This is a genomic window from Lactobacillus johnsonii ATCC 33200, from assembly GCF_000159355.1.
GTDB classification, from domain to species: Bacteria; Bacillota; Bacilli; order Lactobacillales; family Lactobacillaceae; genus Lactobacillus; species Lactobacillus johnsonii.
Window position 1 is genome coordinate 347,880 of record NZ_GG670120.1, and the last position, 98,876, is coordinate 446,755.

Sequence of the window (98,876 nt, forward strand, 5' to 3'; positions counted from 1 at the left end):
AGAAGTCTTTGGCACAACTGAATTTGATCATTTTTCAGTAAATGAAAATGACATTTACTTAGGATTAAGTGGAATCGGTAAAGTTAATGCAGCTATGAATTTGACCAGCCTGTTAACTAAAGAAGATATTGACGTGATTTTTATGACTGGCTCTGCTGGATCACTACAAGAAGATGTAAAGAGAAAAGATTTAATTTTACCTAATAAGTTTATGTACTATGATGCTCATAATACTAGTGCAGGTAACTACGTGGAAGGTCAAATTCCACAAGAGCCTGCAGGCTATACCCTAGATAATTCCTTCCGTGCAAAATTTGCAGCATATTTGAAGGAACACGATATTCCTTTTAAAGAAGGACTGATTGTAACTGGAGATAGTTTTATTGCTTCTGAAGCACAAAAGGATGAGATTAAAAAGAATTTCTCTGACGCATTGGGAGTAGAAATGGAAGGAGCTGCTTTTGCACAAGTAGCTAGACATTTTAATACTCCATTGGTTGCAATTCGTGCTATTTCAGATAATGGAGATGCTAATGCTGACAATGACTTTGATAAATTCGTCAAGGAAGTTGGAGCAAAAGCTGCAAGTATAATTGCATCCTATCTTGAAGAAACGGTTTTAGATTAAACTATTGATAGACTAAGTTCATCGTAACTTAGTCTATTTTTATGTTAAAATAAAAGAGCCACTTCCAAAATGTAAGGAAAGTAAAGAGGTTATAAGATAATATGACTAGGAAAAATGTATACTTAGATAACGCGGCAACTACGCCAATGGATCCAAAAGTTATTGAAAAAATTAGTAGTGAAATGGCTGATGATTTTGGCAACGCTTCTAGTCAACACGCATTTGGTCGTAAGGCACGTCATGTAGTGGAAACAGCTCGTCATCAACTAGCAGAAACAATTAATGCCCAAGATAAGGAAATAATTTTTACTAGTGGTGGCTCTGAAAGCAATAATACTGCTATTTTTGGTACAGTACGTTCTAGAAAAGATATTGGTAAAAAAATTATTACTACTAAAATTGAGCATCCTTCTGTCCTAAATCCTATGAAACGCTTAGCTCAAGAAGGATACGAAATTGTCTATCTTGATGTCGATGAAACCGGCCATATTAATTTAAACGACTTGAAGAGAGAGCTAACACCAGATACAATCTTAGTTTCTATTATGGCAGTTAATAATGAAGTTGGATCAATTATGCCGTTAAAAGAAATTGGTGAATTAGTAAAAGAGTCTAATGCATATTTTCATGTAGACGACGTACAAGGCTTCGGAAATATTGAGATTGATGTTAAAGAAATGAACATCGACTTATTATCAACTTCTGCTCATAAAGTTAATGGACCAAAGTTTTTAGGTTTTCTTTATGAAAAAGATGGTCTAAAAGTAAGTAATCTACTTTTAGGAGGCGAACAAGAAACTAAACGCCGTCCAGGAACGGAAAATGTACCAGGTATTGCTGGCTTTGGTATAGCTGCTCAAGAACTAAATGAAATGGATAAGCAGAAGCTGCAAGAGAAGTACCAAAACTTTCAAAAAATAATTTTGGATGAACTTGATAAAAATCAAATTGATTATGAAATTAATGGTACTCTTGAAGGCGAAGTATCCCATCACGTTTTGAACTTATGGTTAAAAGGTGTAGGTACTTACTCGGCTCTAACTAATTTAGACTTAAGTGGATATGCTGTTTCCGGTGGTTCTGCCTGTACAGCGGGTTCTCTTACTCCTTCACATGTATTACAGGCAATGTATGGAGAAGATTCACCAAGAATTGCAGAATCAATTAGAATTAGCTTTGGTAGATTTAATACTGAAGAAGAAATTCAAGAATTTGCATCAGATTTAGTTAAGATGTGCAAGCGTCTAGCTAAATAGTAAAATTATTTTTTTGAGAATTTATCTTAAGGTATAATAATAGTAAAATCATATACTTGACACTTACAAAAAATAAGATAATAATATTGAGAGTGATATTTTTATGGCAAATACAGTAATTATTAACGGCGATAATCGTAAATTTACGATTAATCCTGAAATTAAGCGTTATGCATTGATTGATGCAGGTTTCACAAAAACTAAAAGAGGTAATTTTATGTATAAGCATCCCTTATATAATGACTCCCCTTATAATGCTACCTGTCAATTAAAGCTAACAATTAATGAAGATTTAGATCATTTAACAATGGTAGTTACAGATACTAATGGTTTGCAAAAGGTTAATATTTTTAAGAATAAACAACTAGCGCCAATGGTTGAACTGCTTAACTTCATTTTAAAGGATCTTGAAGATCGCCAAATTATTGCACCTTGCTAAAAGGAGAAAAGGATAAAATGGTAGATAACAGCAAAATTAGAGTCGTTGTTGGTATGAGTGGTGGAGTTGATTCTTCAGTTTCTGCACTTTTACTCAAACAACAAGGCTTTGATGTTGTCGGCGTCTTCATGAAGAATTGGGATGATACTGATGATTCCGGAGTTTGTACGGCAACTGAGGATTACGAAGATGTAAAAAAAGTTGCAGATGAAATCGGTATTCCTTACTATTCTATTAACTTTGAAAAGGATTACTGGGATCGCGTATTTGAATATTTCTTGGATGAATATAAAAAGGGCAGAACTCCAAATCCTGATGTAATGTGTAATAAAGAAATAAAATTTAAGTCTTTCTTAGATTTCGCAATGGATTTAGATGCGGATTATATTGCAATGGGTCACTATGCAGCAACAAGAGTTGACGACAACGGTGTTGTTCATATGATGCGTCCAAAGGATGGCAATAAGGATCAAACTTACTTTTTAAACCAACTTTCACAAGATCAATTGAAGAAGGTAATTTTCCCACTTGCTAATTTAACTAAGCCACAAGTGCGTGAAATTGCTATTGCTTCAGGTCTAGCAACTGCTAAAAAGAAGGATTCTACAGGAATTTGTTTCATCGGTGAACGTAACTTTAGAAAGTTCTTGAGTGAATTTTTACCAGCTCAATCAGGAAAAATGGTTACTCCAGATGGAAAAGTTGTTGGTGAGCATGCTGGTTTAATGTACTACACTATTGGTCAAAGATCCGGCCTTGGTTTAGGTTCAACTAAGGAATCAACTGATCCATGGTTTGTAGTAGGTAAGGACCTAAAGAAGAACGAGCTAATTGTTGAGCAAGGTTATGACAGTAAGCTTTTATATGCTACTAGCTTAGATGCAAGCGGTGTATCATTCTTTACAGGCCAACCAGATCACGACGTTGATTTGAAGTGTACTGCTAAGTTTAGATACCGCCAACCTGATGTTGGTGTAACTATGCACTACCGTGCAAAGGATAATACAGTTCATGTTGAGTTTGATGAGCCAGCACGTGCTGTTACTCCTGGACAAGCTATTGTGTTCTACAATGGTGAAGAGTGCTTAGGTGGAGCTACAATTGACCGTGCATACCAAAATGAAAAGCAATTACAACTAGTATAGTTTAGAAGAAGTCTCTTTTGAGGCTTCTTTTTTATTTTTATAAACTGTTATTTTCTCCTCTTAAAACTTATAATAGTAATAAAAGTGGAGGGATAAGCAAATTATGCAATTATATTTTGTAAGACATGGAAAAACAAAATGGAACTTAGAAGGACGCTATCAAGGTGGTAGTGGTAATTCACCTCTTTTGCCTGAAAGTTACGAAGATATCAAAAAATTAGCTGGATACTTAAAAGGAACAAAGTTTAGAGCTTTTTATTCTAGTCCTTTACAGCGAGCATTAACAACTGCAGTAATGCTTAGAGATGATATGGGAATTACTGTACCAGTCATTGTTGACGACCGTTTAAAAGAATTCAATTTAGGGGATCTGGAAGGAATGAAATTTGTTGATGCTGAAAGTAAATATCCAGATCAAATAAAAGCATTTCGGTATTTTCCTGATCGTTATGATCCATCAACTTTCCATGGTGAAAATTTTGACCATATGATAGAACGTGGAAAGAAATTGATTGCTGATATTGTAAAAAGATATCCTAACAAGGATGATAAAGTATTATTAGTAAGTCATGGGGCTGCCTTGTGTGCCTTAATTAGAACTCTAGAGGGGTACGATATTGCCGATATTAGAAAGCGTGGCGGCTTAACTAATACAAGTCTTACCATTCTTGATACAGAAGATCGTGGAAAGACTTTTGATGAAGTAGCGTGGAATGAAACAAGCTACCTAGATCGAAAAATTACTAGTAGGGATACAATTTAAAATGGATAAAAAGATAGCCAACTTATATGATGCTGGCAATGTAGATAAAGCTATACATTTATTAATTGAAAAGATAAACAAGCATCCCCAGGATATTGAGAATTATTTGCAACTTTCAACTTATTTAATTGAACAAAATGCTGCTGATCAGGCGCTAGAACTGTTAGAAAAAGCTCGTGGCCTTGTTAAGCATCCTGAAGATCTAACCTATAACATTGCTGTCTGCTACTACATGCAAGGAGATTTTGCCAAGTCGCTTACGTTGCTTAGCTCCATTGCAGATGATGAAGAGACAATGTATCAAAAAGCTTTGATCTTTATGAAATTAGGGCAGTATCAAAAGGCACTAGCCTATGCCTTAACTTTAAAGAATCAGGATGAACGAACTTTAGAATTAATTGGTGATATTTGGCTTAGTTTGGGTGATTTAAAATCTGCAAATCAAACTTATAAGAAAGTTTCAGAAGACCAGAGAAATGCAAAAGTTAATTTTTTATTGGGGTTAACTTTATTTGATACTGATCCTGATGAAGCAGAAAAATATTTTAAATTATCAAAAAATCAAGATCCCAAATATTTTGCTCAAGCACAAAAGCAATATAATGCGGTAGCAAAATTGATTAGAGGTAAAAATGGCAGAAACTAGTTTTACTGGACGAATAAATGGAATTGTTTTTGAAAACAATCAAGATCTTTTCAAGATTATTGATGTAGATTTAATCAGTAAATTACCTGATTACGATCGTGATAATATCCGAGTAACTGGAAATTTTGGGGATATTCAAATTGGATCAACCTATAAATTTACCGGTAATATTGTTGTACACGAAAAATTTGGTAAACAATTTCGTATAAGTTCTTATGAACCAGTTTTGCCTCATGAACAGGGTAGTTTAGCTAAATACCTTAGTTCTGATAAGTTTCCTGGAATTGGTAAGAGGGCTGCTGAAAAGATCATTGATAGTTTAGGAACAAATGCTTTAGATCTGATTAAGTCGAATCCAACCGAAATTGACAATCTTGATTTAACTCAAAAGCAAAAAGATAGCTTATTATCTGGAATCAATCAAATGGATTCTTTTTCAGAGATTGTAATTAAGCTGGCTAGATATGGGATTAACAAAAAAGTAGCTGGTAATATTTATAAAGTATATCATGGTGATTCCTTGAAGAAATTGGAGGAAGACCCTTACCAAGCTCTGGGTGAAGTTCGTGGCTTTGGTTTTAAAACTGCGGATAATATGGGACAGCTACTAGGAATTGAACTAAATGATCCTAGGAGAGTTAGAGGAGCACTTCTAAGTATTTTACAGACTGCGCTTAATACCTTGGGAGATACTTATGTTGCACTTGATGAATTATTAACACAAGCTTATGATTTAGTTCAATCTACCTCTTATGATGAGCTTGCTAATAGTGTTAATGAACTTCAAAGGCAAGGAAAAGTTGTTGTTTCAGGTGATAAGGCAGCTTTGCAGACAATTTTTCAAACTGAACTTGATATAGCAACTGAATTAAAACATGTAGTTAATAATCAAGTCGAAAAAGAAGAATTTGATGATAGCGATATTGAAAAAGCAATAAAACATGTCGAAGAAACACTTGAAATTGAATATGATGATACTCAAAAAAATGCAATTAAAAACGCGCTAAATAATCCAATTTCGATTCTTACTGGTGGTCCTGGTACTGGTAAAACGACAATTATCAATGGAATTTTAATGTGTTTAAAGGAACTTGCGGAAATTCCAAGTGCAGCTTTGTATAGCGATGATCCACCATTTTTACTTGCTGCACCAACGGGTCGAGCAGCCAAGCGAATGAGCGAGGTTACAGATATTTCAGCAAAAACCATTCACCGTTTATTAGGGTTAGGCATCGGTGAAAATGAAGCAACTGATGTAAACGAATTAAACGGTGAGATCTTAATTATTGATGAAATGTCGATGGTTGATATGTTTCTCTTTAAACAGCTTTTATCCGGTATTAATTCAACAAAGAGGATAGTTTTTGTTGGGGACAAAGACCAGCTTCCTTCAGTTGGAGCAGGGAATGTTTTTAGTGATTTGATAAGTTCAGGAGCCTTTCCCACGACACGATTGCAAGTGATTCATAGACAGGGAGAAGACTCCTCGATTATTAAGTTGGCCCATGCAATTAATGATGAAGAAGCAGAAGAGACTATTTTTAATAAAACTAAAAACTATTCCTTTATTCCATGTCAACCAAGCTTGGTGGGGGATGCAATCGATCAAATCGTAAATTTGGCTATTAAACGTGGTTTCAAAAAGGATGATGTTCAAGTTCTGGGAGCAATGTACAACGGTCAAGGTGGAATTACTCACTTGAATGATATTTTGCAGGATGTGATGAATCCACTATCAGCAGAAACTAAAGTAATTGAAGCTCACAATGAAAGTTTTAGAATCGGGGACCGAATTCTACAATTACAAAATAATCCAGAAAAAGATATTTATAATGGTCAAATTGGTAAAATTATTGGCCTTAATCCTGATGATAAAGCCAAAATATTAATTGCTGATTTTGATGGTCGTGAAATAGAATTTGGTATTAAAGACTTAAATGATATTACCCGTGCGTATGCCATTACCATCCATAAGTCCCAAGGATCAGAATTTCCGTTAGTAATTTTAAACCTTACGATGCAAAATTATATGATGTTGAGGCGGAATTTGTTATATACCGCCATTACTCGTGCCGAAAAAAACCTAGTTATGGTAGGAGAAAAAAAGGCGTATATTATGGCATTGCGTACTCCAGGTAATGATCGTAAGACTGAGTTAGCAGCTAAAATTAGGCATGAGTTAGGTCTAAAAGAAGTTGAAAATACTTCAAATGTAAATGCGGAACAAGAAAAAACTAAAACTGAAGTTAAAGAAGAAAATGTTGAGCCAGAAGATTATGTTTTGACTCCTGAGCTAATTTATTCTGGACAGATTGATCCAATGATTGGAATGGAAGATATTAAATTAGAAGAAAAAAGATAGCAAAATAGCCAGCTCATTATGAGCTGGCTATTTGTCGTTTATTGCAAAAAATCAAAATGATCCACTTAAAATTTTAGATGAAACTTTCTTTTTGATAGTTCTTCTCCATCAAGTTGATCGTACTCAGGATCATCAGTTTTAACTTCAATTGCAGAGGATTCAAAATAATGAAATTGTTTACTTTTCATATGTGATCCATTGATGAGTAACTTGGAAAATAGATAAATAAATTTTGCCAAATTTGGCTTTTCTACAATTGCAATATCTAATTGGTGATTATAAATGCTAGCAATCGGTAAGATTGGTACGCTGCCACCGAAGTAGGGATGGTTAGTAGTAGTAACTAAATAGGCGTGTTCATAGTAAGAGGTGTGACCATTAGTCGAAACTCTGACTTTAAAATTGTCTTGTCCCTTGAGTGCTTGAACAATATTAATTCCGTAAGTTAAGTTACCTATATTAATTTTATTAAATTTAGTTTTTAGTTTTGAGTGGTTCGTTTTATTAACTACATAAGCATCAAAATCAATTCCTAAATTGTTAACAAAGTATCTTGTCTCACCGTTAATTAGATCATGGTATTTTCCGCAATCTACTTTAGTAATGATCGGATTATTCTTTAGATGTCTAATCAATTTTAGAGAATCTGTTTCAAGTTTAGCTGCTCTAGCAAAATCATTTCCAGTGCCTGCTGGGAAGTAGGCAAGAGGAGTATTAGGATGGTCTGAATTTTTAACACCGTTTAAAGCTTGGTTTAGAGAACCATCGCCACCAACTACAATAACATATTCAGTTCCGGAATTAATTTCATTGGCTACCTTGGTTGCAAGTGGAACCAATTGTCCCGGATAATTGGAGATATGAATGTCATAGTCCATTTTTTCATTTTTAAGTACAGTTTCAATTTTCTTGAGAGCTTTTTCGCCTCTGTTGCTCCCAGATTTTAGGTTTACAAGTAAATGAATCTTTGCCATTATTTTGTGCCTAGGTAATAAAAAAATAAGCCCCATTTGGGGCTTATTTTATTTCTTTTCAATTAGCATTGGCAAAATCATTGGTCTTCTTTCAGTCTTTGAATATAGGAAATCTTGAAGATTCTCAATAATTGCCTTTCTAATTTCATTTTCTTTCGGTTGTGGGTCTTTCGCCATTTCTGTCTTAAGAACATGGTAGACATGTTTCTGAGCTTGACTAATCAATTCTGTTGATTCACGCATGTAGACAAAACCACGACTCAAAATGTCTGGCCCTGCAAGAACGCGTTGGTGCTTGTAGTCAACAGTTGCTACTACTACTACAAGACCTTCTTCAGCTAAGATTTGACGGTCACGAACAACGATATTACCAACATCATCGCTACCAGAAGTATCAACAAAGACATCTGGTATATTAATGTGACCAGCGATTCTAGAAGAATCTCTCGTCAAAGCAAGGACATCCCCATTTTTAAGAACAAAAGTATGATCTTTAGGCATACCAGTAGATTGAGCAGTTTCAGTATGAACTACTTGCATTCTATATTCACCATGAACTGGAATGAAGTATTCAGGTTTAGTTAACTCAATCATCATTTTTTGTTCTTCTTGGCCAGCATGTCCAGAAGTGTGGACATTGTGAATCTTGCCGTGAACAACATTCGCACCAGCTTCAGTTAACTTATTAATTAGGTGGTTAACGCTAGTAGTGTTACCTGGAATTGGATTAGAAGAAAAGATGACGGTGTCGCCTGGTTGTAATGAAATCTGACGGTGAGTTCCATCTGCAATTCTTGAAAGAGCAGCAAGAGGTTCACCTTGAGAACCAGTACATAAGATCATTGCCTTTTCTGGTGGAGTATGGTTAATTTCATTAGCATCAACTAAGGTTCCTTCAGGAATATCTAAGTAGCCAAGATCAATACCATTTTGAACCCCATTTTCCATTGAACGACCAAAGATAGCTACTTTTCTTCCGGTATCAACAGCGGCTTTGATCGCAGTTGATACACGGTAAAGATTAGAAGCAAAAGTGGCAAAAATAATTCTGCCTTTAATTCCAGTAATGATGTCGTGTAATGAATGAGCAACAAATCGTTCTGACTTTGTAAATGTAGGAACCTCTGCATTAGTGGAGTCAGATAAAAGGGCTAAGACGCCTTCTTTTCCAAGCTTAGCCATCTCTTGGAAATCAGGAGCTGGTTGATTCATAACTGGAGTTAAGTCAAATTTAAAGTCTCCAGTAAATAGAACGGCTCCTTCAGGAGTATGAACTGCAATTCCTAGAGTATCCGGAATTGAGTGAGTGGTTCTGAAGAAACTTACTGATAATTTATCGAATTTTAAAACAGTATCTTCATGTTCTTCATGAAGTTCACTAGAATTTAAAATTCCATGTTCATCAAGTTTTCCTCGAATTAAGGCTAAAGCAAATGGAGTAGCATAGACAGGAATTTCAGGAATTTTCTTTAAAAGGTAAGGAATTCCCCCGATGTGGTCTTCATGTCCGTGCGTAACAACTAATGCTTTAATTTTTTTTCTATTCTTAGCTAAGTAGGAATAGTCTGAGATAACATAATTAATTCCCATCATATCGTCTTCAGGGAATTTGATACCGCAGTCCATGATGATAATTTCATCTTGGTACTCAACGCAGTACATATTACGGCCGATTTCGCCTAGACCCCCTATAGCGTAAACGCCGACTTCGTTATTCTTTAATTTCAAGGTCGTTAGTTATCCTTAGAATCAAAAGTTGTCAGTTTGAAATCTGGACTTTGCTTTTCGTAAGCAAGGGAATTTCCAGTTAATTCTTGGATGAGTTCAATGTTGTAGGGGGTATTATCCTCAACCATAGTTCTTGCTGCAACTACATTATCTGCTTCTAAAAAAAGAGTCTTAGTAGTTTCTCTTCTTGGATTAACGATCTGGTCTTTTTGGTATAAAACTTTGTAGATCATTTCTTATAATCTCCTTATATTTAAAACGTTCAAAAAAACTTCTGCATAAACTTGCAGAAATTCATAGCTATTAAAATTCTATCATAAACTTGCTTTTAAGTATACCAATTTGCTTCATATATAGTATGGAAAAAGGCGATAGAACATCTTGCTCTAACGCCTAATAGAAAATTAAAAGTTTAATTTTAAGAAATTACGATTGTATCTTCTGCTAATTCAAAAGGATTTTGCTTATTGATGCGATCATAGAATAAATGACCATTTAAGTGATCAATTTCGTGGGAAGCAACGATTGCTGGATAGTCTTTTAAGCGAATAGTTTTTTCTTCACCATCTACTGTGTAGTAACGAATTTTTAATTTATCAGGACGAGGAACATATCCTTCAATGTCTTTGTCTACACTTAAACAGCCTTCTCCTTCAGCAAGACAAGTTCTTCTAACTGATTCAGAAAGAATTTTAGGATTAACAAAAACTTCCTTAAAGATGATTTCACCTTTGTCGTTTGGAACTAAAAGAGCAGCCATTTGAACACTTTCACCAACTTGTGGAGCAGCCAAACCAACACCGGCTCTTAATTGATGCTTTTCAGCAATCTTAGGATCTTGTGAGTTAATTAAGTATTGCATCATGTCGTCAGCTAATTTTTTGTATTCATCGGATAATGGAAAAGTTAAAGGCTTAGCAACTTGTCTTAAAACTGGATTGCCATCGCGCGTAATATCATGCATTAAAATCAAAATTATATCTCCTTAATTAAATAATTTGCTATAAACTATAATAACAATTGAAAGAAAAGACGGCAACGACCGAAGTTTTTGGTATAATATTTTTGTTAAAAATAAACAGTTCACAGCTTGTACTTCCGTTGACGACATTATATTTTTAGAGTAGAATTGTAAAACGAAACTATAGAGATATAAAGCTTCAATAACTGCATTATTATTTTTGTGTGAAAGGGCTGTGACTGGAGTCACAGTTTTTTTATGAAGTTCGGGGAGGAATTTCTTTTGCAAAGAAGAGACGATATTAGAAATATTGCCATTATCGCACACGTTGACCACGGTAAGACTACTTTGGTTAACCAATTGTTAAAACAATCAGATACATTGCCAGAGCACATGAATCTAGAAGATCGTGCTATGGACTCCAATGCTATTGAACGTGAACGTGGTATTACTATCTTATCTAAGAACACTGCTGTTAAGTACGGTGATACTACTATTAACATCTTGGATACACCAGGACACGCTGACTTCGGTGGTGAAGTAGAACGTATCATGCACATGGTTGACGGATGTTTATTGCTTGTTGATGCTTACGAAGGTACTATGCCACAAACTCGTTTTGTGCTTAAGAAGGCTTTGGAAGCTGGCGTTAAGCCAATCGTAGTTATTAATAAGATTGACCGTCCAGGTGCTCGTCCAAAGGAAGTATTGGATGAAGTTCTTGAATTATTCATCGAATTAGGTGCTAGTGATGAACAACTTGATTTCCCAGTTGTTTACGCATCTGCTTTAAACGGTACTTCTTCATACGAATCAGACCCAGCTAAGCAAGAAGAAACAATGGATCCTATTTTTGATACTATTGTTAAGAACATTCCTGCTCCAGTTGATAATTCTGATGAACCATTACAATTCCAAATCACTATGCTTGATTGGGATGACTACGTAGGTCGTATCGGTGTAGGACGTATTTACCGCGGAAAAGTTAAAGTTGGTGACAACATTACTGTTATGAAACGTGATGGTTCAACTCAAAACTTCCGTGTTACTAAATTATTTGGTTACTTCGGTTTGAAGCGTAACGAAATTCAAGAAGCAAAAGCCGGCGATATCATTGCTATTTCTGGTATTAATGATATTTATGTTGGTGAAACTATTGCTTCTGCTGACAAGCCTGAAGCATTACCACTTCTTAAGATTGACCCACCAACTCTTCAAATGGACTTTGTTGCAAACGATTCACCATTTGCTGGTCGTGAAGGTGATCAAGTTACACCTAAGAAACTTGAAGACCGTTTAATTCGTCAAACTCGTACTGATGTTTCTTTAAAGGTTGAACCAACTGACCAATTAAATGCCTGGACTGTTTCTGGTCGTGGTGAATTACACTTGTCAATTTTAGTTGAAGAACTTCGTCGTGAAGGATTCGAATTACAACTTTCACGTCCTAAAGTTATTTACCGTGAAGTTGATGGACAAATGTGTGAACCATTTGAAGCAGTTCAAGTAGATACTCCAGATGCTTATGTGGGTTCTGTTATCGACTCTCTTTCACAAAGAAAAGGTGAAATGAAGAATATGGAATCTACTGGTAACGGTCAAACTAGACTTGAATTCTTAGTACCATCACGTGGTTTGATTGGTTACAACAACGAATTCATGTCCCAAACTGCTGGTTACGGAATTATGAACCATACTTTTGATTCATACAAGCCTGTTGTTACGAACTGGGAACCAGGTCGTCGTAACGGTGCCTTAGTTTCAATCAATCAAGGTCAATCAACAACTTACTCACTTCAATCAGTTGAACAACGTGGTGAATTATTCATCGGTGCTGGTGTTGAAGTTTACGAAGGTATGATTGTTGGTCAATCATCACGTGAACGTGATATTGCTGTTAACGTAACTAAGGGTAAGAACTTAACTAACACCCGTGCTGCAGGTAAAGACCACTCAGCTTCAATTAAGACTCCTAAGACTATGACTTTAGAAGAAGCTATTGAATTCTTGAACGATGATGAATACTGTGAAGTAACTCCAGAAAGTATTCGTTTACGTAAGAAGATCTTAAACACTAACGAAAGAAAAAAGGCAGATAAGAAACGTAACAAATAGTTTATTTCTTATTTAATTTTTAAAAGTGGCTCAATTTATTGAGCTACTTTTTTTGTTATGCAGAGGTAGTGATATAATAAGAAAGATTATTTAACTAAAGGGGGCAGATATATTGTGCGACAAAACCTAAGATACTTAGACTATAGCATCTTGATCCCATATCTTGTTTTGTCAACTATCGGGGTTATTATGGTATATTCAGCAAGCTCGGACATTTTATTAGTAAATGGTTTTTCACCGAGTGTATACATGAAAAGACAGATTATATATTTCTTGGCAGCATTTATAGCCTTTGGAATTCCTTGTTTTGCTTTAAAACTAAGAGTATTCAAAAACAGAAAATTTGTTATGTCCTACTTAGGAATTTCATTTTTGATGTTAATGTTTTTAATCGTTCTAAAAATTGTTAGTCATGGAAAAGCTGCTGTTAATGGTGCTGTTGGTTGGATTAATTTAGGATTTATTAATATTCAGCCAGTGGAAGTAGCTAAATTATCTCTAGTTCTTTATTTGGCTTTTGTCTTGTCAAGACGAGATGGGAAGTTTATTCCGGGACAAATCTGGCATAATTTATTTGGGCCAACTGTAATTTCATTTTTGATGATTGGTTTGGTAATTTTAGAGCCTGACTTTGGCGGTTCAGCAATTCTATTTATGATTGTTTTTGTCATGTATAGTGTCTCAGGAATCCCCACAAGATTAGCCGTTTATTGGTTAGTAGGATTACTGCTAGGAATTGTTTTATTGATGGCAATTTTATTGTTTTGGACCCCAGGATTCATCAAAGATTCCTATCAATTTCAGCGGTTGCTCGCTTTTGCCCATCCCTTTAAGCTAGAAAAAACAGGTGGTGCACAGTTGGTAAACTCCTATTATGCAATTCATAATGGTGGTTTGTTTGGTGTTGGATTAGGTAATAGTATGCAAAAGAGAGGCTACTTACCTGAACCATATACTGATTTCATTTTATCTATTACCGCTGAAGAGTTAGGAGTAATTGGCGCCATTGTGATTATTACCTTATTATTCTTTTTAATGTGGCGCATTATGGAAGTAGGAATTCATGCCGATTCACAATTTAATGCTTTAGTTTGTTTCGGGGTTGTAACCATGATTTTTACAGAAACGCTCTTTAATGTAGGGGCAGTTTTAGGATTATTGCCAATTACTGGGGTAACCTTACCATTTATTTCATATGGGGGATCATCAATGATTGTACTAACTGTCGCTTTAGGTTTAGTCTTAAATATTTCAGCTGCTGAAAAGAAAGCATTAGTAGAAAGTAGGAGTGTACTTTGAGTTTGGTTTTTAAGGATGAGTCAAATGAAAAAATGATTCCCCGTACGCAGATAATTGTTTGGTTGAATCAAATTAGCGATCAGTATAAGTTGCGTAGATTTGGTAATATTATTTATTTTTCACGTAAAAATAAGTATGTGATTTTATATGTCAGTTCACAATACGCAGCTAAGACAATTGCAGAGCTCAGAAGCAAAAGTTATGTGCAGTCTGTGGAAACATCAAAAACTGATGAGCTCGATTTCTCTGCTGAACACGAGGAAAAAATGATGCGGGAACTAAAAGAAGAAGCTGAAAAATTACGAGAAGAAAACGAGGATTTACGAGTTTGAGAATTATTGCAGGAAAATATGCTAAGCGTAATTTACATACATTGAAGAGTAATGCCACTCGACCAACTAGTGATAAGGTAAAAGGGTCTTTATTTAATTCTTTGGGGCAATTTTTTGATGGCGGCCAAGTACTCGATCTATATGCTGGCAGTGGTGCCTTAGGAATTGAAGCTGTTTCTCGGGGCTATGATGAGGCTGTTTTAGTAGATATTAGTGGTCAGGCATGCCAGGTTATCAAAAAAAATGTTGAACTCACCAAGGAAGAAGAAAGATTCAGAGTCTTAAAGTGTAGTGATAATCGCGCAATTAAAATTTTGCAGGATGAGGGTAAGAAATTTGATCTTGTTTTTCTTGACCCACCTTATGCTAAACAAAAAATTGTAAAGATTATGACGAAATTGCTTGAGAATAATCTATTAAATGAGAAGGCGCTTGTTGTAGCGGAGACAGATGAACATGATGAATTACCAGAGGTTTCTGGCTTTTCAATTATTAAGGATCATCAGTTAGGACGAACAAAGGTAAAGGTTTACGAAAGAGATTAAAATGACAAAGGCGATTTTTCCCGGAAGTTTTGACCCAATAACTAATGGACATGTTGAGGTTATTGAAGGTGCATCTCATATGTTTGAAAAATTGTATGTAGTAATTATGACCAATACTAGTAAAAAGTATCTTTTTAATGAAAAAGAACGTTTAGAATTGGCGAGAAAAGTTTTTGAAAACAACGAAAAAGTTGAAGTTATTGCTCGACCAGCCGAGTTAACCGTGGAAGTAGCACATGAACTTGGTGCAAGTGCAATTGTTCGTGGATTGCGAAATACAGCAGATTTTAACTACGAGCGTGATATAGCTGGAATCAACAAGACGTTAGATCCAGATTTAAATACAGTTTTATTGTTTACTCGCCCAGAAGATAGTTTTATTTCTTCTAGTATGATTAAAGAAACTGTATTTTTTGGTGGGGATGTTTCAACCTTAGTTCCAAAACCAGTCGCAGCTGCATTGGAAGAAAAATTGAGGAATAGAAATAATGAAAAAAAATAGAAAATTAAAGTTTTGGCTGCTAGGAATAGCAGCATTTTTAATAGCAGTTGTATTTTGTCTGTGGCCAACGCAATATTATATTGAAGCTCCTGGTGAAGCTTTTCAGATTAGTAAATATGTAAAAAGTACTAGAAAGGCTAATCCTAATTTTTATTTAGTAACCGTAAGCGAACGACCGGCGGTAATGATTGATTATTTGACAAGTTTTTTGAGGCCAGCAGATAGTCGCTACTCAAAGGATGAATTAATGGGAACATCGACTAGTGCCGAATATAACCAAATGCAGCAGTATTACATGGAAACTAGTCAAAATAATGCTATTTACTATGCGGCTAAAAAGGCAAACGTTCCGCATCGTCAAGAGTTCTTAGGCGTTTACGTAATGGAAATAATGAGTAATTCAACTTTTAAGAATAAGTTGAAGGTAGGAGACGTATTAGTTAGCGTAAATGGTAAGAAATTCAATTCTAGTCAAGAATTAATTAAATATGTTTCTTCTTTAAAGAAGAGTAAGGTAAAGATTGAAGTTATTAGAGGAAAAAAACACTTAACTTTCTCTGGTGAAACGGTAAAACTTTCTGGAACTAACCGTTACGGAATCGGTATTCAACTTGTAGATCATACACGAGTAGTAACAAAGCCTGCAGTAAAAATTGATGCGGAAGATATTGGTGGACCTTCAGCTGGATTAATGTTTACGCTCGAATGTTATCAATTATTTACCGGAAAAAATCTTAGTTCTAAAAAGATAGCAGGGACTGGGACGATTGATGATCAAGGAAAAGTAGGAATGATTGGCGGCGTTGATAAGAAAGTAATAGCAGCTAGTCAACAGGGAATGAAAGTCTTCTTTGCTCCAACTGATCAACCAGCGGGAGTTAAAAAGAGTGAAACGAACTATGCAGAAGCGGTAAAAACTGCTAAGAAAATTCATACTAAAATGAAGATTGTACCCGTAGCTCGATTTGAAGATGCACTAAATTATTTAGAAAAATAAGAAAAAAGCAGCAAAAAAATTGCTGCTTTTTTTCGTAATAAATAATGAGGTGATAAAAATGGATTTTGAAAAAATAAAAGGCTTCATCTTAGAAAAGAAAGGACTAGTAATTGGAATTATTGCGACGATTTTAATTGGTGGATATTTTATTCAAAAAAATAATCAGCCAGCAATTAATAACAGCCAAGTTTTAAGTGAAAATAATAAGAACCAATCAACAGATTTTTCTAAAAATAAAAGTAATAACACTCCTTCTGCTACTGGCGTTAATAGCCCATCTAAACAAAATACTGTAACTGTAGATATTGCTGGAGCTGTTAAACATAGTGGAGTTTATACCTTAAAAAATGGGGCACGCTTAAATGATTTATTAAAAGTATGTGGCGGCTTAACCGATAAGGCAGAGACAAGAGCAATAAATCGAGCAGCTCTTTTAAAAGATCAAGATCAAATTTATGTCCCCCACATTGGTGAAAAAATAGAGAATGTACCAGCAGTCGGAAATACAACAACTGCTAACTCATCTGCTTCAGATTCTGCTAGTTCAAATTCTGAGCAGGTCCATTTAAATTCTGCAACAGTTGAAGATTTACAGAAATTAAATGGAGTAGGTCAGAAGAAAGCAGAACAAATTATTGCGTATCGCGATCAAAATGGAGGTTTCAAACAAATTGAAGATTTAACTAAAGTGACAGGAATTGGTGAAAAGACTTTTGAAAAGCTTAAAGATCAATTGGCTCTCTAGTTTTTATGCTCCCGGATTCTATTTATTACTTAGTTTGGGATGTATTTCAGTTACTTTTCTAATTTTGCAAGCTACTTCTTTTGCTCAAAGAGTTGTAGCTGTAATTTTTTTGCTTTTTTTCTGCTTCTTGCTCATTTATAAATTTCCTCAGTATCGACAATTACTGGTTTTGTTTTTAGGAATAATATCTCTTATAACTTTACTTAATCAGCAAACAAGTGAAACGAAAATTGGAAAACCAATTCAAATATATAGTGATCAGGTGAAGGTGAGTGACCAATTTTTCTATGGGGAGGGAAGAATTGGAAAGAATAAAGTTTTAATTAGTGGAAGCATAAACAAGTCACTTGAAAAAGAATTAAATCGCTTTGGGGGATGTTATTTAGTAAACTACAAGGCAAAAGTAGAACAAATTATGCCAGCAACTAACCCAGGTGAATTTGACTACCAAAAGTATTATCGTAGTAAAAAAATAAGGGAAAGAGTGAAACTTGAAAGCTATGAGCTTTATCCTAAGAAAATTACTATTTTTGATTGGATTCATATTTTACGTAAGCGACTGATCGATTATTTTGAAAAAATGCCCCAGTTCACAAGATTGTTTGCCAATGAAATGGTTCTAGCACAAAATCCTAGTCCGGAAAATAAGGTTTTACTCAATAGTTATCGTGACTTAGGGATTATCCATTTGTTAAGTATCTCTGGTCTGCACGTAAGTTTATATATTCTGGGAATTATGTGGCTTGGGACAATTATGAAAAGAACAGAAGAAGAGCTAACGATTTTCTGTGTTCTTTTTTTAATAATAGAAATCTTACTCTCTAATTTTCAGGCTGGTTTTGTGCGGGCGAGTTTAAGCTACTTTTGGAAAGTATTCTTTAAAAGAAAAAAGATTATGATTAGTAGCGGAGATAAATTAGGAATAGTAGCGTTAACTCATCTTATATTTAATCCGCTATTATTTTTAAATAGTGGGGCGATTTTGAGTTATTTGTTAGTCTTTGGATTAGAAATAAGCAAGAATTTTAAAAAAATTAAACAAAATATAGTTCTTAATTTATTAATTACGCCAATTCTATTACATAATTTTTATCGGATTAACTTTTTAACTATCATTTATAATTTCTTGATTGTTCCAATTTTTAATTTTATTCTTTTGCCTTTAACCTTTATTGTGATTTTTCTATTTTGGTGTTTACCAAATATTGTCAAAATAGGTGAACCAATTTTTAAAGTCATTGCAGACCTAACTAATTTTATTGCTGATAAGCAAGTCGGATTAATAACTTTTGGGCAAATAAATTGGTTTCAAACTATATTTTTATTAGCTGTGACTTTGTTTTTGATTATTATGCCTAAGAATAAAGTAAAGAAATTAAAATTAAGAGTAATTTTGTTTGGGGCATATACTAGCTTTTTCTGTTTGATTCATTTTCCACTTAAGGGACAAGTTTCTTTTATTGACGTAGGACAGGGGGATAGCATTTTAATTACGACGCCCTTAAATAGAAAAACATATTTAATAGATACGGGCGGAAAGCTAAATTTTGGTAAAAGAAAAAGTGAGCCGCAGTTAAATCGGATCACTATTCCATTTTTATATGCGCAGGGAATTGATCATCTTGATGGAGTCTTTTTAAGTCATCAAGATGCAGATCATATTGGTGATTTAAAGGCGTTGCTAGATCAAATTCCAGTAAATCGGCTATATTTTGCTAAAGGTTTGACTGATAATCAGTCTTTTATGAAGAAAATAAGTAATCATTTAAATGATGTGCAACTGATGCCACTTCTTGCAGGCGATAAAGTTAGAGAGAGCGGGATCGACTTTGACGTGCTTTATCCTTTTAAAGCGGGCTTAGGTAAGAATGAAGATTCTTTATCTATAACTTTTAAGTTAGCAAATAGACGTTGGCTTTTTACTGGGGACTTGGGCCGAGAAGGAGAAAAAGAGATACAAAATCACTATAATTTCCAAGTTGATTACTTTAAATTAGGACATCATGGTAGTAAAACTTCTAGCGATCCAGATTTTTTAAAGCAGTTGAATCCGCGGCTGGTCTTTATTTCTTCAGGACGCAATAATCGTTTTGGACATCCTCATCAAGAAACTTTAAAAACATTGAAAGACTTAGATATTCCATATTTAAATACGCAAGATAGTGGTACAATTACTTGGAATTACTCACCATTTCAAGGTGATAAGATTACGACTTTTTATAAAGGAAATACAAAATGACATTAATCTCTCTTTTTAAACAGACTAATCCTAATAATGCTAATCTTTTGATTCAAGGACCTGATTCATTTTTTAATGATTATTTGGTTCGTAACTATCTCAATCAAAAATCTTTTTCTGAACTTGATCAAGTGATTGTAGACTGCCTTGAAGATGGACTTGATGAATTGATGGCAACTTTAACAGAGTCTTCTTTATTTAGTAATCAGAAAATTGTTGTTGTTAAAAATCCTTTCTTTTTAATGGCTAAAGTACCACAAAAGTTTAAAAAACAAGTTGAAAAATTAACTAAAATCATTGAACATTTAGGTGATTTAGAAGATATAGCTGTTTTTGTAGCTAATTATGAAAAAATTGATCGTAGAAAAAAGATTAGTAAACTTTTGCTTGAACATGTTAATGTGATTGAAACTACTTTTAAGCCATATGAAGTAAGTGGAATAATTAAGGCTATAAGTAAAGAAGAGGGATATCAAATTACTAATATGGCTCTTCAAATATTAATCCAAAGAAGTGACCAGGTTCTCGATGTTTCTTTAAGTAACTACGTAAAATTAAAAAATATTGTTGGTGAAGATAAAAGAATCACTGAAACGCTAATTAATGAAAATATTGATCGTTCTCTTTCAGAAAATATTTTTGAAATATTAACAGCTGCTTTTGATGAAAAATATCAAGAGGCTACTCAACGTTTAGAGGATCATTTACGAGAAGGGGCAAGTGCGATTCAGCTACTAGCTATTTTTGAATCTCAACTTGAATTTTTGACTTGTGTTAAAGTTTTGCAGAATAGACGGTGGAGTAAAGATCAAATTACTAAAGAGTTAAAAGTGAATCCGTATCGAGTAAAATTAGCCCTTGAAAATAAAGTCTCATTAAGTAAATTAACAGTGTTGCTAAAACGGGCGATTGAACTTGATTTTGGCTACAAAAACGGAACTTATCATGGGGATGAGTTCTTGAAGCTCTTTTTATTAAAAATTTAGAAAACAAAAAAGCTCGGAGGAAAACTCCGAGCTTTTATTTTGCCTAATATCAGGTGTCAAGTAAATAATTTACTTGTTAGCAGCCTTTTTAGATAAGCGTGATTTATCACGGTTAGCTTTGTTCTTAGAAATAAGACCTTTAGAAACAGCCTTATCTAAAGCACGTGCAGCTTTAACTTCTAAATCGAGGACATCTTTTGCGTCATTTTCAACAGCTTCGTTGAATTTTCTTACAGCAGTTCTCAATTTACTTAATTCAGCAGCGTTGCGCTTGTTAGCAGTAGCATTAGTCTTAACACGTTTAATTGCTGATTTAATTTGTGGCATCAAAATCACCTCGATAAAATAGATTTACTCGTTAATTATACTTAATACAAGCCGTTGGTGCAAGGTAATTTGGACTTGCTTTTTTAAAAACTTCCATGTAATATTAATATCTGTTGGAACCATTGACGCTGTTTTCCCGCCGCCGACGGTTAACGTTGTTAATGGCAATTATTTAAAAGAGAGGTATTTTTCTAATGGCTATTTCAAAAGAAAAGAAAGATGAATTAATCAAAGAATACGCACGTCACGATGGCGATACTGGTTCTCCAGAAGTTCAAATTGCACTTTTAACTAGTGACATCAACAACTTGAACGATCACTTAAAGGCTAACAAGCAAGACCATCACTCATACGTTGGTTTGCTTAAGAAGATTGGTCACCGTCGTAACTTACTTCGTTACTTGAAGAACAAAGATATTCAACGTTACCGTGAATTAATCAACAAGTTAGGTTTACGTCGTTAATTCTAATAATTCCTAAACCTCAGCTACTCTTTATCTTAAAGAGTAGCTTTTTTGTTCCTTTCAAATTCATACTATTATATGGTAAAATTAATTAGATTAACTTCGTTTTGATCATTAAGATCCATAAATAATTTAAGTAAATATAGAAAGAAGCAAAAAAATGTCACAAAAGATTAAGATAATGATCTTGGGTGGCGCACGTGAAAATGGTAAAAACATGTACGCTGTTCAAGTAGAAGACGAAATTTTTATTATGGATGCGGGTTTGAAGTATCCTGATTCATCTTTATTAGGAATTGACGTTGTTATTCCTGACCTACAATTTTTCCAAGATTATGCCGATAAAATTGCCGGTATCTTTTTAACTCATGGTCATGCTGACTCAATCGGTGCTCTTCCATATATTTTAAGAAATCACGATATTCCAGTTTTTGGTTCAAAATTAACTATTGAATTGGCTAAGATCGCTGTTCAACGTGAAAATAGACGTCGTAAAAATGACTTGTTCCATGTTATTGATGCTGACACAGAAATTGAATTTAAAAATGCAAATGTCTCTTTCTTCAAGACTACGCACTCAATCCCAGATTCTTTAGGAATTGATATTTCCACTAAAGAAGGAGAAATTGTCTACACTGGTGACTTTAAGTTTGATCCATCAGCTAAAAAGGGTTATCGAACTGATTTTGTTCGTTTATCTGAAATTGCCCAAAAGGGCGTCCTCGCACTTCTTAGTGACTCCACTAATGCTGAAGCAAACTTCCCAAATGATCGTCAGACTAGTATTGAAAAATACATTTACAATATTTTTGAGAATTATGATGGTCGAATCATTGCTGCAGCAAAAGCATCAAATATCGTCCGTGTTCAAGAGATTTTCCAAGCAGCGGCTGCCACTGGAAGACATGTTTTCTTGACAGGTAGAGATGCTGGTAAGATTGTCTATACAGCAATGAAATTAGGTTACTTAAACGTACCTAAAGGATTACTTGTTCACAGTAAGGACTTAAAGAAGATTCCTGACAATGAATTAGTAATCTTAGAAACTGGTCGGATGGGTGAACCACTTAAATCCCTTCAAAAGATGGCAACTAACCGTCACCGGATGATTAAGATTAAGAAGGGGGATTTAGTTTTCATCGCTACCACTCCTTCACACTCAGTTGAAACTATGGTTGCCCAAACTAGTGATATGATTTATCGTGCTGGCGGAATAGTTAAAGAACTCGGTAGAGATAAGCATACAAGTGGACATGCCACTGGCCGTGACTTACAAATGTTAATTGATACACTTAAGCCTAAGTTCTTAATTCCAGTTATTGGTGAATACCGTCTTCTTGAGATCCATAAAGATTTAGCCATTGAAGCAGGTATGAATAAGAAGGATATTTTCCTACCACATAACGGGGATGCATATTCTTTAGAAAAGGGACGTTTCTATCGTACAGATGCTGTTCCTGGTGAAGATATCATGATTGACGGTTCTGGTGTCGGTGATGTTGGAAACATCGTTTTAAGAGACCGGGAAGTTCTATCTGATGACGGTGTCTTCATTGCTGCAGCTACTATTGATAGAAAGAAAAAGAAGATCATCTCAGAACCACGTGTTTCAACTAGAGGATTTGTATACATTAAGGCTAACCATGCTTTGATGAATGGGGCTGCTGATGTAATTAAAGAGGCAGTAAACAATAACTTTGAACATAAGAAGTTTGATTGGACTGAATTAAAGCAAGATATTCGTAATGATGTTGAAAAATATCTTTACAAGCAAACAGGTCGTCGTCCAGTTGTTTTACCAGTCGTAATGGAAGTTAACCAAAATAGACACCGTGCAATGGCTAGACGAAACAATCAAGAAAATAATTCTGAGAAACGTCCAGTTAGAAAAAATCATCACAAAATAGATTTAGAACAAAAGAAGGCAAAAGCTTAATGTCACATGCAAGTCAAGATAACTTTCTTCTTTTAGCAAAAGAAGCTAAAAAGCACAATGATTTGCCGCAAGCTAAGCAATATTTACTAGAGGCTTTACGGTTAGGTCACGATTCAGATATTGTTTGTGAGTTATGTGAAATATATTTAAGCCAAGAGAAGGGGGATCAGGCATATTCTTTGATTAAGGAAGAGCCTGACCTTTTTTCTAATCAAAGAGTATATAATACTTATCTTAAGATTTTAGCTTTTCAGCATTATGCAATTGAAGCGGCTGAGCTGGAACACTTACTGCAAAAAAAGCTGCCAGTAAAAATTGAACCAGTTAGTCAAATTAAGCAGTTAGAAATAATGCGAAATTTTAAACAGCTTAAATATATTCAAGAAAAAGACTACTTACTGTTATATTGCTTAAGTACAGAAAACTTTACTAATTTGGCAAAAAGTATTTTAATAGATCCATCTCCTAATTTTGCTTTGCGTTTATCCCTATGTGAAGATTTAATAAAACTTGGATATAGCGAAAAAGTTCAAGTTTACATTTTAGGAGAATTAAAAGACTTTATTCCTAAAGAAACGGACTTACTTGAAAAAAGTCTAATTTATCGTGAAGTTTGTGTTAGCTTAGCGGATTACTTTAGACAGGATCCAAGCAAACTGCCAATAATGATTGGTGAGATGAATGTTTGTTTAGGGATGCTATATCCGCGTTTAAATGATTATATTAGAGATCCGGATCAATTTGCTCATGATTTTAGAAATTATCTTGAGCAAAAGAAGGGCGGAGCTAATCAGAAACTTTTAAATAAAATATATGAATATTTGGCATATGAAAAAGCAACAAATTCTGATTTTTAGTGCCGATATTGAGCAAAAAAGGTTTACATTTTCTGTGGATCTAGTATAATCAATAAAGGATATTTTCAAAGGGGTACGAGCTAGGCTTTTACCTTTGAAAGTAGTATAATAATCAACAGAGAATTATCCGTTACTTACTCAACGGACTTCTTGCAAATTTACAGGAGGGTCATATTAATGGCAGAAAAAGAACATTACGAAAGAACTAAGCCGCACGTTAACATTGGTACTATCGGCCACGTTGACCATGGTAAGACCACTTTAACTGCAGCTATTACTACAGTTTTGGCAGAAGACGGTTTGGCACAAGCTGAAGATTACTCACAAATCGATGCTGCTCCAGAAGAAAAGGAACGTGGTATTACTATTAATACCGCTCACGTAGAATACGAAACTAAGAATCGTCACTACGCTCACATGGATGCTCCAGGTCACGCTGACTACATCAAGAACATGATTACTGGTGCTGCACAAATGGATGGTGCTATCTTGGTTGTTGCTGCAACTGATGGTCCTATGCCACAAACTCGTGAACACATCTTACTTGCTCGTCAAGTTGGTGTTCAATACATCGTTGTATTCTTAAACAAGGTTGACTTAGTTGACGATCCAGAATTGATCGACTTAGTTGAAATGGAAGTACGTGACTTGTTATCAGAATACGATTACCCTGGTGACGATGTTCCTGTTATCCGTGGTTCAGCTTTGAAGGCACTTGAAGGTGACCCAGAACAACAAGACGTTATCAGAAAATTAATGGAAACTGTTGACGAATACATCCCAACTCCAGAACGTGATACTGACAAGCCATTCTTAATGCCAGTTGAAGACGTATTTACTATCACTGGTCGTGGTACTGTTGCTTCTGGTCGTATCGACCGTGGTACTGTTAAGGTCGGCGATGAAGTTGAAATCGTTGGTTTAACTGACAAGATTGAAAAGTCAACTGTTACTGGTTTGGAAATGTTCCACAAGACTCTTGACCTTGGTGAAGCCGGCGATAACGTTGGTGTATTGCTTCGTGGTATCGACCGTGATCAAGTTGAACGTGGTCAAGTTTTAGCTGCACCTGGTTCAATTCAAACCCACAAGAACTTCAAGGGTCAAGTTTATATCTTGAACAAAGATGAAGGTGGTCGTCACACTCCATTCTTCTCAGATTACCGTCCACAATTCTACTTCCACACTACTGACGTAACTGGTAAGATTGAATTGCCAGAAGGTACTGAAATGGTTATGCCTGGTGATAACGTTGAATTCACTGTTGAATTGATCAAGCCAGTTGCCATTGAAAAGGGTACTAAGTTTACTATCCGTGAAGGTGGTAAGACTGTTGGTGCTGGTCAAGTTACTGAAATCCTTGACTAATTCCAAACTTTCTTAAAAAAGATGTATCTTAGGATACATCTTTTTTTTATACAAAAATTAACAAATTTCTTTCTGGATTTGTGTTTTAGCAAGGTTTAGGGTAAGATAGTTAAGTGTGCAATAGCAAACCCAAATTTGACATCGGAGGTATTTAATTAATGTCTGTAAAATGGGAAAAGACCGGTAAAACATCCGGTGAATTAACTTTTGAAATCTCACAAGAAGAAGTAAAAAAGGGCTTAGATCAAGCTTTCAAACGTGTTAAGAAGAACTTACGTGTACCTGGTTTCCGTAAAGGTCACGTTTCTCGTGTTATTTTTGATCAATTTTACGGTGAAGAAGCTCTTTACGAAGATGCTTTAAACATCGTTTTACCAGAAGCTTACACTGCTGCTGTTAAAGAAGCTGGTATTGCCCCAGTTGGCCAACCACAAATTACTCCAGTTTCAATGGATAAGAACAAGGCTTGGGTAATGAAGGCTACTGTTTCTGTTAAGCCAGAAGTTAAGTTAGGTGACTACAAGGGTATTGAAGTTCCTAAGCAAAACACTCGCGTTTTAGTTAAGGACGTAGATGCAGAATTAAACAAGCGCCGTGAACAAAATGCTGAATTAGTATTGAAAGACGGTAAGGCTGCTAAAGGCGATACTGTTACTATCGACTACACTGGTACTATTGATGGTAAACCATTTGATGGTGGTAGTGCACAAAACTACTCATTAGAATTAGGTTCTGGTACTTTCATTCCTGGTTTTGAAGATCAACTTATTGATCACAAAGCTGGCGATGATGTAGATGTTGTTGTAACCTTCCCAGAAGATTACGGTGCAAAAGACTTAGCTGGTAAAGAAGCACACTTTGCTACTAAGATTCATGAAGTGAAATCTAAAGAATTACCTAAGTTAGATGACGAGTTTGCTAAAGATGTTGATGATTCAGTAGAATCACTTGATGAATTAAAAGATAAGATCAAGAAAGACTTGAAGAAGCACAAGGAAGATGACGCAAAAGACGCTATCCAAGATGCTGCAATCAAGGGTGCAGTTGAAAATGCAACCATTGATGAAGTTCCTCAAGCAATGATCGACGAAGATGTTCAAAACCAATTGAACCAATACTTAGGCAACATGCAACGTCAAGGTATTGACCCACAAACTTACTTCAAGTTAACTGGTACTACTGAAGCTCAATTGCGTGAACAATTAGCTAAGGGTGCTGCAGAACGTGTTAAGACTAACCTTGTTTTGGAAGCAATCGTTGCTAAAGAAAAACTTGACGCAACTGCTGATGAAATTAAGCAAGAAATCAAAGACTTAGCACACGACTACAACATGGAAGAAAAAGTTGTTCGTCGTAGCTTGAGTGATGATATGCTTAAGCATGATATTGCTATTAGAAAAGCTATTGATTTAGTAGCTGACAAGGCAAAGCAAGTTGCTAAGAAAGCTACTAAGAAATCAACTGCTAAGAAGTCAACCAAAGAAGACGACAAAAAGGCTGATAAATAATAGTTGATAACTAGTTTAAGAAAAGGGCGGCTATGACAGTCGCTTTTTTCTTTACTATTAATTAATAAGACAATTTTCTTTACTCTGTTAAAGTGAACTGCTAAGCTTATTTTGACATAAAGTAAGTGAAAAGGAGGATGGCTGATGGCTAACGAAATTACTGAGCAAGAAGAAGTAAAATGTTCTTTTTGCGGTAAACCACAGTCACAAGTTAAAAAAATTGTGGCTGGAAATGGAGTCTACATTTGTAATGAATGTATCGATCTTTCTAAGAAAATTATTGATGATGAATTAAAAGCAGATTCCATTAAAGAAACTAAAGATTTACCTAAGCCAATGGAAATTAAAAAGCAATTGGATGAGTACGTAATTGGTCAAGATCGTGCCAAGAAGGTGCTTTCCGTTGCTGTTTACAACCACTACAAACGTATCAGTCAAATGGATATTGATAGCACTGGAACTGAGTTGCAAAAATCAAATATTGCTTTGATTGGACCAACTGGTTCGGGTAAAACTTATTTAGCCCAAACTTTGGCTAAAATTTTGAATGTTCCATTTGCTATTGCGGACGCTACTACTTTGACTGAAGCCGGCTATGTTGGTGAAGATGTAGAAAATATTTTGCTCAAATTGTTGCAAAATGCCGACTATGATATAGAGCGTGCCCAACGTGGAATCATCTACATTGACGAAATTGATAAGATTTCTAAAAAAGCAGAAAATGTTTCAATTACTCGTGATGTTTCCGGTGAAGGTGTACAACAGTCATTACTTAAGATCTTAGAAGGAACTATTGCTTCTGTTCCTCCTCAAGGCGGACGTAAACACCCGCAACAACAAATGATTAAGATTGATACTACTAATATCTTGTTCATTGTTGGTGGTGCTTTTGATGGTATTGAAAATATCGTTAAAAACCGTCTTGGTAAGAAAACAATTGGTTTTGGCGCAGAAAATGGTCTTAACCAAGTAGATGTAGATGACTGGCAAAAGAATCTTACAACTGGAGATTTGGTTAAATTCGGTTTAATTCCTGAATTTATTGGACGTATTCCAATTATTGCTACTCTTGATAAGTTGAGTACTGAGGACTTAATTAGAATTTTAACTGAACCAAAGAATGCTTTAGTAAAACAATACAAGAAATTATTGTCACTTGACGATGTGGACCTTGAATTTACTGATGGAGCCCTACAAGCTATTGCAGATATGGCTATTAGTCGTCATATGGGTGCACGTGGTTTACGTTCTATTGTTGAAAATTCATTAATGAATGTAATGTACCGTACACCAAGTGATGATAACATCCAAGAAGTCCAAATTACTAAGGATGTTATTACTAAGCATGCAGAGCCTAAGATTACCTATAAAGAGGATAAGGCTGAAAAGACGAGTGAGGCGACTAAATAATGAAAGTCGTAGATGCTGAATTTGTCATTAGTGCTGTTTCTGAAAAACAGTATCCGAAAGATGATTTACCAGAATTTGCCTTGGCTGGCCGTTCTAATGTTGGTAAATCTAGTTTGATTAATACGATTGTTAATCGCCGTAAACTAGCCCGTACATCCCAACAACCAGGTAAGACTCAAACTCTTAATTTTTATAAGGTTAATAATGAGTTGTATTTGGTTGACGTACCAGGTTATGGCTATGCAAAAGTTTCTAAAAAGCAAAGAGCTGCTTTTGGTGAAATGATTCAAGATTATCTTGAAACGCGTGCCGATTTAAAGGGATTAATTCTTTTAGTTGATGCACGTCACAACCCAACTGCTGATGATATCAATATGTTTAATTATGCTCTCTATCTTGATATTCCAATCTTGGTGGTAGCAACGAAGATGGATAAGTTGAAAAAGATGGAAGCAAGTCAGATTAAGCAAAAAATCGGCAAGAGTTTGGATCTATCACAAGAAAATGTATCTTTCTTACCATTCTCTAGTGTTTCTAAATTAAATGTAGATAAATTCTGGGATTGGGTCGAAGATAGGATGTAATTTAAAAAAATTGTATAATTTGCTGATTAAATTCATCTATCTTTGATATAATTAAATACGTTGAAAATATTGAACTAATAATGTTTCAACAACCTTTGAAAAAGAAGAATACCGGTTGGAGCTGACAAGCTCTAGTCGGTATTTTTTCTTGCCTAAATAAATGTATTAGCTTTAGAATTAAAATATACACTTTAAAGAAATAAGGGAAAGAAATGACTAAAAAAATTTTATTTATTTGTCATGGTAATATTTGTCGTTCGCCTATGGCTGAATTTATTACTAAAAAGATTGTTAAAGATCTAGGTAAAGAAAAAGAGTATGAAATTGCTTCAGCTGCTACAACCGAAGATGCAATTATTAGTGGGATTGGCCATGATATCGATGTGCGTTCTCAAAGAGTAATGAATGAGCATGGAATTCCTTTTAACCATCGTCAAGCTAGAAAAATGGTTAAGAGCGACTATGAGAAATATGACTACATTATCGGGATGGATGAAGAAAACTTCTTTGATATGAATCATATTTCAGCAGGAGACCCAGACAGAAAAGAATATAAACTTTTATCTTTTGCTGGCTCTATGATGGATGTTGATGATCCTTGGTATACTAGGGACTTTGAAGGGGCTTATCAAGATATTTATCGAGGCTGTGAAGCTCTTATTAAGAAAATCGAGATGTCTGATAAGTAATGCAAGTTTTACCAATTTTCCTGGTTATTTTAGCAATAGTAGTATCAGGATATATTTTTACTTCTAAACATCGGCTTTATTTTCTGAAAGCAATTATTTTATTTTTAGTATTACTACTGCTTAGTACAGTTAACTTCTCAATTTTATTTGGAATTGCGGCACTATTTATTGATCGGGTTCATGATATGAAATTAGGAAATCTCTTCTTGCTTTTAGCAGCGTTAGTAATTCTATCAGGCTTACTATTATATGAGGGATTAAAGAGATTCAATAAACATTATCATATTTCCGAAATAACGTTAACGCTGATTGAATACTGTATTCAATGGTCATTAATTTATGTTACAGTTTATCAATCAATCTTCAATAACATTGCTAAGATCCATACAATTACTAAAATGATCAAAACAGTTCGTATCCTCAATCCGGATTTACTGGTAGTAATTATTTTGCCATCATTTATTTCAATTTGGATTGCGGTTGTTTTATTGAAGAAATATCAACATGATTTATAAAAGATAGTCTTATAGTAAGATTATCTTTTTATTATGTTAAGACTAAATCTTTGTCATTATGACTTTAACTCATACAATAAAAAGTGAAAGCGGATTATATATGAAAGAAGGCTGTAATTATGACAGTTCCAACATTTGATCGTGAAAAAGAAGCTATTATGAAAGACGTTCGTGAAATGATTCACCGTAATCGTGACAATGGCTTTATTTTAGAAAAATTACAAAATAAATACGGTAAAGACTTTTCTGATGATGATTTGAAGGCTTTAATTAAAGAAGCTACTAAATAACCGGAAAGTAGGCATACTATGAGAATGAGTTTTTGGATGGATTATGCATCTCCATTTTGTTATATTGCTTTTCATAAGCTAACTGAGGCAGTTAAGGCAGTAGGAATTGATCAAAACAAGTTAGATTATAACTTTCGCGCTTTTCAAATTGATCCAACTGCTACTGAAAATCCAACGCAAACGCGGGGAGAGAAGTTGATGAAAAAAAGATGGTTTAACCCAAAAGCAACTTCATGAAAGATTTCAAAATATTACTGAACAAGCTAGAGATGCTGGTTTAACAATTAATTATGCAAATACACTTCCAGTCAATACGATGAAGGCATTGCGTTTAACTAAATGGGCTAATGATACACAAAGTAATCAAAAGACGGCCAATTTAATTGACACAATCTTTAAAGCTTATTTTGTTGAAAATCAAAATATTACTGATAATGACGTCTTAGTAAAATTAGCAAAAGACCCTGGATTAGATGACTCATCTCCCAAAAAGATTCTTACGAGTGAAGAATATAAGGACGTAGTTATCGAAGATGAAAATGACTTAGCCAATCGAAATGCGGATGCAGTACCATACTTTGAAATTGGTCATTATCATGACGAAGGTGTGCCTACTAAAGAAGCTCTAATTGACGCAATCAACAATTTAATATATCAGAAGGCAAACTAGCCTCTATTACTAAATTTCTTCTATTCAAAGTGTAATTTCGACTAAAAAGTGAAATTACACCTTTTTTATTCAAGATTAAAAAGGTTCTAAAGTTGAAATTTAATGGTAGGATAAAAATGGAAGAAAAGGAGAAATATGAAGAAAATATTATTAATGAGTGTGATTGCTCTCAGCTTAGTAGGAGCAAGCGGCTGTTCCAATAACTCTAATTCAACTAATAATAGTATCGCTAAGAGTTCAAAGACTACTCAGAAGAAGCACTGGGATAAGAAAAAAGATCAAAAACTAGCTAAAGAAATGGATAAGTACGGTAAAAAGAAGAGCCAAACCTATACCAAATATGATGGTAAAAACAAGCTTTCTACTTCAGCAAATCGTGTTTATCCAGATGCCTTTAAGAAAGATACTTTTAAGTTGAATGGTAAAAAGATAAGCATTGGCTGGAGTCCACAAGGCGAACATCATTATGATTATGACGTCTTGGCTATCTATAATCATGACTTAACTAAAGATGGACAACATAAGACTTTTCTCTTTTGCTGGCACAAGCAAAAACCAATTGTTTTGGTAGATGAGTCTGGTAAGGGAAACGTTGTTAACTTACATGTCAGTCAAGACAGGTCATTAAATGGTAGCTTTTCAAACATTATGTATGGTGAAAATATCTAGCTTAAGGTCTGCTTCTTTGCAGGCTTTTTGTTTCTAAAAATAAATATCCGTATAATAGATGAAAAGTGAGATGATTGGAATAGGTAGAGTATAAAAATGTTAAGTAATAAAATGAAAGAACTGCTTGATAAGGTGTATGAAACACCAAATACAATGGACCTGGCAGTCATAGTACAGACACCGGACTTTGAAGAAACTTTTATTAGTGATAATTTGCGCCGCTCTTATCAACCAGCACGAGCTAAGGGTCTTGTTTTTAGGTTAATTGGGACTTTCGTTCAAAGACTTGATCTAGATTATTATGAATTCATTGATGTATTAAAGGGCGATTTAGAAAGTGACTTATTTAATGTGCATGCTATGAGAAAGCTCAAGCGCCCTAGTCAAGAGATTACTGATGATAAGCTTAAGCAACTAGAAACCCGAGTAGAAGATATCATTGATTTAGCTGAAGACCTAGCTAGTGAAAAAGAGATTGGTGACTATGTCTTGGTTGTTAATTATACTGACCAGTTAGGGGATGTTTTCTTCCATGATACTAGCGATCAAAATATGTCGACTTATCATGATATTCAAGTGATGCTCATGGAATATGCAAACCGCAATATTCTCAATCTATTAGCTCTAATAAAAGATTTAGAAAACAAGCGTCCTAGTGAAGCTAAATTACTCAATAAAGCTGCTTTTGAAGATCGAAATATTGATGGCTTCAATGTAGGAGACTTTTGGCAAATATATCGAGCTCCTTATCAGGGTGGCCAATTTGACTTAGAAAATCCTGAAGGCTATCGCTTTGAAAAAGAACTGATTAAATATAGTAGAAACTTGCAACACTTAGATTTGACGTACTTTCTTCTATTTGTGAGAACAGACCGCTATGTGTATGTATTAACCCCATCCTTTAAGACAGAAGATGATCTAGTAGAAGCCTTAGCTGGTTATTTAACTAGTCTAGAAGTGAATATGGACTTTACTGATGAAAAGTTTAAAGAAATTAGCGATATGATGCTTGAGAGAAAGTCTTATCTTGAGTTAGCTCATGGAAAGGATTCTGCGTATGCGATTGACTTACCAGTTAAACGAGAGGTGACTGATGGTCAAGAAATTCGAAAAGAAATTAATGACATTTTCAGTGAGCTAGTAACTTATCAAAATATGGATACAGTGCGTGATTTTTACATGTTTGCAAATATTAAAGACAATAATTTTACTGGTGGGATGATGAAAGACAATAATTTAACGAGTTACTTACTAAACTTCGTTGAATTATTAGCTTACCTTACTCATATGTATCCAAATCTAGCACCAAAGAAAATAATTGACTTAGTTGCAACTAAAGAAGACTTAAAAGGTAAGCGAAAATAGTTGCTTTATACGGATAAAGTTTCTATTGTAGAGGCGAGAGTGTAATAAGAGACAGAAGAGTTGAAAGATGAAAATTTCAATTTGAGGGGCGATTATGCATGTCCTTACTGCTACATTGGTGAAACCAACTAACAAAAGGCAATTGAAGAGTTAGGTGTTCAAGATAAGATTGAATATGACTTGAATGCTTTTTAAATTGATTTAGATGCACCTAAGTCAACTAAGCAAACTAATGCAGTCCTTTCAATGTGAAGGTGGTTAGAGCATGTTTTGATTCAATAAATGTGTTTTTTATGCTAATTGTGAATTTTCTATGAGTTTTCATATATTTTTTGTATAATAACTTTTAGTGTTACTAAAAAGCAAAAAATAAAAGAGGAATAAAATGGATCATAAGAATAGTGATAATGAATTAAGACATCGCTCACATCATCACCGGCATCATCGACGTAAAAAGTTTTGGCGTATCTTTTGGATTGTATTAGGTGTCTTCCTAGCAGTAGACATCATTGCGGTTATTATCGCTTGGCACAATATCCATGTTGCCACTAACAATATGTATAATCCGATGAGTAATGAAATTAGTGATCGGAAGGTTAGCGACAAACTGAAAGATAAGAAGCCAATGAGCCTGCTTTTATTGGGAACAGATACAGGTGAATTTGGACGTTCTTACAAGGGGAGAACAGATACCATTATGATGATGGTTATCAATCCTAAGACCAATAAGACAACAGTTGTCAGCTTGCCTCGAGATATGAAAGTTAACTTACCGGATTATCCAGACTATTCACCAGCTAAGATTAATGCAGCCTATACTTATGGTGGTGTAGATGAAACTGTTAAAACGATCAAGAAGTACTTTAATGTTCCAACTGATTCTTATGTCATGGTAAACATGGGAGGGCTCGAGAAGGCAATTGATCAAGTTGGAGGAGTGACAGTTAAGTCGCCATTAACGTTTGATTATGAAGGCTATCACTTCACTAAGGGCGTAACTTATCACATGAATGGGAAGAAAGCTTTAGCATTCAGTAGAATGCGTTATGATGACCCAAAAGGAGATTATGGGCGTCAAGAGAGACAAAGACTTGTAATTATGGCATTATTAAAGAGTTCCATTTCTTACAAGACAGTCGTTAACCAAGCATTCTTGAATTCAATCTCTAAGCAAACTATGACTAACTTAACGTTTGATAATATGGTTGCGTTAGCTCAGAATTATCGTCATGCAACTGATAATATCACAAGTGATCACGCTCAAGGACAAGGCGATTGGGAGAATGGCGTTGCCTATGAGTCAGTTAGTCAAGCAGAATGTCAAAGAATTAGTAATAAGTTACGTGCTGCCTTAGGGCTTAAGCCGGAAACCTTAAAGACAGGAGAATAGGAAAAAGTGGAAAACAGTACAAAAACTGAAAATACAATCGATTTACGTAGATTATGGATGCTTCTTCGAGCACATATTTGGGCAATTATCGCCTGGGCCGTTGGTTTAGGAGCAGTTGGATTTGTCTTAGCTGCTTTTGTCGTTGAGCCAAAGTATACTTCAACAACTCAGATTTTGGTTAACCAAAAAAGAAATACGACGGATGCTGGTCAAGCATTCAATGCTCAACAAGCTGATGTCCAGTTAATTAATACTTATAAGGATATTGTTACTAGTCCAGTTATTTTAAAAGATGCTTCTAAGTGGCTAAAAAATCCTACTGAAGTTGTAAAGCCAGCTAAAAAAGCTCAGTACAAGACTTTAGCTGATGGTACTAAAAAACTTGTTAGTCCAGCTGAACCAGCTGTTGTAAGAAGAGCGGGACGTGGCTACAACGTTAGTGCTAAAGAAATGCAAAAAGCAGTGTCAGTAAGTACACAACAACAATCTCAAGTATTTACAATTAGTGCTAAGAGTAATGATCCAGAAAAAGCGCAAGCAATTGCAAATGCGGTTGCTAAAACTTTTAAGAATAAAATTAAGAGCATTATGAATGTTAATAATGTAACAATTGTGTCACCAGCTGCTCGTGGTATTAAGACATTCCCTAAGACTACACTATTTACTCTCGCGGGTATTGTGCTTGGATTAATTATTAGCGTTGCTTTAATTGTCTTACGTGATTCATTTAATACTACAGTCAGAGATGATGACTACTTGACGAAGGAATTAGGTTTAACCAATTTAGGTCATGTATCTCACTTCCACTTATCTAATGATTTTAGTATCAATAAGAAGAACAATGATTCTGGTAAAAAGAAGCGTGTATAGGAGAGTATAAATGGGATTGTTTAATAGACGTAGAAAACGTGGTACAGATGAAACCATGCAATATGGTGCTAAGTTAATTACTGTAGCAAAACCGCAAAATCCAGTAAGTGAACAGTTTAGAACAGTGAAGACTAATATTGACTTTACTAGTGTTGATCATCAAATCAAAGCTTTAGCTTTTACATCAGCTAATATTAGTGAAGGAAAGTCAACTGTAACAGTGAATGTGGCGGTTACAATGGCTCAAGCAGGTAAAAAAGTATTATTGATTGATGCCGATTTGCACAGACCAACATTACACCAAACATTCGACATTCCAAATCGAGTAGGATTGACTACAATTTTAACTTCACATTCTAATGAAGTTGATATGGCAAATATTGTTAAAGAAGATATTATTCCTAATCTTTCAGTAATGCCTGCTGGTCCTATTCCACCTAATCCAGCTCAATTATTGGGTTCTAATAGAATGCGTGCCTTTCTAAACATGGTTAAGGAACACTATGATTTGGTAATTTTGGATTTAGCGCCGGTCTTAGAAGTTTCAGATACCCAAATTTTAGCTGGTGAAATGGATGGAGTAGTTTTAGTTGTACGTCAAGGAGTTACGCAGAAGGCTGGAGTTGAGCGTGCTATTGAAATGCTTAACTTAACTAAGACACATGTTTTAGGGTATGTAATGAATGACGTGAAAACTGGTCCAGATGGCTATGGATACGGCTATGGCTATGGATACAGTCAAGAAAAAGATGGAGAAACGAAGTAATAAATAATGGTATTAGTTGACATTCACGCACATATATTGCCAGGAATTGATGATGGTTCTCCTGATTTGGAATCTTCATTAGGTCTAGCAGAAGCTGCAGTAGCCGATGGAATTACTCATGCATTAATGACCCCACATACTTTAAATGGAAAATATTTAAATCATAAAGAGGATATCATTAAAGAGACAGCTAGTTTTCAAAAGGAATTAGAACAGCACAATATTCCTTTGACTGTCTTTCCAAGTCAAGAAGTTCGTCTAAATGGTAATTTACCGCAAGCTTTAGATGATGATGATATCTTATTTTGTGATGAAGATGGCAGATATATGCTATTAGAATTTCCAAGTGAAGATGTACCAACTTATGCCAAAGATATGACTTTTAAATTGTTAGGACGGGGGATTACCCCAATCATTGTTCATCCAGAAAGGAATTCTGGTATCTTGGCTCATCCAGAAAAATTACAAGAGTTTATTGAGCAAGGCTGTTTAACGCAAATAACTGCTAGTTCGTATGTGGGAGTCTTTGGAAAAGAGATCGAAAAATTAGCTGATCAATTTGTAGAAGCGGGTCAAGTAGCCACTTTTGCTTCAGATGCACATACGTTGCCAAAACGTGAAAGTCGAATGCATGACGCTTATGAGAAGTTAGAAAAAACGCAAGGATTGGATGTTGCTAATAGCTTTAAGCAGAATGCACGAAACATTATTAATTCTGATAATGTTAATTTAAATTGGAAACCTTTAAAGAAAAAGAAACGGTTTTGGATATTTTAAGTTTATTGTTGGGGGATAGAGTTTTAAATGATGGCACAAGAGGTTAAAAGGGTAAAACTAGATCCGTCAAAAGTTAAGGGACGTGTAGGATACCGTGCTGTAAAACGTGGCTTTGATATTTTAGCTAGTGGATTGGCTCTGATATTATTGTCTCCATTATTTTTAGTTTTAATTGTCTTAATTAAAAAGGAAGATGGTGGACCAGCTTTCTATTCACAAGAACGAATCGGTAAAAATGAGAAACCATTTAAAATGTGGAAGTTTCGTTCAATGATTGTGAATGCCGATAAAATGGTAAAACAGTTAGAAGAACAAAATGAAATTGACGGGGCAATGTTTAAGATTAAAGATGATCCTCGTGTAACTAAAATTGGTCATGTAATTAGAAAATATAGTCTTGATGAATTACCTCAGCTTTGGAACGTGTTAAAAGGTGATATGTCTTTAGTAGGTCCACGTCCACCTCTACCAATGGAAGTGGCTGATTATACTGACTATGATAAATTGCGTTTAACTGTTACACCAGGTTGTACAGGACTTTGGCAGGTAACAAAACGTAATGATGCAGACTTTGATGAAATGGTAGAATTAGACCTTGAATATATCAATAAGAGTAGTTTGTGGTTTGATTTTAAGATTTTATTAAAGACTGTTGGTGTTGTTATTCATCCGAATAGTGCGTATTAAGGAGAGAAAGAAAAAAGTATGAAAGTTTGTTTAGTTGGTTCTAGCGGTGGTCACTTAACTCATCTTTATATGTTAAAGCCATTTTGGCAAAATAAGGATAGATTCTGGGTTACTTTTGATAAAGAAGATGCAAGAAGTAAGCTGAAATCTGAAAAGATGTATGGATGTTACTATCCCACTAACCGTAATCTAAAAAACTTGATTCGTAATACTTTTTTAGCAATTAAAGTGCTCCGTAAAGAACGTCCTGATGTAATTATTTCTAGTGGGGCTGCAGTAGCAGTTCCATTTTTTTATATCGGAAAATTAATGGGTGCTAAGACTGTTTACATTGAAGTATTTGATCGCTATGATAAACCTACAATTACTGGTAAATTGGTATATCCAATAACAGATAAGTTTATCGTTGAATGGGAAGAAATGAAGAAAGTTTATCCTAAGGCAATTAATTTAGGAAGTATTTTTTAGGGTGATAAGATGATTTTTGTTACTGTAGGTACTCATGAGCAGCCTTTTAACCGTTTGGTGAAAAAAATAGATGATTTGGTTGCTGAAGGTACAATTAAGGAAAAAGTGGTTATTCAGACTGGTTTTAGTACATATAAACCAGTACATTGCGAAGGCCACAAAATGATGTCTTTTGAAGAAATGCAAAATACTTTGAAAGATGCGCGTATTGTTATTACGCATGGTGGACCTTCAAGTTTTATTGAAGCATTACAATTTGGAAAAGTTCCAATTGTGGTTCCTAGACAAGAAAAATATCATGAGCATGTTAACAATCACCAAGTTGACTTCACCGAATTAATTGAAAAAAGAATGAATAATATAATTCCTGTTTATGATGTAAATAAACTTGCTGAAACAATTAAAAACTATGATGAAATTGTCAAAACAAAAAATGTTGGCGAAAGTAGTAATAATAGGAAATTTAATCAAAGCTTGGAACATATTATTAATGAATTAGTGGGGAAGTAAATGACTATACCAAAAGTAATACATTATTGTTGGTTTGGAAATAATCCAAAACCTAAAGTAATTCAAGATTGTATAGAATCTTGGAAAAAATATTGTCCCGATTACGAGATAAAAGAATGGAACGAATCAAATTATGATGTAAATAAAACTAAGTATACTCAGTTAGCTTATAAAAGTAAAAAGTATGCTTTCTTAACCGATTATGTTCGTTTAGATGCCCTTTATAATGAGGGTGGTGTCTATATGGATACCGATGTGAAATTGATTAAGTCAATTGATGATCTTGTTAAAAAGGGTAATTTCATGTCTTTTGAAAAAGTAGGTCGGGTTAATACAGGTGTGGGATTTGCTAGTGAAAAAGGCACATCTATCCTTAAAGAAAATTTAGATTATTATAATACACATACATTTGTGGATAAAAATAATAATTTTGATCCTGAAATTTGTGTAAAAATAACTACACAATTGTTGGAAAAACATGGACTAGATTATAAGCGTAATGAACAGCAAGAAGTAGAGAATTTTACTATTTACCCATCAGATTATTTCTCTCCTAAAAAAATGGGAACAGAAAAAATTACAATTACTTCAAATACTTACGGTATACATTTGTATGCTTCTAGTTGGTATAAAGGATCAAAATTGTCCAAAAAAATTAAGTATCATCTAATTCCGCTTAAAGAATTTGTGAAATATAAAATTTTGAAAAGAAAATTATATGAATAAGGTAGCATATAAAGAACAAATATCTATTATTACCCCTGTTTTTAATAGATTAAAAGAATTAACTAGACTATATAAATCGTTACGCACGCAAAATAATAATAATTTTATATGGATTATTGTAGATGATGGTTCTGAGAAAACTATTAATGAGATTGTAGATATTTGGAAAAAAGAATCAAAATTTAAGATTGATTTGATCGTCCAGTCTAATCAAGGAAAAATGCATGCCTATAAAAATGCAATGAAACGTTTGAATACACCATGGTCGTTAGTCGTAGATAGTGATGATACTGTATCAGAAGAAATGATAGATATTTTATATAAAACAATATTATCTATTAATTCTGATAATGATTGTGGTGTAGTTTTCCCAAGAAAATTAGGTGCTGATTCGAATGGAACATCTCTTTGGAAACAATTACCAAATAAAGTTAATATTATAGATTTGAGATATCAATATAATATTCCCGAATCTACTATTTTTATAAAAACTAATGAATTAAAAAAGGCATTTAACTCCTTACAATTACCTGATGAAAAATTTATTAGTGAAGAAATACTTTACAATAAATTAATGGAACAAGGTAAATTTGTTGTAAGAGATGAACTATTTTATTTTGGTGATTATCAAGAGGATGGACTAACAAAACATCTTTTTGAATTATGGTTAAAAAATCCTAAAAGTACCATTATGTTGTTGAATTCAAGATATCGCGCAATGAATTCATTTCCTTGGAAAAAGCGATTGATAGGTCAATGGAAAACAAATATTAATTTAACTGCTTTTGCACTTGCAACTAACAGATCAATTAAAAGTGTTTCACCAGATTTAATAGAAAGTATTTTTTTATTTTTACCAGCGTTGGTTTTGAAGGAAAAGAGATTCAAAATTGAATAACTATGAGATTAGTTTGATAATCCCAGTTCATAATTCATCTAACTTTGTTGATACAATCTACAATAATATTTCTTCGCAAATATACACAAATTTCGAAGTACTTATAATAGATGATCATTCGCGGGATAATACGAAAGAAGAATTAAAAGAGAAATTTAAAAATGCAAAATTTAAATATAGAATTTTATCGTCAAATGGTAATGGAGTTTCTGCAGCAAGAAATATGGGAATAGAAAAATCTCAAGGAAGATACGTTGCTTTTATAGATGATGATGATGAAATTGTTCCCGATTATTTAGAAATTTTGCATAATCATGTAGCTAATGATAATATTCCGATTGCACTAGGTAATTATAGTGAAATTACACAAGATAAAGAAACACCTTTTAAATTTAAAAATGCTGGTATTTTTGATAATGAATGGGTTATAAATAAATTAATACCACAAACCATATTTCCGTTAGAAGGAGAACAATCTATTTGGTTACCGGTATGGCGTACCATAATCAAACGAGATATTATTATAAGTAATAATATAAAATTTGATGAGAAGATATCACAAGCAGAAGATTTCTTATTTATGATTGAGCTTTTATTAAAAGCTGAACGTATATCAATAATTTCAGGGAAATCTATATATTTTTATAATAGAAGACAATCATCTGCTATGAATAAATATATTGAAAATGATATTGAAAAACAAAAATATTTCCATAAGCGATTTTATGAATTGTTAAATAAGAATGATCTATATAATTTATATAGAAAGCGTTATTTAAGTAATCGTGTAAAAATGTACTCTACGTTAATTTCTAATGCTACTCGTGCATCAAATAAAAAAGTTGGAATACAAGAAATTAAGAAAAGTAGAGAATTATTTTTAAAAGATGATTATGTAAATTCTACTTCACTGAAATCTCTCTATAATTCTAAGTCCATTCAATTTGCTATCTATTTATTACGGCATAATAAAGTTGTTTTATTATATTCTATTTACAGACTTAAGGAAAAAAAGAGATTAAATCAATTTAACTAAATTAAATAGGAGAAGAAAAAGAGTGAATCCAGATATTACTGTTATAGTTCCAATTTATAATGTTGAAAAATATATTAGAAAGTGCTTAGACAGTCTGAAAAGACAGACATACAAGAACTTTGAAGTTTGGGCAATAGATGATGGCTCTCCTGATAATTCTAAAAAGATTGTTCAAGAATATGCTGATAAAGATCCAAGATTTAAATCTATTTTAAAAGAAAATGGTGGCTATGGGTCAGTTTTAGAATATGGAATTAAGAATACAAAAACAAAATATTTTTTAGTTTGTGATCCTGATGATTGGCTAACAGATGATGCATTGGAAAAATTACATAATTTTGCAAAAAATAGTAATTTAGATGTAACTGTTGGTGATAAATATAATATTTATTCAGAAGATAATAAAAAAGTATACATTCCTAGTTTTAAAAAAGAGTTAAATGTAAAACCACGTGTTGCATATGATACGGCTGAAAAAAAGGATAGATTTATTTTTAGTGAAGTATCACCACATGCAAAATTATTTAAAACATCAATTGCAAAAAATATAGATTTTCCTCATAAGATTAGCTATACGGACACTATTTTGTATGTGTTGTCGATTGCTAATGCAAAGAGAGTAGGATATCTGGATGAAGCTCTTGCATACTACTTGATAGATCGTCCTGGTAATACTATGACAGCAAAGACTGAAGCTAAAATTAGGGATACCATTAAAATATGGCATTCCATTTATAATCAGTTGATAAATGGATTTGAGCTAAATCAAATTGAAACATATATATATTTCTTATATTATGAAATGAAAATAATACTTATTACAGAATCTCAGCTACCTTCTATGAGTAAGTATCATACTGAGATTTTAAAAATTATGAGAATAATGCAAAGATATAATAAGATATTAGCTAAATATGTGAATAATAAGGTTGTTCCATATAATACAAATTCTATGACTGGACGCTTAATATTCAAAGGATTTATGAATAAAGCAACATATAAATGGGTAGAGAGATTATATGTTAAATTAGAGAGGAAACGTGAAGCTTAAAATGACCAATTATTTAATTGTAGGATCAGGACTTTTCGGAGCAGTATTTGCTCATGAAGTAGCAAAACGAGGCAATAAAGTTACTGTAATTGAAAAAAGAAATCATTTAGCCGGCAATATTTATACTAAAGAAGTTGATGGAATTCAAGTTCATCAATATGGTGCACATATTTTTCATACATCAGACAAAAAAGTATGGGACTATGTACAACAATTTGCTGAATTTAATCGTTACACTAATAGTCCTGTAGCGAATTACTATGGTAAAATGTACAATTTGCCATTTAATATGAATACATTTAGTGAAATGTGGGGAGTAAGAACTCCACAAGAAGCTATGGACAAGATTAATGAACAACGTCAAGAAATGGCAGGAAAAGATCCACAAAATCTTGAAGAACAAGCAATTTCTTTAATTGGACGTGATATTTACGAAAAACTGATTAAGGGATATACAGAAAAGCAATGGGGTAGAAAAGCTACAGAATTGCCAGCATTTATTATTAAAAGACTTCCAGTTCGTTTAACTTATGATAACAATTACTTTAATGATGATTATCAAGGAATTCCTAAGGGTGGTTATACTCAAATAGTAGAAAAAATGCTTGATAATGAGAACATTGAAGTTAAGTTAAATACTGATTTCTTTGATAAAAAGGATGAGTATTTAAAGAATTTTGATAAAATTGTCTACACAGGCATGATTGATAAGTTCTTTGATTATAAGTTAGGCGAACTTGAATATCGTTCTCTTCGTTTTGAGACTGAAGAAAAAGATGTAGATAATTATCAAGGTAATGCAGTAATTAATTATACGGATGCAGAAACTCCATATACACGTGTAATTGAGCACAAACATTTCGAATTTGGTAAAGGCGATAAGGGTAAGACTATCGTTACTCGTGAATATCCTGCTAATTGGAAACGTGGAGATGAGCCATACTATCCAGTTAATAATGAAAGAAACAATAATTTATATAAACAATACAAGGGTCTGGCTGAAAAACAAAATAAAGTAATTTTTGGCGGTAGATTAGGACAATACAAATACTATAATATGGATCAGGTAATTGCTGAGGCATTACGTATGAGTAACAGTGTAGAATAATGAATATGGATTTAAAAAAGAAAGAATTAACAAATTTTTTTTGTATAGTTTATTTTATTTGGGGCTTATTTCAACAAATTCAAAATACTGTTAACATAAAATTTAAATTTGAAGAAAGTATAGGACAGATTCTAAATGTTTTTCTTTTAGTAAGTATGTTTTTTTTACTATTATTAGTAATGAAAAATCAAAACTTTGAGGTTAGGATTTGGAATATTATATCTCTGATTTTGTTTTTTGGGCTAATTATTTATTTAAGTAAAAATCAAAATTTCACTTTTATTGCTACGTATGCATTAATTTTGATGGCAGGAAATTTTTATTTTGAAGATATTTTAAAAACTTTCCTTATATTTACCGCCATTATACTGATTTCAACTATATTTTTGTTTAAACTGGGACGTATTCCAAATGCTATAGTCGTAGGTCAGTACCTTAGGGTAAGGTCAAGCCTAGGATTTGGATATTATACATATTCGGCACAGTTGTTATTTTATTTCACATTAGCATACTTAGTTTTTAGAAAACAAAAAATTACGTATGTAGAGCTAATAATTTTAGAAGCCGCAAACTATTTTATTTACTATAGTACTAATACAAGAAACCCATATATTTTATCGACACTTTTTATTTTGTTTGTATTAGTAGATAAGATTTTTAAGTTTAAATTAGATATTTTAAGATTTAAATTGGTAAAATTTATTATATTATTTGCTTTTCCAATATGCTTTATTGTATTAAATGTTTTAATGTTCTGGATTCCTAAATCTTTATTTTATACTTTAAATGAGGCGTTATCGGGTCGATTGGCATTAAATATCTCAGGACTACAAATGTGGGGAGTAAAACTACTTGGACAAAAAATTGATTTTGAAGCGATTAATGTAAATGGAATGGCTACTCAGTATTACAATTTTGTTGATAGTTCATATTTTCAAACATTACTGGTAAGTGGATGTCTATTTTTTATCATAATTATGATATTGCTAATTTATATATGTAATAAATCTATAAAAGAGCATGAACAATATTTAGGAATAGCTTTATTTTTAATTGCCATTCACTCTATGTTTGATCCCCAATTATTATTACCATGGTACTCCCCATTTTGTTTGTTATTAGGACAGTTTTTTGCTGTACACGATTCTTCAATATTTGAAAAAACAATACAAGAATAGGTTGATAGAATGAAAGTAATAAAAAACTATTTATATAATGTTGGGTATCAAGTATTGGCAATTATCGTTCCACTTATTACATCTGCCTATGTCAGTAGAGTTTTGCGGCCAGAGGGTGTAGGAGCGAATTCATTTACTAATTCTATAATCCAATATTTTATTCTATTTGCTAATATGGGTATTGGGTATTATGGAAATCGACAAATTGCGTATGTTCGTGAAAAGAAAAGTCAAATGACTAAGACCTTTTGGGAAATTCAAATTGTAAAAACAATCATGACTCTTTACGCATTCGTTGCATTTGAAATTTTTATGATTTTTTACAGTAAGCAACCCGAATATATGTGGGCTCAATCACTAAACTTAGTAGCAGTAGCTTTTGATATATCATGGTTTTATGAAGGCATTGAAGATTTTAAGGTAACTGTTTTAAAGAATTCATTGGTAAAAATTTTATCAATGATTGCAATTTTTATGTTTATCAAAGGACCAAATGATGTCACTTTGTACATAATAGTTCTAGCTTTGTCAACGTTAATTGGAAATCTAACTTTATGGCCTAACATTGTACGTGATTTAGATAGAATAAATATTAAACTCTTAAATCCGTGGCAACACTTTTTCCCTATGGCTGAATTGTTTATTCCTCAAATTGCAACTCAAGTATATGTCCAACTTAATAAAACTATGTTGGGAGTCATGATAAGTGAAACGTCTTCAGGATACTATCAGTATTCTGATAATTTAGTAAAGCTTATTCTTGCATTAGTAACTGCTACGGGAACAGTTATGTTACCCCATGTTGCTAATGCGGTTTCACATGGCAATATGAATAAAGTTAACAAAATGCTTTATAAGTCATTTGATTTTGTATCGGCTGTCTCTTATCCTATGATGTTTGGATTAGCAGCTATTTCATTAACTTTGGCAACGAAATATTACGGTCCTGGTTATGGTCCTGTGGGTCCTGCTATGATGATAGAATCAATTGTTATTTTAATAATTGCATGGAGTAATGTATTAGGAGTACAGTACTTGCTGCCTATGCATAAGCAAAGAGCATTTACTATTTCTGTAACTCTAGGAGCGTTTATTAATTTGGCGTTAAATATTCCTCTTATTAAAATATGGGGATTAAATGGTGCTATGTGGTCTACAGTTTTATCCGAACTTGCTGTAACTCTATATCAACTATGGGCAGTTAAAGATATGTTGAGTATTAGAAGCTTGTTTTCAAGTACGTGGAAGTACTTTTTATCTGGATTGTGTATGTTTATTGTAGTATTTTGGATGAATACGCATTTAAAAGATACATGGCTTATGTTAGGTGTAGAAGTTTTAATAGGAATAGTTGTGTATGCTGTATTTATAGTAGTTTTGAAAGCTAAAATCATTGATCAACTAAAAGATCTAGTAGGAAATAAGTTGAATAGATAAGTGAGATCGTAAATTGAGTAATAGAAAACATAGAAATTATGGTTTAGATTTAGTAAAAATCCTAGCATGTATTTTAGTATTGTGTCTTCATTCTTTAGTTCCAACAAGTCCAGTAGTTAAAAATAGTTTACTTAATTTAAGTGTTTATTATGCTGGGGCAATTGCAATTCCTATATTTTTTATGGCAAGCAGTTATTTTGTTTTAAATAAAAGAATGATGTCATATTCTTATGTTATGAGAAGAGTGGGAGAAATTCTTTTTATAATAATTGGCTGGGTATTAATATATAGTATAGTTCATTTATGTATAAAACATAATTTTATTTTTCTTGAAGAACTGAAGGGGACTGCTTTTGTAGGAATTCCAAATCAGCATTTTTATCACTTTTGGTTCTTTTGGGCACTTATTATTATGCTGTTGTTATCCCCATTATTATGGTATCTTTTGCAAAAAAGTTTTGTAGGATATTTAATTTTGACAAGTATAGTTACTTTGATTTGTATAGGTATTGATATTTCGATGCATTTTGGCAACAGTTCTAATATTCGGAACATACCACAGATTTTTAGACTATATTTATATATTGAATACTATCTTTTAGGTGGCTTAATTGGAAATACTAATTTTGAGAAAATAAAAAATTTTTGCAAGCAACATTTTGTAATGACATGCATTGTAGCTAGTTTTTTATATGTTGGAGTGATCGCATATTCAATTTGGAATAGAAATATAATTCATTGGTTTTATGCTGAGGCAAATTATGGAAATGCTCTGATTATATTTACTTCAGTATTGATACTTATAATTTTTTCTATTTCTTCTCCACCTAATAAAAGTACAATTGAATTTATTATTCCTGCAACAATGGGAATATATATGCTTCATCCATTTTTTATTGGTAAATTAATGAAGATTCATATTTTATATAATTATCCTATTTTTATGATTCCCGTTTTGTTCATTCTATGTTTGATAATTGTAGAAATTGCTCTACGTATTCCAATTATTAATCGTTTCTTTAAATTATAAAAAATAAAAGCAAAAAAACACTGTGTAGTTAATCACTACACAGTGTTTTTTCGAGGAGTTGGAAAGCTTATAAATTTAGTTATTTTGTAAGCGTCAAATAACCGAGTGTCTCGATCCAACTTTCACTTTCAGCTATGATTAATTTATCAATTCAATGGGGGGGAATCATATGCTCGAAAAGCAACAGCCAATTGTGGCACTCAATCATCCAATCATACCGAAGAAGACTCGGCCACTACGCAATAATCTCTTGCTCAGTTTGAAAAAGAACGATCTGGAACTGAACTTCTATAGCAGTTTAGATCCTGAAATAATGAATAAACTCTTAGAGAAAGTCTTATCATGATCAATCTTTATACACTGGGTCAGGTTTATATCGTTTGTGGCAAGACCGATCTGCGCAAAGGAATTGATGGACTAGCAACACTAGTCAAAGAACAGTTTGAACTGGATCCGTTCAGTGGAAAAGTCTTCCTCTTTTGTGGTGGACGCAAAGATCGTTTCAAGGCCCTTTATTGGACGGTCAAGGATTTTGGCTGCTCTATAAAAGATTTGAAAACGGGAAGATGAACTGGCCGCGAAACCAAAATGAAGTTCAAGCTTTATCTTCTAAACAAGTCGACTGGCTGATGAAGGGCTTCGCAATTAGTCCAAAAATAAAGAACACGAAAGCACGCGAATTCTACTAACACTTGATATCGCGCGCTTTTTTGGCATAATTTTAACTAACAAAATTTAGGAGGAAGTTTGAATTATGTCACAAGAAAATTTGGAAAAGATTATTTCCCAACAGGCAACTACCATTCAAAACCTAACTGATGAGATCAAGCTTCTCCGTGAACAAGTAGCTTACTTAACGCAAAAGCATTACGGCAAGTCTTCAGAACAAATGTCCTTGAATGGCCAAACAAGTTTATTTGATGAGTCTGAAGCTCAAGATGACGGAGAGCGTCCCCGACGCCGCCATTCAGACTATTACTTATAGAAGACAAGCTCACACGAGAAAAAGAGCCGACCTGTTAGCAGGCTTTCCTGCTGAGTAAGTTCATCATGAATTGGACGATAAGCACTGCCCTAATTGTCATCATGAGTTGAAAGAAATTGGCGCTTATCCGATAAGACAGGAATTGCTTTTCATTCCCGCTCAGCTTAAGCGCTTGAATCACATCCAACATGCTTTCAAATGCCAATACTGCAGTCAGAGAAGTCTTAGCGACAAGATCATTAAAGCCGCAGTACCTAAGGCACCATTGAATCACGGCCTAGGATCACCTTCGCTTATTGCCCATACTTTATATCAAAAGTATGAGTTGAAGATCCCAGATTATCGGCAAGAAAGCGACTGGAAAAAGATGGGGCTAGAAGTTTCTCGACAAATGTTAAATCACTGGGGACTGAAGAGTAGCGAATATTACTTTAAGCCGTTATATGACGTGCTTAAACAAAAGCTGTTAAACCGACCAATCTTGCATGCCGATGAAACCTATTACACCGTGCTGGAAAGTGAGACAATTAAAACCTATTATTGGGTCTTTCTTTCTGGCAAGCATGATCGCTATGGGATTACACTGTATCATCATGATCCGCACCGCAGCGGCCAAGTAGCACTTGATTTTTTAGGCAACTATTCTGGCTATCTGCACTGCGATATGTGGCAGGCTTATGAACAGCTGCCTGAGGCAACCTTGGTTGGCTGCTGGGCTCATGTTAGGAGAAAGTTTCATGAAGCTATGCCACAAAATGCTTCTGGCAAGTGCATTGCCAGGCAAGGGCTTAACTATTGCAATCGGATGTTCTGCTTGGAAAAAGCTTGGGAATCTTTAGATTGTCAAACACGTTATCAAGCTAGAAAAGAAGAACTCAGGCCATTAATGCAGGAGTTTTTTGAATGGTGCAGGAAAAATAAAGCAACTGTTTTTGCCTGGTTCTAAACTAGGCAAAGCCATTAATTATGCGCTCAAGCATCAAGAAACTTTTGAGCATGTCTTGCTTAATGGCCGCTTAGAATTATCCAACAACAAGGCTGAACGAGCTGTTAAATCACTCGTGATAGGTCGCAAAAATTGGCTATTTTCACAAAGCTTTGCAGGGGCTACTGCTAGTGGCATCATTTTAAGTTTAATTGAAACTGCTAAAAGAAATGATCTTGATCCTGAAAAGTACTTAAATTACTTGCTTCAAAAATTACCGAATGAAGAAATTTTAGATTCGGATGCTCTTGAAGCTTATTTGCCATGGCAAGCAAAAATTCAAAAAATGTGTAAATAGAAGACATCGCAAGAAGACCGCCCTAGAACAACTAGGACGGTCTTTCAATATACTTGGTTATTTGACGCTTACTATACTTTTTATGAACACTATATCTGTACTTGATAAATTTATCTTTTATTTATATCATTATATATGCGTTATGATGAAATTAGGCATAACGGAGAAGGATTGTTGTCAAGATCTCGGTCCAGAATTTATTAATAATATTAGTAATAAATTCAGTTCCAAGATCGGCTACTAGAGAATATGTTTCTTGATCTAGGGTAATCCAGAAGACTCCCACAATTAATAGGAGAATTCGTGTTCTAGGAGAGAGATTCATATTGGGTCCTTTCGTCTTTATGGTAACATGAAGATACATGACATTACTGAGTAGTTATAATTCATCTCACTGTTTATTCTGTTATGAATTATAAGTCTGATTTTTTGTACCCACTGGTTAGGAACGCTATTCTCCGTTGCCAGTGGGTATCGTCATTTATTGGGGTAATTATGAATATTAATGAATGGTTTAAAGATCCGAAAGTATTAGAAAAGAGTAAAAGAGGATATGCTCATTTTGATCTTCGAACTGATTTAAGTAAATGTAGAAACTATATTACTAAGCCTGAAAATATCGCGCATCATGGTTTTTATCCATTTATAAAATATGATCTTAAATATCATAAATATAATAGGACGGAAGGAAGAAAAACAAAGAAGCGTACCATTTGTTATGCATCTCATATTGATAGTTGTATTTTTCAATATTATAGTTGCTTGATTAATGAAAAATATAATTCTCGTTTAAGACAAGACGATATTAATAAAGTTCCGATTGCCTACCGAACGAATTTACATACGGACACCATTGCCGAATTTAACAAGATGTATCAGTTTATGATTCAATACTCTTCTTCGTATATCATGATTGGCGATTTTACTAGCTTTTTTGATAGAATTAACCATCAATATTTAAAGAAGCAATTATGTGATTTATTGCAGGTAGATCGACTCAAGGCAGACTACTATGCAATTTTTAAGAGAGTTACCAACTATGACTATTGGGATTTAAAGGATATTTATCGTTTAAACAATCTTGATCTAAAAAAGAAAAAAGACAAAATTAAGCTAAATTCTAAGTTGAGAATTCTCTCTCAAAGTGATTATAAGAAATATCGCTCACATATTGAGCGTCATCAAGATAATAAAGGAATTCCGCAAGGATCATCGATTAGTGGATGTCTAGCAAATGTTTATATGTTAGAAATTGACAAGATGATTAACGACTTCGTAGTATCGCATGGCGGTATATATAGAAGATATAGCGACGATTTTATAATTATTTTGCCGATGGCTACGAGTTCGTTAGATGATATTGAAGTAATTATTAAGCGTTTTGAATCATTTAAGGGCCGGGGTATCTTGGAGCTGCAGCCAGAGAAAACGCAAGTCTATAAATTACAAAATCATGTTTACACCACGCCTGAATGAAAAGAATAAAACAATTAATTTTCTTGGTTTTACCTTTGATGGAACTGCAATAGCAATTCGTGATAAAACGACGAGCAAGTATTATTATCGAATGGGACATAAGGCCAAAGGCGTTGCCCATCAACATTGGCGGGGTAAAGGTTACCAAGGTTCAGATAAGTTGTATCGTTTGTATTCTCCAAAGGGAAAGTACGGAAAGGGTAATTACTTTACGTATTTAAGTAGGACCCAGAAATCTTTTCCGAACCACTCAATTATGATTCGAGAAGATAGAATTATGACGAAGATTAGATTAATTTTGAAAAATAATAGGTGGGGATAGGAGCTGATGAAAGTTTCTTTTTATACCGATGGAAAGGGTAAGTGTATTTTGTGAGGGAGTCATATACAAGTAAGTTGAATTAGATTGAATATAGAAAAAAGAGCAAGCTTCTTTTGGGGCTTGCTCTTTTTTTCTACGTTAAATATTCATCTCAGGTATTGTGATAAAGTAAGATGTTTCTTGCCATGAATCATATTCTTTTTGAGAAAATATTACAATATTCTTATCATGGGGCTTGTTACTATTATAGTATGTATCATACTCGTTAATCTCATCAGCCATATCTTTCAAATTCTAATAGTTAAAAGTAATAAACTGAGAACTTATTCATCCTTACACAAAATATTTTAGATTTTTAAACCACTAGCTTGGTAGATATAAAAGTTCTATAATTTGTTATTGATTATAACAAAAATATGTTGTGTGGAGAAAATATGCGTTAAAGAGTAATAATGGAACAATTAAGTCTTTTTTCAAAAGAAATAGAGAGAAAGCCGCGACCAGCAAATATCCCAGCGGTACCAAAAACTAAAGATACACAGGCTAGTTATTCGGTATGGGGATGGTTATTTCAAATTACGGCAGCCATAGTTTTAGGCTTAAAATATCGAAAAAATATGACTAAGATTAAGGTCGAAGGAAAAACAGAAGATATTGAATTATATTTTAGTGACAGAGATCCAATCTATGTTCAAGCAAAATCAACTGGAAAATCTATCGAAGAGAATGATAATGCAACTGCTCATTGTACTGCAGCAATGAATACTTTAATTAACACAACTAACATACACAAAAATAAATATTCAGAACTAATTTATATAAGTAATTATCTTAATCCATTGAAGTTATCTGAGGAAATATGGCGAGCAATGTGGAAGCCAGAAAAAACGGAATTATTTTTAGCTAGTTTTGAAGAAGACATACCTAAAGAAGGACAAGAATATTTATTAGAACGTATCAAAGCTGCACAAAAACAGTTAATGGATGGAAAATATTTATATACTACTACATATTTTTCATTGAAAAAGTTAAATGTGGCAACTTTAATATTCTCTAGAAAAAATAGTATTGGTCAAGAGGAAAATATCAAAGAATGTAGAACTTTGAATAATTTGATCGATAAAATATTAGAAAGCGATCATACAGGAAAACTACGAGAAAGCATAGAAGCTGAATTATATCGTAGATATCACAATAACGCTACTAATTTTGAACTTATGATAAAAAAGGAAGAGATATGTGGAATTTTTATTTATAAAATTATTCAAGAAGCACCTGAAACATACTTAGAAAAATACGTTCCTATCTTTAATCAACGCGAAGTGAATACCTATGCAGACGATTTTATAGTAAAGCAATCACAAAATATAGATGTAATAAATAAAATATTATCTGATTTTTTGACTTTTGATGGACAAAAGTATCCAACTGAAGCTGAGAAAGAAGAGGCGTTTTTAGAACAAGAAAGTCGTGATAAAGAATTAGAAAATTACTTTCCACTTTCAGATAATGATGAAATAAGAAAAGAGTGTCTAAAATATTTAACATACAAGATACTTTATAAACAACAAGTTATAACTCAAACAAAAAAGGAATTTAATATCCAATGATTATAAAAGAAATGAAAATCCAGTCTTCGGAAGGAAAAAGAATATTTTCTTTTTCAACAAAAAATATTATTTTTAGTAAAAAAAATTCGGTTGGAAAAAGCACCTTGTTAAGAATATTGTTTTATGGATTGGGGTATCCAATACCGAGTACTTATAAAATGAAATTTAAAAAATTAAAAATATGGGTAACGTTTCAGCGAGATAATAATTTATATCAAAGTTATCGGTATTCTGACTATTTAGAATTAAAAAAGAATGGAGAAATTTTTTATACAGATCCAATCTCTTCGAATTTATCTTCGTGGTATTCTCTAATTTGGGGCATTGATTCGTTAACAGTTTTAGACAATCTATTGGGTGCAATATATTTGGAGCAGGATAAAGGATGGACTTTATTAAATCGTGGCAAAATAATTGGAAATATAAGCTTTAATATTCGAGATCTTTTAATAGGATTGTCTGAAAATAATTCTGAAATATTAAATATGATAAGCGAAAAGAATCGTTTAAAACAAATTAAAGAAGAGACAAAAGCAATATTAAAATTAAGTGAGTATACTAATTATTCAAACAAACCTGTAGAAGAGGATATAGAATTAAGCGATGAAGATTTAAATAAATATAAGAATTTAAAAATTCAAGAACGCTTTTTAAAAACACGCATCAACGAATTGAAAAGAACTATAAATAGAACAAATTCCTTGAAAAATTATATTTATAGTTTGAATCTTTTAATTAAAAACCCAATTGCTGATAAACCCCCAATAGTAGTAAATAAAAAAAATAATAATTTAATGCATTTTGACTCTACAACTGACTATCTAAAAACAGAATTAGTAAGTTTACAGCTAGATCTTAATGATATTCAAAAACAAAAAGTAGAATTAGATAGAAAATTGGATGAAGATACGAATTCTTTATTTAGAACTGAAGATGTGGTTCAAAGCTCATTAAAAGCACTAAGTCATATAAAAATTAATAGAGAATTAATAGAAAAAAGACAAGATAATTTAGATAAAGAAATAGATGATTTGAATAAAGAAATAGATGAAGAATTTAAAAAAAATAAAGAGATATTATCTGAAACTGAAGCGTGGATACGAAAGTTTGCAAAAATTCTGGGAATAGAAGATGTAATTAATTCTCATAGAGATTATTTATTTACTCACGATATAAAATCAATTAGTGGTACGCAATATTATAAAGTTGTTTTTTGCTTTAAGATGGCTTACATAAAGGTTATTGAAAATCATACTCAAACGTCTCTTCCTATCTTTTTAGATTCTCCAAGTGGTAGAGAAGTAACTAAAAGTAATATTGATAAAGTAATTAGAATTTTAAATGAATATTTCGAAAAAAATCAAATAATCATTGCTTCTATTTTTGATTATAATTTAAAAAATAAGAACATAATTGAAATTAAAAATAAAATTTTTGAATCAAATAATGTAGATAGACCAGAAATAGAGTTACTAAAAGATTCAGACTTTAAGAATAAATAATTGCTATAGAGAATCACATGAATAATAATTAAAATATTTTTGATTATCTTAATTGGGATGATATCATAACTAAAAGTTTTGAATAGAGAATTCTTAGTGATGCAAAACGAATTGCATAAGATGCACCAATGGTTTACTTATCAACTGACTACGTCTTTGATGGTCAAGGAACTACTCCTTGGGAACCTGACTTCAAGGGTTACAAGCCATTAAATGTTTATGGTGAAACTAAGCTTGGCGGAGAAGAAGCTGTTGCTAATACTTTAGACAAGTACTTCATCGTTCGTATTGCTTGGGTATTTGGTGTAAATGGTTCTAACTTTATTAAGACAATGCTTAAAGTTGGTTCAAACCATGATGAAGTTAAAGTTGTTAGCGACCAAGTAGGTACACCAACTTATACTTTTGATTTAGCTCGCTTATTGGTAGACATGATTGAAACTGATAAGTACGGCTACTACCATGCAACTAATGCGGAATTACCAGCAAGTGAAGGCAACCATGACGAAAATGGTACTAAGACCGGCTATATTTCTTGGTACGATTTTACTAAAGAAATCTACCGTCAAGCAGGCTACAAGACTAAGGTAACTCCTGTAACTACTGAAGAATATGGTTTATCAAAGGCTGTTCGTCCATTTAACTCTCGCTTAGACAAGAGTAAGTTAGAAGAAAACGGCTTTAAGCCACTTCCAACTTGGCCGGACGCTATTAGCCGATACTTAGACATTTTAAAGGACGACGGCTTCTTTGATGAGTTGGGTAAGTAAGTTTTTAACTAAATAATACCGAATGAAAGGCTAAGCATTGTGCTTGGTCTTTTTTGATGGAAAAAGGGAAAACTGTAATCTTAAACAGAAATACTTGCTTGATAAAATTATTTTTTATTTATATTATATAATTGCGTTATGATGAAATTAGGCATAACGGAAAAGGATTGAAGTCAAGATCTTGGTCGAGAATTGATTAATAATAAATTCAATGCCAAGTTTGATGACTGAAGAATGTGTTTCTTGATCTAAGGTAATCCAGAAGACTTCCACAATTAATAGAAGAACTTGTAATCTTGGAGAAAGACTCATAACAATTCCTTTCGTCTTTATAATAACATGAAGATGCATGATATTACTGAGTAGTTGTAATTCATCTCAGTGTTTATCTGTCATGGATTATAAGATTTTTTACACAGTACCCACTGGTTAGGAACGCTACTCTCCGTTGCCAGTGGGTATCGTCATTTATTGGGGTAATTATGAATATTAATGAATGGTTTGAAGACCCAAAAGTATTTGAAAAGAGTAAAAGAGAATATGCACATTTTGATCTTCGAACTGATTTAGCTAAATGCAAGAAATATATTACTAATTCTAAAAATATTGAGCGACATGGTTTTTATCCGTTTATAAAATATGATCTTGAATATCATAAATATAATAGGGCGGAAGGAAGAAAAACAAAGAAGCGTACCATTTGTTATGCATCTCATATTGATAGTTGTATTTTTCAATATTATAGTTTTTTAATTAATAAAAAATATAATGCACGTCTAAAACAAGATGGCATTTACGAAGTGCCAATAGCATATCGAACAGATCTACATACAGATACTATTGCTGAATTTAGAAAAATGCATCAGTTCATGATTCAGCATCCTTCTTCTTATGTTATGATTGGCGATTTTACAAGCTTTTTTGACAAAATTGACCATCAATATTTAAAAGAGCGCTTATGTGATTTATTACAAGTCGATAAGCTTAATTCCGATTATTATGCGATATTTAAACGAATTACCAAATATGATTATTGGGATTTAACAGATCTCTATCGATTAAATAATCTTAATCCAAAGAAGAGAAAAGATAAGATTAAGATAAATTCTAAAGTAAGAATTCTCTCTCAAAGTGATTATAAGAAATATCGATCACACATTAGGCAACATCAAGACAATAAAGGAATTCCGCAAGGCTCATCAATTAGTGCATGTCTAGCAAATGTTTATATGTTAGAAATTGATCGGCTGATTAATGAATTTGTAGTTGCACGTGGCGGTATTTATAGAAAATACAGTGACGATTTTATAATTATCTTACCTATGGATACTAGTTCAACTGATGATATTGAAAAAATAATTCTAAAATTTGGAGCATTTAAAGATAAAGGTATTTTGGAATTACAACCAGAAAAGACGCAAGTTTATAAATTACAAGACCATTCAGTCGTGAATATCGGTCATCTTTTTACTCCGAGCTTGAATGAAAAGAACAAAACAATTAATTTTATTGGCTTTACTTTTGACGGTAATGCAATAAAAATACGCGAAAAAACAACAAGTAAATATTATTATCGAATGCATCATAAAGCTAAAGGTGTCGCTCATCAATATTATCGTAATAAGTATTACAAGGGTGCAGATAAGTTATATCAACTGTATTCTCCAAATGGTCAGTATGGAAAAGGTAATTATTTTACTTATTTAAGTAGAGTTCAGAATGCTTTCCCCAACCAATCTATTATGATTTCAGAGGATAGGATTATGACGAATATTAGGCTGACTTTGAAGAAAAATAGGTGGGGATAGGAGTAGAGATGCATTCTCAAAGGCTAGAATTGATTTTGAGAATTTAAGGGGATCATTTGTAAAAAGAAAAGAAAATATGATATCGCTAATTATGGGGAGAAAAAACTTTCCATTGGGATGGCAAAAATTTGGAATTAGTAATTAAGGTTTATTTGGCAGGTTAATATTTGTAGATAAAAAGATAGTCCTTTTGTTCAGTGGACTATCTTTTTAATATGGATAATTATGAAGAAATATTAATGTGCTTAGTTAGGATTTTATGACTTCCTTAGCTGTGGGAGGGTAGACTAAAAAACAAAATAATAAGAATAAATGTGCCTATTAACTTGTTTTTAAAAGAGGTAAAATGATTCTGAATAGTACTTGGAGTGAAAAGAATGCTTTATAAACAAATTGAACAGAATAAACGAAATACTTGGATTATTTTAGGTCTATACACCTTGTTGATACTAATAATAAGTATTTTTCTTGGGATGCTTTTTACAGTTTATATTGGAGGGTTATTCTTTGTTATAGGTTTGATTTACATTGCACACGTCTACTTTGATGCAACTCGCCATCTTATGAAAGTAACAAATGCTGTTGAAATCACTAAAGAAACAGAGCCCCAAATTTATGAATTAGTTGAAGAACTCTGTTTAGCCGGTGGGTTGCCAGTTCCAAAATTATATATTACTCCTGATCAGGCGCCAAATGCGTTTGCTACCGGACGCGATCCACAACATGCAAGTTTAGCTTTAACGCAAGGACTATTGAATATGATGAATAAAAAGGAAGTTCAAGGTGTCATTGGCCATGAACTTTCTCATATTCGAAACTATGATACTCGTATTACAGTTTTAGCCAGTGCGCTAACTAGTTTAATTACAATGACTGGTATAGGAATCGTTGTATTTGGATGGGGTGTATTAACTAGTGAGAGTAAAGGTTTGTTAGGTCTTCTCATCAAATTTTTTGCCTTATTTTTGATTATTGTAGGTGGAATTATTTCTATTATTGGAATTCCTATAGCAAAGTTGCTATTTTTACTAGTATCACGTCAGAGAGAATATTTAGCGGATATTGGTTCAGTTGATTTGACACGTGAACCAAGCGGCTTAATTTCTGCTCTGTCTAAACTTGAAAAGCTAGAAGAAGGAGAGAGTATTCCACAAATTGGATCACAAGATTTAGCCCTACAACATTTGTATTTTAATTTTCCGAGTGCTCATAATTGGATTAACCGCCTTTTCTCCGATCATCCACCTTTGGATAAAAGAATTGAACGCCTAGAAAATAGTAATCGGATAAAATAAGATAAGCACGACCAAATATCATGAGATGGTATTTGGTCTTTTTGTTGGGTTAAGCTGTAGGTTAAGCACTCTATTTTTTGTTGATAGAAACTAATGGAAAATGATATTATTTGAATTAGGGAATGGCATTATATCAGAGATCTTTTAGTGTATTCTCCACGTAAGTGGAGCTGCTTCTGATGCCCCCCAAGTATGAAGATTTCGCAGTGCCTTGGTGTTCTCCATGTTTGTGGAGGTAATCCCATGAAAAGTGGTGTTGGCAAAATTACTAACTCGTATTCTCCAGTAAATAAAAAATGCCACATCATTCAAAACATACTATATCTATACAATCCTACGTTAATCAGTTGAATGACTTGATAGCTCATATTAGTTGATTTATATAAAAAATATCAAGAGAGAAAAAATATGACACCATCAATTGACTAAAGGCCAATAGGATTTGCTACAATAAATGAAGGGACAAGTGAACGTAGTTTATTAGAAAGAAGAACAATGGCACTATGCTAAAAAAGTGATTCACGAGTCTACTATGAAAGTAAGAGATAGTTAGGTGAACGCGCATAGAGGTCAGATAGGTGTGGGTGCGAGCCCCATCTTGCTTGTCTTAAAGAAAACGATACTCAAACGAGTGTCGTTTTTATTTTTTGTTTTTTTCTCAAGGATAGGACTTAAATATTTAATAAAGATAATTCAAATCATCATCCCTAAATACATTAACTCTACTTGTTATGAAATAAAGCATTGATAAGGTATTTCTATTTGTTATACGGCTGTAAAATCATCACGTAAAGCAGGTTTAAAGCCTACTCTCATAACAGGCTAATCCGTAATTTGAAAACTAAATTCGTTATATAATCTGTATAATTTTTTAGGAGTATTAGGTTTAGTACTTCTGGAATTAGGAACAAGTGCTTGCTCTAGTCAAACAAACAATAGTAGCAGCAAACAAATACTAGTAAGTCAAAGAAGTCTGTCGAAAAGACAGATGAAAGCAGTAGTTAGAGTACAAAACGCTCTAAAAAAGATTTAAGTACAGCGGCTGACAATCAAGCTAATAATAGTAACAGTAACGAAGGTAAAGCTTATGGCGGAAATTTCCAAGATAGTAAGGGATATATCGCTATCAATAATGTAACCAACGTCACTGTTAAGAGTTCTAATGACGATGGCTACTATGCTCTAGTGCAAGGAACTTTCACTAATAATGCTAAAGAAAGCGTTGATCCAACATCTTACTTTAGTAACCACTTAAAAGTAATGGAGAAAGGTGGCAAAGCTACTCATGATCTTGTTTTGGTCACTACAGACATTGAAAATGAATTAACACCTTGGGGAAACCAGATTAAGGAAGGTCGTAAGAAGGTTGGCCTAATATGACCGGTAATTTTGTTATAGTATATAAATTAGATCCTGCAAATGGAGCTAAAACTAATGCAACCCATTATGTATTCGATCCTTACGATTCTAAATTTGGTAAATCATTAACTGTAAAAGTTTATGAGTCTAAGACCATTAAGAAATCTAGCGATAGTGCAAATAGCAATTCACATTCTGACGAAAGTACAGACATAAATTCAAGTGCCGATACAAGCAGTGATGCTGATACAGATGACTAATTAAATATTAAAAAACTGAGAACTATGAGGGTATTCATAATTCTCAGTTTTTTTATTAAGTAGCATTATTGTCCAATTAGTTGCTGGAAATCGCTAACTAGTTTTTGAAAAGTTGCATTTAAATTCTGCATAAATTCGTTTTGATTATTTTTCATTTGATCTAATAATGAATCGGCCTGATTTGGATTTTGTTTGATTTGGTCGATAGTAGAGCCCAATTGATCAATTTGATTTTGTAAGGCTTGATTATTAGCAGCATTATTTTTCAATTGTTCATTTTCCGTTTTGATTTGGTTTAATTGGTTTTGTAATTCTTCTTTATTTTGATCCTGCTTATAGGTATTGATAGCACTTTGCAACTCTTTATTTTGTTGCATTAATTGCTTGTTTTGTTCAGACAGATTATCTAATTTACTGTTAGTATTATTGAGGGCATTACTTTGAGCTTGCTCATTTTGAACCGTATCATTATGAGCCTGACAAGCTGAAATACCAAAGATGATGGCAATTAATAAAACAAGCACTCCAAGAACAATATATACTATCTTTTTCTTGCCTTTCTTTTTAGGACTAGCAGCTTTATTAGGAGAAGAAGTATATTGTGCTGTTTTTACTGGAGCTGGTTGAGGAGTAGGGGAAGAATCAACCATATTATTTTTATCTGTTACCCAGGCTTGAATTTTTTTGGTCCCATATTCGTTATTAGTGCCAATCGCTGTAATAATTACAGGATATACTCCTGCTTCAGACCGGTTAACGGCCTTTTTATTTATACTAAGATTATCATTTGAAATAAGATGGCCATTTTCTGTAACTGTAAGTTCCAATTGAGAGATTATTTCTTGATTGGTCAAATTCTGATTAAGAGGCCAGGTAATTGAGTCTACTCTGGTATTGATTTGTAATGTCATATCTAAATTCCTTTGAAAAACTTTAGTCTATTTAATTCGATTATACTAATAAAATTTACTTAGAGAAATTAATTAACAGCAGTAAAATAAAACTTAAACAATTATAAACTATATAAATAATATAATTAAAATTATGTAAAATGGAGAAGAAATGAAAAGATCAGAAAATGTGACTTTAACTAATATGTGTATGATAAAAGATAAAGATAAAATTTTAGTTCTAAATAGAACTGATCCAGTTTGGCCTGGTTTAACTTTTCCAGGCGGCCACGTCGAATCTCATGAAGCTTTTCATGATTCAGTGGTTAGAGAAATAAAAGAGGAGACGGGATTAGAAATTAAGGATCCGCGTTTAGTTGGAGTAAAGCAATTTTTTGACCATAATGATGAACGCTATCTTGTCTTTTTCTATATGGCTACTAAGTTTACTGGTATGTTAAAAGCTTCTGATGAAGGAGATTTAACTTGGATGACAAAGAAAGAAATAGAAAAATCAAAATTAGCATATAACTTTGATCATGATTTACCAATCTTTTTCGATGAAAAGTTAAGTGAACATATCTTAGATGGAGATAGAGATCAAACTTATTAAAAAAGACATTCGATTGAATGTCTTTTTTATTAGTCTTGAGTATTTTCAGTTGAACTAGTTGATTCAGATTCATTATTTTGACTAGCTGGCGTTTCTGTTTCCTTACTTGAACTTGAAGAAGACTCAGATGAAGCAGTAGAAGATGATGAAGTGTTTGAATTCTCAGAGTTTGAACTACGTGTAGCAGAAGTTTGAGTAGTTGCATTTGCATTACTGTTAGTAGTCCAGCTGTTATCAAAGTAATAGTTAGGTTGAGGATTATAATAACTATAATTGCGACGTGGAACAGTATAGAAAGAGGTACCAAAGTTAGATTTTGGTAGGGTACTGCTTGCTTTATGTTCATTACGTTGAATAGGTGTAGAAATACTTGATGAACTAGAACTTTGGCTTTCAGAACTAGATTGCTTTTCTTTATTTTGGAGACTATCTAGTTGATCATCCATCTTAATGTCTTCATCTTTTTTCTGCTCAGTCTTGTCTGATTTTTCTTTTTTATCGTCTTTATTTTTAGGTTTCTCTTTTTCAACTTTTTTATGAGATTGCCTATGAGAAGACTGAATAATGGCATAGTCTGCTGCAGAAGATTTATGTTTTGGCTCAACCAAGTTGTTACGACAACCTGTAAGTAATAAGAGACTACAACTTAAAGCACCAACGATTAACTTTTTCAAATTAATTTTCTCCATTTAAAACTTCTTTTTATTATAACCAAAATTATTAATATAAAACAGTAAAATTAAGTATTGATAAGAAGGGATTTGAAAATTAATATATTATTTTTCAAGTTTGGGAGTTTAAAGAACATATTTTTTCTAGAAAAGATATAATAGATATGTAGTGAATTAATTTGTTAAATTTATTTTTAGATAAAGATGTTAGGGGTCAGTTTCTATGGATGATCTTGAAGACGTTTTAATGAAATCTTTTAGAGAAGATAATGGCATTAGTTCGGCATTTTCAATTGAACCGGTTGATGATAATGAATATCGTGTTTCAACTAATGTGGTTGATGGCTTGAACGATACTATTCACTTTTATTTAGTTGTTTATCCTAACGGAACCTATGCCTTGAATGATCGCGTATTTACGGCACAAATGATTGATGATAATATCGGGGGTTTCGCAAGTATTGCCAGTGATGTGGCACGTTTAGCTAGTGAATTTGGTGTATTATTAGATGACCGCGGAGAACTAACACGTGACTATATTAAAGCTAGCGATCTTAGAAATGAAGTAAACAACTTTACTCAATTATTAAATCGTGTAGTTGAATTTGCCCAAATTCATAGATAATTTAATTACAAGAGAAGAAGCTGAAAGCAGAAGCTTCTTTTTTTTGGCCTAATTAAGTTATAATTTGAATAAAAACAAGGAGAGAACTATGAAAGATTCTGAAATAGAGTTAATTGGGCAAAATGCCATGAATTGGTTAAAAGAAAATATTCATTTTATAAAAGCCGGTTCAGATATTGAGGTAGCAACACCCTTAATTGGTGCATATGGGGACTTAGTATATTGCTGGATTGAAAAAGAAGATGATTACTACCGCATTACTGATGATGGGGGAACTTTATTTAAGCTTGATCCTGGTCAAGAAAATATGGATTTACTTGAAGAAGCAATGGATATTGTAATTGGAGCTGGTTTTGAATTTGATGAAGAGACTTTAGAAATTTACCAAGTGGTAGATCAAGATTATATCCCAGCTACACTTAACGATCTAACTCAATTACAGGTTGCTTTGACTTATTTAGCCAGCTGATAACTTTCCCATCATAATTAAGTTTTTAAGCATATGTTTTTTGTTTTTAAAATGCCTATGATATAAATAATTGTAAAAGCGCTAATAACGTGTATTTCTTAAAATATTACAAAGAATGTAAAAAATATCTTAATTTGTAACATTTTTGTAAAATTACGGTATAATAAAAATAAATAAAACAGCAAGCTTAAGTATAGCTTACCTTGCTGAGGAGCGTGAATTATGATGAGAAAAGTTAATAAGAGAAGTATCATTACAAGTTTGGGTGCAGCCGCAATGTTAGCATCTTTGAGTGTAGGTGGAACTGCTTTTGCAGCAAGTACTACAAGTACTGATAGTAGTACCGCAACTACTGATCAAGCCAAGAATTATCAAACCCAACTTGAAGAACATAAGAATTTACAAGCTTATACTAATCCATTAACTGTCCAAGCTTTAACTACTACTAAGGGTGTTTTACCTGATGCAACAAGTGGTATTTCTAATTGGAGTCAGGTTCCAGCTGGAACAGTAGCTGCTTGGGATAATAAGCCTGAAGTTAATAAGGCCGGAACTAGTTACGGAACAGTTTATGTTACTTTCCCAGATGGATCTAGATCAAGATTAGCAGTTTACGTAACAGTTAAAGATGGTGCAGCTAGTCAAAGTAGTGAGAATACAAACACTACTTCTTCAGATAAAAGCTCTTCAGCTGCGGTAGCATCAAAGTCAACTGCTAAGAACTCACAAGTAGAAGGTGAAGCTAAGACTTCTGCCAAAGACACTGATAATGATACTGAAAAGACAACTACTGTAGATAAAGCTGATAAAGATCAAGCAGCAAAATCCAGTTCTAAAGTTAACAAAGATGTAGTTGTGAAGGATTTAGGATCAACTACTATTACTGAAAAAAATGTTAGTATTGTAAGTAACTCAAAGGATAAGGACAAGAGTTCAAATCCAATTTCTGTTGCTACTCGCTTACCAGAAACTGTAGCTAAGGCTACGAATCCATTTGTAATAATTTGCGGTGCATTAATTGCAGCCGTAAGTGGTGCAGTAATTTGGAGTAAGAAATTAAAGAAGAGAAATTAATAGATAATAAAAGAGGTCGAAACTAATTGTTTCGACCTCTTATTTTATTTATCTTTATTTTTGTCCTTATCTTTGCTATTTTGAGCTTTTTTCTTTTTAGGATCATCTGGCAAGATAGCAAATTTATCAAGCATTTTTTCTAATTGATTATTTTTTTCAAAAGTTAAACCCATATCTATCTTTAGCTCCTTTAAATTAAGATAAGTGAATTATACCCTATAATTTTAACTAAAAAAAGTAAGCTACATCTTATAAGCAGCTCACTTTTTTAGTTTTTACGTCTTAATTTAGCTAAAAAGTCTTCATGTTCTTTTTCTAACTTTTCATCCTTATCAATAAAGAAATAGCAGGCAGCGGCAATCACTGCAACTACAGCCCCTAAGAGTAGGGTCTTAGGAGTAAAGTTAGTAACCATATAACAAGAAATAATCAAAGCAATAATTGGAATAGTGTATTTTCCAGGTAGTAAAAAACCGTGTGTTGGATATTCATTACTATGCTTAAATTTAATGACTGCTAAAATTGATGGCACATATTGAACAAAGGATGCTAAAACTGTACATGAGACAAGAAATAGGTAACTTTGAGTAGCTAAGGCTCCTGAAAGAACAGCAGTAAAAATAATACCAACCCAAGGAGCATCATGTTTATTTTTCTTACCAATCCATTTCGGAAGCATCCCATGTTCGGTAGCAAGGGATGCAATAAGTGAAGGAGTATTAAATGAAGCACTAAAAGCAACTCCAAAGATTGAAATTAACATTCCGACAATCATAAAAGCAAAACCCCATTGGCCAACACCAGTCTTTAGGGCACTTGCTAATGGATTAGAATAACTTCCTAGTTTTTGCCCACTTAAACCAATTGCAACTAAAAGCATCAAGCAATCTAGAATTGTTACACTAGTCATTACTGCAATTAAAACCCGTGGAATATTCTTTTCTGGATTATTCATTTGCTTTGCTGCAATTGGAATAAAGGAAAAGCCAGTAAATAAGTAAAAAATTGGTGTGAAGGCATCCCCAAAATGTTTAAAGAATGGTCCAACACCGGTTAAAGCTGCATGTGGAATTACCGGAGTAAAGTGAGCTTTCTTAATAAAGAAGGCCCCCACAATAATGAAGACGAGTAATGTAATAATCTTAGCTGCAGCTGAAATGTTATTAACAATTTTTACCCAAGATCTACCAAAGAAATTAATAATTGAAAACAGTAAGATTAAGAAGATAACTCCACTAATGTAGACTGCATTATTTTTAAAAATAGGTAAAAAACTCTTTAAGATGGTTAATAAAGCAACAACTTCAGCAGAAAGAGTTGTACATCCTAAAAACCAAGTAAAAATACCTAGTTCATAACCCGAAAAACGCCCAAAAGCATTATATGAATAAAGCCAAGCGGCTCCGGATTGTGTGAAACGGCTGGATAAGTCAGCATAGCATAAAGCAATCATGCTGACAGTGACAGCAGTACAGAGAAGAACAAGAATAGCTGTTAGATTCATGTAACGATAAATTACAGAAGGTAGCAGGAATGTCCCTGATCCAATGACTGCATTAATACCTAAGAAATAGATAGATATAAAGGAAAGTTTCTTAGGTACGGAACTTTTATTAGTCATATTTTTACCTCTCTATCTAATAATGTTCTCCTTTACCTATTATAGTGCTTTCGAATAGTAAATCTATACGAAATATTCAAAAAAGATAATAAAATTGATCTTAAGTAGTTGACTTATTAATGATAAGCAATACTATGAAATTGTAAGTGAAGATAGCTAGGTAAGGAGAAAATCATGACTGAGATTATTCAAATTTGTACTGTAGTCAAATAACTATGTAGAACTTTTCATTAAAATTATTGATTTTGTGATGCGAGGAAAATAAATTGGTGAATGGAATAAGAATATTTTAGTTTCTTACTTAACCACTTATAGAGCAGCGGCTGATAAAATTACAGAAAGTGATTTAGATTACACTATTATTAGACCAGCTTGGTTAACTAATAAAGATGAAGTAAGTTATGAAAAGACTGTTGGTGCTCAAACTCCATTTAAGGGAACCGAAGTGTCTCGCTTGAGTGTAGCAGACTATATAGTTAATATAATTGAAAATACAGCAGAGGATCTTAAGAGCAATGTTGGTTTAGATAAGCCTGGAACTGACGGTGATAAGCCAGCCTGGTATTAAATTTAATAATAAGAAAAAAGAACGGTTTTTAAACCGTTCTTTTTGGTGTAAAGGGAGCAAATTTAAGCTTATCTAGTTGATTGCGATAATAAGTTAAACTCTTACGATTACAATGTAGGATTTCCATTAATTTCAAGTCAGAGAGGCTAGGGTCATTTACTTTATAGTAAATGTAAGAAAGGCGAAGTTTTCCTGGAGTAAGATCAAAATTTAAAATATCCTTGTCTGGAGCAATTTTTCTAGTTAAAGAGGTTAAGGCAGAGATTTGTTTACCGGTCTTTGTTTGGAAAATAAGAGGATTCTCTTCAGTATTAGTCAGGAGAATAGAGCGATAACTTGAATTGTTAATACTTGAAATATTAGCCTTACTTAAATTAAGAAATTGTTTTGGGTCAAAGCCGTTAGCAATCAAAATTAAAACTTTTTTACAATCAAGACTAATTTCAGGCCAAGTTATAATTTCATCAATCTGATCAATCCAGTCAATGCAAATATGAGGGGTTCGATCAAAAGTATAGCCATGTAAATCGGTAAAAAGATAATTTTTAACTAATTGGTGGTCATAGAGAAAAGAAAAATATTTTTTTAAATGGGTAACATACTTATTAATCGTACTAATTGTTTTATTTTGATCTTGCTCTAAGTGGTCAATAAAGGCGCGGATATCTTGAGCAGAAACATTACTAACTTTAGGTTCTGAATTTGAATTTTGTAAAAAATAGTTCCAAAAATAATAGATCGATTGATTAATTGAAGTAATTGTTCGCGGCGCAAGATTTTGACTACTGCACCATTGATTAAAATTTTTTTCGTAGGGAAATAACATTTTTATACCTCATTAACAAAAATGTAATTGTTACTTTAACATATACTTGATTATAACAAAAAAAGTTGGCGAACTTCCAGTCCGCCAACCAGTCTACAGCAAAATTTTACTTCTTAATTCGAGATTTGTACCATTTAATTCCAAAGTAAATAAATAGAATTAGTAAAAGGACAATAATTACGATTGTGTAATCATCAAAGATTCTAACTACGACTTGCCAATTCTTTCCCATATAGTGTCCTAAACCAACTAATACACTATTCCAAACTAAACTGCCTAAAGTAGTCAAGACTAGAAATTTAGTCCAGCCGACATGGGCAATACCTGCGGGAATTGAGATTAAACTTCTAACAACAGGGATGCAACGTCCATAAAAAATGGCGCCAATTCCATGTTTGTCGAACCAATCAATGGCTTTTTGAGCATCATCTTTTTTAAATCCTAAAAGTTTAAATAACTTAGTTTCAAGTAATTTTTCAAGTCGTGGCAGTGTTAGATTACGACTTATTGAAAATAAAATAATCGCACCAATAATTGATCCTAAAGTTGAAGCTAGGATAACTCCGATTAGAGTTAATTTAGTTCCACTAACTAGGAATCCTCCAAGGGTCAAAATCACCTCTGAAGGAATAGGTGGAAAAATATTTTCAACGGCAATTAAAAGAATAATGGCAAGATAGCCGAAATTTTCGATAAAGTGTGTTAACCAAATTGTCATTTATATAATTTATTGTCTTTCTAAAATTTTATCTACTTTCTTAAAGAATAAATCTTTATCTGCTTTTGTTACTTCAGTAATTTCTTTTCCATTAAGGTCGATAAACATGCGACCACTTGCTAACCCTGATGTAATAACATTTGCTTTTACCTGACGTGTCTCAACAAGTTCAGGGTAGAGAGCTGACATAGTGGTTAAAACGTCCCACAAATATAGCTCTGCATTTGGAACAGAAATAATTAAGCTGTATCCTAAACCAACTAAGTCAATAGCTGGATACTTTCTTAAACTAGCCCAGTGCTGACGAAGTTCATCAGTTAAGGGAAGTTCTTCAGTACTTTCTAAGCCAACCATTTGAATTTTGAGATCTGAGTCTAGAACATGTTTCACTGCATCTGGATCCCAAAAGGCATTCCATTCTTGAGTGCCGTCAGCATCAACGCTAACTACGTTTCCATGTCCGTCTAGAGAGCCACCCATCCAGTAGACTTTTTCAATTTTTGATTGAATTGAAGCATCTTCATCTAATGCTCGAGCTAAATCCGTGATTGGACCAGTCATTACTAAGGTAACGGGACCATCTGCTTTTTTAATTTTATCAATCATATCTAGGTGAGCAGGCAACGCAGCTTCTGGGGTTTTAATTTCACCGCTCTCATTTAAGATTGGAAAGTAGTTAAATGAGTATGTTGCCATCCGCCACTCTTTTGGAAATTGATGAACAGCACGTGAATTAGAGCGAGCAACTTCTAATTTATCACCACGTAAATTGAATCTATCGACCATTTTCCGACAAGCTTCTACTGAGGGATCGATATATCCATCGCCATCAATGGCACTAATTCCAATGAGCTTAATATCAGGCGCTTGCAAGAGTAAAAGGAGTGAAACTAAATCATCGATGTTTCCATCATGATTAAAATAAATATTTTTCATTATTTGCAACCTTTCTTTTTAGCTATTTACTATTCTATAAGAAAATGAAGGATTGAGTAAACAAAAAAGTCATCTTACTTGGTTTTAAGAAGGAACGTGATAAAATACTATGGGAATTTTAATAGGAAGGAAAAATAATTTATGGCAACGGAACATATTGAAAATAAATTAAAACTTTTGCCCGATAAGCCAGGCTGCTACTTAATGAAAGATATTAATGGCAATGTGATTTATGTGGGAAAGTCTAAAAACTTAAAGAACCGCGTTCGTTCCTATTTTAAAAGTAAACAGGTGGGGAGACGTGCTGAACTTGTACGTGAAATACGTGATTTTGATATCATTACTGTCTCATCCGATAAGGAATCTTTTTTGTTAGAAATTACACTAATCAAAAAATATCAGCCTTACTATAATGTCCAATTAAAGCAAGGCACAGGCTATCCTTACATTGAAATTACTAATGAACGTGATCCGCAAACACGATTGACATCAATTGTTCATAAGGATCACGGTTACTATTTTGGACCTTATCCAAATGTTTATGCGGCGCAAGCAACTTTGAAATTTATTCAAAAAGTCTGGCCCCTAAGAAGATGTACCGGTCATCAAGGACGTCCCTGTCTTTACTATCACATGGGACAATGTTTGGGAGCTTGCTTTAAGGAGGTGCCAAAGAGTACTTATGATGCTCAGATTAGAAAGATAAAGCGATTTTTAAATGGAGACATCACCCAGGTTAAGCAAGATCTGACAGAAAAAATGACACAAGCTTCAATGGATCTAGAATTTGAACGTGCTGCTGAAATTAGGGATCAATTGAAATATATTGAACAAACTGTTGAGAAACAAAAGATTATTTCTAATGATCATACTCAACGGGATATCTTTAATTTTTACGTTGATAAATCTTGGATTTCAATCCAAATTTTCTTTTTAAGACAGGCTAAGTTATTACGTCGTGAAACAAGACTATTTCCTTTAACTGATACTAATGATCCACAAGATGCCTTTGTTTCCTTCATTGCTCAATTTTATGGACAGCGTAATCGTGTTTTACCAAAAGAAGTTTTAGTACCGGCTGGAATTGATAATGAATCTTTATCTGAAGTACTAAAGGTACCAGTAAGAACACCACAACGTGGTCAAAAGAAAGCCTTGTTAGAAATGGCTCATGACAATGCTAAGTTGAAATTAGATGAAAAATTCCGCCTCTTAGAACTCGGCAATCGTAAAACTAAGGGGGCACAAAAAGAAATTTTTGACGCTTTAGGGCTGCCGTATGGACATCGAATTGAAAGTTTTGACCACTCTCATATTCAGGGAGCTGATCCTGTTTCTGCTTTGGTAGTATTTACTGATGGTGAAGCTGATAAACATGAATATCGTAAATACAAATTAAAGGGTGAAGTTGAACATCAAAATGCGGCTGATGAAGTAGGAAACACCCGTGAAGTAGTTAGAAGACGATACAGTCGACTTTTAAAAGAACATAAAAAAATGCCAGATCTTATTTTAATGGATGGTGGTCAGATTCAAGTTGAAGCTTGTTTGGATGTGTTAAGAAATGAATTGAATGTAAACATTCCTGTTGCCGGAATGGTAAAGGATGATCATCACCGAACTAATCACTTGATTTTTGGTGATCCTACGAAGGGAGAAGAATTAAAGTTAATTCCTTTAGATCCAAAATCTGAGGGATTTTACTTAATGACTAGAATTCAGGATGAAGTTCACCGCTTTGCAATTACTTTTCATAGAAGAACTCATGCCAAAAATGCTCTTTCAAGTAAATTAGATGAAATTAAGGGCATTGGGCCAAAATCTAGAAATAAGCTCCTAAGAAAGTTCGGTTCTTTAAAGAAAATTAAAGAAGCATCAGTGGATGAATTAAGAGAAGCTGGTCTAACTCTTCCGCAAGCACAAACTGTAAAATTGAGTTTATAAATTAACCAATAAAAGACCTGATTTAATGGGGCTTGATATGGTATTATAGTTAAGAAACTTTAAGGAAATTTTTAATTATAAATTGATATATAAAGGAGGCGCACATAATGTTTGTCGACCAAACAAAAATAGATGTACAAGCAGGAAAGGGCGGCGACGGTGCCGTTGCTTTTCGACATGAAAAATATGTTCCACTTGGTGGACCAGCAGGTGGAGACGGAGGCCGCGGAGGCAGTATTATTTTAGTTGCTGACTCCGGCTTAAGAACCTTAATGGATTTCCGCTTTAGACGTAAGTTTAAGGCAGATAACGGTGAAAATGGTCGTATTAAATCACAATATGGCCGCGGAGCTAAAGACGTAAGATTAAAAGTTCCGATGGGAACAAGTGTCTATGATTTTAATACTGGCGAGCTTTTGGGCGACTTAGTTGAAAATGGTCAAGAATTGGTAGTAGCTCACGGAGGAAAAGGCGGTAGAGGTAATATTCACTTTGCCACTCCAACAAGAACCGCTCCAGAAATTGCCGAAAATGGTGAACCGGGAGAATTCCGTACTTTACGCTTGGAATTAAAGGTCTTAGCTGATGTAGGGCTAGTAGGATTCCCATCTGTTGGTAAGTCAACCTTGTTATCCGTTGTAACTAAGGCTAAGCCAAAGATTGCCGCTTATGAATTTACAACTTTAACTCCTAACTTAGGAATGGTTGTTCTTCCAGATGGTCGTGATTTTTCAATGGCTGACCTACCAGGATTAATTGAAGGTGCTTCAAAAGGTGTTGGACTTGGAATTCAATTCTTGCGTCATGTTGAACGTACAAAAGTAATCTTACACTTAGTTTCAATGGATCCAAACAATGGCCGTGATGCTTATGAAGACTATGAGACAATTCGTAAGGAATTAGCAGGCTACACTAAGGATTTAACTACCAAGAAAGAAATTATTGTAGCAACACAAATGGATATTCCTGGTAGTGAAGAAAAATTTGCGGAATTTAAGAAGAAACTAGGAGATAAAACTGTCTATCCTATTTCTAGTGTTACCCATAAAGGTGTTAGTGAACTAATGGGTAAGACCGCAGATCTTGTTGAAGAAGTTGCTAAAGAAGAAGCTGAAAAACCAGCAGAAATTAAAGTTGCCGAAAAAGAATATGTTTATAAGAAACCAGAAGATGAAGGCTTTAAGGTTGAAAGAACAGGCGAACACAGCTTTGTTGTTACAGGCAATAAGTTAGAGCGTCTTGTTCAAAGAACTAACCTTGACCATACTGATGGAATTATGCTTCTAGCTCGTAAATTAAAGCGCTTGGGTGTAGATGAAGCTTTAAGAGAAAATGGAGCAGTAACTGGCGACGATGTTTCAATAGCTGACTTTACTTTTGAATTTGTAGATTAGAAAATTTTAAAAAGTTGGGAGTAAGACTTTTGAATAAAAAGAACCGCTTTATTACAGGTTATGCCGGACTTCGTGCTCTAGCTGTTATTGGAGTAATTCTATATCACCTTAATCCAAACCAGTTCATGGGTGGATATTTAGGAGTACCAATATTTTTAGTATTATCGGGTTATTTAGTTACAGACCATATGTTTCATGCCTATGAGGAGCGGGGAGAGTATAATTTCAAATCTTTCTACATTAGACGAATCAAAAAATTATACCCTCAAATGATTACACTGTTGTGGGGATGTAGTGCCTATATCTTACTTTTTCAGCAGAATCTTCTAGCTAAGTTGAATCAAATAGTCGTTACTAATTTACTGAACGTCTATAACTTTTGGCAGATAAAGAATGGACAAAGTTATTTTGAACGATTTGCAGCTAATGAATCACCATTTGTTCATTTATGGACTATGTCAATTGAAGGTCAATTTTACATTATTTGGCCCCTAATAATCTTTTTGCTAGTTAAGTTCGCTAAAAATAAAAAAACAATTTTTTGGATTATTACAGCCTTAACTTTATTTTCTGCTTTAGAGATGGCATTTTTATTTAAACCAGGTGTTGATACAAGTAGAATTTACTATGGGACGGATACAAGATTCTTCTCTCTAGGTTTGGGGGCAATGCTAGCAGTTTTTTGGCCAACTTGGAAGTTAAATGCAAATCTAGAAAAAAGAAATCATTGGCTCTTAAATATTGTGGGAGCTATATCATTAGTAGCTATCTTACTAATGGCAACGAGTCCAATTTTTAATCCACAAAAAGCATTTGCTTATCGTGGAGGGATGTTCTTATTTTCACTAGTAACAACGATTTTTGTTGGAATCATTGCTCATCCAGGCAGTAGCTGGAACAAGTGGTTAACTAATCCAGTATTTAAATGGATTGGGTCACGTTCATATGGAATTTACTTGTATCAATTTCCAGTAATGATTTTCTTTGAAGATAAGGTTAAAGATATTGCCGATCATGTGGTTTTATATCATTCAATCGAAGTTATTTTAATTTTGATAATTGCTGAACTTAGTTATCGCTTTATTGAAAAACCATTTGGTCGAATTGATTGGGAAAAAGTTCGTCAATTCTTAACTAAGGCCTTAAATTTACGAGCAAAGCACTATCAAGCAAAGATACTTTTTGCAACAGGGATAATAGTTTTTATTCTAGGTAGTTTTGGAATTTTAAAAGCGCCAACTGTCAAAACGGAAAATCCAAATCACTCTCAACTAGCTAAGCAAATTAAATCAAATCGGAGTAAGCAGCTAAAGAGTAATAAAAAATTAATTAAGGAAGCTCAGTCTAGAAAGAAAAAAGCACCAACTTCAAAAGCAGATCTTATAAAACAAGCTAAGAAAGCAGCAGATACCAAACCAGTAAACAAAGACTTTGAAAAATACGGAATTTCTCAAGTTGATTTACAACTAGCACAAAAAATTCAGGTGACTGCAATTGGAGACTCAGTAATGGCTGGATCTAGCCAAAACTTACAAAAATTGATGCCACATTTAATTATTGATGCAGCTATTTCTAGACAATTGGGTGATACTATTCCACTTTTTGAACAATACAAAGCAAAGGGTGCTTTAAATGATAATGTGTTAATTGGCTTAGGAACAAACGGAGCCTTTGAACCAAAAGAACTTGATCACTTAATGCAAATTATTGGTCCAAAGAGACATGTTTTTTGGGTTAATACTCATGTGCCAACGCGTGATTGGCAAGATCAAGTTAATGGTGAACTAGATGCAGCAATGAAAAAATATCCAAACTTAACAATTATTAAGTGGCATGAGTTTGCTAGTAGTCATCCAGATTGGTTCTACGATGATCATACACATCCAACTCCAGAAGGATCGAAGTTTTATTGTGCCTATATAACTAAAGTTTTAGTTACTGAAGGAAAATATTAGAAATAGGGTTTTCATGGAAATACAATTTTTAGGAACAAGTGCGGGGCAACCATCAAAAAGTAGAAATGTTTCTTGTACCGCACTAAAGTTATTAGATGAATTAAATGAAGTATGGCTATTTGATGTGGGAGAAGCAACGCAGCATCAAATTTTAAAGACTAACATTAGACCTAGAAAAGTAACGCGAATCTTTATTTCACATACTCATGGTGACCATATTTTTGGACTTCCAGGTTTTCTCTCATCTCGTTCTTTTCAAGGCGATGGTGGTCCACTAACAATTTATGGACCAGCTGGTATTGAACAATTTGTACAAACTTCTCTAAGAGTTTCTAAAACTCGCGTATCATATCCGATTAAGTATGTGGTTTTAAAAGAAGATGGCTTAATTTTTGAAAATGATATTTTTGCGGTCTACACAGCTCGTTTAGATCACCGAGTACCGAGTTTTGGCTTTCGTGTAGTTGAAAAGCCACGTCCAGGTGAATTATTAATGGATAAAGTGGCAGAATACAATGTGCCTAATGGACCGCTTCTTGGTCAATTAAAGGCCGGAAAAACAATCACATTAAGTGATGGTCAAAAACTAGATGGACGTGATTTTCTTGGAAAAGAGCGTCCAGGACGAATTGTGACAATTATTTATGATACTCGGCCAACAAAAAATATTGGTGAATTAGCAGATAACGCCGATGTTCTAGTTCATGAATCAACATTTGATGGTGGAGAAGAAAAAATGGCCCATCGCTATTTCCATTCAACTTGCTTGGATGCAGCTCGAGTTGCTCGAGATCATAATGTTGGAGAGCTTTATTTAACTCACATTTCTGCTCGCTATACTGGAAGAGCGGGTAGACAATTAGAACATGATGCTAGAAAGATTTTTAAACATACTCACTTAGCTAATGATCTAGATAATTTTGAAATCACATTGAGGGGATAATAATATGAGTAATTCATTAAGGGATAAAGTCGTAGTAGTTACAGGAGCTTCTAGTGGTATTGGACGCTCAATTGCTTTAGAAAGTGCAAGTCGTGGTGCAACAGTTATTTTGATGGCACGTCATCAAGATAAGTTAGAAGAAATTGCCAACGAAGCACGTCAGCTTTCTGGAAATGAAGTATATGTATTTCCAACAGATATTAGCAAAGCTGATCAAATTGATCGTGCCTTTAATGAAATTGTTAGTCATGTTGACCATATTGATTATCTTGTCAATGCAGCGGGTTTTGGTGTCTTTAAAGAATTTTTAGAGACTTCACCTCAAGTGGTGACTGAAATGTTTCAAACCAATGTTTTAGGTTTGATGTACTTAACTCGTCTTGTTGCGCGTGTCATGATCGATCAAAAGCAAGGGCAAATTATTAATTTTGGCTCAATTGCTGGAATTGTACCAACTACTAAGACTGCAGCTTACAGTGCTAATAAGGCGGCTATTATTCAATTTTCAAATGTTTTACGTTTAGAATTGAAACCTTTTGGTGTTAAGGTCATGACAGTAAATCCTGGACCAGTTTATACTAATTTCTTTAATATTGCTGATGAAAGTGGTTCTTACGTGAATAATGTTCAACGTTTCATGCTTGATCCAGATGATGTAGCTTGGCAAGTAGTCCACTTCTTTGGTTCTAACCGTCGTGAATTGAATCTACCTCTAAGCTTAGCTACCTTAGCAAAGCTTTACCAAATTTTTCCTCGTATTGGTGACTGGGCAAGTCTAAAGTTTGCTAGCAGAAAGTAGGGAAGAATGATGAATAAGCAAAGAAATTTAGTAATTGGACTAATTATCGTTTTAGTGCTTGTGATTTTTGCATGCCTCAATACTGAACCAGTAGCAATTAATTTTGGCTTTTTCCAACCTAAAATGCCTTTAATCATCGTCTTAGTGATTATGCTTCTATTAGGTGCATTAGTATCACTTTTGATTGGTAAAGGTGAAAAAGTTTCTCCTGATGTCAAAAAAGCACTAGCAAAACAGAAGAAAGAATTAGATAATAAATATCGGAGTGAAATTGAATCTAGAGATAAACAAATAGCTGAATTAAAAAAAGTTAATAATTCTGAAGCTACAAAATAAGATTGGACTTGATTTATCAGCTCTTAGATTGTATCATTGAAATACGTGAGTATTTAGTGAATTTGTTTATTTAAAGGTTCGCAAGTCTCAATTCTATAAAAAAGGAGATCTAACTAATGGCAGTTCCTGCAAGAAAAACTTCTAAGCAAAAGAAACGTTCACGTCGTGGTCATATTAAATTAACCACACCAGCAATGCATTACGATGCTACTACTGGTGAATACCGTTTAAGCCACCGCGTTTCACCAAAGGGCTTTTACAAAGGCCGTCAAGTTGCTAACGAAAACAAGCAACAAAATAACGATTAATTAAAGACACCGTGGGGTGTCTTTTTTTATATAATTTTTGATTAAAGGAATAGGTATTAATGAAACTAGTTATTTTACACTCAAGTGATACGCATGGCTTTTTAATGCCAACTGATTATCAAGATAAAAACAATTATGATGCACCAATTTCACTTAGCCGGGTAAGCAGTGTCGTAAAAAGTGAAAAAGAAAAATACGGCGCAGATAATGTGTTAGTTACAGACAGTGGAGATTGTTTGCAAGGATCTCCTTTGGCTAGCTTTACACAAAAACTTCCTGAAGAAGAAGGATTACGTAAATTTACTGAAGCTTATAACGAAGTAGGCTATGATGCACGTGCATTAGGTAACCATGATTTTAATTATGGATTAGACTACTTGTCATATTACGTTGATAATAACCGTGCTCCATTTATTAATGATAATGTTTTAGATGCAGAAACTAATGTGCCTTTTTTTGGTAAAGAATACACTATTATTGAAAAGGCTGGTCTGAAAATAGGAATTATGGGAATCACTACCCAATATATTTCTCATTGGGAATCAGAAGATCATATCAAAGGATTAAAGTTTGTCTCTGGCTATGATGTACTTTCTAAATTAGCTAAGAAATTACGTCCACAAGTTGATATTCTTTGTGCTATGTATCATGGTGGCTTTGAAAGTGATCCTTTGACTGGAGAAGCAACTGAGCCACATACTGGCGAGAATGAAGGCTACAAGATTTTAACTGAAATTCCTGAAATTGATGTCTTTTTAACTGGACACCAACATCGTCGCTTAAACTTAGTTACTCGCGATACTGCAATTGTTCAACCCGGATATCGAGGAGAAGCTGTTGGTAAAGTAGTTATTGATTTTGACAAGGATGAAAAAGGCAAGGTCAAGATTAATGAGATGACTACTGAATTAATTGATAGTAAAGACTATGCTCCTGATCCAGCTATTGAAAAGATTGTTAAGAGCCTTGATGAAGAGACGCAAAAGTGGCTAGATCAACCAATTGCTCACTTATCTAAGCCTGCTCCAATTGAGGATGCCATTAAGGGTAGAATTGAGGGAGCTCCATTCATTAACCTTATCCAGCAAATGCAGCTTTGGTTTACTGGTGCAGATGTTTCAGCTACTGCAATTATGTCAGAATCAGCTCATGGATTTTCAAAGAATGTTACCATGAGAGAAGTTTTGCTTAATTATCCATACGCAAATCAGCTTTGCATTGTTAACCTTACCGGAAAAGAATTAAAGGAAATCATTGAATATTCAGCTGGTTTCTTAGAAAAAGATAAAGACGGTAAAATTGAATTTATCGATCGCTGGATTACACCAAAACCAATGCTATATCATTTTGATCTTTTCTATCCTGTTAAGTACGAAGCTGATTTATCTAAGCCAGTGGGTCAAAGATTGACTAAGGTGACTTTAGATGGTAAAGATCTTGAAGATGACAAGGTTTATAAGTTGGCCGTAAACAATTATCGTGCTCTAGGTGGAGGTTTCTATCCAGCTTACAGTATGGATAAAATTGAAAAGATTTTTGACCAAGATTATGTTCAAATGTTTAGTGAGTACTTAACTCATGACGATATTAAAGTAGATACAAGTAAGAATTATATATTTTACTAAGAAAAAAAGCTGTTTCAATTAAGAAACAGCTTTTTATAATATTCAAATTTAATTCAATTATAGTTTGCTATATTTACTTTTATCTTTGTAACTTTTGGCAGTAATGGCAGGAATGATAATTGCGAAGAGCAAGCCAAAGACTGCGCCAATAATCAAAGATTGCATAGGATTAAATTGCATCTGAGTTAGAGATGCAGCAATAAAACCGATAATTTCGCAAAAAATGCATGACCAAATCACTGTAATAATGTAGCGCATAATTTCTCCTTCTTTCGCTAGGTATCTTAGCAAAAATAAGATGTTTTAGCAAGCGAAGATAGTAGAATTTGCTATACTTAAATTATCAGAAAGGGTGAGTATATGGGAGCGGTTAGTTTACAAAATTTAAGCAGTTTTACTCTACTTGAGAGTCCAACTAAAGTTAAAAATTTAGCTGAAAATGCTAAGAAAAAAGGCTATTCTGCGATTGCTTTAACCGATATCAATATTACTTATGGCCTAGTCGATTTTTATAAGGCAGCAAAAGATACCGGAATTAAACCTTTACTAGGGATGCAACTTAGAATTAATGGTTTAATTGATGAAGCTAATAAGTATGATCTCATTGTAATTGCAAAAGATGACCAGGGATATAAAAATATTTTACGTTTATCTAGTGCAGTTAATCTTTTAACTGAAAATGGCGAAAAAGAAAATGTTTTAACTTTCGAAGATTTAAAAAAATATCTCGGCCATTTAATTCTAATTACTCCAAGCAATCTACATAGTGAACTAAAAATGTTGCAAACTAATAATCCTAAAATGGGAGCAAATTATTTACGAAAGCTGCAAGATTCTCTTCCGAGCTCATCTTCCATGTATTTGGGAGTCTATGCGGATTCGGGACAGCAAGAATATATAAATTATATTAGCTCACTGGCTACACAATTTAGCTTACCTCTAACTGCTGTAGAAGATGGACAGTACCTTAACCGTAATGAGCAATTTTTAAGACGTACACTTCAAGCAATTAAAACTAATACTCATTTAGAAAATATAGAACAGCTAGCTAAACAAGCTGGATCACACTATTTGAAAAATAGTGAAGAATTGCAGGTAAGTTATCGGAAGTTTGATATTGAAGATGCATTGGAGAACGCAGAAAAAATTGGAAAAATCTGTACTGCAGAAATCAAATTTCAAGATCCGCAATTACCCAAATTTAAACAAAATAAGTTTCCTACTTCAAAAGAATATTTGCATGCTTTAGCTCAAGAGGGTCTTGCAAAAAGATTTAATAATCAAATTCCCGCTCAATATCAAAAAAGACTTGATTATGAATTACAAGTAATTAATGAAATGGGATTTGATGATTATTTTCTTATTGTGTGGGATGTAATGAATTTTGCTCATAGTGTCCATATTACAACAGGACCGGGGAGAGGATCAGCAGCTGGATCTCTTGTTTCTTATGCCCTTAGAATTACTGAAGTGGATCCAATTGAATATAATTTGCTGTTTGAACGTTTCTTAAATCCGGCCCGGCAGCAAATGCCTGATATTGACTTAGATATTCCAGACAATCGTCGGGATGAAATAATTAAGTACATGTTTGAAAAGTACGGGATGAATCATGCGGCACAGATTTTAACGTTTGGTACTTTAGCGGCAAAGCAGGTTTTAAAAGATGTTTGTCGTGTTTTTGGATTAAATAAGGTCGAAACCTATCGTTGGTTAGATGCCATTCCGCACTCTAAGGGAAAAATCACCTTAGCTGAGGCCTATCAAAAATCAAAAGAATTGCAGCTATTAGTGAATACGAATGAATTGAGTAAAATTTTATTTGCGACCGCCGAGCATTTAGAAAATTTACCAAGGCACTATTCAATTCATGCGGCTGGTTTAGTAATTACTGATGATTCCCTGGCTGAAATCGTAGGACTTCAAGCAGGTCCCCTAGGAATTCCCGTAACTCAACAGACAAAATTTAATGTTGAATCACTAGGTTTGTTAAAGATTGACTTCTTGGGATTAAGAAATTTAACGATTTTAGGGAATATTGTTGCAGCTTTAAGAGCGGATGGAATTGACATCGATCCTAACCAAATTCCCTTAGATGATCAAGAAACACTTGCCTTGTTTCAACGCGGGGACACGGATGCAGTGTTCCAGTTTGAATCTGATGGAATTAAACGTGTCCTTGAACAACTTCATCCAGATAGTTTTGAAGATATTGTTGCAGTTAATGCCTTATACCGGCCCGGTCCAATAAATAATATTGATCATTTCATCAATAGAAAGCATGGAAAAGAAAGGGTTCAATATCCTGACCCTAGTTTAAAGAAAATTTTAGGTACTACCTATGGAGTTTTAGTTTATCAAGAGCAAGTTATGCAGACAGCTCAAGTTCTAGCAGGTTTTTCTTTAGGAGAGGCTGATCTTTTAAGACGTGCAATGTCTAAGAAAAATGCAGAGGTAATTCAACGTGAACGAGCTAAGTTTATTGAAGGTGCAATTAAATTAGGCCGTAAAAAGGAAACTGCTGAAAAAGTTTATGACTACATTGCACAGTTTGCTAATTATGGATTTAATCGTTCTCATGCCGTTGCCTACAGTAAGATTGCTTTTTGGCTTGCTTATTTTAAAGTGCATTATCCAGGAGCCTTTTATTTAGCTTTGTTAAACAGCAATATGGGTAATCGAAATAAAATTGCTCAATACCTAATGCAAGCTCAAGAAGCTGGAATTAAGATTTTGCCACCTGATATTGAAAATAGTAAGGCAGATTTTTCATTAGAGAATGGAAAAATTTTAGTCGGATTAAAGGCAATTCGAGGATTAAGAAGCGACTTATTAAAGCAAATTTTAGAAATTAAGCGTCCAATTAAGTCGATGACCGATTTTCTCTGGAAAATAGATAATAATTTGCTGAGTGCAGGCGCGGTCGAAAATTTAATCAAGGCAGGAACTTTTGATCGACTAGCTCCTAATAGAAATGAGCTGTTAAAAATAAATAAAGATTTAGTTGAGAGTGTAAAAATGGCAGGCTCAAATTTATCGTTATTCGAAACATTAGAGCCTAAAGTAGAAGAAGAAAAAATGCCAACTGCAGCTGAAAAATCAGCGATGGAAGTTGAAGCTATGGGTTTTAGTACTGGCATTAATCCGATTATTGCGGTTCAAAAATATGCTCGAAAGTTTAATGCAAAACGATTACAAGTTTTTGAGAGTAATGAACAAGGAATTGCAGTTGGAAAGTTAATGAAGGTTAAACCAATTACCACAAAAAAAGGTGATAATATGGCTTTTGCTGTTTTTAGTGATACTAGTGGTGAGAGAGACTTTACTATTTTTCCTCAAGTCTGGGAAAAAGTAGGTGAGAACTTGAAGATTGGTGAGATATATTTACTTCAAGTTAGGACACAAAGTGATCGTTTTAACCCTAACAAAATTCAATTTCTACTTTCTAATGCTCGGCAAGTTAATTTTAAAGATTAATTCAATTTTTTTGAAAGCAAGCAAAAGAGAGCATAATAAGGTTGAAAGCGAAAACATTTATTTTATAAGGATTATTAGTGAAAAAATAGGCTTTTTTTTGAAGACATTGAGTAAAAAAAATGGTACGATAAAACCGATGTGAGTAAAACACAGAAAATCGTAGAGGTGAATTCATGAAACGGATTGGTATTTTAACTAGTGGTGGAGATGCCCCTGGTATGAACGCTGCCATTAGAGCTGTTACTCGTACAGCTTTGGCAAACGGTATCGAAGTTTGCGGAATTCGTTATGGATATGCTGGTTTAGTTGCTGGTGATATTTTCCAAATGACTTCTGAAACAGTTGCGGATAAAATTAGCCGCGGCGGTACTTTTCTTTATTCAGCTCGTTTCCCAGAATTTAAGGAAGAAGAAGTTCAACTTAAGGGAATCGAACAATTAAAGAAGCACGGAATCGATGCTTTAGTTGTCATTGGTGGTGACGGTTCTTACCACGGTGCATTGAAGCTTACAAGACATGGCTATAATGCTATTGGTCTTCCTGGTTCAATTGACAACGATATTCCTTATACTGATTATACAATTGGTTTTGACACTGCATGTAGTACTGCAATGGAAGCCATTGATAAGATTCGTGACACTGCAACAAGTCACCAACGTGTATTTGTTGTAAATGTTATGGGTCGTGATTGTGGGGATATCGCAATGCACGTTGGTGTTGCTACCGGTGCTGACGCAATTGTTATTCCAGAAGAACCTTATGACATTAAGGAAATTGCTGAAAACTTGAAGCAAGGATTTGCTAATGGTAAGAAACATGGAATCGTTGTTTTAGCTGAAGGTGTTATGGACGCTGAAAAATTTAAGGATGAACTTCTTAAATATGGTGACTTTGACGCTCGTGCTAATGTATTGGGCCATATGCAACGTGGCGGAAGCCCAACAATGCGTGACCGTGTAATAGCAAGTGAAATGGGTGCCTACGCTGTTAAGTTATTACTTGAAGGTAAAGGCGGCTTAGCTGTTGGTATGGAAAACAACAAGCTTACTCACCATGATATTCTTGATTTGTTTGATGCGAAACACCACGGTAATTATGCGTTATACTCATTAAACAAAGACTTAGCCAAGTAGTTTTTGATTTTGTATTATAGGAGATTTTTTCAAGATGAAGAAAACTAAAATTGTTAGTACTTTAGGGCCAGCCTCAAACGATATTGAGACTATTACTAAATTAGCTGAAGCAGGTGCAAACGTATTCCGTTTCAACTTCTCACACGGTGACCACGAAGAACACCGTGCACGTATGAACATGGTTCGTGAGGTTGAAAAGAAGACTGGTAAACTTCTTGGCATTGCTCTTGATACTAAGGGTGCCGAAATTAGAACTACTGAACAAGAAGGCGGCAAGTTCACTATTAACACTGGTGACACTATCCGTATTTCTATGGACGACACTAAGAAGGGTAACAAGGACATGATCCACGTTACCTACGATGGTCTTTACGACGATACTCACGTTGGTGGTCACGTATTAATCGATGATGGTTTAGTTGACCTTTTGATTAAGGACAAAGATGACGCTAAGAGAGAATTAGTTTGTGAAGCTCAAAACACTGGTTTAATCGGTTCTAAGAAGGGTGTTAACGCTCCTGGCGTTGAAATCCGCCTCCCAGGTATCACTGAAAAAGATACTAACGATATTAAGTTCGGTTTGAAGGAAGGTATCAACTTCATCTTTGCTTCATTCGTTCGTAAAGCACAAGATGTTCTTGACATTCGTCAATTGCTTGAAGAAGCACATTGTGAATACGTAAAGATCTTCCCTAAGATTGAATCACAAGAGGGTATTGACAACATCGACGAAATCTTAAAGGTTTCTGATGGTTTAATGGTTGCTCGTGGTGACATGGGTGTTGAAATTCCATTTATCAATGTTCCATTTGTACAAAAAGAATTGATCAAGAGATGTAACGCTTTAGGTAAGCCAGTTATTACTGCTACTCAAATGCTTGACTCAATGCAAGAAAACCCACGTCCTACTCGTGCCGAAGTTACTGACGTTGCAAACGCTGTTCTTGATGGTACTGACGCAACTATGCTTTCAGGTGAATCTGCAAACGGTCTTTACCCAGTTAAAGCTGTTAAGGCTATGGCTGAAATCGACATGCGTACTGAAAAGCAACTTGCTAAACGTAACAATTTAGCTCTTCAAAGATTCGAAGAATACAAGGGTTCAAACGTTACTGAAGCTATCGGTGAATCAGTTGTTAGAACTGCTGAAGAATTGGGCGTTAAGACTATTATTGCAGCAACTGAATCTGGTTACACTGCACGTATGATTTCTAAGTACCGTCCAAACGCTGATATTATTGCTATGACTTTCAATGACAAGATTCAACACTCATTAGGTGTTGTTTGGGGTGTAAAGCCAATGTTGACTGAAAAGCCTAAATCTACTGAAGAAATGTTTGAAAAGGCAGCTGAACTTGCTAAAGAAACTGGTCTTGCAAAAGACGGCGACTTAGTAATTATCGTTGCTGGTGTTCCTTTGGGCGAAACTGGTACTACTAACTTGATGAAGTTACAATTAATCGGTACCCAACTTGTTAAAGGTTTAGGTGTTGGTGAACAATCAGTTATTGGTAAAGCTGTAGTTGCAACTTCTGCTGAAGAAGCTAACAGCAAAGTTCAAGATGGTGACATCTTAGTTGCTAAGACTACTAATAAGGATTACTTACCAGCAATCAAGAAGGCTTCAGGTATGGTAGTTGAAGCTTCTGGTTTAACTAGCCACGCAGCTGTTGTTGGTCTTTCACTTGGTATCCCAGTTATCGTTGGTGCTACTGATGCAGTAGAAAAGATCAAGGATGGTTCTAAGATTACTGTTGATGCTCGTCGCGGTGCTGTTTACCAAGGCGAAGCAACTAACCTTTAATCTGAATTAAATAGCTTATTAAAATAGTCAGCGAAAGCTGGCTATTTTATTTTTGTCTTTTTTTCCTTATACTATAAGATAATAGACAAAATAAAAGGATTGAGGCGCTATTATGTTAGGTGAAATAAGAAAAGGAAAAGTTACTGATGAAAATGAATCTGCTTTTTATGTGCAGGTTGAAGGAGTAACTTTTGAATTAAAGAAAATAGAAATTACACAAGATGAACCAATCCATTTAGGTGTTGAAGTACAAGGCTTTATTTATGAAAATAAGGATAAAAAGAAAGAAATGACACAATTTTATCCTTTTGCTCAAAAAGATCAGTATGGTTGGGCAACTGTAACAGAAGTGCGCCGTGACTTGGGTGTTTTCTTAGATATTGGTTTGAACGACAAAGATGTTGTCGTATCTTTAGATGATCTTCCACTTGAAAAGGATCAATGGCCAAAGAAAGACGATCGCTTATTAGTACGTCTTGAAACTGATGAAAAAGAGCGTATTTGGGCTAAAATGGCTGAAGAAAGCGTCTTTGAGCAATTAGCTGCTAATTTTCCAGCACATTTAGAGAATAAAAATATGTCCGGAACTGTTTATAGAAATTATGAAGTAGGTTCCTTTGTAATTACTGATCAGTACTACTTAGCCTTTGTTCATAAGTCTGAAATGTTTCGTCCATTACGACTAGGTCAAAAGATTAAGGGACGTGTAATTGGAGTTAGTCAATATGGTAGATTGAACTTAAGTGTTCTTCCTCGTGGATTTGAAGAAATTGACGATGACGCACAAATGATCTTAGTAAGTTTACGTCGTGAAGCTACAAAAACTCTACCATTTTACGATAAGAGTGATGCCCAAGAGATTAAAAATCACTTTGGTATTTCTAAATCAGCTTTTAAACGTGCCTTGGGACATTTATTAAAGGATGGTTTAATTACTGAAGATAAAGATGCAGGAACAATTAGCTTGGTAGAAAAAGATGACTCAGACACAGATAATGAAGGATAATTTAGAAGATTATTTACGATTTAGTCAAGTAGAACGTGGCTTAAGTCCCAATACAATTGTTTCTTACCGAACTGATTTAGAAGAATATTTAAGTTATTTAGAAGATCAGAATGAGACAAGTTGGGAAGTTGATTATCTAGTAGTTGATTCTTTTCTTGCAACACAAAAAGATAAGGGAAAAGCCACAACTTCAATCAGTAGAATGATCTCTAGCTTACGAAAATTTTATCAATGGCTTTTGCGGCAAGATATAATTGAACGTGATCCTTTAGTTAAAATTGATTCACCTAAAAGCGAACGTAGATTGCCGACAGCTCTTAGTGAGGAAGAAGTTACTAAATTGTTGGATGCTCCTGATACTAATACTAGTTTGGGGATTAGAGATCGAGCTATGCTTGAAGTGCTCTATGCAACTGGAATGCGGGTTAGTGAGTTAATTAATTTACGTACTGGCGATATTCACAGTGAGTTAAAAATTATTAGAGTTCTTGGTAAAGGATCAAAAGAACGTCTTGTTCCGATTACCGAAGTTGCTTTATCATGGTTAGAGAAATATCAAAAAGATGTCCGGGAGAATCAAGTCTTAAAAAGCGGTCAATTTACTGATGTGATTTTCCTAAATAATCATGGTCATCAATTGACGAGACAAGCTGTTTGGCAAAAGATAAAAAAATATTGTCAACTTATCGGAATAACCAAAAATGTTACACCACATACTCTTAGACATACTTTTGCGACTCATTTATTAGAAAATGGGGCGGATTTAAGAGTGGTTCAAGAAATCTTGGGCCATAGTGATATTACAACTACGCAGATTTATACTAATCTGACGCAGAAACATATTTTGGAGGTTTACAATCAAGCACATCCACGTGCCTAATTATTATGATCAGCAAATATAAAAAAGATTACGAAAAAACTGTAATGGGATATTTATCTTATCTCCCAGATTTTAAAAATATTAAGAATCTGCAAGAAGAGATGAAACTGTATACTAGTGATTCCAATCAATTCGAGGTTCTTATCTATCAACAAGATGGTAATGCTCGCGGTATTGTCGGTATTCAAGAAGAGAAAGAGTTTATTATTATTCGCTATTTATCTCTTGATCCAACAATGCGTGATGAAAAAACAAAGCAATTGGTAATGAATGACCTAAAGCATCTTTATCCTGATAAAATGATTACTGCCTTACCTAATTGGGCATCTTTATTAAATTATTTAAAGGAAAATAAAACTGATGAATAATGTTGATGAATTAACTTTAGATCTTCCTAATTTTACGGGACCATTAGATTTACTTTTACACTTAATTAGGTCGCAAAAAATAGATATATATGATATTCCAATTGCAAAAATTACGGGACAATATTTAGCTAATTTAGCTCGCTGGCAAACTTTGGACTTACAAATTGCTGGAGAGTATTTTGTGATGGCGTCAACATTACTTAGAATTAAGTCTCAATATTTACTTCCTAAAAATGACTTTATTGAGGAAGATCAGTATCAAGAAGATCCACGTACTGAACTTGTTGAGCAACTAGTCCAGTACTCAGTCTTTCAAAGAATTGCCGAATACTTAAAAAAAAGAGATGAAGAAATGCCAATTACAGTGGCAAAGGATCCATCTGTTTCCCCTAAAAAAGAGATTGAACCACTTCCTTTAGGAGAAATTACAAGTGATGAACTTGCAAATACTTTTAAAGTGGTTTTAGAGCGATTCAAACTGAGAAAGCCACAAGTTGGAAAAATTGAGGTTCACGAGACTTCAATTGAAGAAATGACAAGCTTTTTAAAAAACAGGTTACAAAAGAAAAGATCGACTAGTTTTTTTGATTGTATTAAAAACTTTCAAGATCTTGATCAAGTAATTGGTTTATTCCTAGCAGTTTTAGAATTATGTCGTGATCATAAAATTGTAGTAAAGCAAAATAGAGATTTTGGTGATCTAGAGTTAGAGAAAGTTGAGATTAATGGCAAGTAAAGAAGCAGAATTAGAAGCCTTACTTTATGCAGCGGGGGATGATGGTTTAGAAACTGAGAATTTACTACAGTTGTTAGAAATTTCTCCAGCTGCTCTAAGAGAATTAGCTAATCATCTTAAGGACCGATTGAAAAATGATAAAAATTCAGGTTTGCAGTTAATTTGTATCAACCAAACTTATAAGTTAACGACTAGTCCGAAATGCGGAGATATTATTTCTAAATTTTTCCAAAAAGATCTATCTAAGAATCTAAGTCAGTCAGCACTTGAAATTTTGTCGATTATTGCATATCGACAACCAATTACGCGAGTTGAAATTGATGACTTAAGAGGAGTTAACTCAGCAGGTGCGCTGCAAACTTTGGTTTGGCGTGGATTAATCAAAGTAGATGGAAAAAAGGATGTCCCAGGCCATCCTAACTTATATGTAACGACCGATTACTTTTTACAGTACTTTAACTATGAAAGTTTGGCTGATTTACCAGTAATTGAAGAATTTGAAGCAGATGATAATCCTGTGAACCTATTTAATCAGGACGATAGTAGAAATAAAGAAATTAATTTTGATGAGGGTGAGTAAAATGGCTGAAAGATTACAAAAAGTAATTGCGCAGGCAGGAATTGCCTCAAGACGTAAGGCTGAAAAGATGATTACAGCAGGACAAGTAACTGTTAATGGTAAAAAAGTTACTGAACTAGGAACAAAAGTTGAACCTAGCGACAAGATTGAAGTAAATGGAGTTCCAATTGAAAAAGAAGCGCTTCATACATACTTGTTTTATAAACCACGTGGTGTCATTTCTTCAGTAAGCGATGACAAAGGAAGAAAGACAGTGGTTGATTTCTTTGAAGATGTACCATATCGCCTTTATCCAGTAGGGCGTCTTGATTACGATACATCTGGCTTATTATTAATGACAAACGATGGTGAATTAGCAAATAAATTAATGCACCCACGTAACGAAGTGCCAAAGGTTTATGTAGCAAAGATTAAAGGGATTCTTTCTCCCGAAGAGATTCGCTCTCTTACTCATGGTGTGCGTATTGATGGACGAAAGAGTGCACCAGCTAAGCTAAAGATTTTAAAGACTGATGAGAAAAAGAAGACTCAAATTGTTCAATTGACTATCCATGAGGGTCACTACCACCAAGTTAAGAGAATGTTTGAAGCAGTACATCACTTTGTAGAGAAATTAGCTCGTGAAAAATATGCCTTTTTAACTTTAAAGTCATTAAATTCGGGCGAGTATCGTGAATTAACGAATGAAGAGGTCTTTCGTTTAAATCACTTAGCCGACTAACGCTTTATTAAAAGCTATGATAAAATAAAACTAATAATCTATAATTTGGAGGACTTTTGAATGAAGGAAAATAAATCTCAGGACAATAAAGAACCAAAAGGCCCTTACAAGCATTTTGAGCGTCCTAAAACATCTAGAAGGGCAATGCATCATCGGGAGTCAGAACCAGAAGCAGAGCCAGAAGTTACTTCTAGAAAATCTACTCAATCAGAAGGCAGTCCAAAAGGTCCACATCATAGTCAGCTCTGGGCTGGATTGATTATTGTTGCAATAATTATCATTGCATTAATTCCGATTGTTTCTTCAAGATTGCACGCAAACTCTAATAACTTAGCTGAAAAGAGCGTTAAGGTTTCAAAAAGCTCATCTTCTAAGTCTCACAAGACTAAAAGTAAAAAGAGTAAGCACAGCTCTTCTAAGAAGAGTAAGTCTAAGAGTAGCAGTGTGAGAAGAGAAGAAGAAAGTTCTTCAAGTCAATCTCAAGATACAACATCAGCTGTTGTTAGTCAGTCAGAATCTCAAAGTAGTCAGGTTAGTCAAAGCAGTAGTAGCCAATCTTATGAATCTAGTGCTAGTCAAACTACTACTCAAGATCAAAGCCAACAATCAACTCAAAACTCGACTCAAACTAATCAAAATACTTGGCAAAACAATGGTGGAAGTAGTTCTTCACAACATGAGGCACCAAGATCTTACACTGTGCAAGAGGGAGATTCTTTATCAAAGATTGCCCGTGAAAATAACACTTCAGTGCACCACTTAGAGCAAATTAATGATTTAGAGTCAGCTGATAGTATTAGTATTGGCCAATCAATAAAATTAAGATAATAAAAAACAATAATGTTTACAATTCTACCAAGAAGTATTATTATTTACTTGTAAAAAATAAATACAAGGATGTTGTCTTCAGGGCAGGGCGAAATTCCCGACCGGCGGTTAGAGTCCGCGAGCTACACATGTAGTTGAACCTCAGGTACCGATAGTTATAGTCTAGATGGAAGAAGACAGACTAAAGAATTAAACATGATTTAGATGATTAATAAGGTCTGTTGCTGAAGCGACAGACCTTTTGTATGTTATGGAGGAACTATCATGCAAAGAAAAACAAGTTTAAGTCATGTAAGATTAGCCTACTGGCTCGCTTGGGCAATGATTGGTGCATTAGCATTTTTGATTATGAAGATTGAAGTCCCAATTATTCCCGGCTTTGATTACTTAAAGATGGATTTTTCTGATTCATTAGTAGCTTTAAGTACTTTGGTTTTTGGTCCTTTGGGCGGGACAATGATTGCGCTTTTTAAATCATTGTTGAGCCTTTTTATTTCGGGATTTAACCCAATTTCAATGATTGGTCAATTGGCTGCATTTTTAGCAAGCTTAGCTTATATCTTGCCATTCTACTTCATTAGTAAAAAGCATGAAGACAAAGTACAATACCAAATTTTGGGATTAGCAGTCGGAACAATTGCTTTAACGGTAGTAATGTCTTTAGCAAACTACTTCGTTTTAACTCCAATGTATATTTCTTTGATGGGCTTTAAGCTTAATTCATCGCTTTTAACTTATATTGTTTCAGCAATTGTGCCGTTTAACCTAATTAAAGGGATAATTAATAGTATTGTCGTTTTATTATTGGCTAAGACCTTATTGCCAGTTTTAGAAAAATTTGTAAGACGTAACTTTTAAAGCTTAAATAGTAAAAATAATTTTATTTAGCAGGAGTCATTTGACTTCTGTTTTTTGTTTTATGGTAGAATTTACTTTGAATGAAAAAGAAAGGACTAAATTATTTAATGCAAGTAGCTATTGATGGTCCTGCATCAGCGGGGAAGAGTACAGTTGCTAAAATTATCGCACATAATTTGGGCTATATTTATATCGATACTGGTGCAATGTATCGAGCATGTACATTAATTGCACACGATAATAACGTTGACTATGGGGATGAAAAGGCAATTTTGAACTTAATCGACCATAGTACAATTGATTTTAAGCAAGAAGATGGAGAACAAAAGGTTTACGTAAATGGTAAGGATGTATCAATTGACATCAGAACACCTGAAATTACAGAGAACGTTTCGCAAGTTTCTGCCTTAAGATCAATTCGTGAAAAGATGGTTGAATTGCAGCGCGAAATGGCGGGCAAGCACGATGTTATTATGGATGGTCGTGATATTGGAACGACAGTTTTACCAGATGCAGAGGTAAAAATTTTCTTAATCGCTAGTGTTGCATCAAGAGCTAAGAGACGCTTCTTAGATTTTCAAGAAAAAGGCATTCATCAAGATTTAAAAGATATCGAACATGATATTGAAGTTAGAGACTATAAAGATTCGCATCGTGAAATTTCTCCATTGAAAAAAGCAGATGATGCAATTGAATTAGATACTACAAACTTAACAATTGATGAAGTTGTAGCCAAAATAACCGAGATAATTCAAAAAAAGCAAAAAAATTAAACAAAAGTGTGGAAAAAAGATATCAAGTACTTTAAAATAAAGTATGATATTGGGAGGTAATTATGACAGATAATAGTAATCAATTCTTAGATGCTCTAAAAGAAATGCAGGGAGTTGAAGTCGGCAACATTGTTAACGTTGAAGTTTTAAGTGTTGAAGATGGACAAATCGCTGTTGGTGTTGAAAATGCAGGTGTTGAAGGTGTAATCACTAAGCGTGAATTCACTAACGACCGTAATGCAGATTTGAACCAATTGGTAAAACCTGGTGATAAGTTTGAAGCTTTAGTTCTTAGAAGAGCTGGTGGCGACAAGGAAAACGGTGAATTCTTCTTCTCAGTTACTCGTTTGAAGGAAAGAGAAGCTTACAAGGAATTAGAAAAGGTCTTCGAAGAAGGCAAGACTGTTGAAGGTACTGTAACTGGTGCTGTTCGCGGTGGTTTATTAGTTGATGTTGGTACACGTGGATTCTTACCAGCTTCATTAATTTCTAACCGTTACGTTTCTGACTTGAAGCCTTACATTGGCAAGAAGATGAACTTGAAGATCACTGAAATTGATCCTAACAAGAACAGATTAATTCTTTCAAGAAAAGACTTAATCGAACAAGAACGTGAAGAAGCTTTCGAAAACGTTGCTTCACAATTAGTTGTAGGTGACACTGTTGAAGGTAAAGTATCACGTTTAACTGGTTTTGGTGCCTTTGTTGACGTTGGTGGTGTGGACGGTTTAGTTCACATTTCAGAAATTTCTTACAAACATATTGATAAGCCAAGCGATGTATTGAAGGCTGGTCAAGATGTTAAGGTTAAAGTTATCGGTATTGATGACGATAGACACAGAATCTCCCTGTCAATTAAGCAAACTTTACCATCCCCATTTGAAGAAGCTACTGAAGGCTTACATGAAGGTGACATCATTGAAGGTGAAGTTAAGACTTTAACTTCATTCGGTGCATTCATCGAAGTAGCTGATGGAATTCAAGGCTTAGTACACGTTTCAGAAATTGCTAACAAGCACGTTGATAAGCCAAGTGATGTTTTAAAGGTTGGTCAAACTGTTAAAGTTAAAGTTTTAGGTGTTGACCCAAGTGACAGAAGAATCTCATTGTCAATCAAGCAAGCTGATCCTAATGCTGCTAAGAGTGAAAACAACTCACGTCCACGTCGTCGTCAAGATTCTGTAGCTGATAAGTACATGAATGACAATGACAACGGTTTTGCTTTAGGTGACATTATTGGTGATCAACTTAAAGATAAGGATTAATCGTCATTAGTCTAAAAAAAAGCTGACTCCGGTCAGCTTTTTTTATTTCATTAGATAGAAAGGGGTAGAAATAATATGTCATTACCCGTAGTTGCATTAGTTGGACGTCCAAATGTTGGTAAGTCAACTATTTTTAACAGAATTATTAATTCTCGTGTAGCTATTGTTGAAGATAAGGCTGGAGTTACTAGAGATAGAATTTATGCCCGTGCTGAATGGATGGGTCATGAATTTATCCTAATTGATACTGGTGGTATTACTCTAGACTCTGGTGAAATTGAAGAACAAATTAAGGCACAAGCTGAAATTGCCATTGATGAAGCAGATGTAATTGTGATGTTAGGGGATGTTACTCAACATATGACTAACATGGATGAAACAATTGCTAAAATGCTTTATCGAACTAAGAAACCAGTTATTTTAGCCATTAATAAGGCTGATAATCCTGAGCAAAGAACAGATATTTATGACTTTTACAGCTTAGGATTAGGCGACCCCATCCCAGTTTCTGGTAGTCATGGAACTGGAATGGGAGATTTACTAGATGCTATCGTTGGTGAATTTGGAGACAAGGCTAACCAACATGAAGACGGTTCAATTCGCTTTAGTGTGATTGGACGTCCAAATGTCGGTAAATCTTCACTTGTAAATGCTATTTTAGGTGAACAACGTGTAATTGTTTCTAATATCGAAGGAACGACTAGAGACGCCATTGACACGACTTTTACCAATGATGGGCAAAAGTATACTATCGTTGATACAGCCGGCATCAGACGGCGTGGCAAGGTTTATGAGAAGACCGAGAAGTATTCTGTCTTAAGAGCGATCAGTGCTATTGAAGAAAGTGATATTACACTTTTAGTCTTAGATGCAAGCACGGGTATTCGTGAACAAGATAAGCACGTAGCTGGATACGCTCATGACGCAGGCCGCGGTGTAATTATTGTTGTAAATAAGTGGGATCTACCTAAAAAAGATAGTAGAAGTATGAAGGACTTTGAAGATACAATCCGAAGAGAGTTCCAATACTTAGACTATGCTCCAATTATTTTTGTGTCTGCTAAGACTGGTCAAAGAGTTCCAGATATCTTAAAGCTTGTTAAAGAAGTTCATGAAAATCAAACTCGTCGAATTCAGTCTAGTGTCTTGAACGATTTACTTCTTGAAGCAACTAGAATTACACCAACTCCACTTGTTAATGGAAAGAGATTAAGAATCTACTACATGACCCAGGTTGCTGTAACTCCGCCAACATTTGTTGTCTTTGTAAATGATCCAGAGTTGCTTCACTTCTCATACCAAAGATTTTTAATTAATCAATTAAGACAAAACTTTGATTTTGTGGGAACACCAATTAAAATCTTAGCTAGAAAACGTAAATAAGCCTTAAATTTCAAAAAAATAGGGATATATCTGCGAAAAAGCTTGCAACTAAGCGTCTTAGTGTGCTAATTTTATTGCAGGGAATAAATGAATAACTCATTTTTCTTATTTTCAAAGGTTTTGTTTAAAAATATTATTAGTTCATTTTGGGAGGTGAAGTGGAATGGCAAACAAGGCAGAATTAGTTTCTGAAGTTGCTGCTAAAACTGACTTAACCAAGAAAGAAGTTGCTGCTGCAGTTGATGCAATCTTTAACTCTATTCAAGAAGATCTTGCTAAGGGTGAAAAAGTTCAATTGATCGGTTTCGGTACTTTTGAAGTACGTCACCGTGCAGCTCGTAAGGGTCGTAACCCACAAACTGGGGCTGAAATCGAAATCCCAGCTTCTAAGGTTCCTGCATTTAAGCCAGGTAAAGCTCTTAAGGATGCTGTTAAGTAATTGTTCAGTTACTAGCAAAATAAAAACGTGCTAAGTTGTATAGCTTGGCACGTTTTTTGTGTACAATTATTGTGAGAGCACAAATGAAAAGAGTGAAAAAATGACTTATTCTGAACAACTATTAGATGCAATTCAAAATCATGATTTTTCTGATAATCGAATTCTCTTGAAAAAGGCTTTGGATAATGATGACCCAGAAATCCTTGCTTCTTTAGCTGAAAACTTAACTGATCTTGGTTTTACTGATCTTTCTAAAGAAGTTTACCGTTTTTTGATTGGACAATTTCCTAAAGAGGACTTGTTTAAGGTCTATTTAGCTGAAATTTTGTTAAATGATGGGGATGAAGACGATGGCTTGCAGCTACTTTATGATGTAAAGCCAAATAGTGATGCTTACCTTGAAAGTTTACTTGATTTAGCTGATTACTATCAAAGTAATGGGCTAATTGAAACAGCCCATCAAAAGCTCTTAGAAGCACATAAATTAGCTCCTGATGAAGATGCCATTAACTTTGGCTTGGCTGAATTAGACTACCTTAGCGGTGACTACAGCGAAGCCTTAGACTTATACCGTGAATTAGCTAAAAATAATAAGACTTTTGGTGAAGTAGTTTTAAGTCAAAGAATTGCAGCTTGTCTTGCTAAATTGGGTGAGTATGAAGAAGCAGCAAATGAAATTAAGAGTCATGAAAATGATATTTTAAGTATTGATGCTCTTTATGAAGCTGGATTAATTATGCTTTCGGCTAACGATAATAAGGCTGCAATTAAGTACCTAGACCAAGTAATTGAAACTCAACCTGATTATGTAAATGCTTATCCACTTCTTGCCCAAGCTTATGCCGCAGAAGATAATAATGAGGAAGTACTCAGAACTGCGCAAACAGGTTTGTCTTATAATGAATTAGATGAGGTTCTGTATAGTTTGGGTGCCAAAGCTGCCGCTAACTTGAACCAATTAGATGAAGCAGAACGCTTGCTTAAAAAGGGACTTGAGGTTGCTCCTGACAACAGTGATTTGCGCTTGCAGTTGTCTAACTTATACCTTCACCAGCATCAAGATGAGGCTAATATTAGCTTGTTCAAGGATCTTGACGATGAAGAGTTAGAGCCACAAGCTCACTGGAATTTGGCTGTTTCTTATCAAAGACTTGAAGATTATGATAAGGCTAAGAGTGAATTCTTGCTTGCCTATCCAGCCTTCCAAAATAATGCAAGCTTCTTGAGACAGATGATTAGCTTGTTCTATGAGTTGCGTGAGATTCCAACAACTAAGGAATTGATTAAGAAGTACCTGCAGATTCAACCAGATGATCTTGATATGCAAGATATGTTAGATGAATTGAATAGTGAAGAGTAGTATAGCAACTGTTTAGAAAGTAATAGACTTTGATATTAAAAAATATCCCTCGAAGATAATTTGAGGGATATTTTTTTACAATAATTTATCCAGTTGTTTGTTAAATCTTTTGAGACCTAATCTAAGGATAAAAATCTTAAGTTTACTTAATTGGACTTTTTGTAATTTGTTTATATTTCGTTGCATATTAGTGATTGAACGATTACAGCTTTTATGATTATATTTTCGACTTAAGTTGTTAATGTACGCACTTGGTACTTTTTTTCCATAAATTTTAAGTAGGAATTTATTCAATGAGATTAAAATTTTGACAAATTTGCGGTTAACTTCTTCTTCATCGGTTTTAGTTTTTGCCTTAGTTAATTTCATTCTTATAGTATTAAAGTTATTTGTTTCTTGATGTTGGTGAGAATCAGAGTCTAGCTCATTCTTAAGTACTTTTTTAAAAGCTGTTAAATCTTTTTTAGTAGGACTTTTCATTGTAAGACTTACTAAACCATATAATTTCAAAAAGGTGTCTTGATCTTGAAAATCCAGAGTATCAACCATTGATGTAACTTTAAAAGGAATGATAGATCTATTCTCATCATTTACGCCATGTTTTTCTTGCTTGCGATAGGCCCCAACGAGCATATCAGCCATTTGAATGCCTAACTCTTTCTTACTGTCGCATGTTTGATAGGTGAAAAGTACGTGGTTTTCTTCGCCTAAACTTTTGATAATCTGGGAAAGTAACCTGTAGCCAAAGTATTCACTTTCAAGGTGAGAATTCAAATTAGTTTGATCAAGATATATATGTAATTTTAAGTCAACGGCGGGATTTTGGTGGCGTAGATCTTCAATAATTTTTTTAACTGGATAAATGTAAGATTGAAGTATTAACACTTGCTGCACAATCGCTTTATCAAGTGAGTTATCGGACTTGTGGTAAGTAGGCCGTTGATAAATATAAGCGCTAGTTAGAAAGGGTTTAACAATATCTAAGGCTAAACGATTCATTGTGTCTGAAACATTTACACTCTTTTTCTCCTTTTTACGACAGGAGTGATATATTTTTTGAAAGTACCTATCATATAGCTCTCTTAGTCGAAAAGTTGGGATGACTAAAAAGCCGGTATAGAACTTGTCGGCTGTATTGTAAGATTGAAAAGAAATGCTTTCGTCGATAAAAATGTGAAATTGCTTGGTATGACGACGTGGATGAAAGAACTGCTTTAAGATCATATTTTTTCTCCAAATAAATCTGATAGGAATATTATATCGAACATGTGTTCTGAAAGAAAGCGAACAAGATAAATATTTAATCATGGATAAGGGAAGATTAAATAAGTTGTTGAGAGTTTTTTGTATGAATCATATTTTTTATTATGTAAAATAGATCGAACGTATTTTCTTAATGATCTTGTTGTTAAATGGGCATTCAGGGTAAAATAGAAATATTATTAGTATAAGAAAATTAGGAGTTAATAATGATTGCAGGAGAACTAAAAAGTAAGATTGATAGTTTATGGGAAACCTTTGCGACTGGTGGCCTAACTAATCCATTAAATGTAATTGAACAGATTACATATTTGATGTTTATCAAAGATTTAGATGATTCAGATAATAGAAGAAAAAAGGATAATATCTTATTAGGATTAAATGATTACGAATCCATTTTTGATGGAGAGGTAAAAATTGATGATGATCTAACAGTTGATGGTGATGAACTAAGATGGTCCACATTTAAAGATTTTGCACCTGAAAAGATGTTTTCTATTGTTCAAACAGAAGTATTTCCGTTTATTAAAAATTTGAAAAATGATGAAGAAGGTTCATATGCTCGTTACATGAAAGATGCAACTTTCTTAATTCCAACTCCCGGTCTACTGTCTAAAGTAGTCGGAGAATTAGATGATATTTACAGACTGATGGATGCAGAAGTTCAAAAAGATAACTCTAAAAATAAAGAAAAAGCTCTTATTATAAATAGAGGAGACGTTCGCGGGGATGTATACGAATATCTTTTAGGAAAGTTGTCTACTGCAGGTAGAAATGGTCAGTTTAGGACTCCACGTCACATTATCAAAATGATGGTGGAATTAATGAATCCCCAAGTTACTGATAAAATTTGTGATCCAGCTGCAGGAACAGCGGGGTTCTTAGTAGAAGCTGCTGAATTTCTTCAAGATAAGAGAAAAGAAGAAATTTTTTATAGGAAAGAAAATAGACATTACTTTCATAATGAAATGTTTACAGGATATGATACCGATCAAACCATGCTTCGTATCGGAGCTATGAATATGTTATCTCATGGAGTAGATAATCCGAATATTGAGTATCAAGATAGTCTATCTGAACAAAATACTGATAGAGATGAATATTCTTTAATTATGGCTAACCCTCCATTTAAGGGGAGCTTAGATTATGATTCGGTTTCAAAAGATCTGCTTAAAATTTGTAAAACTAAAAAAACAGAATTACTTTTTGTAACTTTATTCTTGCAAATGTTAAAAGTGGGTGGAAGATGTGCCTGTATTGTTCCAGATGGTGTTTTATTTGGATCATCTAAAGCTCATAAATCAATTAGAAAAGAAATAATTGAAAATAATAATTTAGAAGCAGTTATTTCAATGCCTTCGGGAGTGTTTAAACCTTATGCTGGAGTTTCGACGGCTATCTTAATTTTTACTAAAACAGGTAATGGTGGAACTGATAAAGTTTGGTTCTACGATATGACTGCTGATGGATTTTCTCTTGATGATAAAAGAACTCCAGTTAAAGAAAATGATATACCTGATATTATTGAACGCTTTAATCATTTAGATAAAGAAGTTGATCGTAAGAAGACCGACAAGTCCTTTATGGTTGATAAGAAAGATATCGTTGACAATGATTATGATCTTTCGATTAATCGGTATAAAGAAATTGAGTATAAACCAGTTGAATATCCACCAACAGAAGAGATTATTGCTGAAATTGAGAAGTTAGATAAAGAAGCAAATGATGCATTACAAGAGTTAAAAGCTCTTTTAAAAGACTAGAAAGGAAAAAC

General features: G+C 33.8%; 99 protein-coding genes, 4 pseudogenes and 1 riboswitch (1 of these 104 only partly in view). Of the genes and pseudogenes, 87 read left to right on the top strand and 16 right to left on the bottom strand.

Going from position 1 to position 98,876, the window contains the following annotated elements:
- The 7 genes from HMPREF0528_RS01745 to recD2 all read left to right on the top strand — a co-directional run.
- A protein-coding gene (locus HMPREF0528_RS01745) for a 5'-methylthioadenosine/adenosylhomocysteine nucleosidase (RefSeq protein WP_004894273.1) crosses the window boundary here: on the top strand, nt 1-628 show its 3' portion. Its footprint begins 74 nt before the window's first position; the window shows 628 of its 702 coding nt (coding positions 75-702); its start codon lies off the left edge, out of view; its stop codon occupies nt 626-628.
- 101 nt (nt 629-729) lie between these two features.
- On the top strand, nt 730-1,884 hold the full coding sequence (locus tag HMPREF0528_RS01750) for a cysteine desulfurase family protein (RefSeq protein WP_004894275.1): 1,155 nt from the start codon (nt 730-732) through the stop codon (nt 1,882-1,884).
- A 103-nt stretch (nt 1,885-1,987) separates the two neighbouring features.
- Complete coding sequence (locus HMPREF0528_RS01755) at nt 1,988-2,323, top strand: DUF1831 domain-containing protein (RefSeq protein WP_004894277.1); 336 nt, start codon at nt 1,988-1,990, stop codon at nt 2,321-2,323.
- A gap of 17 nt (nt 2,324-2,340) precedes the next feature.
- Nucleotides 2,341-3,468 carry a tRNA 2-thiouridine(34) synthase MnmA gene (gene mnmA, locus HMPREF0528_RS01760; protein ID WP_034525059.1) on the top strand — a complete coding sequence of 376 codons (1,128 nt, stop codon included), beginning with the start codon at nt 2,341-2,343 and terminating at the stop codon, nt 3,466-3,468.
- 103 nt (nt 3,469-3,571) lie between these two features.
- Nucleotides 3,572-4,231 (top strand): histidine phosphatase family protein, encoded by a 660-nt coding sequence (locus HMPREF0528_RS01765; RefSeq protein ID WP_004894281.1) that lies wholly within the window; start codon nt 3,572-3,574, stop codon nt 4,229-4,231.
- Nucleotide 4,232: 1 nt separating this feature from the next.
- On the top strand, nt 4,233-4,877 hold the full coding sequence (locus tag HMPREF0528_RS01770; protein WP_004894282.1) for a tetratricopeptide repeat protein: 645 nt from the start codon (nt 4,233-4,235) through the stop codon (nt 4,875-4,877).
- Nucleotides 4,864-7,239, top strand: coding sequence for an SF1B family DNA helicase RecD2 (gene recD2, locus HMPREF0528_RS01775; RefSeq protein WP_004894284.1), 2,376 nt, complete (start codon nt 4,864-4,866; stop codon nt 7,237-7,239). The genes HMPREF0528_RS01770 and recD2 overlap by 14 nt, the downstream gene beginning before the upstream one ends.
- A gap of 65 nt (nt 7,240-7,304) precedes the next feature.
- Here the strand turns inward: recD2 and HMPREF0528_RS01780 are convergent, their stop codons facing one another.
- The 4 genes from HMPREF0528_RS01780 to def all read right to left on the bottom strand — a co-directional run bounded on the left by HMPREF0528_RS01780 (nt 7,305) and on the right by def (nt 10,914).
- On the bottom strand, nt 7,305-8,213 hold the full coding sequence (locus HMPREF0528_RS01780; protein ID WP_034525060.1) for a diacylglycerol/lipid kinase family protein: 909 nt from the start codon (nt 8,211-8,213) through the stop codon (nt 7,305-7,307).
- A 48-nt stretch (nt 8,214-8,261) separates the two neighbouring features.
- The gene (gene rnjA, locus HMPREF0528_RS01785; protein ID WP_004894288.1) at nt 8,262-9,941 is read right to left on the bottom strand and encodes a ribonuclease J1; all 1,680 of its coding nucleotides are present in this window, start codon (nt 9,939-9,941) and stop codon (nt 8,262-8,264) included.
- A 5-nt stretch (nt 9,942-9,946) separates the two neighbouring features.
- Nucleotides 9,947-10,174 carry a DNA-dependent RNA polymerase subunit epsilon gene (locus HMPREF0528_RS01790; protein ID WP_004894289.1) on the bottom strand — a complete coding sequence of 76 codons (228 nt, stop codon included), beginning with the start codon at nt 10,172-10,174 and terminating at the stop codon, nt 9,947-9,949.
- A gap of 185 nt (nt 10,175-10,359) precedes the next feature.
- Complete coding sequence (gene def / locus HMPREF0528_RS01795; protein WP_004894291.1) at nt 10,360-10,914, bottom strand: peptide deformylase; 555 nt, start codon at nt 10,912-10,914, stop codon at nt 10,360-10,362.
- Nucleotides 10,915-11,160: 246 nt separating this feature from the next.
- Between def and typA the strand changes: the two genes are divergently transcribed.
- From typA to holA, 9 genes are all read left to right on the top strand, one after another.
- The gene (typA, locus tag HMPREF0528_RS01800) at nt 11,161-13,017 is read left to right on the top strand and encodes a translational GTPase TypA (RefSeq protein ID WP_004894295.1); all 1,857 of its coding nucleotides are present in this window, start codon (nt 11,161-11,163) and stop codon (nt 13,015-13,017) included.
- A gap of 114 nt (nt 13,018-13,131) precedes the next feature.
- On the top strand, nt 13,132-14,316 hold the full coding sequence (locus HMPREF0528_RS01805) for an FtsW/RodA/SpoVE family cell cycle protein (protein ID WP_034525061.1): 1,185 nt from the start codon (nt 13,132-13,134) through the stop codon (nt 14,314-14,316).
- Nucleotides 14,313-14,648: a YlbG family protein gene (locus tag HMPREF0528_RS01810; protein ID WP_004894297.1), complete on the top strand. Its 336-nt coding sequence runs from the start codon at nt 14,313-14,315 to the stop codon at nt 14,646-14,648. The genes HMPREF0528_RS01805 and HMPREF0528_RS01810 overlap by 4 nt, the downstream gene beginning before the upstream one ends.
- Nucleotides 14,645-15,193 (top strand): 16S rRNA (guanine(966)-N(2))-methyltransferase RsmD, encoded by a 549-nt coding sequence (rsmD, locus tag HMPREF0528_RS01815; protein ID WP_004894299.1) that lies wholly within the window; start codon nt 14,645-14,647, stop codon nt 15,191-15,193. Before HMPREF0528_RS01810 ends, rsmD begins: the two co-directional genes overlap by 4 nt.
- 1 nt (nt 15,194) lies before the next feature.
- Nucleotides 15,195-15,695, top strand: coding sequence for a pantetheine-phosphate adenylyltransferase (gene coaD, locus HMPREF0528_RS01820; protein WP_004894300.1), 501 nt, complete (start codon nt 15,195-15,197; stop codon nt 15,693-15,695).
- A complete protein-coding gene (locus tag HMPREF0528_RS01825) occupies nt 15,682-16,692 on the top strand; it encodes a SepM family pheromone-processing serine protease (RefSeq protein WP_004894302.1) in 1,011 nt (336 codons plus the stop codon). Before coaD ends, HMPREF0528_RS01825 begins: the two co-directional genes overlap by 14 nt.
- 58 nt (nt 16,693-16,750) lie before the next feature.
- Nucleotides 16,751-17,437, top strand: a complete 687-nt coding sequence (locus HMPREF0528_RS01830; protein WP_004894304.1) for a helix-hairpin-helix domain-containing protein — start codon at nt 16,751-16,753, stop codon at nt 17,435-17,437.
- Nucleotides 17,394-19,676 carry a DNA internalization-related competence protein ComEC/Rec2 gene (locus HMPREF0528_RS01835; RefSeq protein ID WP_004894307.1) on the top strand — a complete coding sequence of 761 codons (2,283 nt, stop codon included), beginning with the start codon at nt 17,394-17,396 and terminating at the stop codon, nt 19,674-19,676. Before HMPREF0528_RS01830 ends, HMPREF0528_RS01835 begins: the two co-directional genes overlap by 44 nt.
- Nucleotides 19,673-20,662, top strand: a complete 990-nt coding sequence (gene holA / locus HMPREF0528_RS01840) for a DNA polymerase III subunit delta (protein WP_004894310.1) — start codon at nt 19,673-19,675, stop codon at nt 20,660-20,662. Before HMPREF0528_RS01835 ends, holA begins: the two co-directional genes overlap by 4 nt.
- 69 nt (nt 20,663-20,731) lie before the next feature.
- Here the strand turns inward: holA and rpsT are convergent, their stop codons facing one another.
- Nucleotides 20,732-20,989: a 30S ribosomal protein S20 gene (gene rpsT / locus HMPREF0528_RS01845; protein ID WP_004894312.1), complete on the bottom strand. Its 258-nt coding sequence runs from the start codon at nt 20,987-20,989 to the stop codon at nt 20,732-20,734.
- Between the two features lie 194 nt (nt 20,990-21,183).
- On the opposite strand from rpsT, the gene rpsO reads away from it, so the two are divergent.
- From rpsO to HMPREF0528_RS01995, 32 genes and pseudogenes are all read left to right on the top strand, one after another.
- On the top strand, nt 21,184-21,453 hold the full coding sequence (gene rpsO, locus HMPREF0528_RS01850) for a 30S ribosomal protein S15 (RefSeq protein ID WP_004894315.1): 270 nt from the start codon (nt 21,184-21,186) through the stop codon (nt 21,451-21,453).
- Nucleotides 21,454-21,613: 160 nt separating this feature from the next.
- Complete coding sequence (locus HMPREF0528_RS01855) at nt 21,614-23,389, top strand: ribonuclease J (RefSeq protein ID WP_004894317.1); 1,776 nt, start codon at nt 21,614-21,616, stop codon at nt 23,387-23,389.
- Nucleotides 23,389-24,246, top strand: a complete 858-nt coding sequence (locus HMPREF0528_RS01860; RefSeq protein ID WP_004894318.1) for a hypothetical protein — start codon at nt 23,389-23,391, stop codon at nt 24,244-24,246. Before HMPREF0528_RS01855 ends, HMPREF0528_RS01860 begins: the two co-directional genes overlap by 1 nt.
- A 177-nt stretch (nt 24,247-24,423) precedes the next feature.
- Nucleotides 24,424-25,614, top strand: coding sequence for an elongation factor Tu (gene tuf, locus HMPREF0528_RS01865; RefSeq protein WP_004894320.1), 1,191 nt, complete (start codon nt 24,424-24,426; stop codon nt 25,612-25,614).
- Nucleotides 25,615-25,772: 158 nt separating this feature from the next.
- The gene (gene tig / locus HMPREF0528_RS01870) at nt 25,773-27,122 is read left to right on the top strand and encodes a trigger factor (protein ID WP_004894321.1); all 1,350 of its coding nucleotides are present in this window, start codon (nt 25,773-25,775) and stop codon (nt 27,120-27,122) included.
- Nucleotides 27,123-27,266: 144 nt separating this feature from the next.
- Entirely contained in the window at nt 27,267-28,532 is a 1,266-nt protein-coding gene (gene clpX, locus HMPREF0528_RS01875; RefSeq protein ID WP_004894324.1) for an ATP-dependent Clp protease ATP-binding subunit ClpX, read from the top strand.
- The gene (gene yihA / locus HMPREF0528_RS01880; protein WP_004894326.1) at nt 28,532-29,116 is read left to right on the top strand and encodes a ribosome biogenesis GTP-binding protein YihA/YsxC; all 585 of its coding nucleotides are present in this window, start codon (nt 28,532-28,534) and stop codon (nt 29,114-29,116) included. The genes clpX and yihA overlap by 1 nt, the downstream gene beginning before the upstream one ends.
- Nucleotides 29,117-29,328: 212 nt before the next feature.
- Nucleotides 29,329-29,805 carry a low molecular weight protein-tyrosine-phosphatase gene (locus HMPREF0528_RS01885; RefSeq protein WP_004894327.1) on the top strand — a complete coding sequence of 159 codons (477 nt, stop codon included), beginning with the start codon at nt 29,329-29,331 and terminating at the stop codon, nt 29,803-29,805.
- Nucleotides 29,805-30,320: an SA1002 family membrane protein gene (locus HMPREF0528_RS01890; RefSeq protein WP_004894331.1), complete on the top strand. Its 516-nt coding sequence runs from the start codon at nt 29,805-29,807 to the stop codon at nt 30,318-30,320. The genes HMPREF0528_RS01885 and HMPREF0528_RS01890 overlap by 1 nt, the downstream gene beginning before the upstream one ends.
- A 119-nt stretch (nt 30,321-30,439) precedes the next feature.
- A complete protein-coding gene (locus tag HMPREF0528_RS09230) occupies nt 30,440-30,610 on the top strand; it encodes a hypothetical protein (RefSeq protein ID WP_004894332.1) in 171 nt (56 codons plus the stop codon).
- A gap of 18 nt (nt 30,611-30,628) precedes the next feature.
- Nucleotides 30,629-30,847 (top strand): DsbA family protein, encoded by a 219-nt coding sequence (locus tag HMPREF0528_RS09650; protein ID WP_004894336.1) that lies wholly within the window; start codon nt 30,629-30,631, stop codon nt 30,845-30,847.
- A 13-nt stretch (nt 30,848-30,860) separates the two neighbouring features.
- A complete protein-coding gene (locus HMPREF0528_RS09655) occupies nt 30,861-31,280 on the top strand; it encodes a DsbA family protein (RefSeq protein ID WP_311317705.1) in 420 nt (139 codons plus the stop codon).
- A 135-nt stretch (nt 31,281-31,415) separates the two neighbouring features.
- The gene (locus tag HMPREF0528_RS01900) at nt 31,416-31,949 is read left to right on the top strand and encodes a DUF4767 domain-containing protein (protein ID WP_004894341.1); all 534 of its coding nucleotides are present in this window, start codon (nt 31,416-31,418) and stop codon (nt 31,947-31,949) included.
- Between the two features lie 96 nt (nt 31,950-32,045).
- Nucleotides 32,046-33,314: a hypothetical protein gene (locus HMPREF0528_RS01905; protein ID WP_004894344.1), complete on the top strand. Its 1,269-nt coding sequence runs from the start codon at nt 32,046-32,048 to the stop codon at nt 33,312-33,314.
- A gap of 385 nt (nt 33,315-33,699) precedes the next feature.
- A complete protein-coding gene (locus HMPREF0528_RS01910) occupies nt 33,700-34,704 on the top strand; it encodes an LCP family glycopolymer transferase (RefSeq protein ID WP_004894347.1) in 1,005 nt (334 codons plus the stop codon).
- 6 nt (nt 34,705-34,710) lie between these two features.
- Entirely contained in the window at nt 34,711-35,574 is an 864-nt protein-coding gene (locus HMPREF0528_RS01915) for a YveK family protein (protein WP_004894349.1), read from the top strand.
- Between the two features lie 10 nt (nt 35,575-35,584).
- Nucleotides 35,585-36,340: a CpsD/CapB family tyrosine-protein kinase gene (locus HMPREF0528_RS01920; protein ID WP_004894352.1), complete on the top strand. Its 756-nt coding sequence runs from the start codon at nt 35,585-35,587 to the stop codon at nt 36,338-36,340.
- Between the two features lie 6 nt (nt 36,341-36,346).
- Entirely contained in the window at nt 36,347-37,117 is a 771-nt protein-coding gene (locus tag HMPREF0528_RS01925; protein WP_004894353.1) for a tyrosine-protein phosphatase, read from the top strand.
- Nucleotides 37,118-37,144: 27 nt separating this feature from the next.
- Entirely contained in the window at nt 37,145-37,804 is a 660-nt protein-coding gene (locus tag HMPREF0528_RS01930) for a sugar transferase (protein ID WP_004894356.1), read from the top strand.
- Between the two features lie 18 nt (nt 37,805-37,822).
- Entirely contained in the window at nt 37,823-38,272 is a 450-nt protein-coding gene (pssD, locus tag HMPREF0528_RS01935) for a PssD/Cps14F family polysaccharide biosynthesis glycosyltransferase (protein ID WP_004894358.1), read from the top strand.
- 9 nt (nt 38,273-38,281) lie between these two features.
- Nucleotides 38,282-38,782, top strand: coding sequence for a glycosyltransferase (locus HMPREF0528_RS01940; protein WP_004894362.1), 501 nt, complete (start codon nt 38,282-38,284; stop codon nt 38,780-38,782).
- Entirely contained in the window at nt 38,783-39,508 is a 726-nt protein-coding gene (locus HMPREF0528_RS01945; RefSeq protein WP_004894365.1) for a glycosyltransferase family 32 protein, read from the top strand.
- Nucleotides 39,501-40,406: a glycosyltransferase family A protein gene (locus HMPREF0528_RS01950; protein ID WP_004894367.1), complete on the top strand. Its 906-nt coding sequence runs from the start codon at nt 39,501-39,503 to the stop codon at nt 40,404-40,406. Before HMPREF0528_RS01945 ends, HMPREF0528_RS01950 begins: the two co-directional genes overlap by 8 nt.
- Nucleotides 40,399-41,442 (top strand): glycosyltransferase family 2 protein, encoded by a 1,044-nt coding sequence (locus HMPREF0528_RS01955; protein ID WP_004894370.1) that lies wholly within the window; start codon nt 40,399-40,401, stop codon nt 41,440-41,442. The genes HMPREF0528_RS01950 and HMPREF0528_RS01955 overlap by 8 nt, the downstream gene beginning before the upstream one ends.
- 22 nt (nt 41,443-41,464) lie before the next feature.
- Complete coding sequence (locus HMPREF0528_RS01960; RefSeq protein WP_004894372.1) at nt 41,465-42,493, top strand: glycosyltransferase family 2 protein; 1,029 nt, start codon at nt 41,465-41,467, stop codon at nt 42,491-42,493.
- A 1-nt stretch (nt 42,494) separates the two neighbouring features.
- Nucleotides 42,495-43,601 carry a UDP-galactopyranose mutase gene (glf, locus tag HMPREF0528_RS01965; RefSeq protein ID WP_034525197.1) on the top strand — a complete coding sequence of 369 codons (1,107 nt, stop codon included), beginning with the start codon at nt 42,495-42,497 and terminating at the stop codon, nt 43,599-43,601.
- A gap of 5 nt (nt 43,602-43,606) precedes the next feature.
- Entirely contained in the window at nt 43,607-44,779 is a 1,173-nt protein-coding gene (locus HMPREF0528_RS01970) for a polysaccharide polymerase (RefSeq protein ID WP_151375926.1), read from the top strand.
- Nucleotides 44,780-44,788: 9 nt separating this feature from the next.
- Nucleotides 44,789-46,216, top strand: a complete 1,428-nt coding sequence (locus HMPREF0528_RS01975; protein WP_004894379.1) for a flippase — start codon at nt 44,789-44,791, stop codon at nt 46,214-46,216.
- Nucleotides 46,217-46,229: 13 nt separating this feature from the next.
- Nucleotides 46,230-47,246: an acyltransferase family protein gene (locus HMPREF0528_RS01980; RefSeq protein ID WP_004894380.1), complete on the top strand. Its 1,017-nt coding sequence runs from the start codon at nt 46,230-46,232 to the stop codon at nt 47,244-47,246.
- Between the two features lie 342 nt (nt 47,247-47,588).
- Nucleotides 47,589-47,935: pseudogene (gene tnpB / locus HMPREF0528_RS01985) on the top strand (IS66 family insertion sequence element accessory protein TnpB).
- Nucleotides 47,936-48,000: 65 nt separating this feature from the next.
- A complete protein-coding gene (locus HMPREF0528_RS01990; protein ID WP_004894387.1) occupies nt 48,001-48,231 on the top strand; it encodes an IS66 family transposase in 231 nt (76 codons plus the stop codon).
- Nucleotides 48,185-49,514 (top strand): annotated as a pseudogene (locus HMPREF0528_RS01995) (IS66-like element short variant transposase). The gene HMPREF0528_RS01990 and the pseudogene HMPREF0528_RS01995 overlap by 47 nt, the downstream one beginning before the upstream one ends.
- Nucleotides 49,515-49,665: 151 nt before the next feature.
- Here HMPREF0528_RS01995 and HMPREF0528_RS02000 read toward each other — a convergent pair.
- Nucleotides 49,666-49,839 (bottom strand): hypothetical protein, encoded by a 174-nt coding sequence (locus tag HMPREF0528_RS02000; protein ID WP_169302914.1) that lies wholly within the window; start codon nt 49,837-49,839, stop codon nt 49,666-49,668.
- 170 nt (nt 49,840-50,009) lie between these two features.
- Between HMPREF0528_RS02000 and HMPREF0528_RS02005 the strand changes: the two genes are divergently transcribed.
- From HMPREF0528_RS02005 to HMPREF0528_RS02020, 5 genes and pseudogenes are all read left to right on the top strand, one after another.
- Nucleotides 50,010-50,990: a reverse transcriptase domain-containing protein gene (locus HMPREF0528_RS02005; RefSeq protein ID WP_004894398.1), complete on the top strand. Its 981-nt coding sequence runs from the start codon at nt 50,010-50,012 to the stop codon at nt 50,988-50,990.
- On the top strand, nt 50,968-51,312 hold the full coding sequence (locus HMPREF0528_RS09355) for a hypothetical protein (protein WP_004894399.1): 345 nt from the start codon (nt 50,968-50,970) through the stop codon (nt 51,310-51,312). The genes HMPREF0528_RS02005 and HMPREF0528_RS09355 overlap by 23 nt, the downstream gene beginning before the upstream one ends.
- 452 nt (nt 51,313-51,764) lie before the next feature.
- On the top strand, nt 51,765-52,922 hold the full coding sequence (locus HMPREF0528_RS02010) for a hypothetical protein (protein WP_004894404.1): 1,158 nt from the start codon (nt 51,765-51,767) through the stop codon (nt 52,920-52,922).
- Complete coding sequence (locus HMPREF0528_RS02015) at nt 52,919-54,424, top strand: coiled-coil domain-containing protein (protein ID WP_004894409.1); 1,506 nt, start codon at nt 52,919-52,921, stop codon at nt 54,422-54,424. The genes HMPREF0528_RS02010 and HMPREF0528_RS02015 overlap by 4 nt, the downstream gene beginning before the upstream one ends.
- Nucleotides 54,425-54,543: 119 nt before the next feature.
- Nucleotides 54,544-55,194: pseudogene (locus HMPREF0528_RS02020) on the top strand (SDR family oxidoreductase); the annotation flags it as partial.
- 147 nt (nt 55,195-55,341) lie between these two features.
- On the opposite strand, the gene HMPREF0528_RS09165 reads toward HMPREF0528_RS02020, so the two are convergent.
- A complete protein-coding gene (locus HMPREF0528_RS09165) occupies nt 55,342-55,506 on the bottom strand; it encodes a hypothetical protein (protein ID WP_004894412.1) in 165 nt (54 codons plus the stop codon).
- Between the two features lie 170 nt (nt 55,507-55,676).
- On the opposite strand from HMPREF0528_RS09165, the gene HMPREF0528_RS02025 reads away from it, so the two are divergent.
- The 4 genes from HMPREF0528_RS02025 (at nt 55,677) to HMPREF0528_RS09365 (ending at nt 59,916) form a co-directional block, all read left to right on the top strand.
- Nucleotides 55,677-57,002, top strand: a complete 1,326-nt coding sequence (locus tag HMPREF0528_RS02025) for a reverse transcriptase domain-containing protein (protein WP_004894414.1) — start codon at nt 55,677-55,679, stop codon at nt 57,000-57,002.
- Between the two features lie 377 nt (nt 57,003-57,379).
- The gene (locus tag HMPREF0528_RS02030) at nt 57,380-58,297 is read left to right on the top strand and encodes a M48 family metallopeptidase (RefSeq protein WP_004894417.1); all 918 of its coding nucleotides are present in this window, start codon (nt 57,380-57,382) and stop codon (nt 58,295-58,297) included.
- A gap of 1,185 nt (nt 58,298-59,482) precedes the next feature.
- Nucleotides 59,483-59,677, top strand: coding sequence for a hypothetical protein (locus HMPREF0528_RS09360; protein WP_004894420.1), 195 nt, complete (start codon nt 59,483-59,485; stop codon nt 59,675-59,677).
- On the top strand, nt 59,674-59,916 hold the full coding sequence (locus HMPREF0528_RS09365; RefSeq protein ID WP_004894422.1) for a hypothetical protein: 243 nt from the start codon (nt 59,674-59,676) through the stop codon (nt 59,914-59,916). The genes HMPREF0528_RS09360 and HMPREF0528_RS09365 overlap by 4 nt, the downstream gene beginning before the upstream one ends.
- 65 nt (nt 59,917-59,981) lie before the next feature.
- On the opposite strand, the gene HMPREF0528_RS02040 is transcribed toward HMPREF0528_RS09365, so the two are convergent.
- Entirely contained in the window at nt 59,982-60,827 is an 846-nt protein-coding gene (locus tag HMPREF0528_RS02040; protein ID WP_004894424.1) for a hypothetical protein, read from the bottom strand.
- Between the two features lie 151 nt (nt 60,828-60,978).
- Here HMPREF0528_RS02040 and HMPREF0528_RS02045 point away from each other — a divergent pair, with 151 nt between their 5' ends.
- Complete coding sequence (locus HMPREF0528_RS02045) at nt 60,979-61,419, top strand: 8-oxo-dGTP diphosphatase (protein ID WP_004894427.1); 441 nt, start codon at nt 60,979-60,981, stop codon at nt 61,417-61,419.
- Nucleotides 61,420-61,448: 29 nt separating this feature from the next.
- Here HMPREF0528_RS02045 and HMPREF0528_RS02050 read toward each other — a convergent pair whose 3' ends face one another.
- The gene (locus HMPREF0528_RS02050; protein ID WP_004894428.1) at nt 61,449-62,108 is read right to left on the bottom strand and encodes a hypothetical protein; all 660 of its coding nucleotides are present in this window, start codon (nt 62,106-62,108) and stop codon (nt 61,449-61,451) included.
- A gap of 205 nt (nt 62,109-62,313) precedes the next feature.
- Between HMPREF0528_RS02050 and HMPREF0528_RS02055 the strand changes: the two genes are divergently transcribed.
- The 3 genes from HMPREF0528_RS02055 (at nt 62,314) to HMPREF0528_RS02065 (ending at nt 64,258) form a co-directional block, all read left to right on the top strand.
- Nucleotides 62,314-62,715: a hypothetical protein gene (locus HMPREF0528_RS02055; RefSeq protein ID WP_004894430.1), complete on the top strand. Its 402-nt coding sequence runs from the start codon at nt 62,314-62,316 to the stop codon at nt 62,713-62,715.
- 88 nt (nt 62,716-62,803) lie between these two features.
- A complete protein-coding gene (locus HMPREF0528_RS02060) occupies nt 62,804-63,184 on the top strand; it encodes a DUF1828 domain-containing protein (RefSeq protein WP_004894431.1) in 381 nt (126 codons plus the stop codon).
- 222 nt (nt 63,185-63,406) lie between these two features.
- On the top strand, nt 63,407-64,258 hold the full coding sequence (locus HMPREF0528_RS02065) for a Rib/alpha-like domain-containing protein (protein WP_004894433.1): 852 nt from the start codon (nt 63,407-63,409) through the stop codon (nt 64,256-64,258).
- A 44-nt stretch (nt 64,259-64,302) separates the two neighbouring features.
- Here HMPREF0528_RS02065 and HMPREF0528_RS09660 read toward each other — a convergent pair whose 3' ends face one another.
- Both HMPREF0528_RS09660 and HMPREF0528_RS02070 read right to left on the bottom strand, forming a co-directional pair.
- Nucleotides 64,303-64,431 (bottom strand): SPJ_0845 family protein, encoded by a 129-nt coding sequence (locus HMPREF0528_RS09660; protein ID WP_004894434.1) that lies wholly within the window; start codon nt 64,429-64,431, stop codon nt 64,303-64,305.
- Between the two features lie 95 nt (nt 64,432-64,526).
- The gene (locus tag HMPREF0528_RS02070; RefSeq protein WP_004894436.1) at nt 64,527-65,879 is read right to left on the bottom strand and encodes an APC family permease; all 1,353 of its coding nucleotides are present in this window, start codon (nt 65,877-65,879) and stop codon (nt 64,527-64,529) included.
- A 268-nt stretch (nt 65,880-66,147) separates the two neighbouring features.
- On the opposite strand from HMPREF0528_RS02070, the pseudogene HMPREF0528_RS02075 reads away from it, so the two are divergent.
- Nucleotides 66,148-66,447: pseudogene (locus HMPREF0528_RS02075) on the top strand (NAD(P)H-binding protein); the annotation flags it as partial.
- Nucleotides 66,448-66,475: 28 nt separating this feature from the next.
- Here the strand turns inward: HMPREF0528_RS02075 and HMPREF0528_RS02080 are convergent.
- The 3 genes from HMPREF0528_RS02080 to HMPREF0528_RS02090 form a co-directional block, all read right to left on the bottom strand.
- Nucleotides 66,476-67,273, bottom strand: coding sequence for a site-specific integrase (locus HMPREF0528_RS02080; protein ID WP_004894439.1), 798 nt, complete (start codon nt 67,271-67,273; stop codon nt 66,476-66,478).
- Between the two features lie 106 nt (nt 67,274-67,379).
- Nucleotides 67,380-67,991, bottom strand: a complete 612-nt coding sequence (locus tag HMPREF0528_RS02085; protein ID WP_004894442.1) for a DedA family protein — start codon at nt 67,989-67,991, stop codon at nt 67,380-67,382.
- 9 nt (nt 67,992-68,000) lie between these two features.
- Nucleotides 68,001-68,927 carry a nucleoside hydrolase gene (locus HMPREF0528_RS02090; RefSeq protein ID WP_004894445.1) on the bottom strand — a complete coding sequence of 309 codons (927 nt, stop codon included), beginning with the start codon at nt 68,925-68,927 and terminating at the stop codon, nt 68,001-68,003.
- 141 nt (nt 68,928-69,068) lie between these two features.
- On the opposite strand from HMPREF0528_RS02090, the gene uvrC reads away from it, so the two are divergent.
- The 8 genes from uvrC to HMPREF0528_RS02130 all read left to right on the top strand — a co-directional run bounded on the left by uvrC (nt 69,069) and on the right by HMPREF0528_RS02130 (nt 78,231).
- On the top strand, nt 69,069-70,871 hold the full coding sequence (uvrC, locus tag HMPREF0528_RS02095; protein WP_004894449.1) for an excinuclease ABC subunit UvrC: 1,803 nt from the start codon (nt 69,069-69,071) through the stop codon (nt 70,869-70,871).
- Nucleotides 70,872-70,978: 107 nt separating this feature from the next.
- Nucleotides 70,979-72,265: a GTPase ObgE gene (obgE, locus tag HMPREF0528_RS02100; protein WP_004894451.1), complete on the top strand. Its 1,287-nt coding sequence runs from the start codon at nt 70,979-70,981 to the stop codon at nt 72,263-72,265.
- Nucleotides 72,266-72,294: 29 nt separating this feature from the next.
- Nucleotides 72,295-74,220 (top strand): acyltransferase family protein, encoded by a 1,926-nt coding sequence (locus HMPREF0528_RS02105; protein ID WP_034525067.1) that lies wholly within the window; start codon nt 72,295-72,297, stop codon nt 74,218-74,220.
- Nucleotides 74,221-74,233: 13 nt separating this feature from the next.
- A complete protein-coding gene (gene rnz, locus HMPREF0528_RS02110; protein WP_004894456.1) occupies nt 74,234-75,163 on the top strand; it encodes a ribonuclease Z in 930 nt (309 codons plus the stop codon).
- Nucleotides 75,164-75,167: 4 nt separating this feature from the next.
- On the top strand, nt 75,168-75,962 hold the full coding sequence (locus HMPREF0528_RS02115; protein ID WP_004894457.1) for an SDR family NAD(P)-dependent oxidoreductase: 795 nt from the start codon (nt 75,168-75,170) through the stop codon (nt 75,960-75,962).
- Nucleotides 75,963-75,971: 9 nt separating this feature from the next.
- On the top strand, nt 75,972-76,298 hold the full coding sequence (locus tag HMPREF0528_RS02120; protein ID WP_004897460.1) for a lipopolysaccharide assembly protein LapA domain-containing protein: 327 nt from the start codon (nt 75,972-75,974) through the stop codon (nt 76,296-76,298).
- A 116-nt stretch (nt 76,299-76,414) separates the two neighbouring features.
- Nucleotides 76,415-76,606, top strand: coding sequence for a 50S ribosomal protein L32 (rpmF, locus tag HMPREF0528_RS02125; RefSeq protein ID WP_004894461.1), 192 nt, complete (start codon nt 76,415-76,417; stop codon nt 76,604-76,606).
- A 59-nt stretch (nt 76,607-76,665) separates the two neighbouring features.
- Nucleotides 76,666-78,231, top strand: a complete 1,566-nt coding sequence (locus HMPREF0528_RS02130; protein ID WP_004894464.1) for a bifunctional metallophosphatase/5'-nucleotidase — start codon at nt 76,666-76,668, stop codon at nt 78,229-78,231.
- 57 nt (nt 78,232-78,288) lie between these two features.
- On the opposite strand, the gene HMPREF0528_RS02135 is transcribed toward HMPREF0528_RS02130, so the two are convergent.
- On the bottom strand, nt 78,289-78,489 hold the full coding sequence (locus HMPREF0528_RS02135) for a YjzD family protein (protein WP_012846275.1): 201 nt from the start codon (nt 78,487-78,489) through the stop codon (nt 78,289-78,291).
- 102 nt (nt 78,490-78,591) lie between these two features.
- Here HMPREF0528_RS02135 and HMPREF0528_RS02140 point away from each other — a divergent pair, with 102 nt between their 5' ends.
- The 16 genes from HMPREF0528_RS02140 to HMPREF0528_RS02215 all read left to right on the top strand — a co-directional run bounded on the left by HMPREF0528_RS02140 (nt 78,592) and on the right by HMPREF0528_RS02215 (nt 95,842).
- Nucleotides 78,592-81,708, top strand: a complete 3,117-nt coding sequence (locus HMPREF0528_RS02140) for a DNA polymerase III subunit alpha (protein ID WP_004894468.1) — start codon at nt 78,592-78,594, stop codon at nt 81,706-81,708.
- Nucleotides 81,709-81,881: 173 nt separating this feature from the next.
- Entirely contained in the window at nt 81,882-82,841 is a 960-nt protein-coding gene (gene pfkA, locus HMPREF0528_RS02145; protein ID WP_004894473.1) for a 6-phosphofructokinase, read from the top strand.
- Between the two features lie 34 nt (nt 82,842-82,875).
- Nucleotides 82,876-84,645, top strand: a complete 1,770-nt coding sequence (pyk, locus tag HMPREF0528_RS02150) for a pyruvate kinase (protein ID WP_004894478.1) — start codon at nt 82,876-82,878, stop codon at nt 84,643-84,645.
- Nucleotides 84,646-84,757: 112 nt separating this feature from the next.
- Complete coding sequence (locus HMPREF0528_RS02155; protein ID WP_004894479.1) at nt 84,758-85,651, top strand: CvfB family protein; 894 nt, start codon at nt 84,758-84,760, stop codon at nt 85,649-85,651.
- Nucleotides 85,641-86,531, top strand: a complete 891-nt coding sequence (gene xerD / locus HMPREF0528_RS02160; protein ID WP_004894482.1) for a site-specific tyrosine recombinase XerD — start codon at nt 85,641-85,643, stop codon at nt 86,529-86,531. Before HMPREF0528_RS02155 ends, xerD begins: the two co-directional genes overlap by 11 nt.
- A gap of 5 nt (nt 86,532-86,536) precedes the next feature.
- A complete protein-coding gene (locus tag HMPREF0528_RS02165) occupies nt 86,537-86,899 on the top strand; it encodes a hypothetical protein (RefSeq protein ID WP_004894483.1) in 363 nt (120 codons plus the stop codon).
- Nucleotides 86,892-87,635, top strand: coding sequence for a segregation and condensation protein A (locus tag HMPREF0528_RS02170; protein WP_004894487.1), 744 nt, complete (start codon nt 86,892-86,894; stop codon nt 87,633-87,635). The genes HMPREF0528_RS02165 and HMPREF0528_RS02170 overlap by 8 nt, the downstream gene beginning before the upstream one ends.
- Entirely contained in the window at nt 87,625-88,215 is a 591-nt protein-coding gene (scpB, locus tag HMPREF0528_RS02175; RefSeq protein WP_004894489.1) for an SMC-Scp complex subunit ScpB, read from the top strand. Before HMPREF0528_RS02170 ends, scpB begins: the two co-directional genes overlap by 11 nt.
- A 1-nt stretch (nt 88,216) precedes the next feature.
- Complete coding sequence (locus HMPREF0528_RS02180) at nt 88,217-88,936, top strand: pseudouridine synthase (RefSeq protein ID WP_023599665.1); 720 nt, start codon at nt 88,217-88,219, stop codon at nt 88,934-88,936.
- A 60-nt stretch (nt 88,937-88,996) separates the two neighbouring features.
- Nucleotides 88,997-89,764 (top strand): LysM peptidoglycan-binding domain-containing protein, encoded by a 768-nt coding sequence (locus tag HMPREF0528_RS02185; RefSeq protein WP_004894492.1) that lies wholly within the window; start codon nt 88,997-88,999, stop codon nt 89,762-89,764.
- 70 nt (nt 89,765-89,834) lie between these two features.
- Nucleotides 89,835-89,946, top strand: a riboswitch (FMN riboswitch).
- Nucleotides 89,947-90,028: 82 nt separating this feature from the next.
- Nucleotides 90,029-90,622, top strand: a complete 594-nt coding sequence (locus tag HMPREF0528_RS02190; RefSeq protein ID WP_004894495.1) for an ECF transporter S component — start codon at nt 90,029-90,031, stop codon at nt 90,620-90,622.
- A 107-nt stretch (nt 90,623-90,729) separates the two neighbouring features.
- Nucleotides 90,730-91,395 carry a (d)CMP kinase gene (gene cmk / locus HMPREF0528_RS02195; protein ID WP_012846264.1) on the top strand — a complete coding sequence of 222 codons (666 nt, stop codon included), beginning with the start codon at nt 90,730-90,732 and terminating at the stop codon, nt 91,393-91,395.
- A 62-nt stretch (nt 91,396-91,457) separates the two neighbouring features.
- Nucleotides 91,458-92,660, top strand: coding sequence for a 30S ribosomal protein S1 (gene rpsA / locus HMPREF0528_RS02200; protein WP_004894499.1), 1,203 nt, complete (start codon nt 91,458-91,460; stop codon nt 92,658-92,660).
- Nucleotides 92,661-92,735: 75 nt separating this feature from the next.
- A complete protein-coding gene (gene der / locus HMPREF0528_RS02205) occupies nt 92,736-94,043 on the top strand; it encodes a ribosome biogenesis GTPase Der (protein ID WP_004894502.1) in 1,308 nt (435 codons plus the stop codon).
- Between the two features lie 163 nt (nt 94,044-94,206).
- Nucleotides 94,207-94,482, top strand: coding sequence for a non-specific DNA-binding protein Hbs (gene hbs, locus HMPREF0528_RS02210; RefSeq protein WP_004894504.1), 276 nt, complete (start codon nt 94,207-94,209; stop codon nt 94,480-94,482).
- 100 nt (nt 94,483-94,582) lie between these two features.
- Nucleotides 94,583-95,842, top strand: a complete 1,260-nt coding sequence (locus tag HMPREF0528_RS02215; RefSeq protein WP_004894507.1) for a tetratricopeptide repeat protein — start codon at nt 94,583-94,585, stop codon at nt 95,840-95,842.
- A gap of 75 nt (nt 95,843-95,917) precedes the next feature.
- Here the strand turns inward: HMPREF0528_RS02215 and HMPREF0528_RS02220 are convergent, their stop codons facing one another.
- Nucleotides 95,918-97,066 carry a DUF3800 domain-containing protein gene (locus tag HMPREF0528_RS02220; RefSeq protein WP_004894512.1) on the bottom strand — a complete coding sequence of 383 codons (1,149 nt, stop codon included), beginning with the start codon at nt 97,064-97,066 and terminating at the stop codon, nt 95,918-95,920.
- 245 nt (nt 97,067-97,311) lie between these two features.
- Here HMPREF0528_RS02220 and HMPREF0528_RS02225 point away from each other — a divergent pair, with 245 nt between their 5' ends.
- Complete coding sequence (locus tag HMPREF0528_RS02225) at nt 97,312-98,865, top strand: class I SAM-dependent DNA methyltransferase (RefSeq protein WP_004894513.1); 1,554 nt, start codon at nt 97,312-97,314, stop codon at nt 98,863-98,865.
- Nucleotides 98,866-98,876 lie beyond the last annotated feature (11 nt).

Coding starts and splice junctions, on each gene's coding strand:
- HMPREF0528_RS01750 (WP_004894275.1), top strand. CDS start 730: ATGACTAGGAAAAATGTATACTTAGATAACGCGGCAACTACGCCAATG.
- HMPREF0528_RS01755 (WP_004894277.1), top strand. CDS start 1,988: ATGGCAAATACAGTAATTATTAACGGCGATAATCGTAAATTTACGATT.
- mnmA (WP_034525059.1), top strand. CDS start 2,341: ATGGTAGATAACAGCAAAATTAGAGTCGTTGTTGGTATGAGTGGTGGA.
- HMPREF0528_RS01765 (WP_004894281.1), top strand. CDS start 3,572: ATGCAATTATATTTTGTAAGACATGGAAAAACAAAATGGAACTTAGAA.
- HMPREF0528_RS01770 (WP_004894282.1), top strand. CDS start 4,233: ATGGATAAAAAGATAGCCAACTTATATGATGCTGGCAATGTAGATAAA.
- recD2 (WP_004894284.1), top strand. CDS start 4,864: ATGGCAGAAACTAGTTTTACTGGACGAATAAATGGAATTGTTTTTGAA.
- HMPREF0528_RS01780 (WP_034525060.1), bottom strand. CDS start 8,213: ATGGCAAAGATTCATTTACTTGTAAACCTAAAATCTGGGAGCAACAGA.
- HMPREF0528_RS01790 (WP_004894289.1), bottom strand. CDS start 10,174: ATGATCTACAAAGTTTTATACCAAAAAGACCAGATCGTTAATCCAAGA.
- typA (WP_004894295.1), top strand. CDS start 11,161: ATGAAGTTCGGGGAGGAATTTCTTTTGCAAAGAAGAGACGATATTAGA.
- coaD (WP_004894300.1), top strand. CDS start 15,195: ATGACAAAGGCGATTTTTCCCGGAAGTTTTGACCCAATAACTAATGGA.
- HMPREF0528_RS01825 (WP_004894302.1), top strand. CDS start 15,682: ATGAAAAAAAATAGAAAATTAAAGTTTTGGCTGCTAGGAATAGCAGCA.
- HMPREF0528_RS01830 (WP_004894304.1), top strand. CDS start 16,751: ATGGATTTTGAAAAAATAAAAGGCTTCATCTTAGAAAAGAAAGGACTA.
- holA (WP_004894310.1), top strand. CDS start 19,673: ATGACATTAATCTCTCTTTTTAAACAGACTAATCCTAATAATGCTAAT.
- rpsT (WP_004894312.1), bottom strand. CDS start 20,989: ATGCCACAAATTAAATCAGCAATTAAACGTGTTAAGACTAATGCTACT.
- rpsO (WP_004894315.1), top strand. CDS start 21,184: ATGGCTATTTCAAAAGAAAAGAAAGATGAATTAATCAAAGAATACGCA.
- HMPREF0528_RS01855 (WP_004894317.1), top strand. CDS start 21,614: ATGTCACAAAAGATTAAGATAATGATCTTGGGTGGCGCACGTGAAAAT.
- HMPREF0528_RS01860 (WP_004894318.1), top strand. CDS start 23,389: ATGTCACATGCAAGTCAAGATAACTTTCTTCTTTTAGCAAAAGAAGCT.
- tuf (WP_004894320.1), top strand. CDS start 24,424: ATGGCAGAAAAAGAACATTACGAAAGAACTAAGCCGCACGTTAACATT.
- tig (WP_004894321.1), top strand. CDS start 25,773: ATGTCTGTAAAATGGGAAAAGACCGGTAAAACATCCGGTGAATTAACT.
- clpX (WP_004894324.1), top strand. CDS start 27,267: ATGGCTAACGAAATTACTGAGCAAGAAGAAGTAAAATGTTCTTTTTGC.
- yihA (WP_004894326.1), top strand. CDS start 28,532: ATGAAAGTCGTAGATGCTGAATTTGTCATTAGTGCTGTTTCTGAAAAA.
- HMPREF0528_RS01885 (WP_004894327.1), top strand. CDS start 29,329: ATGACTAAAAAAATTTTATTTATTTGTCATGGTAATATTTGTCGTTCG.
- HMPREF0528_RS01890 (WP_004894331.1), top strand. CDS start 29,805: ATGCAAGTTTTACCAATTTTCCTGGTTATTTTAGCAATAGTAGTATCA.
- HMPREF0528_RS09230 (WP_004894332.1), top strand. CDS start 30,440: ATGACAGTTCCAACATTTGATCGTGAAAAAGAAGCTATTATGAAAGAC.
- HMPREF0528_RS09650 (WP_004894336.1), top strand. CDS start 30,629: ATGAGAATGAGTTTTTGGATGGATTATGCATCTCCATTTTGTTATATT.
- HMPREF0528_RS01900 (WP_004894341.1), top strand. CDS start 31,416: ATGAAGAAAATATTATTAATGAGTGTGATTGCTCTCAGCTTAGTAGGA.
- HMPREF0528_RS01905 (WP_004894344.1), top strand. CDS start 32,046: ATGTTAAGTAATAAAATGAAAGAACTGCTTGATAAGGTGTATGAAACA.
- HMPREF0528_RS01910 (WP_004894347.1), top strand. CDS start 33,700: ATGGATCATAAGAATAGTGATAATGAATTAAGACATCGCTCACATCAT.
- HMPREF0528_RS01920 (WP_004894352.1), top strand. CDS start 35,585: ATGGGATTGTTTAATAGACGTAGAAAACGTGGTACAGATGAAACCATG.
- HMPREF0528_RS01925 (WP_004894353.1), top strand. CDS start 36,347: ATGGTATTAGTTGACATTCACGCACATATATTGCCAGGAATTGATGAT.
- HMPREF0528_RS01930 (WP_004894356.1), top strand. CDS start 37,145: ATGATGGCACAAGAGGTTAAAAGGGTAAAACTAGATCCGTCAAAAGTT.
- pssD (WP_004894358.1), top strand. CDS start 37,823: ATGAAAGTTTGTTTAGTTGGTTCTAGCGGTGGTCACTTAACTCATCTT.
- HMPREF0528_RS01940 (WP_004894362.1), top strand. CDS start 38,282: ATGATTTTTGTTACTGTAGGTACTCATGAGCAGCCTTTTAACCGTTTG.
- HMPREF0528_RS01945 (WP_004894365.1), top strand. CDS start 38,783: ATGACTATACCAAAAGTAATACATTATTGTTGGTTTGGAAATAATCCA.
- HMPREF0528_RS01950 (WP_004894367.1), top strand. CDS start 39,501: ATGAATAAGGTAGCATATAAAGAACAAATATCTATTATTACCCCTGTT.
- glf (WP_034525197.1), top strand. CDS start 42,495: ATGACCAATTATTTAATTGTAGGATCAGGACTTTTCGGAGCAGTATTT.
- HMPREF0528_RS01970 (WP_151375926.1), top strand. CDS start 43,607: ATGGATTTAAAAAAGAAAGAATTAACAAATTTTTTTTGTATAGTTTAT.
- HMPREF0528_RS01975 (WP_004894379.1), top strand. CDS start 44,789: ATGAAAGTAATAAAAAACTATTTATATAATGTTGGGTATCAAGTATTG.
- HMPREF0528_RS01990 (WP_004894387.1), top strand. CDS start 48,001: ATGTCACAAGAAAATTTGGAAAAGATTATTTCCCAACAGGCAACTACC.
- HMPREF0528_RS02000 (WP_169302914.1), bottom strand. CDS start 49,839: ATGAATCTCTCTCCTAGAACACGAATTCTCCTATTAATTGTGGGAGTC.
- HMPREF0528_RS02005 (WP_004894398.1), top strand. CDS start 50,010: ATGAATATTAATGAATGGTTTAAAGATCCGAAAGTATTAGAAAAGAGT.
- HMPREF0528_RS09355 (WP_004894399.1), top strand. CDS start 50,968: ATGTTTACACCACGCCTGAATGAAAAGAATAAAACAATTAATTTTCTT.
- HMPREF0528_RS02010 (WP_004894404.1), top strand. CDS start 51,765: ATGGAACAATTAAGTCTTTTTTCAAAAGAAATAGAGAGAAAGCCGCGA.
- HMPREF0528_RS02015 (WP_004894409.1), top strand. CDS start 52,919: ATGATTATAAAAGAAATGAAAATCCAGTCTTCGGAAGGAAAAAGAATA.
- HMPREF0528_RS09165 (WP_004894412.1), bottom strand. CDS start 55,506: ATGAGTCTTTCTCCAAGATTACAAGTTCTTCTATTAATTGTGGAAGTC.
- HMPREF0528_RS02025 (WP_004894414.1), top strand. CDS start 55,677: ATGAATATTAATGAATGGTTTGAAGACCCAAAAGTATTTGAAAAGAGT.
- HMPREF0528_RS02030 (WP_004894417.1), top strand. CDS start 57,380: ATGCTTTATAAACAAATTGAACAGAATAAACGAAATACTTGGATTATT.
- HMPREF0528_RS09365 (WP_004894422.1), top strand. CDS start 59,674: ATGACCGGTAATTTTGTTATAGTATATAAATTAGATCCTGCAAATGGA.
- HMPREF0528_RS02040 (WP_004894424.1), bottom strand. CDS start 60,827: ATGACATTACAAATCAATACCAGAGTAGACTCAATTACCTGGCCTCTT.
- HMPREF0528_RS02045 (WP_004894427.1), top strand. CDS start 60,979: ATGAAAAGATCAGAAAATGTGACTTTAACTAATATGTGTATGATAAAA.
- HMPREF0528_RS02050 (WP_004894428.1), bottom strand. CDS start 62,108: ATGGAGAAAATTAATTTGAAAAAGTTAATCGTTGGTGCTTTAAGTTGT.
- HMPREF0528_RS02055 (WP_004894430.1), top strand. CDS start 62,314: ATGGATGATCTTGAAGACGTTTTAATGAAATCTTTTAGAGAAGATAAT.
- HMPREF0528_RS02060 (WP_004894431.1), top strand. CDS start 62,804: ATGAAAGATTCTGAAATAGAGTTAATTGGGCAAAATGCCATGAATTGG.
- HMPREF0528_RS02065 (WP_004894433.1), top strand. CDS start 63,407: ATGATGAGAAAAGTTAATAAGAGAAGTATCATTACAAGTTTGGGTGCA.
- HMPREF0528_RS09660 (WP_004894434.1), bottom strand. CDS start 64,431: ATGGGTTTAACTTTTGAAAAAAATAATCAATTAGAAAAAATGCTTGAT.
- HMPREF0528_RS02070 (WP_004894436.1), bottom strand. CDS start 65,879: ATGACTAATAAAAGTTCCGTACCTAAGAAACTTTCCTTTATATCTATC.
- HMPREF0528_RS02080 (WP_004894439.1), bottom strand. CDS start 67,273: ATGTTATTTCCCTACGAAAAAAATTTTAATCAATGGTGCAGTAGTCAA.
- HMPREF0528_RS02085 (WP_004894442.1), bottom strand. CDS start 67,991: ATGACAATTTGGTTAACACACTTTATCGAAAATTTCGGCTATCTTGCC.
- HMPREF0528_RS02090 (WP_004894445.1), bottom strand. CDS start 68,927: ATGAAAAATATTTATTTTAATCATGATGGAAACATCGATGATTTAGTT.
- uvrC (WP_004894449.1), top strand. CDS start 69,069: ATGGCAACGGAACATATTGAAAATAAATTAAAACTTTTGCCCGATAAG.
- obgE (WP_004894451.1), top strand. CDS start 70,979: ATGTTTGTCGACCAAACAAAAATAGATGTACAAGCAGGAAAGGGCGGC.
- rnz (WP_004894456.1), top strand. CDS start 74,234: ATGGAAATACAATTTTTAGGAACAAGTGCGGGGCAACCATCAAAAAGT.
- HMPREF0528_RS02115 (WP_004894457.1), top strand. CDS start 75,168: ATGAGTAATTCATTAAGGGATAAAGTCGTAGTAGTTACAGGAGCTTCT.
- HMPREF0528_RS02120 (WP_004897460.1), top strand. CDS start 75,972: ATGAATAAGCAAAGAAATTTAGTAATTGGACTAATTATCGTTTTAGTG.
- rpmF (WP_004894461.1), top strand. CDS start 76,415: ATGGCAGTTCCTGCAAGAAAAACTTCTAAGCAAAAGAAACGTTCACGT.
- HMPREF0528_RS02130 (WP_004894464.1), top strand. CDS start 76,666: ATGAAACTAGTTATTTTACACTCAAGTGATACGCATGGCTTTTTAATG.
- HMPREF0528_RS02135 (WP_012846275.1), bottom strand. CDS start 78,489: ATGCGCTACATTATTACAGTGATTTGGTCATGCATTTTTTGCGAAATT.
- HMPREF0528_RS02140 (WP_004894468.1), top strand. CDS start 78,592: ATGGGAGCGGTTAGTTTACAAAATTTAAGCAGTTTTACTCTACTTGAG.
- pfkA (WP_004894473.1), top strand. CDS start 81,882: ATGAAACGGATTGGTATTTTAACTAGTGGTGGAGATGCCCCTGGTATG.
- pyk (WP_004894478.1), top strand. CDS start 82,876: ATGAAGAAAACTAAAATTGTTAGTACTTTAGGGCCAGCCTCAAACGAT.
- HMPREF0528_RS02155 (WP_004894479.1), top strand. CDS start 84,758: ATGTTAGGTGAAATAAGAAAAGGAAAAGTTACTGATGAAAATGAATCT.
- xerD (WP_004894482.1), top strand. CDS start 85,641: ATGAAGGATAATTTAGAAGATTATTTACGATTTAGTCAAGTAGAACGT.
- HMPREF0528_RS02165 (WP_004894483.1), top strand. CDS start 86,537: ATGATCAGCAAATATAAAAAAGATTACGAAAAAACTGTAATGGGATAT.
- HMPREF0528_RS02170 (WP_004894487.1), top strand. CDS start 86,892: ATGAATAATGTTGATGAATTAACTTTAGATCTTCCTAATTTTACGGGA.
- scpB (WP_004894489.1), top strand. CDS start 87,625: ATGGCAAGTAAAGAAGCAGAATTAGAAGCCTTACTTTATGCAGCGGGG.
- HMPREF0528_RS02180 (WP_023599665.1), top strand. CDS start 88,217: ATGGCTGAAAGATTACAAAAAGTAATTGCGCAGGCAGGAATTGCCTCA.
- HMPREF0528_RS02185 (WP_004894492.1), top strand. CDS start 88,997: ATGAAGGAAAATAAATCTCAGGACAATAAAGAACCAAAAGGCCCTTAC.
- HMPREF0528_RS02190 (WP_004894495.1), top strand. CDS start 90,029: ATGCAAAGAAAAACAAGTTTAAGTCATGTAAGATTAGCCTACTGGCTC.
- cmk (WP_012846264.1), top strand. CDS start 90,730: ATGCAAGTAGCTATTGATGGTCCTGCATCAGCGGGGAAGAGTACAGTT.
- rpsA (WP_004894499.1), top strand. CDS start 91,458: ATGACAGATAATAGTAATCAATTCTTAGATGCTCTAAAAGAAATGCAG.
- der (WP_004894502.1), top strand. CDS start 92,736: ATGTCATTACCCGTAGTTGCATTAGTTGGACGTCCAAATGTTGGTAAG.
- hbs (WP_004894504.1), top strand. CDS start 94,207: ATGGCAAACAAGGCAGAATTAGTTTCTGAAGTTGCTGCTAAAACTGAC.
- HMPREF0528_RS02215 (WP_004894507.1), top strand. CDS start 94,583: ATGACTTATTCTGAACAACTATTAGATGCAATTCAAAATCATGATTTT.
- HMPREF0528_RS02220 (WP_004894512.1), bottom strand. CDS start 97,066: ATGATCTTAAAGCAGTTCTTTCATCCACGTCGTCATACCAAGCAATTT.
- HMPREF0528_RS02225 (WP_004894513.1), top strand. CDS start 97,312: ATGATTGCAGGAGAACTAAAAAGTAAGATTGATAGTTTATGGGAAACC.